The 115,343-nt window shown below is 32.1% G+C and carries 95 protein-coding genes, 1 tRNA gene and 1 rRNA gene (1 of these 97 running past the window's edge); 56 read left to right on the plus strand and 41 right to left on the minus strand.

Features of this window, described 5'->3' with window-relative positions:
- The 6 genes from rrf to VBY68_RS14735 all read left to right on the plus strand — a co-directional run.
- Positions 1 to 99, plus strand: a 5S ribosomal RNA gene (gene rrf / locus VBY68_RS14710); the annotation flags it as partial.
- A gap of 307 nt (positions 100 to 406) precedes the next feature.
- A complete protein-coding gene (gene ruvB, locus VBY68_RS14715; protein ID WP_099215680.1) occupies positions 407 to 1,429 on the plus strand; it encodes a Holliday junction branch migration DNA helicase RuvB in 1,023 nt (340 codons plus the stop codon).
- 15 nt (positions 1,430 to 1,444) lie between these two features.
- Positions 1,445 to 2,743, plus strand: a complete 1,299-nt coding sequence (locus VBY68_RS14720; RefSeq protein WP_273695296.1) for a hypothetical protein — start codon at positions 1,445 to 1,447, stop codon at positions 2,741 to 2,743.
- A 20-nt stretch (positions 2,744 to 2,763) separates the two neighbouring features.
- Positions 2,764 to 4,494, plus strand: a complete 1,731-nt coding sequence (locus VBY68_RS14725; protein ID WP_121148010.1) for a SulP family inorganic anion transporter — start codon at positions 2,764 to 2,766, stop codon at positions 4,492 to 4,494.
- 11 nt (positions 4,495 to 4,505) lie between these two features.
- Complete coding sequence (locus VBY68_RS14730; RefSeq protein ID WP_124590354.1) at positions 4,506 to 5,915, plus strand: MBL fold metallo-hydrolase; 1,410 nt, start codon at positions 4,506 to 4,508, stop codon at positions 5,913 to 5,915.
- 5 nt (positions 5,916 to 5,920) lie between these two features.
- Positions 5,921 to 6,301: a rhodanese-like domain-containing protein gene (locus VBY68_RS14735; protein WP_415270157.1), complete on the plus strand. Its 381-nt coding sequence runs from the start codon at positions 5,921 to 5,923 to the stop codon at positions 6,299 to 6,301.
- 43 nt (positions 6,302 to 6,344) lie between these two features.
- Here VBY68_RS14735 and VBY68_RS14740 read toward each other — a convergent pair whose 3' ends face one another.
- Together VBY68_RS14740 and VBY68_RS14745 are read right to left on the minus strand one after the other, a co-directional pair.
- Positions 6,345 to 6,851, minus strand: a complete 507-nt coding sequence (locus tag VBY68_RS14740; protein WP_415270158.1) for a hypothetical protein — start codon at positions 6,849 to 6,851, stop codon at positions 6,345 to 6,347.
- A gap of 105 nt (positions 6,852 to 6,956) precedes the next feature.
- Positions 6,957 to 9,326 (minus strand): TonB-dependent receptor, encoded by a 2,370-nt coding sequence (locus tag VBY68_RS14745; protein ID WP_415270159.1) that lies wholly within the window; start codon positions 9,324 to 9,326, stop codon positions 6,957 to 6,959.
- Positions 9,327 to 9,795: 469 nt separating this feature from the next.
- Between VBY68_RS14745 and VBY68_RS14750 the strand changes: the two genes are divergently transcribed.
- From VBY68_RS14750 to VBY68_RS14780, 7 genes are all read left to right on the plus strand, one after another.
- Positions 9,796 to 10,281, plus strand: coding sequence for a biotin/lipoyl-containing protein (locus tag VBY68_RS14750; protein WP_415270160.1), 486 nt, complete (start codon positions 9,796 to 9,798; stop codon positions 10,279 to 10,281).
- Position 10,282: 1 nt separating this feature from the next.
- Positions 10,283 to 11,719: an acetyl-CoA carboxylase biotin carboxylase subunit gene (accC, locus tag VBY68_RS14755; RefSeq protein ID WP_415270161.1), complete on the plus strand. Its 1,437-nt coding sequence runs from the start codon at positions 10,283 to 10,285 to the stop codon at positions 11,717 to 11,719.
- A gap of 132 nt (positions 11,720 to 11,851) precedes the next feature.
- Complete coding sequence (locus VBY68_RS14760; RefSeq protein WP_415270162.1) at positions 11,852 to 13,393, plus strand: acyl-CoA carboxylase subunit beta; 1,542 nt, start codon at positions 11,852 to 11,854, stop codon at positions 13,391 to 13,393.
- A 415-nt stretch (positions 13,394 to 13,808) separates the two neighbouring features.
- On the plus strand, positions 13,809 to 14,222 hold the full coding sequence (locus tag VBY68_RS14765; RefSeq protein ID WP_415270163.1) for an amino acid-binding ACT domain-containing protein: 414 nt from the start codon (positions 13,809 to 13,811) through the stop codon (positions 14,220 to 14,222).
- On the plus strand, positions 14,219 to 14,686 hold the full coding sequence (locus tag VBY68_RS14770; RefSeq protein ID WP_273695314.1) for an OsmC family protein: 468 nt from the start codon (positions 14,219 to 14,221) through the stop codon (positions 14,684 to 14,686). The genes VBY68_RS14765 and VBY68_RS14770 overlap by 4 nt, the downstream gene beginning before the upstream one ends.
- Before the next feature lie 148 nt (positions 14,687 to 14,834).
- The gene (locus VBY68_RS14775) at positions 14,835 to 15,341 is read left to right on the plus strand and encodes a hypothetical protein (protein WP_121147992.1); all 507 of its coding nucleotides are present in this window, start codon (positions 14,835 to 14,837) and stop codon (positions 15,339 to 15,341) included.
- Between the two features lie 508 nt (positions 15,342 to 15,849).
- Entirely contained in the window at positions 15,850 to 17,667 is a 1,818-nt protein-coding gene (locus VBY68_RS14780) for a hypothetical protein (RefSeq protein ID WP_415270164.1), read from the plus strand.
- Positions 17,668 to 17,860: 193 nt separating this feature from the next.
- Here the strand turns inward: VBY68_RS14780 and VBY68_RS14785 are convergent, their stop codons facing one another.
- Positions 17,861 to 18,832: a hypothetical protein gene (locus VBY68_RS14785; RefSeq protein WP_415270165.1), complete on the minus strand. Its 972-nt coding sequence runs from the start codon at positions 18,830 to 18,832 to the stop codon at positions 17,861 to 17,863.
- Between the two features lie 1,324 nt (positions 18,833 to 20,156).
- On the opposite strand from VBY68_RS14785, the gene VBY68_RS14790 reads away from it, so the two are divergent.
- Positions 20,157 to 20,876 carry an SLATT domain-containing protein gene (locus VBY68_RS14790; RefSeq protein WP_415270166.1) on the plus strand — a complete coding sequence of 240 codons (720 nt, stop codon included), beginning with the start codon at positions 20,157 to 20,159 and terminating at the stop codon, positions 20,874 to 20,876.
- A gap of 156 nt (positions 20,877 to 21,032) precedes the next feature.
- Complete coding sequence (locus VBY68_RS14795; protein ID WP_415270167.1) at positions 21,033 to 22,445, plus strand: HNH endonuclease; 1,413 nt, start codon at positions 21,033 to 21,035, stop codon at positions 22,443 to 22,445.
- A 200-nt stretch (positions 22,446 to 22,645) separates the two neighbouring features.
- Here the strand turns inward: VBY68_RS14795 and arfB are convergent, their stop codons facing one another.
- The 5 genes from arfB to VBY68_RS14820 all read right to left on the minus strand — a co-directional run bounded on the left by arfB (position 22,646) and on the right by VBY68_RS14820 (position 26,255).
- On the minus strand, positions 22,646 to 23,047 hold the full coding sequence (gene arfB / locus VBY68_RS14800; protein ID WP_415270168.1) for an alternative ribosome rescue aminoacyl-tRNA hydrolase ArfB: 402 nt from the start codon (positions 23,045 to 23,047) through the stop codon (positions 22,646 to 22,648).
- Between the two features lie 948 nt (positions 23,048 to 23,995).
- Positions 23,996 to 24,649 carry an AAA family ATPase gene (locus VBY68_RS14805; RefSeq protein WP_415270169.1) on the minus strand — a complete coding sequence of 218 codons (654 nt, stop codon included), beginning with the start codon at positions 24,647 to 24,649 and terminating at the stop codon, positions 23,996 to 23,998.
- On the minus strand, positions 24,610 to 25,242 hold the full coding sequence (gene pnuC, locus VBY68_RS14810) for a nicotinamide riboside transporter PnuC (protein ID WP_124590375.1): 633 nt from the start codon (positions 25,240 to 25,242) through the stop codon (positions 24,610 to 24,612). The genes VBY68_RS14805 and pnuC overlap by 40 nt, the downstream gene beginning before the upstream one ends.
- Positions 25,226 to 25,486, minus strand: a complete 261-nt coding sequence (locus VBY68_RS14815) for a YkoF family thiamine-binding protein (protein WP_415270170.1) — start codon at positions 25,484 to 25,486, stop codon at positions 25,226 to 25,228. The genes pnuC and VBY68_RS14815 overlap by 17 nt, the downstream gene beginning before the upstream one ends.
- A 142-nt stretch (positions 25,487 to 25,628) precedes the next feature.
- A complete protein-coding gene (locus tag VBY68_RS14820; protein WP_028891326.1) occupies positions 25,629 to 26,255 on the minus strand; it encodes a 4'-phosphopantetheinyl transferase family protein in 627 nt (208 codons plus the stop codon).
- A gap of 62 nt (positions 26,256 to 26,317) precedes the next feature.
- On the opposite strand from VBY68_RS14820, the gene ahcY reads away from it, so the two are divergent.
- Positions 26,318 to 27,634, plus strand: coding sequence for an adenosylhomocysteinase (gene ahcY, locus VBY68_RS14825; RefSeq protein ID WP_415270171.1), 1,317 nt, complete (start codon positions 26,318 to 26,320; stop codon positions 27,632 to 27,634).
- A 98-nt stretch (positions 27,635 to 27,732) separates the two neighbouring features.
- On the plus strand, positions 27,733 to 28,593 hold the full coding sequence (locus tag VBY68_RS14830) for a hypothetical protein (RefSeq protein ID WP_099215660.1): 861 nt from the start codon (positions 27,733 to 27,735) through the stop codon (positions 28,591 to 28,593).
- A gap of 55 nt (positions 28,594 to 28,648) precedes the next feature.
- Here VBY68_RS14830 and VBY68_RS14835 read toward each other — a convergent pair whose 3' ends face one another.
- From VBY68_RS14835 to VBY68_RS14905, 15 genes are all read right to left on the minus strand, one after another.
- Positions 28,649 to 29,155, minus strand: coding sequence for a ferritin (locus tag VBY68_RS14835; RefSeq protein WP_099215659.1), 507 nt, complete (start codon positions 29,153 to 29,155; stop codon positions 28,649 to 28,651).
- An 82-nt stretch (positions 29,156 to 29,237) separates the two neighbouring features.
- Positions 29,238 to 29,531: a hypothetical protein gene (locus tag VBY68_RS14840; RefSeq protein WP_415270172.1), complete on the minus strand. Its 294-nt coding sequence runs from the start codon at positions 29,529 to 29,531 to the stop codon at positions 29,238 to 29,240.
- Between the two features lie 100 nt (positions 29,532 to 29,631).
- Positions 29,632 to 30,639: a TlpA family protein disulfide reductase gene (locus tag VBY68_RS14845; RefSeq protein ID WP_415270173.1), complete on the minus strand. Its 1,008-nt coding sequence runs from the start codon at positions 30,637 to 30,639 to the stop codon at positions 29,632 to 29,634.
- Between the two features lie 133 nt (positions 30,640 to 30,772).
- Positions 30,773 to 32,308 carry a YifB family Mg chelatase-like AAA ATPase gene (locus VBY68_RS14850; RefSeq protein ID WP_124590381.1) on the minus strand — a complete coding sequence of 512 codons (1,536 nt, stop codon included), beginning with the start codon at positions 32,306 to 32,308 and terminating at the stop codon, positions 30,773 to 30,775.
- A 41-nt stretch (positions 32,309 to 32,349) separates the two neighbouring features.
- On the minus strand, positions 32,350 to 32,529 hold the full coding sequence (locus VBY68_RS14855; RefSeq protein ID WP_415270174.1) for a hypothetical protein: 180 nt from the start codon (positions 32,527 to 32,529) through the stop codon (positions 32,350 to 32,352).
- Positions 32,530 to 32,604: 75 nt separating this feature from the next.
- On the minus strand, positions 32,605 to 33,177 hold the full coding sequence (locus tag VBY68_RS14860; RefSeq protein WP_099215641.1) for a DUF4126 domain-containing protein: 573 nt from the start codon (positions 33,175 to 33,177) through the stop codon (positions 32,605 to 32,607).
- Between the two features lie 79 nt (positions 33,178 to 33,256).
- A complete protein-coding gene (locus VBY68_RS14865) occupies positions 33,257 to 35,218 on the minus strand; it encodes a protein-disulfide reductase DsbD family protein (protein ID WP_121147939.1) in 1,962 nt (653 codons plus the stop codon).
- Between the two features lie 24 nt (positions 35,219 to 35,242).
- Positions 35,243 to 36,556, minus strand: coding sequence for a tRNA lysidine(34) synthetase TilS (gene tilS, locus VBY68_RS14870; RefSeq protein ID WP_415270175.1), 1,314 nt, complete (start codon positions 36,554 to 36,556; stop codon positions 35,243 to 35,245).
- Positions 36,557 to 36,568: 12 nt separating this feature from the next.
- Positions 36,569 to 37,393 carry an alpha/beta hydrolase gene (locus VBY68_RS14875; protein WP_415270176.1) on the minus strand — a complete coding sequence of 275 codons (825 nt, stop codon included), beginning with the start codon at positions 37,391 to 37,393 and terminating at the stop codon, positions 36,569 to 36,571.
- Positions 37,394 to 37,906, minus strand: a complete 513-nt coding sequence (locus tag VBY68_RS14880) for a hypothetical protein (RefSeq protein ID WP_415270177.1) — start codon at positions 37,904 to 37,906, stop codon at positions 37,394 to 37,396.
- 66 nt (positions 37,907 to 37,972) lie between these two features.
- On the minus strand, positions 37,973 to 39,289 hold the full coding sequence (pabB, locus tag VBY68_RS14885; protein ID WP_415270178.1) for an aminodeoxychorismate synthase component I: 1,317 nt from the start codon (positions 39,287 to 39,289) through the stop codon (positions 37,973 to 37,975).
- Between the two features lie 67 nt (positions 39,290 to 39,356).
- Positions 39,357 to 41,795 carry a sodium-translocating pyrophosphatase gene (locus VBY68_RS14890; RefSeq protein ID WP_415270179.1) on the minus strand — a complete coding sequence of 813 codons (2,439 nt, stop codon included), beginning with the start codon at positions 41,793 to 41,795 and terminating at the stop codon, positions 39,357 to 39,359.
- A gap of 119 nt (positions 41,796 to 41,914) precedes the next feature.
- Complete coding sequence (locus tag VBY68_RS14895; protein WP_099215634.1) at positions 41,915 to 42,442, minus strand: inorganic diphosphatase; 528 nt, start codon at positions 42,440 to 42,442, stop codon at positions 41,915 to 41,917.
- 103 nt (positions 42,443 to 42,545) lie between these two features.
- On the minus strand, positions 42,546 to 45,077 hold the full coding sequence (locus VBY68_RS14900) for a DUF5686 and carboxypeptidase-like regulatory domain-containing protein (protein ID WP_415270180.1): 2,532 nt from the start codon (positions 45,075 to 45,077) through the stop codon (positions 42,546 to 42,548).
- Positions 45,078 to 45,151: 74 nt separating this feature from the next.
- Complete coding sequence (locus VBY68_RS14905; RefSeq protein ID WP_099215632.1) at positions 45,152 to 46,132, minus strand: pyruvate dehydrogenase complex E1 component subunit beta; 981 nt, start codon at positions 46,130 to 46,132, stop codon at positions 45,152 to 45,154.
- 215 nt (positions 46,133 to 46,347) lie between these two features.
- Between VBY68_RS14905 and VBY68_RS14910 the strand changes: the two genes are divergently transcribed.
- From VBY68_RS14910 to VBY68_RS15045, 28 genes are all read left to right on the plus strand, one after another.
- Positions 46,348 to 47,088 (plus strand): electron transfer flavoprotein subunit beta/FixA family protein, encoded by a 741-nt coding sequence (locus VBY68_RS14910; RefSeq protein WP_415270181.1) that lies wholly within the window; start codon positions 46,348 to 46,350, stop codon positions 47,086 to 47,088.
- A 104-nt stretch (positions 47,089 to 47,192) separates the two neighbouring features.
- Complete coding sequence (locus VBY68_RS14915) at positions 47,193 to 48,146, plus strand: electron transfer flavoprotein subunit alpha/FixB family protein (RefSeq protein WP_124590400.1); 954 nt, start codon at positions 47,193 to 47,195, stop codon at positions 48,144 to 48,146.
- Positions 48,147 to 48,294: 148 nt separating this feature from the next.
- A complete protein-coding gene (locus VBY68_RS14920; protein WP_099215629.1) occupies positions 48,295 to 48,909 on the plus strand; it encodes a bifunctional nuclease family protein in 615 nt (204 codons plus the stop codon).
- A gap of 16 nt (positions 48,910 to 48,925) precedes the next feature.
- Complete coding sequence (locus tag VBY68_RS14925) at positions 48,926 to 50,671, plus strand: NupC/NupG family nucleoside CNT transporter (RefSeq protein ID WP_099215692.1); 1,746 nt, start codon at positions 48,926 to 48,928, stop codon at positions 50,669 to 50,671.
- 117 nt (positions 50,672 to 50,788) lie between these two features.
- Positions 50,789 to 50,971, plus strand: coding sequence for a hypothetical protein (locus tag VBY68_RS14930; protein ID WP_099215628.1), 183 nt, complete (start codon positions 50,789 to 50,791; stop codon positions 50,969 to 50,971).
- Between the two features lie 114 nt (positions 50,972 to 51,085).
- Positions 51,086 to 51,910 (plus strand): thymidylate synthase, encoded by an 825-nt coding sequence (locus VBY68_RS14935; RefSeq protein ID WP_099215627.1) that lies wholly within the window; start codon positions 51,086 to 51,088, stop codon positions 51,908 to 51,910.
- Between the two features lie 62 nt (positions 51,911 to 51,972).
- Positions 51,973 to 52,158, plus strand: a complete 186-nt coding sequence (locus VBY68_RS14940; RefSeq protein WP_099215626.1) for a hypothetical protein — start codon at positions 51,973 to 51,975, stop codon at positions 52,156 to 52,158.
- Positions 52,159 to 52,176: 18 nt separating this feature from the next.
- A complete protein-coding gene (locus VBY68_RS14945) occupies positions 52,177 to 52,662 on the plus strand; it encodes a dihydrofolate reductase (RefSeq protein WP_415270182.1) in 486 nt (161 codons plus the stop codon).
- On the plus strand, positions 52,662 to 53,123 hold the full coding sequence (locus tag VBY68_RS14950) for a GNAT family N-acetyltransferase (protein WP_415270183.1): 462 nt from the start codon (positions 52,662 to 52,664) through the stop codon (positions 53,121 to 53,123). The genes VBY68_RS14945 and VBY68_RS14950 overlap by 1 nt, the downstream gene beginning before the upstream one ends.
- A gap of 7 nt (positions 53,124 to 53,130) precedes the next feature.
- Positions 53,131 to 54,024, plus strand: a complete 894-nt coding sequence (gldA, locus tag VBY68_RS14955) for a gliding motility-associated ABC transporter ATP-binding subunit GldA (protein ID WP_121147920.1) — start codon at positions 53,131 to 53,133, stop codon at positions 54,022 to 54,024.
- A gap of 277 nt (positions 54,025 to 54,301) precedes the next feature.
- The gene (locus VBY68_RS14960; protein WP_099215623.1) at positions 54,302 to 54,877 is read left to right on the plus strand and encodes a Pvc16 family protein; all 576 of its coding nucleotides are present in this window, start codon (positions 54,302 to 54,304) and stop codon (positions 54,875 to 54,877) included.
- A 6-nt stretch (positions 54,878 to 54,883) separates the two neighbouring features.
- Positions 54,884 to 55,954: a hypothetical protein gene (locus tag VBY68_RS14965; protein WP_415270184.1), complete on the plus strand. Its 1,071-nt coding sequence runs from the start codon at positions 54,884 to 54,886 to the stop codon at positions 55,952 to 55,954.
- Between the two features lie 29 nt (positions 55,955 to 55,983).
- A complete protein-coding gene (locus VBY68_RS14970; RefSeq protein ID WP_244174756.1) occupies positions 55,984 to 57,915 on the plus strand; it encodes a phage tail sheath family protein in 1,932 nt (643 codons plus the stop codon).
- A 44-nt stretch (positions 57,916 to 57,959) separates the two neighbouring features.
- Entirely contained in the window at positions 57,960 to 58,406 is a 447-nt protein-coding gene (locus VBY68_RS14975; protein WP_047790305.1) for a phage tail protein, read from the plus strand.
- Entirely contained in the window at positions 58,406 to 58,843 is a 438-nt protein-coding gene (locus VBY68_RS14980; protein WP_099215620.1) for a phage tail protein, read from the plus strand. Before VBY68_RS14975 ends, VBY68_RS14980 begins: the two co-directional genes overlap by 1 nt.
- A 1-nt stretch (position 58,844) precedes the next feature.
- Positions 58,845 to 59,006, plus strand: coding sequence for a DUF5908 family protein (locus tag VBY68_RS14985; protein WP_164505160.1), 162 nt, complete (start codon positions 58,845 to 58,847; stop codon positions 59,004 to 59,006).
- Entirely contained in the window at positions 59,006 to 59,692 is a 687-nt protein-coding gene (locus VBY68_RS14990; RefSeq protein WP_099215619.1) for a CIS tube protein, read from the plus strand. Before VBY68_RS14985 ends, VBY68_RS14990 begins: the two co-directional genes overlap by 1 nt.
- Entirely contained in the window at positions 59,693 to 61,438 is a 1,746-nt protein-coding gene (gene vgrG, locus VBY68_RS14995) for a type VI secretion system tip protein VgrG (RefSeq protein WP_415270185.1), read from the plus strand. It abuts the gene before it with no gap.
- A gap of 4 nt (positions 61,439 to 61,442) precedes the next feature.
- Positions 61,443 to 61,733 (plus strand): PAAR domain-containing protein, encoded by a 291-nt coding sequence (locus tag VBY68_RS15000; protein WP_099215617.1) that lies wholly within the window; start codon positions 61,443 to 61,445, stop codon positions 61,731 to 61,733.
- 2 nt (positions 61,734 to 61,735) lie between these two features.
- A complete protein-coding gene (locus VBY68_RS15005) occupies positions 61,736 to 62,149 on the plus strand; it encodes a GPW/gp25 family protein (RefSeq protein ID WP_124590416.1) in 414 nt (137 codons plus the stop codon).
- Between the two features lie 8 nt (positions 62,150 to 62,157).
- Complete coding sequence (locus tag VBY68_RS15010; protein WP_415270186.1) at positions 62,158 to 65,334, plus strand: baseplate J/gp47 family protein; 3,177 nt, start codon at positions 62,158 to 62,160, stop codon at positions 65,332 to 65,334.
- Positions 65,322 to 68,054: a YegP family protein gene (locus tag VBY68_RS15015; protein ID WP_415270187.1), complete on the plus strand. Its 2,733-nt coding sequence runs from the start codon at positions 65,322 to 65,324 to the stop codon at positions 68,052 to 68,054. The genes VBY68_RS15010 and VBY68_RS15015 overlap by 13 nt, the downstream gene beginning before the upstream one ends.
- Positions 68,055 to 68,099: 45 nt before the next feature.
- Complete coding sequence (locus VBY68_RS15020; RefSeq protein WP_415270188.1) at positions 68,100 to 73,220, plus strand: hypothetical protein; 5,121 nt, start codon at positions 68,100 to 68,102, stop codon at positions 73,218 to 73,220.
- Positions 73,220 to 74,998, plus strand: coding sequence for a contractile injection system tape measure protein (locus tag VBY68_RS15025; protein ID WP_415270189.1), 1,779 nt, complete (start codon positions 73,220 to 73,222; stop codon positions 74,996 to 74,998). Before VBY68_RS15020 ends, VBY68_RS15025 begins: the two co-directional genes overlap by 1 nt.
- Before the next feature lie 25 nt (positions 74,999 to 75,023).
- Positions 75,024 to 76,115 (plus strand): eCIS core domain-containing protein, encoded by a 1,092-nt coding sequence (locus VBY68_RS15030; protein WP_415270190.1) that lies wholly within the window; start codon positions 75,024 to 75,026, stop codon positions 76,113 to 76,115.
- A gap of 12 nt (positions 76,116 to 76,127) precedes the next feature.
- Positions 76,128 to 80,414, plus strand: a complete 4,287-nt coding sequence (locus VBY68_RS15035) for a hypothetical protein (RefSeq protein ID WP_415270191.1) — start codon at positions 76,128 to 76,130, stop codon at positions 80,412 to 80,414.
- A gap of 12 nt (positions 80,415 to 80,426) precedes the next feature.
- A complete protein-coding gene (locus tag VBY68_RS15040) occupies positions 80,427 to 81,767 on the plus strand; it encodes an ATP-binding protein (protein WP_099215609.1) in 1,341 nt (446 codons plus the stop codon).
- A gap of 11 nt (positions 81,768 to 81,778) precedes the next feature.
- Positions 81,779 to 82,600, plus strand: a complete 822-nt coding sequence (locus VBY68_RS15045) for a hypothetical protein (RefSeq protein WP_415270192.1) — start codon at positions 81,779 to 81,781, stop codon at positions 82,598 to 82,600.
- Positions 82,601 to 82,609: 9 nt separating this feature from the next.
- On the opposite strand, the gene VBY68_RS15050 is transcribed toward VBY68_RS15045, so the two are convergent.
- Together VBY68_RS15050 and dnaE are read right to left on the minus strand one after the other, a co-directional pair.
- Complete coding sequence (locus VBY68_RS15050) at positions 82,610 to 82,963, minus strand: hypothetical protein (RefSeq protein WP_415270193.1); 354 nt, start codon at positions 82,961 to 82,963, stop codon at positions 82,610 to 82,612.
- A gap of 1 nt (position 82,964) precedes the next feature.
- Positions 82,965 to 87,338 (minus strand): DNA polymerase III subunit alpha, encoded by a 4,374-nt coding sequence (dnaE, locus tag VBY68_RS15055; protein WP_415270194.1) that lies wholly within the window; start codon positions 87,336 to 87,338, stop codon positions 82,965 to 82,967.
- A 239-nt stretch (positions 87,339 to 87,577) separates the two neighbouring features.
- On the opposite strand from dnaE, the gene VBY68_RS15060 reads away from it, so the two are divergent.
- From VBY68_RS15060 to rimM, 3 genes are all read left to right on the plus strand, one after another.
- The gene (locus VBY68_RS15060; protein WP_028891302.1) at positions 87,578 to 87,769 is read left to right on the plus strand and encodes a cold-shock protein; all 192 of its coding nucleotides are present in this window, start codon (positions 87,578 to 87,580) and stop codon (positions 87,767 to 87,769) included.
- A 171-nt stretch (positions 87,770 to 87,940) separates the two neighbouring features.
- Positions 87,941 to 88,444, plus strand: a complete 504-nt coding sequence (locus VBY68_RS15065) for a 30S ribosomal protein S16 (RefSeq protein WP_121147876.1) — start codon at positions 87,941 to 87,943, stop codon at positions 88,442 to 88,444.
- Between the two features lie 16 nt (positions 88,445 to 88,460).
- On the plus strand, positions 88,461 to 88,988 hold the full coding sequence (rimM, locus tag VBY68_RS15070) for a ribosome maturation factor RimM (protein WP_099215691.1): 528 nt from the start codon (positions 88,461 to 88,463) through the stop codon (positions 88,986 to 88,988).
- Here rimM and VBY68_RS15075 read toward each other — a convergent pair.
- Positions 88,985 to 89,488 carry a GNAT family N-acetyltransferase gene (locus tag VBY68_RS15075; protein WP_121147874.1) on the minus strand — a complete coding sequence of 168 codons (504 nt, stop codon included), beginning with the start codon at positions 89,486 to 89,488 and terminating at the stop codon, positions 88,985 to 88,987. The genes rimM and VBY68_RS15075 overlap by 4 nt on opposite strands.
- A gap of 51 nt (positions 89,489 to 89,539) precedes the next feature.
- On the opposite strand from VBY68_RS15075, the gene VBY68_RS15080 reads away from it, so the two are divergent.
- Entirely contained in the window at positions 89,540 to 90,130 is a 591-nt protein-coding gene (locus VBY68_RS15080) for a PhnA domain-containing protein (RefSeq protein WP_099215603.1), read from the plus strand.
- Between the two features lie 2 nt (positions 90,131 to 90,132).
- Positions 90,133 to 90,714, plus strand: a complete 582-nt coding sequence (locus VBY68_RS15085; RefSeq protein WP_099215602.1) for an outer membrane protein — start codon at positions 90,133 to 90,135, stop codon at positions 90,712 to 90,714.
- 28 nt (positions 90,715 to 90,742) lie between these two features.
- On the opposite strand, the gene VBY68_RS15090 is transcribed toward VBY68_RS15085, so the two are convergent.
- Positions 90,743 to 91,798, minus strand: coding sequence for a nucleoid-associated protein (locus tag VBY68_RS15090; protein WP_415270195.1), 1,056 nt, complete (start codon positions 91,796 to 91,798; stop codon positions 90,743 to 90,745).
- A 33-nt stretch (positions 91,799 to 91,831) separates the two neighbouring features.
- Positions 91,832 to 92,431 (minus strand): ribonuclease HII, encoded by a 600-nt coding sequence (locus VBY68_RS15095; RefSeq protein WP_415270196.1) that lies wholly within the window; start codon positions 92,429 to 92,431, stop codon positions 91,832 to 91,834.
- Positions 92,432 to 92,501: 70 nt separating this feature from the next.
- Here VBY68_RS15095 and VBY68_RS15100 point away from each other — a divergent pair, with 70 nt between their 5' ends.
- Together VBY68_RS15100 and VBY68_RS15105 are read left to right on the plus strand one after the other, a co-directional pair.
- Positions 92,502 to 94,460 carry a putative porin gene (locus VBY68_RS15100; RefSeq protein WP_415270197.1) on the plus strand — a complete coding sequence of 653 codons (1,959 nt, stop codon included), beginning with the start codon at positions 92,502 to 92,504 and terminating at the stop codon, positions 94,458 to 94,460.
- Position 94,461: 1 nt separating this feature from the next.
- Positions 94,462 to 94,698, plus strand: coding sequence for a hypothetical protein (locus VBY68_RS15105; protein WP_124590450.1), 237 nt, complete (start codon positions 94,462 to 94,464; stop codon positions 94,696 to 94,698).
- Here VBY68_RS15105 and VBY68_RS15110 read toward each other — a convergent pair.
- The 3 genes from VBY68_RS15110 to VBY68_RS15120 form a co-directional block, all read right to left on the minus strand.
- The gene (locus tag VBY68_RS15110; RefSeq protein ID WP_415270198.1) at positions 94,675 to 95,133 is read right to left on the minus strand and encodes a GNAT family N-acetyltransferase; all 459 of its coding nucleotides are present in this window, start codon (positions 95,131 to 95,133) and stop codon (positions 94,675 to 94,677) included. The two genes, VBY68_RS15105 and VBY68_RS15110, sit on opposite strands and share 24 nt — an antisense overlap.
- Positions 95,134 to 95,169: 36 nt before the next feature.
- A complete protein-coding gene (gene nhaC, locus VBY68_RS15115) occupies positions 95,170 to 96,636 on the minus strand; it encodes a Na+/H+ antiporter NhaC (RefSeq protein ID WP_121147861.1) in 1,467 nt (488 codons plus the stop codon).
- Positions 96,637 to 96,831: 195 nt separating this feature from the next.
- Positions 96,832 to 98,031 carry an aminotransferase class I/II-fold pyridoxal phosphate-dependent enzyme gene (locus VBY68_RS15120; protein ID WP_415270199.1) on the minus strand — a complete coding sequence of 400 codons (1,200 nt, stop codon included), beginning with the start codon at positions 98,029 to 98,031 and terminating at the stop codon, positions 96,832 to 96,834.
- Between the two features lie 165 nt (positions 98,032 to 98,196).
- On the opposite strand from VBY68_RS15120, the gene VBY68_RS15125 reads away from it, so the two are divergent.
- Entirely contained in the window at positions 98,197 to 98,655 is a 459-nt protein-coding gene (locus VBY68_RS15125; RefSeq protein ID WP_124590458.1) for an Lrp/AsnC family transcriptional regulator, read from the plus strand.
- On the opposite strand, the gene VBY68_RS15130 is transcribed toward VBY68_RS15125, so the two are convergent.
- From VBY68_RS15130 to VBY68_RS15145, 4 genes are all read right to left on the minus strand, one after another.
- Positions 98,650 to 99,750 (minus strand): DUF4407 domain-containing protein, encoded by a 1,101-nt coding sequence (locus tag VBY68_RS15130; RefSeq protein WP_415270200.1) that lies wholly within the window; start codon positions 99,748 to 99,750, stop codon positions 98,650 to 98,652. The genes VBY68_RS15125 and VBY68_RS15130 overlap by 6 nt on opposite strands.
- A gap of 80 nt (positions 99,751 to 99,830) precedes the next feature.
- Positions 99,831 to 102,050 (minus strand): M56 family metallopeptidase, encoded by a 2,220-nt coding sequence (locus tag VBY68_RS15135; protein WP_415270201.1) that lies wholly within the window; start codon positions 102,048 to 102,050, stop codon positions 99,831 to 99,833.
- Positions 102,050 to 102,418: a BlaI/MecI/CopY family transcriptional regulator gene (locus VBY68_RS15140; RefSeq protein ID WP_415270202.1), complete on the minus strand. Its 369-nt coding sequence runs from the start codon at positions 102,416 to 102,418 to the stop codon at positions 102,050 to 102,052. The genes VBY68_RS15135 and VBY68_RS15140 overlap by 1 nt, the downstream gene beginning before the upstream one ends.
- Before the next feature lie 134 nt (positions 102,419 to 102,552).
- Positions 102,553 to 103,941 carry a dipeptidase gene (locus VBY68_RS15145; protein ID WP_415270203.1) on the minus strand — a complete coding sequence of 463 codons (1,389 nt, stop codon included), beginning with the start codon at positions 103,939 to 103,941 and terminating at the stop codon, positions 102,553 to 102,555.
- A gap of 101 nt (positions 103,942 to 104,042) precedes the next feature.
- Here VBY68_RS15145 and VBY68_RS15150 point away from each other — a divergent pair.
- A tRNA-Leu gene (locus VBY68_RS15150) sits at positions 104,043 to 104,124 on the plus strand.
- Between the two features lie 163 nt (positions 104,125 to 104,287).
- Here VBY68_RS15150 and VBY68_RS15155 read toward each other — a convergent pair.
- Complete coding sequence (locus VBY68_RS15155; protein ID WP_415270204.1) at positions 104,288 to 104,590, minus strand: hypothetical protein; 303 nt, start codon at positions 104,588 to 104,590, stop codon at positions 104,288 to 104,290.
- A 70-nt stretch (positions 104,591 to 104,660) separates the two neighbouring features.
- Entirely contained in the window at positions 104,661 to 107,192 is a 2,532-nt protein-coding gene (locus VBY68_RS15160) for an AAA family ATPase (RefSeq protein WP_415270205.1), read from the minus strand.
- A 73-nt stretch (positions 107,193 to 107,265) separates the two neighbouring features.
- Here VBY68_RS15160 and VBY68_RS15165 point away from each other — a divergent pair, with 73 nt between their 5' ends.
- Positions 107,266 to 107,442, plus strand: coding sequence for a hypothetical protein (locus VBY68_RS15165; RefSeq protein WP_415270206.1), 177 nt, complete (start codon positions 107,266 to 107,268; stop codon positions 107,440 to 107,442).
- Positions 107,443 to 107,618: 176 nt separating this feature from the next.
- Here the strand turns inward: VBY68_RS15165 and VBY68_RS15170 are convergent, their stop codons facing one another.
- A complete protein-coding gene (locus tag VBY68_RS15170; protein ID WP_415270207.1) occupies positions 107,619 to 108,980 on the minus strand; it encodes a TlpA family protein disulfide reductase in 1,362 nt (453 codons plus the stop codon).
- A 132-nt stretch (positions 108,981 to 109,112) separates the two neighbouring features.
- Here VBY68_RS15170 and cls point away from each other — a divergent pair, with 132 nt between their 5' ends.
- A complete protein-coding gene (gene cls, locus VBY68_RS15175) occupies positions 109,113 to 110,555 on the plus strand; it encodes a cardiolipin synthase (RefSeq protein WP_415270208.1) in 1,443 nt (480 codons plus the stop codon).
- Between the two features lie 89 nt (positions 110,556 to 110,644).
- Here the strand turns inward: cls and VBY68_RS15180 are convergent, their stop codons facing one another.
- The 3 genes in view from VBY68_RS15180 to VBY68_RS15190 are tightly spaced (at most 15 nt apart) and all read right to left on the minus strand, a layout consistent with a single transcriptional unit that may run on beyond the window.
- On the minus strand, positions 110,645 to 112,594 hold the full coding sequence (locus tag VBY68_RS15180; RefSeq protein ID WP_415270209.1) for an OmpA family protein: 1,950 nt from the start codon (positions 112,592 to 112,594) through the stop codon (positions 110,645 to 110,647).
- An 11-nt stretch (positions 112,595 to 112,605) separates the two neighbouring features.
- Positions 112,606 to 113,541 carry a PorP/SprF family type IX secretion system membrane protein gene (locus VBY68_RS15185; RefSeq protein ID WP_415270210.1) on the minus strand — a complete coding sequence of 312 codons (936 nt, stop codon included), beginning with the start codon at positions 113,539 to 113,541 and terminating at the stop codon, positions 112,606 to 112,608.
- A gap of 15 nt (positions 113,542 to 113,556) precedes the next feature.
- Positions 113,557 to 115,343, minus strand: partial view of a DUF7507 domain-containing protein gene (locus VBY68_RS15190; RefSeq protein ID WP_415270211.1) — the final stretch only. The gene runs 5,164 nt beyond the window's last position; only the last 1,787 of its 6,951 coding nucleotides appear in the window; its start codon lies off the right edge, out of view; its stop codon occupies positions 113,557 to 113,559.

Here is a 115,343-nt window from a genome sequence, read left to right on the forward strand (position 1 = left end):
ATCGCAATGGGGCTCACCTCTTACCATTCCGAACAGAGAAGTTAAGCCCATTAGCGCCGATGGTACTGCCACTGGTGGGAGAGTAGGTCGTTGCCTTTCTTTTAAACCTCAATCTTTTACTAGATTGAGGTTTTTTTTTGCTCTTATTTTAAATTCAATACTTTATTACTACTAAACTAAAACATCAAGATAACTCCAAAATTGGAATTAACATAAGACGCTCTTTTTGAAATAGTAATATTGTATAGATCTCTTATTATTAAGGTATAGAGATTATATATGGAGTTCATTTATTATTCACAATAACTACCACAACATTTTATAATATGTATCTTAGCATAAAAATATTTGCTAAGTAACTTATATTACAAAGCAAGCGTCATATTTCAAGTATATTTGCAACAATATGAATGAAAACCTAAACCCTGAAAGTACAAACTACTCAAATGAAGAATTAGATGTAGAAAAAAAGTTACGTCCGCTCTCATTTGATGATTTCTCTGGTCAAGATCAGGCAATAGACAACTTAAAAGTTTTTGTTGAGGCAGCGAATCAACGAGATGAAGCATTAGATCATGCATTATTTCACGGGCCTCCAGGATTAGGTAAAACGACGTTGGCTCATATTTTAGCTAATGAGTTAGGAGTTGGTATAAAAGTAACCTCAGGACCTGTGTTAGATAAACCAGGAGACTTAGCAGGCTTATTAACCAACTTAGATGAACGAGATGTTCTGTTTATTGATGAAATCCATCGATTAAGTCCTATAGTTGAAGAATATTTGTATTCAGCTATGGAAGATTATAAAATCGATATTATGATTGAATCTGGTCCAAATGCACGTACAGTTCAAATTAACCTTGAACCATTTACTTTGGTAGGAGCTACTACTCGTTCAGGATTGCTTACAGCACCTATGCGAGCTCGTTTTGGTATTAGTAGTCGATTACATTATTACTCAACAGAATTACTAACAACGATTATTCAACGAAGTGCTTATATCTTAAAAGTGCCAATTTCTATGGAGGCAGCGATTGAAATTGCTGGCAGAAGTAGAGGAACACCTCGTATTGCCAACGCATTATTGCGTAGAGTACGTGATTTTGCTCAAATTAAAGGAGATGGTACTATTACCATAGAAATAGCAAGATATGCCTTAAAAGCATTAAATGTGGATGCACATGGTTTAGATGAAATGGATAATAAAATTTTATCTACGATTATTGATAAGTTTAAAGGAGGTCCAGTTGGAATAACCACTTTAGCTACAGCTGTAGCTGAAAACGCTGAAACTATAGAAGAGGTTTATGAGCCTTTTTTAATCCAACAAGGATTTATTATGCGAACGCCAAGAGGAAGAGAAGTAACCGATTTAGCCTATAAACATTTAGGAAGAATTAAAGGAACTAGCCAAGGAGAACTCTTTTAAAGTTTAGAATAAGCTATGGATAATAAGTCTAATACAGAAACGAAAGGATGGTTACAACGATTAAAAGATGAAAGTTGGGAAGCGGAATTATTGGTTTCTGCAATTGCAATTTTTGGTTCTTTTAAGCTTTTTGATATCATTGGTTGGATTGCAAATTTCTTTATAGATTTTCTAAATCCTAACCAATATTATATAGGGTATTTCATTACTTTTTTTGGGCTAATAGCAGTAAGTATATTGGCTTCAATGTTTGTAATACATTTCTTCTTAAGAGCTTATTGGGTGGGCTTGGTAGGGCTTAATTCAGTTTTTCCTGACTATAGTATAGAAGATAGTGCTTATTCAAAAATTTACACAGAAAAAATACTTTCAATATTACCAAAACTAAAAGACTCAATACAAAAAGTAGACGAGTTATGTAGTGTAATTTTTTCTGTAGCGTTTACCTTTTTATTAATGTATGGTTACATGGCATTTTTTTCAAGTATTTACCTGTTATTATTCAACCTACTTTCAGCGTATGTAAATACCTATATTCTTTTAATACCAGCTTTTTTAATTGCAATCAGCCTGATGTTGCAATCAATAATTACTATGTTCTCTAATTTAAAGAAGAATAAAGAAAAAGAAAAACTACAAGTCTTAAATTTCAAAGTGGTAAAATTTGTGTCAATGATATCTTTTGGACCACTATATAAAAGTATTTTGCAAGTATCAATGATATTTGGTTCAAATTTTAAGAAGAAAAAATCAATAGTTTATTTAATGTTGTTTTTCTTTTTTTCGGGAGTGGTTCTAGCAAGCATACAAATCCCGAAAACAAACATATTTTATCTAGTTATTTCAAACAAGCAGAACTTTTTCAATAAATACAAAACGTATTCAGATTACTATAAAGACAGTAATAAATCCAATACATTTTTGCTAGCTCCTGAAATAGAGTCAAGTAAAATAGAGTCAAAAGTTGTAGAAGTATTTATACCCATATTTAAATACGAAAGAACGATAAGAGAAGAGATTTGCGGTGAATTTGAAGAAAAGCCTAATGTATCAAAAATAATAGAAGATCAAAATCAAGCTAAATTTTTACTAGCCTGCTATAAAGAATATAATAAAGTGTCAATAGATGGAGAAATTATACCTATTGATTTTATAAGATATGACAATCATCCTAGAACGAAACAGTTTGGATTACAGGGATATATAAATATTGAAAATTTATCAGAAGGAGTGCATACTCTTAAAATAGAGAAAAAAAGTATGAAAAAAAACTTTTTAGAATGGACAATTCCCTTTTATAAGATAAATAATTAAAGAACGTTTTTATAGAGTAAATGAATTTACTAAAAAAACTCATACCAATATTAGAATGGTTGCCTAACTATAAAAAATCGCAGTTAAGAGGTGATGTAGTTGCAGGTATAACAGTTGCTATTGTCTTAATTCCACAAGGTATTGCTTACGCATTAATTGCTGGATTACCACCAATTTATGGATTGTATGCAGCTTTAATGCCTCAGTTAATGTATGCTATTTTTGGAACATCTCGTCAAGTAGCAATTGGTCCTGTAGCAATGGATTCATTAATAGTAGCAACAGGAGTTTCTACCTTAGCACTTACAGGTTCAGAAAGTTACATCGCCATTGCAATATTACTCGCACTGGTAGTAGGAACAATTCAATTTTTAATGGGAATTTTCCGTTTAGGATTTATCGTAAACTTTTTATCAAGACCTGTAATAACAGGATTTACTTCTGCCGTAGCTTTAATTATCGGACTGAACCAATTTAGAAATCTATTAGGAGTTGAGTTTGTACAGAGCGATCAAATTCATGTACTATTAGAAGATATTCTTTTCAGACTTAAATATTTTAAAACAAATACAACAATTATAGGCTTAATAGCATGTGCTATTATTATAATATTTAGAAGAGTCAATAAAAAAATACCAAATGCCTTAATCGTAGTTATACTCGGTATACTAAGCATACGTTTTTTTGGAACACAGCTCTCTGATGTTGCCATTGTAAAAGATATTCCTTCAGGTTTACCAAAATTTTCAATGCCAGTAATTGATGTAGCTCTAATACGTGAATTGATGCCTATAGCAGCAACCTTAGTTATGGTAGGATATTTAGAAACCATTTCTATCGGAAAAACGTTGGAAGCCAAACAAGACGAGTATAGAGTAAGACCAAATCAGGAGTTAGTAGCTTTAGGTTTGAGTAACATGGTAGGATCATTATTTCAATCGTATCCATCAGCATCAAGTTTTTCTCGTTCGGCAATTAATGCAGAATCAGGTGGAACTACAGGAGTTTCAGCAATAGTTTCTGCAATTTTAGTAGTGTTTACATTACTTTTTCTAACACCTGTTTTTTATCACTTACCAAAAACTATTTTATCAGCAATTATTATAGTTGCAGTTTTTAACTTAATAAATGTAAAAGAAGCAAGAAGGCTATGGAAAGCTAATAACCTAGATTTTTGGTTACTCTTAGCTACTTTTTTGGCTACTATTTTCTTCGGAATTGAATACGGAATTTTAATCGGAGTAGTTTTATCATTAATTGTTTTAATTTTTAGAACCTCAAGACCCTATGTAGCTGAGTTAGGAAAAGTACCAAATTCAGATTTCTATCGTAATAAAAATAGGTTTAAAGAAGTTATTTTAGATGATGAAATTTTAGTTTTCCGTTTCGATGCACAATTATTTTATGCCAACTCTAACTATTTTAGAGATAAATTGGACGAAATGACAGAAGAAAAAGGGAAGGCATTAAAATTGATTGTATTAGATGCGGAGAGTATCAACAGAGTTGACAGTACAGGAATAGAGATGTTAAAAGAACGCATCGTTTATTTTAATAAACACAATATTCAGTTTTATTTTGCAGGAGTAAAAGGCCCTGTAAGAGATGCCTTTTTTAGAGGAGGTTTATTAGATGTTGTAAGTTTAGATCACTTTTTTATGCGTGCCAATGGAGCCGTAAATTTTTATAAAACAGGAGATAATCAAAATCAGAAAAAATACGCGCAGTATATACACCAAGCGTATAAATAATATATAATATCATGAAAATAGAGCAAATTTATACAGGTTGTTTAGCACAAGGAGCCTATTATATTGAAAGTAATGGAGAAGTAGCAATTATAGATCCGTTACGTGAAGTTGACCCTTATATAAACAGAGCTGAAAAAGATGGCGCTAAGATCAAATATATTTTTGAAACTCACTTCCATGCAGATTTTGTAAGTGGTCATGTTACGCTTGCTGAGAAAACAGGAGCAACAATTGTATACGGACCAACAGCAAAAACAAATTATGAGGCTCATATAGCTACAGATGGGGAAGTGTTCACATTAGGAGATATTACTCTTACCGTATTGCATACTCCAGGACACACAATGGAGAGTACTTCTTATTTATTAAAAGATAAGAATGGAAAAAACCATGCAGTTTTTAGTGGAGATACCTTATTTTTAGGTGATGTAGGGCGCCCAGATTTAGCACAAAAAGCAGCAAACTTAACACAAGAGGAATTAGCAGGATTGCTATATGATAGTTTACGTACAAAAATTATGACCCTTGAAGATGATGTAATTGTATATCCAGCACACGGAGCAGGCTCAGCTTGTGGTAAGAACTTAAGCAAAGAAACAGTTGGTACTATTGGAGATCAAAAGAAAACCAATTATGCATTACGTGCAGATATGACTAAAGAAGAGTTTGTAAAAGAAGTAACCGATGGATTATTACCTCCACCAGAATATTTTCCTTTAAATGTAAAAATGAATAAGGAAGGATATCAATCTATTGATGAAGTTATTAAGAGTGGAGCAAGAGCATTATCGGTAGCAGATTTTGAAAAAATAGCAAACGAAACAGATGCGTTGATTTTAGATGTACGTCATCAATCAGAGTTTATTAAAGGATTTATACCACAATCAATTTTTATTGGTTTAGGAGGAACATTTGCTCCATGGGTAGGTGCATTGATTAAAGATGTTACACAGCCAATTTTATTAGTTACTCCTGAAGGAGAAGAAGAAACAACTATAACACGCTTATCTCGAGTTGGTTTTGATAATGTATTAGGGTATTTAGATGGAAGCTTTAATTCATGGAAAGAAGCAGGAAAAGAAATAGATACGTTACGTTCTGTTTCTGCAGATGTTTTAGCAGAAGCAATTACGAAAAAAGCACCTGTTTTTGATGTTAGAAAGCCAGGAGAATATGCAAATGAACATATTGTAGATGTACCAAGTACACCGTTAGATTTCTTAAACGAACATGTTGAAGAATTTCCAACAAAAGAAGATTTTTATGTACACTGTGCTGGTGGATACCGTTCAGTAATTGCAGCATCTATTTTAAAAGCAAGAGGATTCCATAATATAATTGATGTTACTGGAGGATATAAAGCTATTAAAGAAACTGATATTCCAAGAACAGCAACGGTATGCCCATCAACTTTAAAATAAGGATAATGAAGAGAGGTATATTTTTAGTAGGTTTATTTTTAACGATGGTAGTATCGTGTAAACCTCAAACCAAAGAGGCAAAAGATATCACGGTAGAAAATCTACAAGTAGTTTTAGAAAACGAAGATAACGTACAGTTATTAGATGTTAGAACACCGCAAGAATGGGCAGAAGGAGTTATTAAAACTCCAATTAAAATAGATATTACTGGAGATGATTTTGAAGGAAAGGTTTTAGAAAAGTTAGATAAAACTCGACCTGTATATATTTACTGTCGATCTGGAGGTAGAAGTAAAAAGGCTGCCGAACTTTTAGCTGAAAAAGGTTATGAAGCCTACAATGTTTTAGGAGGCTATTTAGAATGGACAGAGAAAAATAAAGAATAAAAGAAAATCCCGAGTGAAAGCTCGGGATTTTTTATTCATCTAATTACTCTTCAAACATTGTTTTGATTGATAATTCAGTTTCGTTGTTATTGTTAATTATTATGACTTTTTCAAATTTACCATCAAAATTACTATCAATAAATTTTAATTCTTTTTTTGAATCGTAAATTAAAACGAATTCTTCTGGTACTCCATCCTCATCATTATCGAGAGAATAACCAACTTTATCCCCAACTGAATTATAACAATCAGTTTTTTCATAAACGCCATTTTCATTCCTGTCAAAACAAGTTTGATATACTTTTCCATAAGTAGTATAAACTCTAGCAATTTCATAATTGGAATCAAAGTTTACATCAAAAAACTGATTAGATATTTTATTGTTCTCTTTCCAGTAGCTAGTTAAGATTTCGTAATTATTTATCCATTTAAAAGTAAAGTTTTTAGCATCCATTAAGAGAGAAACTTCTTTGTTTAATTTAAAAGAATAAATTCCAAGCCCGATACTTGTTAGAGAAAGTAATATTATTAAGGTTTCTTTCAGTTTCATAGTAATTTGATTGTTTTTTAATTGAGTAGTCAAAGGTAAAAAGAAGCTTCATAAAAAAACCGAGACAAATTGTCTCGGTTTTTTGTTTTTCTAGCATTTTCCCTCTTAAAATTTTAACGTTGCACCTACTAAAAAGTTTCTAGTAGCTTGCGGATAGTAACCTGCACCATCAACAGTAGTAGTTGTTCCTGGAGTAGTCCACGTATCGTCGTATGTATAATAATATCCTCTATCAACATATTCTTTGTTAAAAATGTTGTTTACTAACCCAGTAAGTACAATCGATTTAAAAATTTTGTTGGTTTTAATCTCGTACACAATATTTAAATCACTCGTAAAGAATCCTTTTAAAACATCTAAATCAGATACTCTACTATCTAGGTTACTCATAAATTGTTTTCCAACATATTTAGATAAGAATGCGATTTGTATATTGTTAGCTGGTCGATAAATCAATGCATTTCCAAAAACGATGTCAGGGGAAAAAGTAATAGGAGTATCTTCTAAATTTTGTAATTCCCCATTAATTTCAGCATTGTAATCTCTATTAATATTTTTACTAAAAGCAATGTTAGGACGCATAGATACTTGTTCAGATAAGGTAATATCTGCATCAATTTCCAGTCCTAAACGATAACTACTACCACTAGAAGCACGTAAAGGTTCTCCAGTATTTGGGTCAATAGCACCGGTAAGAATTAACTGATTCTGATAATCCATATAGTATACGTTTGTATTTAATCGAACTGTTTTATTAGCCAAACGCCAACCTAACTCATAATCATCTAAGCTTTCGTGTTGAGAATTACCACCTTCAAAATCATTTCTATTAGGTTCTCTGTTCGCTTTAGCGTACGAAGCATATAAACTATGTTCGTCATTTATGGTATAGGTAAGCCCAAACTTAGGATTAAAGAAGTTATAATCTTTATCAACATCAATAGGAGCTCTATCAGATGTCAATCCTTTCGTTTGATAATTTACAAACCTTCCTTGTACATCAACAAACGCTTTAAATTGTTCTGAAAGACTAAACGTAGCTTTAGAGAAAACACTCAAATCTGTTTTTTCAGAAGTACTATCGTAGTAATGGTCATTAATATTGGTATTTGGAGCTAAATCGCTTCCCCATATTACTTCTCCATAATGGTCGTTATTAAAGGTACTATAAGAAGCTCCAGAAATAATTTCTAGTTTATCATTTTTGTAAGTAGCATTCGCATTAGCAACATAAAAATGATTGTCTAACCATCTTCTAACAATCACATCACTACCATCTACAATTAAACCATCGTAGTCTGCAGCATCACTTCCTCCTTTAAACTGCTCGTAATATCCTTTACCACGCGTATAGTTTAAACCTATGTTGGTGGACCAACTCTCAGATAATTTTTCATTCCAGTGTAATTGGTAGTGATCTTGCCAATAATTATCGGTTTCATTATCATAGGTATACGGGTTTTGACGACGATCTTCTTTTAGTTCTTCAGGAGTTAAGCCATACCAAGCTTGGTAGGTTCTTTCCTTTCCACCAAAAACTAAAGCTTTAATCAAGGTGTTATCATCAGTATAGCTACCTTGTAAGAAATACGATTTTAAATCAGTGAAAGCACGATCAACATATCCGTCAGAATAAATGTTAGACAAACGTCCTGCGAACTCAAACCCATTATTTAATTTTCCAGTAGTAAATTTTACGGTATGCTTTCTTGTTCCGTACGAACCAAAAGCATTTGAAATTTCTCCACCAGCTTCTTCCGAAACGGCATCGGTTAAGATGTTTAAACTAGCTCCAAAAGCTCCAGAACCGTTTGTAGAAGTACCCACACCACGTTGTAATTGTAAACTTTGGGTAGAAGAAGCAAAATCTCCCATATTAACCCAAAAAGTCCCCTGACTCTCGGCATCGTTATACGGAATTCCGTTAATCGTAACATTTACACGAGTAGCATCCGAACCACGTACACGAATATAAGTGTATCCAATACCAGCACCCGCATCAGATGATGAAGTTACTGACGGTAAATAGTTTAATAATACAGGAATATCCTGTCCTAAATTACGTTTTTCAATTTCTTGTTTGCTAAGGTTAGAGTGTGTTACAGGTGCATCTGCTTTTACACGAACAGCAGAAACCAACACTTCGTCTAAAATAGCTTCATCAGAAATTAACTGAAATGTAAACTGTTGATTTTTGGTAATAACAACCTCTTGCAAAAGAGGTTTGAAACCAACATGAGAAACCTTAAATACATAAGTTCCTTTTGAAAGATTTAATGTAAAGTCACCCTTGAAATCGGTAGCAATTCCTTTGTTAAGAGAGGCAACAGTAACAGTAGCACCCACCAAAGGATTTTGGTTACCATCAACTACTTTTCCAGAGAAAGTAACCGTTTGTGCGTTTGCTGTTAAGGTTGCAAATAATACGAGTAAAAAAGCTATTAGTTTTACTTGTGGTTGTTGTTTGAAAGACATCGGTCTCATTTTATAAAAAAACAAAATCGAATAAAAAGAGGTAATTATTCTTTAGTTAAACATTGAATAATTGTGAGCGTAAAGCATAACTTTACTTTTGCATTCGCTAAAAAGGTCTACCAGACCTTTTATTTACGCTCGCTTCCCTAAACAGCATTACCTGTTCCAGGTTCGTTGGGTATGATCTCAGCCCTACTTTTAATTATAAGTTATAAATGTTGAATTTTAAGTTAACTAACAACTATTCATTAAACACTAATAACTCAAAAAGGCACCCCTTTATGAGAACGGTGCAAAGGTAAATATGAAATATGAATTAAGCGCGATAAATAGCGGGTTTTTCTAGGCTTGTTTATAAAAGAATAAGGAGTTATTAAGTAAGTAAAAAAACATTCTAATCAATTTATAGATTTAACTCATGCATTCCATTGTAAATTTAATATTTTAGTGGTGAAAATATCAGATATTTATGAGTAAATCTTTTAAAACGAGCGTTAATAAAACGCATGATTTTGACTTTACTGAAGCGCAGATAGAGACGCTAGATATAGTAGAAAAATCAAAAAATAACTACCATGTACTTGAGGGTAACCAATCGTATCAAGCTACCATACTTCAAACAAATTTCAACAAAAAAACATATACCATTCAAATCAACGGAAATACTTACGAGGTAAATATTGCTGATGAATTAGATATGTTAATTGATGAGTTAGGATTAGAAGTAGCTGAAGAGAAAAAAGAAAACGATATCAAGGCACCAATGCCGGGGCTAATTGTTTCTGTAGATGTTGAAATTGGTCAAGAAGTAAAAGAAGGAGATGGGATCTTAGTGTTAGAAGCCATGAAAATGGAAAATACCTTACAAGCACCAAGAGATGGAGTTGTAAAATCGGTAGCGATACAAGCAGGTGATAAAGTAGAAAAGAATACGGTTTTAATAGAAATGGAGTAATATGAAAAAGATATTAGTAGCAAACAGAGGAGAAATTGCATTGCGTGTTATGCGTACGGCAAAAAAGATGGGTATTAAAACGGTAGCTGTTTATTCGGAAGCAGATAGAAATTCACCACACGTAACTTTTGCAGACGAAGCAGTATGCATTGGTCCTGCACCATCGAATCAATCGTATTTATTAGGAGATGAAATTATTGAAGTAGCGAAAGAGTTAGATGTAGACGGAATTCACCCGGGATACGGATTTTTAAGCGAAAATGCAGCCTTTGGAGAAGCCGTAGCAAAAGCAGGAATTGTATTTATAGGTCCTAAAACACATGCTATTGAGGTGATGGGGAGCAAACTTGCGGCAAAAGATGCGGTAAAAGCCTATGATATTCCGATGGTTCCGGGGATTGATGAAGCGGTAACCGATGTGGAGTATGCATCGAAAGTAGCGAATGAAATTGGCTATCCAATTTTAATCAAAGCCTCAGCAGGTGGTGGAGGAAAAGGAATGCGTGTTGTTGAAAAAGAAGCTGATATAAAAGAACAAATGCAGCGTGCAATTTCAGAGGCAGAATCAGCTTTTGGTGATGGTTCGGTGTTTATAGAAAAATATGTAGGGTCGCCACGCCATATTGAAATCCAAGTATTGGCAGATGCTCACGGAAACGTAGTACACTTATTTGAACGTGAATGTTCGGTACAACGTCGTCATCAAAAAGTAGTTGAAGAAGCACCATCAAGTGTATTAACTCCAGAAATTAGAGAAGCCATGGGAGCCGCAGCAGTAAGAGTTGCGAAAGCCTGTGATTATTTAGGAGCAGGAACCGTAGAGTTTTTATTAGATGAAAACAAAAACTTCTATTTCCTAGAAATGAATACACGTTTACAAGTAGAGCATCCAGTTACCGAACTTATTACAGGAGTAGACTTAGTAGAACAGCAAATAAAAATAGCAAGAGGAGAGGAGCTATCATTCACCCAAGACGATTTACAAATTAACGGACACGCGCTAGAATTAAGAGTGTACGCTGAAGATCCGTTAGATAATTTTGCACCGAGTATTGGAGTGTTGGAAGTGTATCAACATCCGAAAGGAGAAAATATTCGTGTAGATGATGGTTTTGAAGAAGGCATGGAAATTCCTATTTATTACGATCCGATGATTTCTAAATTGATTACCTACGGAAATACGCGTGAAGAAGCTATCGAGCTAATGAAGCAAGCCATTAGTAATTATAAAGTAAAAGGAATAGAAACTACGTTGCCGTTTGGAAAGTTCGTATGCGAACATGAAGCTTTTACTTCAGGGAATTTCGATACTCATTTTGTAAAGAAATATTATACGCCTGAGTTGTTAGAAGCAGGATATAAAAAGGAAGCAAAGATTGCTGCACAAGTAGCCTTACAGCAGTATTTAAAAGAGCAACGTATTTTAAAAACTTGTTAATACATCATGTGCGTTAGGGGGTGCAGCGGCATCCTTTTGTTGTCAGTTCGAGTTTGCGAAGCAAGTATCGAGAACCAACAAAAGATATAGCGGAAAGCCCGACCCTTGGGGAACGCCCAAAAAAGAATATAGATGAAATCTAAAATAGAAGAATTACAACATAAAGTAACCGAAGCAAAATTAGGAGGTGGACAACAACGTATCGACCGTCATCATCAAAAAGGAAAATTAACCGCTCGTGAGCGTATCAATTATTTCTTAGATGAAGGTTTTTTTGAAGAAGTAGGCATTTTAGTAACCCATAGAACGACCGATTTCGGAATGGAAAATCAGAAGTTTTATGGTGACGGAGTGGTAACAGGATACGGAACTGTAAACGGACGTCTTGTGTACGTATTTGCACAAGATTTCACGGTATTTGGAGGTTCGTTATCAGAAACACATGCCGAAAAAATCTGTAAGATTATGGATTTAGCCGTAAAAGTAGGTGCGCCATTAATCGGATTGAACGATTCTGGTGGAGCGCGTATTCAAGAAGGAGTACGCTCGTTAGGTGGTTATGCCGATATTTTTTACAGAAATGTACAAGCATCAGGAGTCATTCCACAAATCTCAGCAATTATGGGACCTTGTGCAGGTGGAGCAGTGTATTCACCAGCCATGACCGATTTTACCGTTATGGTAGAAAATTCAAGTTATATGTTTGTTACGGGACCTAACGTAGTAAAAACAGTAACCAATGAAGAAGTTACTTCGGAAGAATTAGGAGGAGCAAGTACGCATGCAACCAAATCGGGAGTTACGCATTTAACGGCAGCGAACGATGTACAATGTTTAGAAGACATTAAAACATTGTTGAGCTATATGCCGCAGAACAATCAAGAAACTACAGCAAAGCTACCGTTTGAATTAGGCGATGAGATTAGAGAAGAATTAGCCAACATCGTTCCAGATAATGCCAACAAGCCGTATGATATGCGTGCTGTAATTGATGGTATTGCTGATGCAGATTCGTTCTTTGAAATTCATAAAGATTATGCGGATAATATCGTAGTTGGATTTGCTCGTTTAGGAGGAAGAAGTGTTGGGATTGTAGCCAATCAACCGATGAGTTTAGCAGGATGTTTGGATGTAAACAGTTCTAAAAAAGCAGCACGTTTTACCCGTTTTTGCGATTGCTTTAATATTCCGTTATTGGTGTTGGTAGATGTACCAGGGTTTTTACCAGGAACCGACCAAGAATGGAATGCCATTATTACTAACGGAGCAAAATTATTGTATGCGTTGAGTGAAGCTACCGTGCCAAGAGTAAGTGTAATTACCCGTAAAGCCTATGGTGGGGCGTATGACGTAATGAACTCAAAACATATTGGTGCCGATATGAATTTTGCATGGCCTAGTGCAGAAATTGCGGTAATGGGAGCAAAAGGAGCAAGTGAAATTATCTTTAAAAAGGAAATTGCTGAAGCAGACGACCACGAAGCGAAGCTTGCCGAGAAGGAAGCAGAGTATGCTGATAAATTTGCGAATCCGTACCGTGCAGCAGAACGCGGATTTGTAGATGAGGTTATTTTACCACAAGATACCCGTAGGAAACTAATCAAAGCTTTTGCGATGTTAGAAGGGAAAAAGGTAGAAAGACCTAATAGAAAACACGGGAATATTCCGTTGTAACAAAATACATATCAATATTTTTAAGAGGCGCTTCATTTTAGAAGCGTCTTTTTTTTGGAGGTATGTAAGGAGAAAGAAAATCAATCTAACTAAATAGAGATAGCAATAATCCTAATAATTAAGAGTCAAACACTACTGTCAAAATCGTTTAAAATTTATAACTTATTCTTCTCCACTTCTAAGAACCTTCGCAGATTTTCTATTTGGGTTAGCATCTACTAAAATTTGATATTTAATTAAGTAACAGTTGGTAGTTATTACAAAACAACACTTAACAAATCAAACAGTGATTGTTTACCTTTTGAAAATTTAACTTTTTTTGACCCATTATTTTCTTTTCCTTCATTGTTCATTTTCAAATGAAATGTTAGCGTAATAAATCCATTTAATTTGCTAAGTATTAAAATTTATAAAAATGAAAGACATAGAAATTTTATTTGAAAACAAGCTAGGACAATTAGCTCTTATGGGAAAAAAACTCGGTGAAAGTGGTATAAGTTTAGAAGGAGGAGGAGTTTTCCAAACCGGAACTTCTTCTATAGCTCATTTTTTAGTAGAGGAAGCAGATAGAGCAAAAGTTGAATTAGCAAAAGCTGGAATAAAAGTAACGAAAATAAGTAATGTAATAATTCAGAAACTTAGACAAGATATACCTGGTCAATTAGGTGCGTTTTGTAAAGAATTAGCAGATGCTAATGTGAATATTTTAACGCAATATAGTGACCATTCAAATCAATTAATTGTAGTTGTTGATAATTATGAGAAGGGAAAACAAGTTTCGGAGAAATGGATGAAAAAATGGTGGAATAATGAAGATTATATAATATGAAAGATCAACATAATTATACAGCAAAGATAGAATGGACTGGAAATAAAGGTAAAGGAACATCTAATTACAAGGACTTTGAAAGAAGTCATATTATAAGTATTGATAATAAACCAAATATTTTATGTTCTTCCGACCCAGAATTTCGAGGCGATAAAACTAAATATAATCCCGAAGAACTTTTACTGGCCTCATTATGCTCATGCCATATGCTTTGGTACCTACATTTATGTTCTGAATCTAACATAATTGTAACTAAATATATAGATAGAGCAACTGGTATTATGATAACTAAACCAAATGGTAGTGGGTATTTCTCTGAGGTTAGTTTAAGCCCAACCGTTATAGTTTCAGAAAGTTCAATGATAGAAAAAGCAATTGAACTACATAAAAAAGCTAATGAACGTTGTTTTATAGCAAACTCTGTAAATTTTAAAGTGTTGCATAATCCCATTTGTTCAACTTAGTAAAATTAAAGAAAAGAAAAACACGGTATTCTCACTACTAAAATCACCGCAGATTTTCTATTCGGTTTGTATTTGCTATATTGAACTTACTTAAAAAGTAAGTGGCAATTGATTAATTTTAAGCTGATTAAACTACCAAAAAACAATTATGAGAACTCTTTATATTATTACAATAATTCTCGGATTAATAAGTATTTCATGCACAAGTTATAAAAAGACAGTAGCTAAGGATACTTCAAGTCAAACATCTGATGTATCAACTATTAAAACAGAGACTGACCAAACATCTATTTGGACAAATCAACCGAATTCAAATTCAACAAAAATTAAAGTACTAAATGCTGCAATTGCATTTGGGTCTTTGCCTAATGGACTTAGTGAAATGGATTATATGGTTGTTGAAAATACAGGTACTTATTTAGTAACTAATGCAATTAGAGTTTTGTCTGACGATGTTAGAGTAAAAGCTTGGGTAGAGGGACAAGATATTATACTTACTTCAGAAGTTCAGCAATATAAAGAAACCGAATTTGGACTTCCAGAACCTTCTGGTTTTGTAAAATGTGTAAGAGGAAATTCTACATCACTTCCTGACTGCTGGCAGACAATTTTAGTAATAGCAAACCATCTTGGAGGAGATAAACAATACCAATAATTTTAATAAAAATCACAAAAAAAACGTCATTACGAGTGATAACGCAGTAACCTTTAAGTTTATAGTTTGAAATAAACAGATTACTTCAGTCGTACTTTCTTCGTAATGATGTTAGCTAATAAAAATTAAATTTTAAAAAGGAGTTTTTCTAAGCTCTTTTACGCAGAATAGTCTGAAAAAGCGATGAGATTCAGAGGCTTTGCCTCGCATCGTTTTTCAGATGTTTTTAAACAAGGTTTAAAAATTCCTCGTAAAAGTGTCCTTTCTTTTGGTTCGTTTTCTTTGGACAAGCAAAGAAAATGAAGGCACTAGTTTATTGATCAATACTTATTAAGTATAAAGCTACTCTATACTCAGTTTAATACTACATTAATGATGAATAAAACAACTTCTATAACTTAAATATCTGGTTTTGAGGGTTTCCGTAGTTTTTTGTAAGGATGTTTTTTTAGGTTTATGAAGAATTAAGCTTTTTATTATCTAAAAAGAACATCAAAAACTAACCATTATGAAAACTAGAATTACTACATTGTTTTTATTCATAATTACAGGAATAGTGTCATATTCACAAAGTCCAACATTAAATTTAACAGGAACTAATCCCTCTATTTCAAAAGGGAATATTGACACAGAAGTGTTAACTGCGATTATTCAACAAAAACAAGAAGAAATAAAAGAAAGAGTATTTAGAAATACTATTGTTAAACAGTTTAAAGATACTGATAACCATTATTCGAAGAGACTAAATAATTTCGCCACGTTTAATTATCTGTATAATTTAATGGATATTTTGACAAGCGGAAAAAATAAGACTGTTATGACTAAAACGGCTATTGAAAATACGGCAGAATTTGCGTTTGTTTTTGGTTTAGCATATTATCATGACAAGACAATAAATAATTCTACAGTTTTTCAAAATGCAAAAGTTAATAACCTTATTATACACAAAACAGACAAAAAATTAGAAGTTGAACAAAAAAAAGATAGTGTTCTTCGGTTTAACCTATTAGTAGATTTATGCTTTAAAATCGTTGCTGAAAATGAAGATAAATTTCAAAAGCAATTCAAGTTTAAAAACTCATTAGAAAATGTCAGTTTCAAAAGGTGGTATGACTCTGATAATGTTTTTGAACTTGAAATGTATAAAGCTTTGGGCTGCCCTTATATAGATGAAGATAGGATTCAAAAATTTCATTGTAAAAAGAATCCTACTAGAGTAAATGAACTAAATGATTTAAAACAAAAAGTAACTAAAAGCATAGAAGATATCCTAATTGTGTCAAATCAAGCAGAAGAATTAATTGATTTAGGAAAAAAAATAAACGACACAGGTCTCAGAAAAGAAATTGACACTTTAGTAACGAAAATTACTGAATCTAAAGGCTCTGAAATTTCTTTAGAAGTAGATGCTCTAAAATCAAAATATTCAAATCTATTAAGTAACGAACAAGAAAGTTATTTAGCTAAACTATCGAGTCTAGTCAACTCTAATTTTGATGAATACAAAAACCTATATGATTTTTATAAAGGTTTAAAGAAAAGCCAATTTAAAGATTTCACAATGACTCAAAATCAATACTATTCTATGAAGTATTTAATTATTGAGTTCATTAGTGTTGCTAAAAATCAATACCCAAACGATGCTATTTCTACAGTTTTAGACTTCTTATTAGAAAATACTCTAGTCGAATTCAATGATTCATCAGGCAACCTAGTTAATGAAGACCAGAACAACTCTAAGAATATAGGTTATTTATATGTAGATATAGAATCTATTATTTCTACGATAGACCAACGTTTTAATTCCATAAAAAAGAGAAAAATCACAAAGTATATTACACCTTTTTTTAGTATGGGAGTTAATTATGCTTCATTCAGCAATAATAATAACCTCATTGATAATGAAGCAAGTGGTACAAGCTCAATAGGTAGCCTTTATTATGCTAGTGAGAAAATTGGAATTAAGTGGAAATTATGGAATTGGAAATATACTCATGCTTTTGAGGCGGGAGAAAGTTTTAAATATTACAATAAACAAACTTATTGGTTGAGACCACAAGAAGAACCACTAGTGAGTGATGTATATATCTTTGGATATGCGTCAGGTCTACTCTATAACTTAGTTGATTTAAAGTCTGAAGAAAATTTTGATTATGCTCTTGTTGGAGCTGGAGTAGGTATGACTTTTTTTAATGGACTTTCCGCAAATATTAGTGTCTCTAGTCCAGTTGTTGATAATTCAATATCATCTAAAAACAGTTTTGTTAACTTTGGTTTAGATATACCAATTATCGAATATATATCAGCATTAACTAAAAAGAAATAACTACTGTAAGTAATTGCTTATTATAGTCAATAAGTATTTCTCTACTAGAGATTCCTATTGAAGCAGGAGTGAGAAAAAAACGTCATTACGAGTGATAATGCAGTAATCTTTATGTTTGTAGTTCAAAATAAACAGATTACTTCAGTCGTACCTCCTTCGTAATGACGTTCGTTGTTTTTATATAAAAATATCCCTACACATCTGTACTAATCCAATAACTTCCCGTTGAGGTAGTAGACGGATTATAAGCCAAAATATTCACTTTGGTACCGTTGGCAACATCCGCTAGTAACCATTCCATTGGCTGGTTGTTGATAGCGCCACTTTCCAACTCAACCATATTGCCGTTTAACGTCACCTCGTCGGTACTAATGTCGAACTGTAGCGTGGTTTCTCCTCTGTTTTCAAAACCAATAAAACTCTCCCTGTCATACGATACCTGAGTAATCACCTTGGTTTCATTAGGTGCTACCTGTCCCACAAAATCAGTAATAGAGCTGCTTCCTGTAGTTGGACGATAGCTATACTGAGCCCTTTTTGCAGGCTCATTGGTAAATACTAACTGAGCCGTATTTATAATTTGAACAAGCGTTGTATAACAATCGTTCAATGCCGAAATACGATCTTGGGTAATTACCAAACGCTGTTTTTTATATACCTCTTGCTGAGTGTTCGCGTTTTTTAATTCGTCTTTAATTGTTGCCAACTCTTCCACAATAGATGCAGGCATTCCGCCTTTATTTGCATCGGTCAAATCATCTAAATAGTTCGTTACCACTTTTTCTAAAGTTTCTAAAAATACCAACATTTTAGGCTGATTTTTACTCGCATCCCTATAACCAGTAGTAAACTCCTTTAATACCGCAGGATTATCAGGAAAAGCCCACATAGCATGACTTTTTATACGATTATACACACGACTTGCATTTTGCATTTCTATCAACACCTTTTGCGTTTCCACTCCTTGTTTAGCCAAGGTACTTACATCGGTTACTACTGTATCTGCCGCATCAATCTGATTTAAAAAAGCAGTTTCATACTCACTCGTAAATCGGGCATTGAAAGCGGTAAAACGCTCCAAATCTTGCGTAAATAGGTTGTAAATTGTACGTGCGCTTTCAGCTAAAAAAGCATCTGATCCTTTGAATTTTCTTCTTGTTTCCATATTAAAATTTAATTTAAGTTACACGTGTGTTTTTAGGGATGCGTAATACACGCTACCCTTAGGTAATTCTTAGAAACAACAAGATTATAATAGCAGGAGAGCCCCTTGCCACTAGTTAAAATTCCATAAAAAATTAGATGGTTTTAGCGATACAATCATAGCATTTTGTTAGTTTCTTTTTCTTAACCACTTCTAAATTATAGTGTTGGGGTATAAAAAACAAATGCGATGGTCAATTTTTGCTTTTTTTTTAACAGGCAGACTATCAGAAGTATATCTTTTATACTAGTTGCGAATACTTTTTTTGTACTGTCAGTTCGAAACAGCATACTTTGATTAAAGAGACTACTAAAAAAGCACCCCGTCATAAGCAGGCAAACCAAAAATAACACCGCAAGAACCGTTAAAATTAAAATCTGTTTGAGCGATAGCGAGTTATTTTAATTTAGGTTTGTGGATGATTATTTTTGAGTGCAGGATGGTTAAGGCTAGATTTTTTGTTTAGCTCATTAATTTTTATTGGTTTTCAAAGGAATTCATGAACCTCCAAAGTCGGTTTCTTTTTCATCAATGGAAAAAGAATAATAGCTTAGAAAAAGATTTTTCTATGTAAAATCTAACTCGTTAATACGTAGACCGAGAGCGTTGGGTTGAATCCATACAGATTTGAGAGTGGGAGGATAACAGTAATATCAGCGACCCATGCCGTGGTGTTAACGGAGCGTGCCGTGATATCAGCGACCTGTGCCGTGGTGTTAACGGAGCATGCCGTAATATCAGCGACCTGTGCCGTGGTGTTAACGGAGCATGCCGTAATATCAGCGACCCGTGCCGTGGTGTCAACGGAGCGTGCCGTGATATCAGCGACCCATGCCGTGATGTTAACGGAGCATGCCGTGATATCAGCGCCCCATGCCGTGGTGTCAACGGAGCATGCCGTAATATCAGCGACCCATGCCGTGGTGTTAACGGAGCGTGCCGTAGTATCAGCGGCCCGTGCCGTGATATAAAGAACCGTTACTACTCTAAAAAACAATTTTTATAACCTAAATAATTGAGCTTATGGGATTCCGTAAGAATGTGTGGTGTTGTTTTTTTAGGTTCGCAAGAATTGTGAGAGCAACTCACTTTTATAATTAATTAACAAATAACAATAACTCGTTAACAACTTTATTTTTAATAAAGTGTTGGTTTTGATATGCTTGATAGTGTATAAAAATTACTAAATCTTATGATATCCCATGCTTTTATAGGGATAAAAGAACTAAAGTTTGGTATATAACGAGTTACCCACAATATCAGCTCAAAATACTAACCAATTAAAATGAATAAAAAAATTGAAAAATATTGGAATCAATATAAATCTTATCGTAGAAAAGTAAAACGAGCTAAAAGAATAAAAAAATATAGAGATAAAATTGCACCATATTTAAAAAAAGATTTTGGAGTTGAGTTAAACTACAAATTATGGATAACAAAAGGAGCAAGATTTAAAGCAAGTGAAAGAAATAACATAGGTGACAATCTATCATCGCAAACAATCGGATATTTATCAGCATATTTAATTATTTTTAATTTAGTAAATATTTACGATATTTCCTTCATTGTAAAATTCACAAATGACCAATTAGGTTTCATATCTACTGCATTATCAATTTTAATTCTTCTTTATAGTCAATTTGAGAATGCTAAAAAACACTCAATTAAATCAGAAAAATTTCATCAATGTAGTTTAGAAATTGCCGAACTCTATAATGAATTGAGAATGGTAAAAACATTTGAAAATATTTATAATCGAGAAGACAAAATAAAAAGAATATCAGAACGCTATGATGAAATTTTAAAGAAATACGAAAATCATCTACCAATTGATTTAGCCGATTTCAGACGCACAAAACCAAAATATTTTGAGCTTAATTGGTTTGAGATAAACTGGATTAGGGTAAAGAAATATTTCTTGGTTAGATTTAAATATCATTTAATGATTTATGGACCAATTTTGACATATATTGGATATCAAATATGGATAAAATACTGTGGGTAACACCGTATAAAATTAATTGCTGATTTTTGCTCACTTGGGAAATTCCTACGGAATTTCGCCGTTCGTAATTAATCTAGTAAATTAGTTGCTTAAAACACGCAACTAATCTTATACCAGAACGTTAGGTGTAATAAAAAACAACTCTGCTGTATTTAAATGAACAGAACTGATAAAAATTGTTTGATTTGTAATGAAGAAATGATAGAAAGGAATTTCTATGAACAAAATAAAAAACTATTCACTGATAAACCTAAATTAAATCACGAAGAGCACATAATTCAAAATGCTATTGGAGGAAGACTAAAAAGTTCTGAAATATTATGTGAAGATTGTGGAAGTACTTTAAATAACGAAATAGATATTTCATTTATTAAATTATTTGATTATTTCACTCAAGAATTGAAAACCAAATTACCCAAAGAAAGAAATAGCAATGTAATAAAAAAAATTACAGGCATACATCTGACAAAAGATATAGAAATATATAAGAAAAATGATAAAGTCTTTCCTAAAAAACCATTTTATGAAAAAGATGAAAACAAAAAGGAGATAAGAATCTTTGCAGAAGAAAACATTATAAATAACTTCATTAAAAAAGTTCAAAAAGAGGTTTCACATTTTGAAGAATACAAAATTTTTAAGATTACAGAATTTGAACAAGATGACAAATTTGGGTTCTATTTTAGTAAAAAAGTAGAAGACTTTAACGATAAATTTGTTTACGGCTTAATAAAAATAGTAACTGAATTTGCTTATCTAAAAGGTATTAAAAGAGAAGATTTAAAAAGGTGTTTAGACACACAGAAAAATCAACTTATTTTCACAAAAAATGTTATACCTTTTTATCCGATAGGTGTAGTTGACCACTATTTTGAACAATATAGAGTCGTTTTAGAAAAAAACTACCCTTCACACACATTAATCCTTTACACTGAAGAAAACATTGATGGTACAAAAAGGCTAACCTGTTATATTGACCTATTTAGTACGTTTCAATATTATGTAGTAATTAATGACTCTTATATTGGAGAAGAAGTATTTGAAACATATTACCAACATTTAAACAAAGGAAAAATTAAGTCTCCAGATTTAAGTAATTATGAATATAAAGAACTTTTAGCAATAGCACAAGATTATGATATTGACTTATCAAAAATTAAAATTGAAAGACCTAAACTTGATGATTATAAAAAATTTATTTCTAGTAAAATTAGTACGATAACAACTAATTATAATACTGATTTTAATGATTTATTGGAATTTTATAATTACTTAACAAAAGAACTTGCTTTATTAGATAGCGGAAGAGGAATTCTTTTTGAGGATTTCAACTTGTTAGATGGAATTAGTAAATATGATAAAACAAATATGTTATTTGAATTAACTATGATTTCTAATACACCTAATAATTTCAAGCAAAAAATTTACAAGAGGTATTTTAAAAAAAATGATAGCACATATATTACTTTTGACGAAATTTATAAAGAGATGGAACATAATCAAAATGAGGCTAAAAGATATGGGAAATATAAATTTGAATGTTTGAATATTTTTGTTCAAAATTCGTAAAACAATCCATTAAGAACAATTACTACACATAACACCGTATATAATTTATTGCTAGTTCTAGCCTACTTACGAAAATCCTAGGGGATTTTCTATTCGGTTTTTATTTGCTAAATTACGTGCTTAACCACGCAACAAACCATATACAAACACGTTGGAAAACATTAAATTTACTTTATTTTAAAGTAAAGTATTTTATGAAATCAAAACCGAAACTTTTTTCGGTTTTCTTTTTTTTCAGCCTGTTGTTTTTTAGCGTCCAAACGTTTGGCAATCGCTGCTTTTTTAGGTTTGGTAGCTTTGCGTACTTTGGGTACTACCAAGGCTTGTGCTAAAAGGTTAAAAAAGTGTTCGGTAACCAATTCTTTGTTGCGGTGTTGTGAGCGGCTTTCTTGAGAGCTTAGTATAAGCGTGTTTTCTTTAGAGAGTCTGTTGGCTAAGTTTTTAAGGAGTAGCGTTTTTTCTTTGTCCGAGAGTCCTAACGAGTCTTCAATCGTAAAACTCAACTCTACTTTAGAAGATACTTTGTTTACGTGCTGTCCGCCCGCACCAGAGCTTCGTACGGCTTTAAAATTGAGTTCTTTTAAAAGTTGTTCTTTATTCATAGTGTTTGTGAATGTCTCAAATATAGAAAATCTATTGCTGTTTGTAAAGGGGGCTTACTAATAGAAGTGACTCTTATTGGTGAGAGTTGGGAACTTTAAAGGGTATTCGTAACTAGAATTAAGCAGATTTCTCGCTATCGCTCGAAATGACAAAACATACGTCATTTCGAAGGAGGTTACGACTGAGAAATCTCAAGGTTCAGCAGCCCTATCGAGAACTATTCCAGCGTTAAAGTCCTAAATTCTCGATACAAATTATGCTCTTTTCAATCGCAAAATTCACTCGAATTGACAGCTTTAAAATTTTAGTCAACCTACTTTAATAGGTGTTACTGTGTTCCTGTAAAAACAGGAGTTTCAAATATAAATAATCTATTGTTGTTTGTAAAGGGGGCTTAATAATAGAAGTTACTCCTATTGGTGAGAGTTGGGAACTTTAAAGGGTATTCGTAACTAGAATTAAGCAGATTTCTCGCTATCGCTCGAAATGACAAAACGTAGGTCATTTCGAACTGTAGTGGAACGGAAGTGAGAAACCGTAAGGTTCAGCGGAGCTAAATCTTTTAGTTGAGTACTGGAACTTTAAAGGGTAGTTGTTACTTCTATTAGTGAGATTCCTCCTCCTTCGTCGTTCGGAATGACGTTCAGGTTGTTTATATCATATTATAATAATTAAAAGCTGTCATTTCGAAGGAGTGTGCGACTGAGAAACCTCAAAGTTGAGTGTTGGGAGCTTTAAAGGGTATTCGTAACTAGAATTAAGCAGATTTCTCGCTATCGCTCGAAATGACAAAACGTAGGTCATTTCGAACTGTAGTGGAACGGAAGTGAGAAATCTTTTAATTGAGTGTTAGGAGTTTTCAAGAGTGTTTGAAACTAGAATTAAGCAGATTTCTCCCGCTGGTCGAAATGACGTTTATCTATTGTAGTAATGACATTTAGCGATACTTACATATCGTAATTAGGCGTGTCGGGTGATTGGTGCATAAAGTGCATATCTAAATCGGTAAGCGTATCAGAAAAAGAGTATAAGTTTTCTTTTTTAGCGAGTAATTCATCAATAATTGCTACTGCTTTTTTTAAACGGGTTTCTTTGTCTCCTTTTAACAATACATACGGACGGTTGTATTTTTTTAACGCATTTTCAAACGCTTTAAACATTTCCAAGCGTTGCTCGGGTCTGTCGCGTAAATCGTCGGCTTCCCAAGGCGTATCGATATAGGTTAAAAAATAAATATCGTAAGTGTTTTCAATGGCAGCCTCGTCTAATTTCGGATCTACGAATCCGCCATAATACTCTTCAGAATATACTTTGGTTTCCAATAAATCGGTATCACAGATGAGTACTTTATCCGCTTTTTTAGCCAATTCATTTTCCAAGCCCATTTGTCCTTCAGCAATCGGAATCAAGTCTTGCTGCTCACAAGTTTTACGTTCGTTGTTCCACTTGTCTTGCAAGTATTCACGGGCAAATTCGGGAGCCCAAACAGTATTGTAATGACGCGCTAACTGACCAGAAAGTGTTGTTTTTCCTGTGCTTTCAGGTCCAAATAATACCACCTTTACAAGGTTGATGGGTTGTTGTGTAAGTGCTTTTTCCATGCTAAATATCCTGCAATTGCAATAAAGGTAAATAATAAATATTGAAAACTGGTAAAGGTAAATCCTTTGTAAAAGTACAGTGGAACGGAGATAATATCGCCAATAATCCAATAAATCCAGTTTTCTATTTTTCGTTTTGCCATCAGCCACATTCCTACAAAGAAAATAGCAGTAGTAACGGTGTCTACATAAGCTGTCCAGCTCGTCCATTTATCAAAAACGGTATAAACAGCATAGACGAAAACTAAGGTGGCTACAAATATGGCTACGCTTTGTTTTTTTTCTTTAGATGTTGTTCTAGAGATAGGAGTTACATGGGTGGCGTCTACTTTTCGTGTCCAGATATACCAACCGTATACACTCATAATAAAGTAGTACCCGTTGATCATCATATCGCCTAATAATTCCCATTTTAATAGGAGGTATACAAAAATAGCGGTGCTTATCATCCCCGTAGGGAATACCCAAATTTTATTCTGTTTTGAATACCAAACGGATAAAAAACCAAAGATTACCGCAATAATTTCTAGCCAAACATGGATAGGATTGTAATCAGCATACTGCCCAAAAAGGAAATCAAAAAGTTGGCTCATAATCGCTACGATCGGTTTTTACGATTTTCATAAACAGCAATCCGTTGTCAATTAATTCAAAAGCATTTTTTAATTCAGAAGTAACTAAACTCATCACGGTATCATAATCACCATACACTTGCGTACTTAATGGATTTTCTAACACGGTTAAACCTGAGGCTCTTAATTTTTTGATGAAATTGATAATTGGTTCTTCAAATTCGTTCTGAAGCGGACTTAAAGTCAATTCTATGGATATTTTCATTGTTGTTCCAAATTAGAAAGATGCAAAGTTACTAAAGTTAAGTTGTTGTTGCATGGTAAAGGTTTTGGGAGTTTTTCAAAGTTTCAAAGATGCAGAGTTTTTGGGTTGCAGAGTTTTGGAGTAGGAGGGTATGGTGCCTTTTTTAACAAGCACATACGCAGGTGAATCCTTCCATTTCTAGGAAGTGAATGTCGTACTCAGAGGTTTGTCCTTCGTATAAAATTTTTCCAGTAGTTACATTTGTTTCAAAAGAGAAATCTTCAATATAAATGTTTTCTAAGAAGCGGAGTTTTTTCTTTCCGTAGATTTTATACAAACTTTCTTTGGCTCCCCAAACAATGGTTAATTTGCTTACCAAAGCATCGTGGTTGGCAATAGATTTGTATTCTTCTATAGGAGTAAACTTGTGTGCAATTTTCAGAATTTTGTCGCGTTGCATTTCAATATCTATCCCCACAGGTTGTGTATCGGAAATAATTATTGCCGAAAAGGTAAATGAATGGGTTATTGAAATGAATTTGCCGTCTTTTAAGTGTGGTTTTCCGTAGCCATCGTACAGTAAATCGTCATCGGTATAGCCAACTTCTTTTAGTAAGTGACGTACGCTCATAAAGCCTCTTTGGTGTAAATCGGACTTCATGCCGTTTACTCTTTGTTGATTTCCTTTTGTTAAAGAAACGCCGTTAGAAAGTTGTTCAAAAGATTCTTCAATCTTCCAAATCAATGCTTTAGCATGGTTGTTTACCGTTAATGTTTTGTAAAGAGGCATATTTTAGAAAGTTATTTCGTAATTTTGCGACTCAAATTTAAGATACATAAATATACAAAAATATGAGCACAAAAACCGCGACATATGTTCCTTACAAAGTTAAAGATATTTCTTTAGCTGATTGGGGAAGAAAAGAGATTGAATTGGCAGAAGCTGAAATGCCAGGGTTAATGAGTTTACGAGAAGAGTATAAAGATGAGCAACCTTTAAAGGGTGCAAGAATTGCAGGATGTTTACACATGACGATTCAAACTGCGGTTTTAATTGAAACATTACAAGCTTTAGGTGCTGAGGTTACTTGGAGTTCTTGTAATATTTTCTCTACTCAAGATCAAGCTGCTGCTGCTATTGCTGCTGCTGGAACTCCTGTTTATGCTTGGAAAGGTATGAACGAGGAAGAGTTTGATTGGTGTATTGAACAAACATTATTCTTTGGTGAAGATAAGAAGCCATTAAACATGATTTTAGATGATGGTGGAGATTTAACGAATATGGTATTAGATAAATATCCTGAGTTAGCTTCTGGAATTAAAGGTTTATCTGAAGAAACAACTACTGGTGTACACCGTTTATACGAGCGTATGAAAAACGGAACGTTACCAATGCCTGCGATTAACGTAAATGACTCGGTTACTAAATCGAAGTTTGACAATAAGTACGGATGTAAAGAATCTGCAGTTGATGCAATTCGTCGTGCTACTGATGTAATGTTAGCTGGTAAAAGAGTAGTGGTTTGTGGTTATGGTGATGTTGGTAAAGGTACTGCGGCATCTTTCCGTGGAGCTGGTTCTATCGTTACTGTTACTGAAATTGACCCTATTTGTGCGTTACAAGCTGCAATGGACGGTTTTGAAGTGAAGAAATTAGAAACTGTTGTAGGAAATGCTGATATCGTAATTACTACTACTGGTAACAAAGATATTGTTCGTTCTGAGCACTTCGAAGCGATGAAAGATAAGACTATCGTTTGTAACATCGGTCACTTTGATAATGAAATCCAAATGGCTTGGTTGAACGAGACATACGGAGATACTAAGGTTGAAATTAAGCCTCAGGTTGATAAGTATACTGTTAAAGGAAACGATATTATCGTATTAGCTGAAGGACGTTTAGTAAACTTAGGTTGTGCTACAGGTCACCCAAGTTTTGTAATGTCTAACTCTTTTACAAACCAAACCTTAGCGCAAATCGAGTTATGGAAAAATTCTGATGCGTATAAGAACGAGGTGTATATGTTACCAAAACACTTAGATGAAAAAGTAGCAAAATTACACTTAGCTAAGATTGGTGTTGAGTTAACTGAGTTACGTGAAGACCAAGCTAAATATATTGGTGTAACTGTTGAAGGTCCATACAAACCAGAACACTATAGATACTAGATTATAGATTTAAGATTTTTAGAATCAAGAGTCAAGACACAAAAAATCCCGCAACATTGTTGCGGGATTTTTATATTTACAACTCTAATTTAATTGCTATGCTAAATACAATAATCAATACTGTAATCATTCTAACTTTACTTTACACAAGTTACTCTTTATGGAAGATTGGTAAAAGAAGAAAAGAAAACGGTTTGTTGTTTAAAATGATTTCACTGTTCATTTTAATTCATATTGTCATCTTTCCAATTATTTATGTACTTATTATCAACAATGACCCAAGTAGTATTGAAATTGATAATAAAATTCTTTCTTTTGAGAAAGAAGCTAAATTGAAAGATTTAGAACTGAGTTATAATAAAAAAGATATTGAAAGTCAGGAATTAATTATTGAAGATATTTTAAGTTCAGATATTGAGTTATTAAGAGAAGAAGATATTTTTTGGTTAGATGATTACTATACTTTTGATGAGGATGAACCTGATAACTTCATAACTACTAAAAAAAGGACGTTGTATTTTTATGAGAGGAGTAAACAAACTCCAGCTATTCCTTTTGGGAAGTTTATAAGAATTAATTCGAAAAATAAAAATTTTAAAGAATTTGAACTAAAAGGGGATTTTAATATGACAGCAATTGAAATATTGAAGAAAAGACTGGACGAATTAAAACAATTAAAGCATAAAAGATTTAACCAATTAAATATAATCAAGTTAAATAAGTTTTGGAGTTATAAAGAAGTTCTTCCCTATACAATTAATATCTTATTCACAGACAGTTTTAAACCCAAAAGAAAGGGGGCACAAATAATTCATTTTCTTCATAATGTTGTAGTTGCCGCTTTCTTATTAAGTTTTATAGTAAGTTTATTTCAAAATTATATAACAAAAGAAGATAAAAATCAAAGCATTGAAAAAAGGTTAGATAGAATAGAAGAATTGCTTAAGGAAAAAGAGTAGATAAAAAAATCCCGCAACTTAGTTGCGGGATTTTTTTATACTGTTTATAAAAGTTTTATTCGGTAGGAATACGCTCATCAATCATTTTTAATGGCATACCTTCCATTAAATCGATTAAGTCTAAAATATCTCTTACTTTCTCTTCTTCTTCGGCTTGTTCCGTTACAAACCATTGTAAAAAGATTTCAGAAGTAAAATCATTTACTTTTCTTGCGGTTTTAAATGCGTTATGAATAGATTTGGTTACTTCTATTTCTGCATCTAAAGAAGCTTCAAAAATAGCTCGTAAGCTTTCAAATTCGTGAGCAACTTCTGTAGCTATAGGTGACATTGCACTACCGCCATTATCGTTAATGAATTTGAAAATCTTCATCATGTGCTCTCTTTCTTCTTCAGCTTGCTTATAAAAGTATGCTGCGCTATTTCTAAGCTCTCTTTGGTCGCACCATGATGCCATGGCTAAATATTTAGAAGAAGCTTGTTGCTCCATCGTTATTTGGTGGTTTAGCAAATCAACTACTTCCACATCTAAAATCATGTCTCTTCTTATTGCTGTTTCCATAATATTTTGTTTAGTTTTAATACTATAAAGATACAGATTATAAGACTCTAAAAAGAATAGAGGGGCTAATTTAAAGCTAGTCTTAGTAAAGACTTTCCTGCTTAAATACTGATAAAAGAAGCTCTTTTAACTCTATAAGTTGAGGTACATCTAAGAATAATAGGTGCTTGTTGTCTGCTGCAAAAAGGAGTACGAAGTTATCGCCGTCGATAATCGTTTCTAACGCTTCGTAAGAAGCGTGTTGTAGTACTTTTTTTCTGAAGGTTAATAGTTGGCAAAAAGTAAAGTCGATTACTTTATAACCTAAATCTAGTTGGTAACAGTTTCTGCCACCACAAGATATTTTAAATGATAATTCTTCTACAAAAAAATTCATTCGGCAAATATAGTTATTTTTAATGAATCTAAAGAAGGATAATTTTAGGAATAAAAAAGCCCACTAATTAGTGGGCTTTTATTATAAACGTCTTTTAAGACTAAATATTCAATGATTCGAATAATTTAACTAATTTAGGATTAGAAGGTCTTGGAGCATTAGAGTCTACAATCTTTCCTTCTGGATCTAATAAAATAAATCTTGGAATTCCTGATACTTTATACGCATCCATAAAAGCTTTATCTTCTTTTGCATATAATTGAATTCCTGATAATTCTTTATCAACAATCATTTTTTTCCAAGTCTCATAGTCTTTTTGTCTGTCAACAGAAATACTTACAAACTCAATATTTTTATTGTGGTATTTTTCTTCAACTTTCTTTAAGAAAGGAATTTCGTTTTTACATGGTTGACACCAAGTAGCCCATAAATCAATATAAACATATTTACCTTTTAAATCATCTAAAGAAGTAGTACCACCAGCATTGTTTTCATAATCAACAAACTTAGGAGACTCAGCACCTTTAACTAAGTTTTTAGCAATGTATTGCTTGTCGTTGTACATTTTAGTTAAGTACTTTTCTAAGCCGGCAATACTTTGTTTTTGATTTGCTACGAAAGTAGAATCTAATGAAGCTCCTTCAAATCTTTTGTTAAAATCATCAACAAAATTAGAAACTTTAGATCTAAAATCTAACTCTGGTAAGTCCATTAACTCTTTATCTCCAAATAATTTTTCTTGATTTAAAGAAGATTGAGCTAAGAAAGCACTTTCTTCAAAACCAGCACCCGTATAAGTTATAGTTTCATCAAATTCTTTAGCATCAACTGTTACGTTAATATCCGCTCCATTTTTTAAGTATAAAGTTGTAACTTCTTTACCATCAAAAAGTCTGTAGAAACCATCTTTTACATTCATGGTATCTTTAAAAGTTCCATCCTCACCAACTTTAATTACTTTGTTGAATTTAAATTGAGGGTTAGAAATAGTAACAGTTTCAGAGTTTTTGTTAGTAATTTTTCCAGAAAAAGTCACATAATCTTTTTGTTCCTCTTTACATGAAATTAAGGCAATAGAAAATGCCAATAAGTAAACTAGTTTTTTCATTAGGGTGTGTTTAATTTTGCTATCCAGCGTTATAATAAGCGTCTAAATTAGTGATTTTAAATGAAAGCGCAATTTTTTAACATTTCCCTAACTGTTTTAAAGTTGTATACTTGCTTGAATTCTAGCTTTATAATTATCCTAACCAACCTTCCCGATCCAAGCTTCTATATTGAATAGCTTCGGTAATATGTTCGGATTGTATGTTTTCGGAAGAAGCTAAATCAGCAATGGTGCGAGATACCTTTAAAATTCTATCATAAGCTCTAGCTGATAGGTTTAACTTTTCCATGGCTATTTTTAATAAGTTTTTACTTTCTTCTGATAGCTTACAAAATTCACGAATTTGCTTTACATTCATTTGGGCATTATAATGAATGTTTTCGAAGTCTTTAAATCTAGTTGTTTGTATTTCACGAGCAAGAGTAACTCGTTTTCTAATGTCTACGCTACTTTCTCCTTTTCGTTCATCTGATAGCTTATCAAACGGCACTGGAGTTACTTCAATGTGAATATCAATTCTATCTAATAAAGGACCAGAAATTTTACTTAAATAACGTTGCATTTCTGCAGGTGAGGAGGTAACAGGTGAGTCGGGATTATTGAAATATCCAGAAGGACTTGGGTTCATACTTGCTACTAACATAAAACTACTGGGGTAGTTTACTGTAAAACGAGCACGGGATATGGTAACTTCTCTGTCTTCTAGTGGTTGGCGCATCACTTCTAAAACTGTACGTTTAAATTCGGGAAGTTCATCTAAAAAAAGGACTCCGTTATGCGCTAAAGAGATTTCTCCAGGTTGAGGATATTGTCCACCTCCTACAAGTGCAACATCAGATATTGTGTGGTGGGGAGAACGAAAGGGACGTTGATACATTAAACCAGTATTCTTTACTTTTCCTACTACAGAATGTATTTTGGTGGTTTCTAAAGCTTCGTGCAAAGTCATAGGAGGGAGAATAGAAGGCAAGCGTTTTGCCAACATTGTTTTACCTGCTCCTGGAGGTCCAATAAGAATAATATTATGTCCACCAGCTGCAGCAATTTCCATACAGCGTTTTATAGATTCTTGTCCTTTTACATCGGCGAAATCAAACTCAGGAAAATCGATATGTTTGTAAAATTCAGCGCGAGTATCAACGTTTGTAGGTTCTATTAATTTATTACCATCAAAATGATTAATAACTTCCATAATATTGTCTGCTCCCAGAACATTTAAGTCGTTAACAATTGCAGCTTCTTTAGCGTTTTCCTTGGGAAGGATGAAATGTTTAAAACCTTCTTCTCGTGCTTTGATAGCAATAGGTAAGGCTCCTTTTATGGGCTGTAAACTTCCATCAAGAGAAAGTTCTCCCATAATAATATATTCGTTAATATGTTCTGATTTTATTTGATTTGAGGCAGCTAAAATTCCTACAGCTAAAGTTAAATCATATGCAGCACCTTCCTTGCGAATGTCTGCAGGTGCCATGTTAATAATGATTTTTTTTCCAGGGAGTTTGTAACTGTTATTGGCTAAGGCGGCAGAAATTCGATATGAACTTTCACTTACAGCTTTATCGGGTAATCCAACTAAATGATATCCTATACCTTTATCAATATTAACTTCAACGGTAATTGTGGTTGCTTCAATACCAAAAACGGCACTTCCATAGACTTTTACTAGCATATTTTTTCTCTTTTCGTTAAAGATAGAGAAAAAAATAAAATTTATTGTAATCGCATCTGTTTTGGACTCCAAAGAGTTGGGGCATTCTTTTTAAGAAAACCTTTTAAAAGGTTGTTGTGTTGATAGTCTGTATAATCATCATAGATTAACGATGTTGGCTTTTTACTTAGTTTATTGAATGGAATAGAAAAAGAATTGTTATCAATGTCTTGTTGACTCACAATAAAGAATGATAATCCTGTTAAATCTAGATTTTTATTTATTGTTGATGAATCATAAAAAGTAGTAACAAGTATTTATACCTTTTTTGATTTAGGAAAAATGTACTTATACATTTTACGTATACCAATAAATATTAAAATAACTAAAATAATAGCTACTATAGGTAAAAAAATAGAAAATGCAGACATAACTACTGAGGTACCTGTTTCTACTGTTGAAATAACTGGATTGGCAACTCCACCAGTTGTTGCTGTAGAAGTAAGTCGAGTAGAAGCGGCAGTACCTTTTATAGCTGATGCTGTTCCTCCACCAGCTATAATTGCTAAAGCCCAAGTAATAACGGGCGATAAATCTGCTATGGTTGAAACCATAACTGCAGTACCTGCAATTGCAGCAAGTGGAACTGCTATGGTATCAAGTAAATTATCAAACCAAGGAATGTAATATGCAAATACCTCTAATATAGTAGCTACTCCTAGGGTTATAATAGCTGGAGTACTTGCCACCCAAATCCAGTTTTCGTTTAGTGGAATGATATTGTAATGTCCAGCTAAACTCAATGCAAAAAGAGGTAAAAAGACTCTAAACCCAACTGAAGCAGCTAAGCCAATTCCTAAAAATATGCTGATAATAGTTTCTGGTGTCATATATTTTTTACTGAAAGATATAAAAAAAGCCTCTTTTTTAAAAAAGAGGCTTTTAAATATTATAATGCTAAAACTAAAATTAGTTAGAATTGAATCTGTCTAAACCAGTTTTTAACCAATTGTAGTAAGTTGCATGATCTGTATATTGTTGAGGTGAGTTTAATACCTCTAATTCAGGACTCATTAATACATAGAATGGTTGAGAAGCTGTTTTAAAGTTAGCAGCTTGTAAAGTAGCCCATTTATCACCATAAGTTCTAATTCTTTTTACTTTTCCGTTAGATTTGATAAAGTCGAATTGCTCTTCTTCTGGTAACGTTCTTTGGTGGTCATCTACATATAATGAAATTAATACATAATCATCATTAATTAAAGAGTAGATGTTTGGTTGACTCCAAATATTCTCTTCCATTTTACGACAGTTTACACATGCCCATCCTGTAAAGTCTAATAATACAGGTTTGTTAACCGATTTTGCGTAAGCTATACCTTCATCAAAATCTTTAAAACAGTTTAGGTTAAGAGGACAGTGGTTGTCTTTTTGATAGATACTATGGAATTTAGGAGGAGCAAATCCACTTAATAATTCATTTTGACTCCATGCTGGTTTCTCCATAACTCCTGGAGCTAAGTATACAGCTAAGCCTAAAGAACCTAATCCTAATAACACTCTAAAAAGAGTTATTTTACCGTATCTTTTACCTATAAATCCAAATAAGTAAAGTGCTAATAAAAATGCAATTAATGCCCATATTCCAATAAAGATTTCTCTTTTTAATAATCCCCAGTGACCTACTAAGTCAGCGTTTGATAAGAATTTGAAAGCAAAAGCTAATTCAATAAAACCTAAAACAACTTTAACAGTGTTTAACCATCCACCAGACTTTGGTAATGTGTTTAACCAGTTAGGGAACATTGCAAATAAAGCAAAAGGTAATGCTAAAGCTAATCCAAATCCTACCATACCTACTGATAATTGCATAGCACCACCGCTTAACGATCCTGCTAATAATGATCCTAAAATAGGTCCTGTACAAGAGAATGATACGATAGCTAAAGTTAAAGCCATGAAGAAAATTCCGATAACTCCTCCAATGTTAGAAGCGCTATCTGCTTTATTACTCCAAGAGCTAGGTAATGTTAATTCGTAAAAACCGAAGAATGAACCTGCAAAGAATATTAGAATAACAAAGAAGAATAAGTTTAACCAAATGTTGGTTGAAATACTATTTAATATTTCAGGATCTAATGTATCTAGAAAGTGGAAAGGTAAACTTATTAATCCATAGATTAATACGATAAAGAAACCGTATAAAACAGCACTACCAACACCCTTTCCTTTTTTCTCTGTACGTTTTGTGAAAAAAGATACAGTTAAAGGTACCATTGGGAATACACATGGAGTTAAAAAAGCTAATAATCCACCAACAAAACCTAATAAGAAAATGTTTAATAAGCTATTGTCTTCTTCTTCTCCTGTATTTGCATCAGTTGAGCTTTTTAATAAAACAGTGTTTTTTAAGTCTAAGTTTAAAGTTTGAGATAACTCTTTACTTTTATCGTCAACTTCTGCAACAGTTTGTGCTACTTCTTCACCTGTTAATGAGAATGTAAAATCTTCATCAAAAGGTAAACAGTATTCTTTACATACTTGTGCGTCAAGGTTTAATGTAACTTTTGTTAATGTAGAGTCAGAAACAGTAATTCGTTGTACTATTTTACCTTCTTCAACAAAAAAGATTTCATCTTTTCCCCAGATTTCACTAAACTGAGTTTCTGTTTCGCTTTCTTTGGCTTTACCATTTAAGGTATATCCAGATTGTCCTTCTGCAGGAGCAATTGTCATAGGTAGTGACGCATCCTCTGGATTATACTGAGAGTATAAATGCCAGTCTTCAGCAATTAACACGTCAAAAATTAAGTCGTACTCGGTATCAGAGATCTTCTCTACTTTAGGAGTAACAACTACGGGATTATCATCAGATTGAGAATAAACCGCTAAACCTATGAATAATAAAAATAGAGTAAAGAATTTTTTCATTCTATTGTAGTTTGATGGGGTTAATTAAATACTAATTTTCAATAGTTTGGTTGTTTTTTCTGTTGGTAAAAAGCGTCTATCTTGTCGTTTTCCTACTATCCAAATAATCTCATTTTTACTGGAACAGAGTAACCAAACTTTATTTTTGTTTACAATTGATATCTTTTCGTCTTTAAAATACTTACTTACTTTTTTACGACCTAACATTCCTTTAGGATAAAAAAAGTCACCGGATTTCCACCGTCTAAGTTTTAGAGGGAAACTAAGTAGTTCGTCATCAACGTAAATACTGTTATTATCAGTATTAGTTTTTTCTTGAACCCTTTTTAGTAGCAGCTTGATAGGTGCTGTAATTTCTTTGTTTTCCTCCCTTATAATGAAATATTCCTCTTCAAAAGAAGGCTTTTCATTAGTGCGTAAAAGTAATAAAAAATCTCTGTCTTTCAACAAAGTATAAAATTTTGTTAAAATACGTTTACCTGATTGAGCATAAATTAAGTTGTAAACATCGTCCCATTCCGTGAATTTATAAGGCTTTAGCAGTTGGTATAGGTATGCTTTCGGGTTAGATAACTTTAACAGTTTTCCAATACTTATTTTTAATAAATCTCCCTCTTTTGAGACGATTTCATGGGTGATTTCTTCTATTTTGTCATTAACAATTTGTTGAGATTCTTTTAAATGATCAATTGTTTTATTGAAATTGTTTAAAAGATTGGGATTCAGTTCTTTTAGTGTTGGTGTTATTTGATGACGAATTTTATTTCTCAAATATTTTGTTTCAGCATTACTTTTATCTTCACGCCACTCAATATTATTGTTTTTGGCAAAGGTTACAATTTCTTCACGGGGAAAAACAAGTAAAGGTCGCACGATATTTTCATTAATTGGAGGAATTCCAGTTAAGCCTTCTAACCCTGTGCCACGAGATAGGTTGATTATAAAAGTTTCCAAATTATCGTCAGCATGATGTGCTGTTAGTATATAATCAAAAATATTTTCTTGGCTAAGGATGTTAAACCAATTATAACGTAATTCTCTCGCTGCTAGCTGTGTTGATAATTTATTCTTAACAGCATATTCATTCGTGTTAAAGTGTGTTGTAAATGTTTGGATTTTTAAGCTTTCTCCTAACTCTTTAACAAATACTTCGTCTAAATCACTTTCTGTACCTCTTAAATTAAAATTACAGTGAGCTAATGAAATATTAAAATGCAGTTGATGTAAAAGATGTGTTAGAACAACACTATCAACTCCTCCAGAAATAGCTACGAGTAATTTTTTCTCTTTTAAAAAGGGAAATTGTTCGTCAATATGTTTTGCTAATTTTTGGAGCATGTAGATGAATAATTATTGTAATTGAGTGTTTAACCAGTTTACAACATCTTGTAACATTTCTTCTTTACATAAGTCATTTTGTAACTCATGATATCCGCCTTCATATAATTTTATAATGGCTTTAGGTGCATTATTGGCAAAAGCTTCTGTGCCTTTATAATCAATTATTTTATCTCCTGTTCCATGCAATAGTAGCATTGGTGTTTTTAAAGAGGAAGCATTTTTAATCGCCCATTCACCAGCATCAATAAAAGATAAAGAAAAGTTAGGACTCACTTTATCGTGAACCAATGGGTCATTACTGTATTTTTCAACTTCAACAGGGTCGCGAGATATATCATTTGCATCTAATTCATTACCTAAAGTAATTGAAGGAGCTATTTTTTGCATTATTTTCCCTAAAGAAAGTTTCCACGCAGCTGGTTGAAATGCTAAACGTAAAAAAGGACTTGTAGCTATAATTCCTTTTAGATGATGTTCTTTTCTAAGAGTATAATTAATTACAGTATTACCTCCCATAGAATGTCCATATAAAAAGGTAGGTTTGTCGCCAAAAACCTCTTTGGATTTATCAATTAATTTAGTTACACTTTCTAATACATAGTTGTAACCTGGGTTATGACCTCTTTTTCCTATTGTTTTACCATGTCCGAAGTGATCAAAAGCAATTACTCCAAAATTATTATCTGTTAGCTTTTTCGCTACATGTTCATATCTACCAGAGTGCTCTCCCATTCCGTGGATAATCACTACCACAGCTTTTACGTTTTCAGGTTTCCAGTATTGACCAAAAAACTCAGTTTTTTGAAAATTGAATGTAAATATATGATGTGTCATTTAGTCTCTAGTAATGTTTCCGTCTTCTAAAATATTAAAAATAATAGTAGATGGAGAATCAGAAATATACTCTACTAATTCAATGCTATTTTTATTAAGAGTAGAAGTGGTTTTTAACATTCCTTCCGCTATTTCATCATAAGCCAATACTTGACTGTTAATTATATTGAATTGCTTATCGTAAGTTACTAACATAGAGATTAACTCAGTATTATTTGGATAGAAATAATATACTACAGATTGAAAGTTTTCTGATATTTTAGGAAGGTAAGAAACACCAATTTTAGCATTTTTCTCATTTAATTGTTCTTCAAAAATTGAAGGAAGTTTTAAAAGTTCTTGTTGTGATTTGGTTAATAGTTTACCTTCTACATGATTGCTAAAGTTTGTGCTGTCAACCAAAGGAACATTTTTAGCAGGATAATCGTTTAAAAATGAATACTTGTTTGCTTTACAAGATGTCATTGATGCAATAACAGCAACGAAAAGTATAATTTTAAATATGTTTTTCATCTCTTTATTTTTTGTAATAGTTTTTTGATTAGAAATATTTATTCTGAGTATTTGTTATAAATATAGTTAACTTTTGTTAGTATGCGTTAAAACATATTTCATAGCCTTGGCTTTGAGTAAGCATTCTTCATACTCTTTTTCTGGAGTAGATTTAGCTGTAATAGCACCACCAACTGAGTATGAAACGTATTTATTTTCTGCATTGTATAAAATACTTCGGATAACTACGTTAAAATCGAAATCACCATTTGGAGTAAAATAGCCAACGGTTCCAGAGTATAAACCGCGTTTGGTTTCTTCTAATTCTTCAATGATTTTCATGGCTGAAATTTTGGGAGCTCCGGTCATGCTGCCCATGGGGAAGGTGTCTTTGATTACATCAACTGGATGTGTAGTATTTTCAATTTCTGAAACTACAGTAGAAATCATTTGGTGAACTTGTTTAAAAGAGTATACTTTACATAGTTCTTCCACTTGGACACTTCCTTTTTTAGCTGTTCTTGATAAGTCATTACGAACTAAATCTACAATCATAATATTTTCTGATCGTTCTTTCTCATCACGAGCTAAATCAAAAGCAATTTTCTCGTCTTCAATAGGATTGATAAGTCGTTTTGCAGTTCCTTTTATAGGTTGAGAAATAATTTTAAAAGCTTCTTTTCTGATATATCGTTCTGGAGTAGCAGAAAGCAAGTAATGATTGTCATTTCTAAAAAAAGTAGCAAATGGAGGCTCTGATATTTTGTTTAACTGCGTGTATACTTTATACGGATTTATGATTGTGTCTTCTGCATAGAATTCTTGACAGAAGTTAGCTTCATAAATATCTCCTCTATGGATATGCTCCAGTACTTTTTCTACTTTTTGATGGTATTCATCTTTATGTATTCGGAGTTTTATTTTTACTTCATCTGTTTCTTCTTGTTCATGATTTTGAATAATAGGATTGGTTTCAATAATGTCTTCAAAATCTTCTTCTAGCTCATCATCAATCATTTGTAAATAGTGAAATTCAACTGTGTTTCCTTTGATGAAAATTAATTTTTGAGGTTGAAAAAAGTACAAGTCAGGAAAATGAAGCCCGTCAAAATTATTAGAGATTAGTCTTTCAGTATCATTTTTAACATCATAACTAATGTAGCCAAAGATGTAGTCTTTGGTGAAAGATTGATATTCTTTTAGTTTATCAAAAGCGTTATAGTAATCTGTTTTAATAGAAGTAAACTCTTCTACAGCTAAAGCACAATCAAAAGAGCTGTATTGTTGTTCATAGTTATTAGAATCTAACCAAATAGCTGTTTCAAACTGTTTAGCCCAAACAAACAGCTTTTGTTTGAAGAGCTCAGGGGTGTCTATAGAAAAAATACGGACGGTTCTTGACATCGCCACAAAAATAAGAAACCCGATAGAAATACTACTATCGGGTTTGAGTTTTATACGAATTTGAGGATTATTCTTTTTTTGAGTTTTCGTACTCTTTAATTTTCTTTTCTACTTCTTCTAAAGTACCTTCAAAAGTTTTTTCTTCAGTTACTTCTTCACCATTTTTAATAGTAGAGGTTGTAATGGTTGCTTTAGCAGTACCATCGTCATTCTTTTCAATATTTACTTTAACGATGTTTTCTAATTTGTTTTCTGTAGTAAATTCAGCATCAGTAGAAAGTTTTACTTCATGTTTTTTACCATTCTTGTCAATCCAAACTTTAATATTTTCTGTCTCTTCATGTGTTTCAGAAGAAGTATGCCCGCCTAATATTGGAGCAATAACTAAACCAACTAAACATGTAAGTTTAATTAAAATATTCATTGAGGGTCCAGAGGTATCCTTAAAAGGATCTCCAACAGTGTCACCAGTAACTGCTGCTTTATGAGCATCAGAACCTTTGTAGGTCATTTCTCCGTTGATTTCAACACCTGCTTCAAAAGATTTCTTAGCGTTGTCCCATGCACCACCAGCATTATTTTGGAAAATAGCCCACATAACACCTGATACACAAACACCAGCCATATAACCACCTAAAGGTTCAGGGCCAAATAATAATCCGATAATAATTGGGGTGATGATAGTTATTAGCCCTGGTAAAATCATTTCTTTTAAGGCAGCTTTGGTTGAGATATCTACACATTTTGCGTATTCAGGGGTACCTGTTCCTTCCATAATTCCTGGAATTTCTTTAAACTGACGACGTACTTCGTGTACCATTTCCATAGCTGCTTTTCCCACTGATTGCATTGCTAATGCTGAAAATATTACAGGAATCATTCCTCCAACAAATAGCATAGCTAATACATCTGCTTTAAAAATATTTATTCCGTCAATTCCTGTAAAAGTTACATAAGCTGCAAATAAAGCTAAAGCAGTTAAGGCAGCAGAAGCAATGGCAAAACCTTTACCAACCGCAGCAGTTGTGTTTCCAACAGAGTCTAATATATCAGTACGCTCACGAACATGATCTTCTAATTCGCTCATTTCAGCAACTCCACCAGCATTGTCAGCAATAGGTCCGAAAGCATCAATAGCCAATTGCATAGCAGTAGTTGCCATCATTGCTGAAGCTGCTAAAGCAACTCCGTAAAATCCTGCAAAATAATATGAACCGTAAATTGCAGCTGCAAATAATAAAACAGACAAGAAAGTAGACTTCATACCTACAGCTAAACCAGCAATAATATTAGTACCAGCTCCTGTAGCACTATTTTGTACAATAGTTAATACAGGTTTTTTTCCTAGGCTTGTGTAGTAAGAAGTAACCATAGAAATTAAAGCACCTACGGCTAAACCAATACAGGCTGACCAAAATACATTAATAGAAGGCACTTCTTTAAAACCTGCCCCAAAGAATTTCATTTGCATTGTTTCAGGAAGCATCCATTTAATTAAGAAGAAACTTGCTGCTAAGGTTAAAATAATAGCAACCCAGTTTCCTGTATCTAATGCTTTTTGTACTTCTGCTTCTTTTGCTGTATTGTCTTTAATTCCTACCAAGAAAGTTCCAATAATGGAAGCTACAATACCAACTCCAGCAATTACTAATGGAAGTAATATTGGTCCCATTCCGTTAAATGCATCGGAAAAAGTAGAGTCTATTGACATATCTCTAATAACATAGTTTCCAAGAACCATGGCTGCTAATACTGTTGCTACGTATGAACCAAATAAATCAGCTCCCATACCAGCAACATCACCAACGTTATCACCAACGTTATCTGCAATGGTAGCAGGATTACGAGGGTCGTCTTCTGGGATTCCTGCTTCTACTTTACCTACTAAATCGGCACCTACATCGGCAGCCTTGGTATAAATACCTCCACCAACACGAGCAAATAAAGCAATAGATTCAGCTCCTAGAGAAAAACCAGCTAAAGCTTCTAGTACGACAGTCATTTCATTATAGAAATTTCCATCATCTGTAATAAATTGACCGACGAATATTAGAAAAAATAAACTTAGACCTAAAACAGCTAAACCAGCGACACCAAGTCCCATTACGGTTCCACCACCAAAAGATACTTTTAAAGCTTGTGGCAGACTAGTTTTTGCAGCTTCAGCTGTTCTTGCGTTAGCATCGGTTGCAATACGCATTCCTATGTTTCCTGCTAGTGCAGAAAAAATTGCTCCTATTATAAATGCAGGAACAATCATAATGCTGGTTGTTTCTACTAATTGAGAGATTCCGAATAAAGCTAATGAAGCGATAATAACAAAGATTAGTAATAATCGATATTCGGCAGCTAAAAAAGCAAGAGCTCCTTCTTTAATACTTTTTGAAATGGATTGCATTTTTTCATTTCCTGCATCTTGTTTTTTAACCCAGGTCATTTTTATATACATAAAAATGAGTCCTAAAAGTGCCAAAAGTATTGGCACATATATCATGTTTTGTTTCATGTTATTGTTATTTGATTAGTTATAAGTGTTCGTAAATATAACAAAATCAATAACTAAACAAAAAACCTCTCAGTTGTAACTGAGAGGTTTTTTGTTTTATATAGGATAATTTTTACAGATTAAATCTTGAAATTTCCATTAGCTTTATGTTCGCTATTCTCATAACGCTCTAAACATTTATCTAAAATTTCGTAAGCTTCATCTGCATTACCCCAGTCTCCGATATCAACTTTTTTCTTTTCTAAGTCTTTATATACTTGGAAAAAGTGTGTAATTTCTTTTTGACGGTGAGGGTTTAAATCTGTGATATCATTATATCTGTTCCAAATAGGATCAGATACTGGTACACAAACAATCTTTTCGTCTGGACCTTTTTCGTCTGCCATATGGAAAACACCAATTGGTTTTACCTCCATAACACACATCGGGAAAGTTGGTTCAGCACCTAAAACTAAAACATCTAATGGATCGCCATCTAATGCTAAAGTTTGAGGAATAAACCCATAGTCTCCAGGGTACATCATTGAAGAGAATAACATTCTGTCAAAACGAATTTTCCCTAAATCAAAATCGTATTCGTACTTGTTTCTACTACCTTTTGGTATTTCAATTAAAACATCAACTGTTTTTCTTTCTTTTGCGGTCATATATTCTAAACTTTTCTTCGTTTTCTAAAATCGGTTTGCAAAAGTAGTGATTTATTAGTTTTTTTAAAGAAAAAATAAAGGTAATTTATGGTTAAATGTATGATTATAAGCCGGGTTTAATACCTATACGGATTGCAAACTTTGGTGTTGGAGTAACAATTGATCCTGTTGGAGGTGTATAATTACTTCTCCAAATAGCATCAATTCTCAGAAAACGTAAGTTACCATAACCAATATTTTCTAGCCCAACACTATATTCATAATATAGTTTATTTGGAGCGTTGTAGTTAATGTTATAAGCTCCACTGCTATTAGATAAGCCATCGTTTATAGCTCTATTCTCTTGAGATATATTTCCATAAGCAGCTCTAAAAGAAACTAAACTTCTTAATTTTAATTTTTTCAATAGCGGAATTCTATTCAGAATATAACCATTAAAATGGTGTTCAAAATGTCCTGCTAAATATTCGTCAGCAACAAAATCGTAGTAATTAAGTAAGGCAAAAGTATCTTTTACTAATGAAAACGTTTGGTTGGCAGGTATTGGGCTTAATAAAGCAACAGGAACTGTACCAAATGTTTTTCCTGCTTCAATGCTAGCATCTAAAGTTCCAAACTTACTAAGTAGAATAGGTTGGCTGTATTTGAATTGGATTTTATCGTAACTGTGAGTTCCATTAAAAGGTCCCTTGTAGCCTTTTCGGTAGTTTAATACGAAAGTAGGAAATATGTTTCGTCCAAAACGTCTTTCTACACCTAACCCATATACAAATCTTCCAGGGGTGAAAGAAACATAAATGTCGGAAGCTACATCAGTAACTCTTGATTGAATATTTCCGTTTTCATCAATGTAATTCATAGAGAAATCTTTCTCGGAAGCTGATCTTATTTTTGAGTGAGAAAAATTAAATCCTACATGTAAGTTCTGTTGAACTTGGTAATCAAAATTTGTAGCTATTTTTTCAATATTAGATAAAAAGAAATTATCTCCTCTAGAAAATAATGCAGCCGTACCAAAACTTCTTCCTAAAAGTTGTGTTGTGTTTAATAGGGTGCTACCCAATTGTTCAATATCTTTTTGATATGCAACACCAACAGCAATTCTTGGTTTATAAGATAGAAGATAGCGAGCTTCTGCACCATACTTTGACTTTTTGTCTTTAAAACCGTAAGCAATGTGACCTCCTAGGCGAAAACGATCATCTTTAGTAACAAAGGTTCTGAATCCCATTTTGGTTCTGAATCCTTCTACCTGATTGTTAGCAAAAGCAGTCCATAAAGGACCTATTTGCACACCTAAGCTTGTGTTTATATATCCACTAGCTACAGTGTTTATTAATCCAGTTAGGTTTTTTATTTGTTTTTTTTCTTTGACACTTTCAATTAATTTGTAGGTGTTTTTACTTTCATTGGATTGAACATCTGCCCAATAAGACTCTTCTTTTTCGTATTGATCAGGCCTTATTTTTTCAATAGTTTGTTCATAGAAGTTTTTAGGAAGTGCCTTGTTTAAAACATAATTCTTAAAAGTAATATTCTTTTTAATAGTTAATCCTTTGTTGCTTTCATTTTTGTCAATAAAAGTAAAGTCACCTTCATAGGCATTTTTAGTGGGAATGTATATACTATCGTTTCGTACTTCAAATTCTTTTTCAAAAGTAAGCCCTCTTACAAAGTTTAAGTTAATGCTTTTGTGGACTTTCATTTTTAGTTTTTTGATAGAGAAGTTTTTGTCAGCTACCCAAAAGTTCCCTTGAAAAGCTAAATCACCATCCCTTCTTGGGAAAAAGTAAATGTTGTAGAGTTTTTTATTATTGTTTACAATACTATCATATAAAACATAATCGTAAGTAGAAAAGCCATCCGTAGATAAAGGACTAACAAAGGGCTTTTGAAGTAAATTGATATTGTTTTTAAAAACATCAACATTTTGAAAAGTATTAGCCATTCTATCAAAAATAAAACCTTGGGCACTTAAACCTTCAGATTTTTCAGCCTCAATATCTTCTCTAATATTGTTGTTTTTATTGTCTCCATAAACATTAGCAACTTGTTCATTTAAGAAAATAGGAATGTAGTAGTTTATTCCATCGCTATCATAATTTATTTCTTGAAGAGCTTGTTTATATTCTTTTTTAAATATCTTTTTCAAGAACAATGTATCTAAGTTGTTTAGCCCTATTTCTATAGATGTGTTTTTTTTGTATTGATAATGATCAACTAAGTCAAGACCATTTTTTCGTTTACGTTTCCAAATTTCTTTTAAAATTCTATAAGCAGGGTTTTCCTTTTTCTTTAAACGTTTTTTGGGTTTGGTAACAATAACAACTTCTTCTAACTCATTACTTTCCTCTTTTAAAACAATACTTAAAAACTTTGTCTTTTGACTAACTTTTATTGTTTGCGTTTGGAATCCTACAAAAGATATTTCGAGTACACCTCTGTATTTATTTGTTTTTAGATAAAATCTACCGTTATCGTCAGTAGTGGTTCCGTGCGTGGTGTTTTTTAGGATGACATTAACGAAAGGCATTGGAGTGTCAAACTCGTCAACTACTTTACCTTGTATGGTTAATTGTGCACATAAAACATTGGTAGCTAGTAGTAATAGTAAGGTAAGAAGATGTTTCATCATTTTTTTTACTACAAAATCCTTTTGACCAGAGTCAAAAGGATTTTAATTTATTTTTCAATTTCTTTTTTCTTCAATTATTTGCGGTACATTACCTCTTTTACGGCTGATACAACATCATTTGCATTTGGTAACCATTCCTCCAATAACACAGGAGAATAAGGAGCAGGAGCATCAGCAGTTGTAATCCTTTTAATAGGAGCATCTAAATAATCAAATGCTTCATCTTGTACCCTAAAAGTAATTTCTGATGAAACACTTCCAAATGGCCATGCTTCTTCTAAAATTACCAATCTGTTAGTTTTCTTAACAGATTCTAAAATAGTTTTATGATCCATTGGACGAACTGTACGTAAATCGATAATTTCAACTGAAATTCCTTCTTTAGCTAATTCGTCAGCAGCTTTGTAAGCTTCTTTTATAATTTTACCAAAAGATACTACAGTTACATCTGAACCTTCTCTTTTAATATCAGCAACTCCAATAGGAATAATGTATTCTCCTTCAGGAATTTCCATTTTATCACCATACATTTGCTCAGATTCCATAAAAATTACTGGATCATCATCACGAATAGCAGCTTTTAATAAACCTTTTGCGTCGTATGGATTAGAAGGAACAATTACTTTTAATCCAGGGCAGTTAGCATACCAGCTTTCAAAAGCTTGTGAGTGTGTTGCTGCTAATTGACCAGCAGAAGCTGTAGGTCCACGAAAAACAATAGGACAGTTAAACTGTCCACCACTCATTTGACGGATTTTCGCAGCATTGTTAATAATTTGGTCAATTCCCACTAACGAGAAATTGAAAGTCATATACTCAACAATAGGGCGGTTACCGTTCATTGCTGATCCTACAGCAATACCACCAAAGCCTAATTCGGCAATAGGAGCATCAATAACGCGTTTAGCACCAAACTCGTCTAACATTCCTTTGCTGGCTTTATATGCACCATTATACTCTGCAACTTCTTCTCCAATCAAGTAAATGCTTTCGTCTCTACGCATTTCCTCGCTCATTGCTTCGCAAACGGCTTCTCTAAATTGTACTGTTTTCATACGTTTTATAAGTAGTTGTTTATCAAGAGTGCAAAAATAATAAAAATAGGGGTAATATTGTAGCTTTAAAATCAACAAATCATTATGTAATAATAATACCTTAATTTTGAGGTTGATTAATGTTGAGGAAAAAATTTATTATGCACGCATAGTAAATTAAAAAAAATCCTTAACTTCGTCGCACAAAATTAAGTTTCTTTAAAACAACGATATATATGAAAATATTAGTTTGTATCAGTCATGTACCTGATACTACTTCAAAAATCAACTTTACTGATAACGATACAAAGTTTGATACTAACGGGGTTCAATATGTTATAAATCCATACGATGAGTTTAGTTTAACTCGTGCAATGTGGTTTAAAGAAAAGCAAGGAGCAAGTGTAACTGTAGTGAATGTTGGAGGAGCTTCTACTGAGCCTACTTTACGTAAAGCTTTAGCGATTGGTGCAGATGATGCAATTCGTGTAAACGCTGAACCAACTGACGGATTTATGGTTGCTAAAGAGTTAGCTGAAGTTGTTAAAAATGGAGGGTATGATTTAGTATTAGCAGGAAAAGAATCTGCTGATTATAATGGACAAATGGTTCCAGGGATGTTAGCTTCTTTATTAGATTTTAACTTTGTTAATGGTTGTGTTGGTGTAGAGGTAGATGGAACAAATGCTACTTTAGATAGAGAGATTGACGGAGGAGAAGAAAAAGTATCTTCAACATTACCAATGGTAATTGCAGGTCAAAAAGGAATTGTAGAAGAAAAAGATTTACGTATTCCTAATATGAGAGGTATTATGATGGCGCGTAAAAAGCCATTAAGTGTAGTTGAACCAACTGGTGCAGTAGCAGCGACAGCAACTCAAAACTTTGAAAAACCAGCACCAAAAGGAGCGGTTAAGTTAGTTGATAATGTTGATGATTTAATTGATTTATTACATAACGAAGCGAAAGTAATTTAAATCAGTTAACCTGTTTTAATAGAGTTCAAAAGAAAAAATAAAAATATTTGTTAGTGTTTAATGGTAAAAAACTAACCACTAACGACTAAAAAAATAAAAAAAATATGTCTGTATTAGTTTTTGCCGATTCATCGGAAGGAAAATTCAAAAAAACAGCTTTTGAGGTTGTTTCATACGGAAAAAAAGTAGCAGAACAATTAGGAAGCGACTTAGTAGTGTTAACTATTAATGGAGGAGATGCTTCTGAATTATATACTTACGGAGCAGAGAATGTAGTAGAAGTAAAGAATGACTTATCTTCATTCAATGCTAAAGCATATGCTTCAATTATTAAACAAGTAGCAGAAGCAAAAGGAGCTAACACGGTAATTATCGACTCTAGTGTTGATGGATTAACTGTAGCACCATTAGTAGCTGTAGCTTTAGAGGCAGGATATGCTTCAAATGCTGTAGCTTTACCAAGTAGCACAAGTCCTTTTGTTGTTAAAAGAAAGGCTTTCTCAAACAAAGGGTTTAATAACACTGAAATTTCAACTGAGAAAAAAGTAATAGGTGTTGCTAAAAATTCTTACGGAGCACATGAAAATGCAGTAAGTGGTTCTGCTGAAAGTTTTGATGCTACATTACCTGAATTAGGAGTGAAATCTGAAAATATTAATAGAGCAACAGGAAAAGTTACTATTGCTGATGCTGATATCGTAGTTTCTGCAGGAAGAGGTTTGAAAGGGCCTGAAAACTGGGGAATGGTTGAGGAGTTAGCTGATGTTTTAGGTGCAGCAACTGCATGTTCTAAGCCTGTATCTGATTTAGGATGGCGTCCACACAGTGAACACGTGGGGCAAACAGGTAAGCCAGTAGCCTCTAACTTATATATTGCTATTGGTATTTCTGGAGCAATTCAGCATTTAGCAGGAATTAATGCTTCTAAAGTAAAAGTAGTTATCAACACAGATCCTGAAGCACCTTTCTTTAAGGCTGCTGATTATGGTATTGTAGGTGATGCTTTTGAAGTTGTACCTCAGTTAGTAGACAAATTAAAAGCTTTTAAACAAGCATAAAATAGTGGTAATTTTTTCTTTTTCTATAAATTAGAGTTCAACTCATAATTTTTAGTAAATTGTGCCCACTTTAGAAGGCTGTCTAAAATTTTAAGCAAAAGGCCTAAATTTAGACAGTTTTTTTGTATTTTATGATGATTGATTGTACATGAGTTTAATTAAACTAACTATAAAAGGGATTTCATATAGCCAAACACAAAGTGGGGCATATGCTTTAGTGCTGAGTGAAATGGAAGGAACCAGAACACTTCCTATAATCATAGGAGCATTTGAGGCACAATCAATAGCAATAGCATTGGAAAAAGAAATCCGTCCTCCAAGACCACTTACTCACGATTTATTTAAAACATTTTCTGATAGATTTTCTATCACAGTAAAGCAGGTAATTATACACAAATTAGTTGATGGTGTGTTTTATTCAAGCTTAATCTGCGAAAGAGAAGGAGTAGAAGAGGTTATTGATACAAGGACTTCAGATGCAATAGCTTTGGCAGTTCGATTTGAAGCACCAATTTTTACCTACGAAAATATCTTAGATAAAGCAGGTATTTATCTAAAAATGGATGAAGAATTAACAATTGAAGAAGATTTGGAGTCTGATGAAGACGAAATAGAATTTTCAATTGAAGAGGAAGAAGAAGGAGAAGGCAGCTACTCACACTTATCACTTAAAGAATTACACGAACAACTTAACGATGCTGTAGCCAATGAAAACTATGAGTTGGCAGCTAAAATTCGTGATGAAATCAGCAAACGTTCTTAATTTTAAAATATTAAAAATGAAGAAACTATTTACTTTCATAATGCTTTGCGTTACGATGATAACTTTTAGCCAAAGCATTGAAAAAAAGTGGAATTTCTCATCAATTACAACGACAGAAGGAGATTCAATTGTTTCTATAGATCCTACAGATGTTTTTACTTTATCAGAAGGGAACTTTACATACTCTTTAGTGGCAAAAGATAGTTTACAAGCTTCAGGAAACTATATTCATCAAAACAACTTATTAATTTTTAACTACAAACAGCCTAACGATACGGTTCGTTATTACAATGTAGTTGAGTTAACAGATGAAGTATTAACACTTTCAGAAAAAAACATACTTTATAATTTTACAACAGAATCAAAAGTAGTTTTAGAAAAAGACTCTGAAGAGGTAGTAGACAATACAAGTAAAATAATTCCAAGCCAAGGTTTCTCAATGCAAAGTTTATGGAGAGGAGCTTTAGGAATGGTAACATTATTAATTATAGCTTTTTTATTTAGTGCAAACAGAAGAGGTATAGATTGGAAAACAGTAGGGTTAGGACTAGCTTTTCAATTATTAATAGCAATTGGAGTTTTAAAAGTTCCTTTTGTACAAAAGACGTTTGAGTTAGTAGGAGGTTTGTTTGTTAGTGTATTAGATTTTACAAGAGCAGGAAGTGAGTTTTTATTCAGCGGTTTAGTTGCTGATATGGATTCTTTTGGATTTATTTTTGCTTTTCAAGTATTGCCTACAATTATATTTTTCTCGGCACTAACGTCAGTATTATTCTATTTAGGACTGATTCAAAAAATAGTAAAAGGATTAGCTTGGTTGTTATCTAAATTTTTAAAGATTTCTGGAGCAGAAAGTTTATCGGTAGCAGGAAATATTTTCTTAGGACAAACAGAAGCACCTTTGTTAATTAAAGCATATTTAGAGAAAATGAACCGTTCTGAAATCTTATTAGTAATGATAGGAGGAATGGCAACAGTAGCAGGAGCTGTTTTAGCTGCTTATATTGGGTTTTTAGGAGGAGATGATGAAGCATTACGTTTATTATATGCAAAACATTTATTAGCAGCATCTGTAATGGCAGCACCAGGAGCAATTATTATTTCTAAAATATTATATCCACAAACTGAAGAAGTAAATACAGATGTACAAGTTTCATCAGAAAAAATTGGTTCAAATATTTTAGATGCTATTGCTAATGGAACAACAGAAGGTTTACAACTAGCAATGAATGTTGCAGCAATGTTATTAGTATTTATTGCATTTATAGCCATGATAAATGGTATCTTAGGTGGAATTGGAGGTTTTGATGGAATTGAATATTTCAGCTGGAAATTTACTTCTTTGAATGAACTGATTGAAGGAGCTACACCTTATGAAGCATTATCGTTAGAATTTATTTTAGGATATGCCTTTGCACCTTTAATGTGGTTAATTGGAGTAGCTAAAGAAGATATGGCGTTAATGGGGCAATTATTGGGTATTAAATTAGCTGCAAGTGAGTTTGTGGGATATATCCAATTAGCAGACTTAAAAAATGCTGCAAGCGCAACACATTTAACGTATAGCAAGTCAGTAATTATGGCAACTTACATGTTATGTGGTTTTGCAAACTTTGCTTCTATTGGAATTCAAATTGGAGGAATTGGTTCATTAGCACCAGGTCAACGTAAAAACTTATCTGAATTTGGGATGAAAGCTTTAATTGGAGGTACAATTGCTTCGTTAATGTCAGCAACCATAGCAGGTATGATTATTGGTTAAAATATTTTTTAAAATTACAGTTTAACTGTAAAGTGTTGTTTTTTAGGTTGATAGTTTTGTTTGTTTACTTTTTTTGATATATTTATACCAATATTAACCCCCAAAATTAAATCTATCATGAAAAAACTGAAAAGTTTAAAAGGAATTAAAACGTTATCAAGAAGTGAACAAAACCAAATTAACGGAGGAGGCTATACCTATTGTAAAGGACCTCGTTTATGTTGTACTAGGTTTGCAAATGGTCAAGAGTTTTGTGACTATGGTTACTGCCAAAGTAATGGAACCTGTGTTTGGGCATAGTTATAGTTGATAACTTATTAATATAATTTTAAAAGCATTTACATTTTTTGTAGATGCTTTTTTATTTTTACGTTGTTAAACAGATCAACAATTTTAACGATTAAACGCAGAAGGATGAAGCAGTATCACGATATAGTAAAACACGTTTTAGAAAACGGAAACGAAAAGGGAGATAGAACAGGAACAGGAACCAAGAGTGTTTTTGGATATCAAATGCGATTTGATTTGAGTGAAGGGTTTCCAATGGTAACAACTAAGAAACTACACCTAAAATCGATTATTTATGAATTATTATGGTTTATAAAGGGTGATACCAATATTAAGTATTTACAAGAAAATGGTGTACGTATTTGGAATGAATGGGCTGATGAAAATGGTGATTTAGGACCAGTTTATGGGCATCAATGGCGTAACTGGAATAGTGATGAAATAGACCAATTAAAAGAAGTAATTGAAACATTAAAAAGCAACCCTAATAGCCGTAGAATGTTAGTGTCTGCATGGAATCCTTCAGTTTTACCAGATACTTCAAAGTCGTTTGCAGAAAATGTAGCGAATGGTAAAGCGGCATTACCTCCATGTCATGCATTTTTTCAATTTTATGTAGCAGACGGGAAACTTTCATGTCAATTGTATCAACGTAGTGCAGATATATTTTTAGGAGTTCCTTTTAATATTGCGTCTTATGCTTTATTTACAATGATGGTTGCACAAGTTTGTGGTTATGAAGCTGGAGAGTTTATTCATACATTTGGTGATGCTCATATATATAATAATCATATGGAGCAATTAGAGTTGCAATTATCACGTGAACCAAGATCTCTACCTAAAATGAAGATTAATTCAGCAATAAAAAATATTGAAGATTTTACTTTTGAAGATTTCGAATTGGTAGGTTATGATCCTCACCCACACATAAAAGGAGTTGTAGCAGTATAATTTAACTTTATTTTATATATATTGTTTAGTAGCTTTGTAAGAAACCACCTAAAAGTTATAAAATGAATACAGATGTTGATGTTTTAAAAGAAGATCTCTATGATAAAATAGCTGAAATTAACGATGAAAATGTGCTAAAGGCAATTCATACGTTGGTTGATAATATGAAAAATGAAACTTTTGAAGAAGCTACAACAGAAAAAAGAGATCTTACAGGATATATTAAAGAATGGGTGAAAAATATGTAAGCCACACAAACTAAATTTATGATTACACTCATAGCTGCAATTGCAAAAAACAATGCTTTAGGAAAAGATAATGACTTAATTTGGCATTTGCCTGCCGATTTAAAACGTTTTAAAAAAGTTACTACAGGCCATCCTATTTTAATGGGGCGTAATACTTTTGAGAGTATTGGTAAACCTTTACCTAACCGTACATCAATAATTATTACCCGAAATAATAACTACTTTATAGATGGATGCTTAATAGCAAATAGTATTGAGCAAGCTATAGAGTTAGTAGAAGGAAATGATGCGTTTATAATAGGTGGGGCGCAAATTTATAAGGAAGCTTTAGAGCAAAATTTAGTTGATAGATTAGATATAACTGTATTGCATCATGAGTTTGAAGCAGATGCTTTTTTCCCTAAAATAGATATGAATATATGGAAAGAAGTAGCACGGGAAGATTTTAAAGCTGACGAAAAAAATAAATATGACTACAGCTTCGTTTCTTATGAAAGAAAATAATGGAGTTTAAAGAAATAAGTAAATTATCCCCTTTTTATAAAGAACAAGTTAGGTTACTATGGAATCGTGAATATCCATATGTAATTAAGCAGAAAAGTATTGAAGATTTTAATCAGTATTTAGGATTGCTAAAGGACAAAAATCATTTTTTAGTTATAGAAAATAGTCGAGTACTGGGTTGGTGTTGTGATTTTATTCGTGAAGGAGAATGTTGGTTTGCAATGATTTTAGATACAGAAATTCAAGGAAAAGGAATAGGTAGAAACCTAATTGAAAAGTTAAAAAAAAGACACAATAAATTAAATGGTTGGGTTGTTATTGGTGAAAATTATTTAAAAGAAAATAACCAAACATATAAATCACCAATAGGTTTTTATAAGAAATTAGGATTCACTGTTTTTGAAAAAGAGAAGCTCAATTCATCAATATTAAATGCTGTAAAGATTCAGCTGAAATTATAAGAACTAAATGTCGATAGAACTTACCTCAATAGTAAAAACATACGGAACACAAAAGGCTGTTAATAATATTTCCTTTTCAGCAAAGAAAGGAGAAATAGTTGGTTTTTTAGGTCCAAATGGAGCTGGGAAATCTACAACAATGAAAATCTTAACGGGGTTTATTAAACCTTCAAAAGGAACTGTGTTGGTAAGTGGAATTGATGTAATTTCAAATCCTATTGAAGCACAAAAAAAAATAGGTTATTTACCAGAGCATAATCCGTTGTACTTGGATATGTATGTGAAAGAATATTTACAGTTTCAAGCATCTTTACATAATATAGAAAAGTCTAGAATTAATGAGATTATTGATAGAGTAGGCTTAAAGATAGAAGCACATAAGAAGATTAATCAATTATCTAAAGGATATCGCCAGCGTGTAGGATTAGCGGCCGCTATTTTACACAATCCAGAAGTATTAATTTTAGATGAACCTACTACGGGGTTAGATCCAAACCAATTAGTTGAAATACGTCAATTAATAAAAGAGTTAGGAAAAGATAAAACAGTATTATTATCTACACACATTATGCAAGAAGTAGAAGCAATGTGTGACCGAGTTATAATTATAAATAAAGGAGAAATAGTAATTAATAAACCTATTTCAGAACTTAAAACAGATAATGAACAAGTAATTAAAGTAACGTTTGACTATAAATTAGAGGAACAATTTATTAAACGATTACCAAATATTACAGGATATAAAAATACGCTAGAAAATAATTGGGTGTTAACATTTAATACTTCTGAAGATATGCGCCCAGTAATTTTTGACTTTGCACAAGAAAATGGATTAAAAATTCTAGGATTAAATACCGAAAACAAAAACTTAGAAAGTTTATTTAGGGAGTTGACCAAATAAAAAATAACAAACAAGAATATATATAAACTCTTTATGCATACTGTGTATAAAGAGTTTTTTATTGGATTCACGTAAAGCTTAAAATTTCTTGATTAAAAAAGTAAGGGTGATTTTCCCCTTTTTACTACCTGTAATTCTATTAGAAAATATTTAGGAGAAACTACTTTTTTAAAAGAGTTTTTCATTGCGGTTACTCTTCGTAAGAGAGGTTAATTTTACAATGTCTGATTGCTAACCCTTCAATCTACAAGCAAAACTAACCAAACTTACTATTAAAATGATTTTTGAAATATTACAAATCATTACCGAAGAATTAAATGACTATTTCGATGAAAAGGCTGTAGACTTATCAAATATAGCTATGGCTGAAGGAGATGGAAATTCTCCAGCAAATAACCCAGATATTTCATTAACATTAATTAATACACAAGAAGAATTTGCATTAAAAAATACTTCTAACAATCGTGTAGAAGGAACTACAGTTAGTTACAGAAATCCAAAAGTATACTTAAACCTCTACGTTTTGTTCAGTGTAGATAAATCCAGTTACGCTGAATCTTTAAAGAGTTTAACAAAAATATTAGCCTTTTTTCAAGGGAAAAAAGTATTCACGCATCAAAACACCAACTTTGAAGGTATAGATGGATTGGGAGACCTAAAGACTTTTAAATTTATTACTCAACTATATACGCCTTCTTTTGAGGAGTTAAATTATATATGGGGAACCTTAGGAGGTAAACAGTACCCATCTGTACTTTATAAAATAACATTACTAGAAATAGAAAGGGATATTGTAACCAAAGAAGGAACAGTGGTCTCTGGTATTGAACAACAATCAATAATTAAAAATTAAAAGATTATGTACAAAACACTGTTCAATATCAATATATACCACTCTTATTTCCTAGATGAAGGAGAACGAACTTTTTTCGAATTAAATGGAGGAAATAATGGAGTAACACCTCTTACAGATGAAGAAAAAAAACGTTTAGAAGAACAATATGATATTAGCAAGTTTCTATCAATTCAACCTACTCAAGAAACCAAAAAGAGTTTAAAAAATCATAGACTATTACTTAGAAGTCATAAAAAAGGAGTCCGAGTACTATCAGAAACTATAAAAGTAACTACCAAAGAAGGAAATCAAGAAGTAAGTAGATATAGTCCAATAATTACATTATCCGATTCACTAACGCTAACTTTTTATTTAAAAGTACACCATGCTTATTTTGAAAATTTTTCTAACATAATTGAAAAGAAAGAGGAGCAACTATATTACTTATCAAACAAAAGTTCCTCAGTAATCAATTTATTTGAAACAATTTCTGAGGTGAAAAAATGGAGCTCATTTTTGATTTCAGATAGTGAAACAAGAAAACTATTACACCAACTAGAAGCTGAAAAAGAGTTTGATACAACTACACCGAATTTAGTAACTGTTGCAAATACCAATGCTTCTGAATTAAATGTTATAGAATCTAAAATAATGAATGCTATCCCTTTAAATGAAGAAGAGCAAAAGGTGATAGATACTATTAATTTTTTTGTAAGAAGAATTAAAAATAGTGGGGTAATAGGGGTTGTTCAAATCCAGATATCAGGAGACAATAACAACAATTTAACAGAAGAAGTATTAACTAAGAATGAAGAAACAGAAGTCTTTGATGTCTCAAAACAATGTTTGTTAGAGGAGTCCCCAGAGTTTGCTGTTTGTATTGAAAATAGAAACACATTTTGGCGTTACACGAAAAGAAGTGAAAACCTTGTAATGACTACGTCAGAAGAAAAACCACTAACACTTAATGGGCGTGTAGAGATAGATAAACAAGACGTTATACCAGAACCACAAGAAGATTATTATTTCCCAAATCCTACTCCAGAAAGTATTAAGAAAGAATCGCAAGATTATTATTCGGAAGTATTTATATAAACAAAAATTAAAATTTAAAACAAGTAATTATGTCAGCGTACAAAACACCAGGAGTCTACGTAGAGGAAATTGTAAAGTTTCCCCCATCGGTAGCTCAAGTAGAAACAGCAATTCCAGCTTTTATTGGTTATACCGAGAGAGCTAAAAAGAAAGAGAATAATGACCTACTGTTAGAACCAACAAGAATAACGTCAATGTTAGATTACGAAACGTATTTTGGCTATGCAAGACAGGAAACAAGTATTGGAGTTAATGTAACAAATGCAAATCAAGCGAATGAGGAAGTAATTGTAACTGCACCAAGTACCCCGTCTCCTTTTAAGATGTATTATCACATGCAAATGTATTTTGCCAATGGAGGAGGTCCTTGTTACATCGTATCTGTGAACACCTATGAAGATGAGAGTAACAATGAAAATAGTATTTCTTTCGATGAATTGAAAGAAGGATTAGATAAAGTAGCCTATGTAGATGAAGTAACCTTACTTACATTCCCAGACGGAACATCGTTGGCGTCAGATACTGATTTTTATAGTTTATATGCATCAGCACTTACTCAATGTAATAAATTACAAGATCGCTTTACCATTATTGATACTTATTCAGATAATGAATATGATGATGGAGGAGGGGATGTAGATCCAGTAGAAGCACTAAGAGATAAAATTTCTTTAGGAAAAGACTACTTGAAATATGGGGCAGCATATTACCCTTTTTTAAATACGATTCTTGACTACTCTTATGATGAAGATAGTATTGAAATAGAAGGATTGGATGAAAGTTTATCTGTACAAGCGGAAGAAGTAATAGATGGAATTGATCTAACTGAGCTTGAAAGCCTGTTAACAGTATTGGTTGATACAAAAAATAATATAGATGGGGCAGGTAATGCGGTAGCATTGTCATTTAAAAATGATGCCATTTCCAATATTAAAAATATTATTGGCTATTTAGAGAATATAACTTCATCAATCAACGATTTGATTTCTGCGGCTGAAGATTCAGAAGAAGCTTCTTTAGCAACACCAAGTGCGGATATGACAACTTGGATGGATGCTAATTTAGAAGCCACTTTGGCTGATTTACATGCTAAGCTATTTAAGCTACAACAAGACGACACAGAAGGGAAGTTAATGGGTAGTTTAACTTCTAATGCTACAAACGTATATGATCTATTAGGTATTATCGATGAAGCTGATATGACTAATAATGGAATCTATACCACTTTGGAAGATCAAAAAAATACCGATGAATTATTTGCCTTAAAAGGAGCTATTGATGCATTAGGAGGTGTAACAACACTCCCTTCGTTAGCAGATTTAAAAGTAGATAATAATGCTCTATACAATAAAATAAAGTTAGAAATAGGGTTGTTACCAGTAAAATTGGCACCTAGTGCAACCATGGCAGGAATTTATGCTAAAGTTGATGCCGATAGAGGAGTATGGAAAGCACCAGCAAATGTAGGGTTAAATTATGTATATGGCCCATCTGTTAATATATCACATGATGAGCAAAAAGATTTAAATGTAGACACCAAAGCAGGAAAATCTGTTAATGCTATCAGATCATTTGTAGGAAAAGGAAATCTAGTATGGGGAGCAAGAACTCTTGCAGGAAACGATAATGAATGGAGATATGTATCTGTAAGACGTTTCTTCAACATGGCAGAAGAGTCAATTAAAAAAGCATCAGAACAATTTGTTTTCGAACCTAATGATAAAAATACTTGGGTGCGTGTAAAAGCAATGATTGACAATTTCTTAACACAACAATGGAGAGCAGGAGCACTTGCAGGTCCTACACCAGAAAAAGCATTTTATGTAAGTGTTGGTTTAGGAGAAACCATGACAGCTCAAGATGTTTTAGAAGGAAATATGATCATAGAAATAGGTATGGCAGTAGTACGTCCAGCTGAATTTATCATACTTAAATTCTCTCACAAAATGCAAGAAGCATAAGTAAACTAACTAACCAAAAAAATATAAATAAAAAATAAAGAATCATGGCAGAATCATATCCAATGCCAAAGTTTTCCTTCGAGGTAACCTTTGGTGATACGAAATTTAATTGTACAGAAGTATCAGGGTTAAGTTTTGATAATAAAGTAATAGAATATCGTGGAGGAGCAGATAAAGAATACCACAAATCAAAACAACCAGGATTATTCGAATATAGTAACATTACTATGAAGAGAGGAACCTTTGTAGATGAAAGTAAACAGTTTTACAAGCAATGGGCTAAAACAGTTTATTTCCAAGAAGGAGGAGAGCAGTTTAGAGGAGATTTAACCATCAAATTATTAGATGAGACTGGACAACCAGCTGTAGTATGGGAAGCTCAGAATGCTTATATCACTAAAGTACAGCCTACAGACTTAAAAGCTGATGGTAATGAAATAGCCATTGAAACTGCTGAGTGGGCAATTGAGAAGCTTAAAATGTCATCGTAATGAGCTATCATCCACCAGTAGGATTTAGTTTTAAAGTAGAGTTTGAAGATATTCCAACTTCAAGCGGCGACAATTCATTTCAATCAGTTTCAGGTCTTTCGGTAGACCTTGAAACTGAAGAAATAGCCGAAGGAGGAGAAAATAGATTCAAGCATAAAATACCGGTACGTTCCAAATATCCAAATTTAGTATTGAAAAGAGGGATGCTTGTTGATTCGGAAGTAATTAAGTGGTGTAAAAAAGCCTTAGTCAATTTCGAGATACAACCTATAAATATCAATGTAATGTTATTAGGTGAAGACGAGCAAGCCATACAAACTTGGAATGTAAAACATGCATACCCTGTAAAATGGAATGTAGGAGACTTTAATGCTGAAGAAAGTAAACTGGTTATTGAGACACTTGAATTAACCTATAATTATTTTAAAATAGTATAAGATGCCTATTACTATCAAAGAATTACATATCAAGATTAACGTGGATGAAAAATCAGAATCACAAGGAAAAACAAGTGGATCAAAAAACGGAAATACAGCAGCTATAGTTTCGGCATGTGTGGAGGAAGTAATGGATATTCTTGAAAGACAAAAACAACGATAATGAGTCAAGGAGAGTTAAAAAAATTAGTAATAAAGGCGTATTCTGACGATAAGTTTAAGAATGAAGTAGCCAATGGGGAGTTTACAACACTTATAAACCCAGAAAAGTATATGGTTGCTTATAAACCAGAATATACTGAAGAACAAGGGCAAGGTACAAGTGGCTCTCAACCTAAGTTTACAAGAATACCTCCTCAAGAATTAGATTTAGACCTATTGTTTGATAGCAGTGGAGCCATTGACGGAAAAAGTGATCTAAAAGATGGAATCATAGATAAAATAGAAGCGTTTAAAAAAATTGTATTCGAATACAAAGGAGAAGAGCACAAACCTAACTATTTAATGATTAAATGGGGTGCTCTCCTTTTTAAGGGCTCTTTAGTAGATCTTTCTATTGAATATAAATTGTTTGCACCAGATGGAACACCATTACGTGCCAGTGCAAAGCTTAAGGTAAAAGGTACTATTGATGATGATTTACGAGTGGCAAGAGAAAACAATCAGTCGCCAGATTTAACTCACTATCGTAAAGTGAGATCAGGAGACACTTTACCACTTATGTGTAATCGTATTTATGGAGACTCAAAGTATTATTTAGAAGTAGCTCGTGTTAATAAAATAATGCAGTTCAGAAAACTAAAACCAGGACAAGAAATCTTTTTCCCACCCTTACAAAAATTTGCTTAGATGAATAATACAGGAACCATACAAACTTCAAAAAGTGCCGATTTAGTAACTTTTAAAATCTTGATTGAAGGAGAAGAACTCTCAAAACAATATGAGGTAAAAAATATTACTATTTCCAAAGAAGTAAACAAAATACCAACCGCTCAAATTGTTTTAATTGATGGAGATGCTTCAGAGAGAGATTTTAAATTAAGTAACGAAGAGTTATTAATTCCTGGTAAAGAAATTGAAATTACCGCAGGATATCATTCTGATGAAGAAACTATTTTTAAGGGAATCGTTATCAAACATAATCTAAGAATTAGAGCTAGTTCAGCACAATTAATAGTTGAGTGTAAAGATGAAGCGGTAAAAATGACCGTAGGCAGAAAAAGTAAATATTTCTATGAAAGTACCGATAGCGACATTTTTGAAGAAATTATAGGGAAGTATAGTTTGTCAAAAGATGTAGAAACTACAAATTACAACCACGCTGAATTGGTGCAATATAATGCATCAGATTGGGACTTTGTCGTTTCAAGAGCGCAAGCCAATGGAAAACTATGTTTTGTAGATGACGGAACTATAACGATAGCTAAACCCAACGTAAGTCAGTCAGAAATTGAAACTGTAACTTTTGGAGGATCCTTATTAGACTTTGATGCAGAAATAGATGCACGTCACCAAGTAAAAAAGGTAGCAGCCTATAGCTGGAATCATGCTGATCAAGAAGTAATAGAAATTGAAGGAAAAGATCCAAATGTAAGTTTAAACGGAAACTTATCGGTTTCAGACTTAAACAAAACCATAGGTTTAGAAAGTATGGAGTTACGACACGGAGGTGTTGTTACGGATACTGAATTACAAGACTGGGCAGATGCCAAATGGTTATTTCAACAATTGGCAAAAGTAAGAGGGCGTGTAAAATTTCAAGGAATCCCGTCAGTGAAACCAAACACCATTTTAAAACTAGAAGGTGTTGGAGACCGATTTAACGGAAATGTATATGTAACAGGAGTTCAGCATGTAATTTCAGAAGGAAATTGGGTAGCCAATGCACAGTTTGGTTTATCAACAGAATGGTTTTCTGAAACTTTTGAAATCTCAGCAAAACCAGCTTCAGGATTATTGCCTGCCATTCAAGGGTTACAAGTGGGAATTGTTTCTCAATTAGAAGAAGACCCTGATGGAGAAGATAGAATTCTAGTACAAATTCCAATTGTAAATAACGAAGAAGAAGGTATTTGGTGTAGAGTAGCTTCACCCGATGCAGGAGAAAACAGAGGTATTTTCTTCCGTCCAGAAATAGGAGATGAGGTGATTGTAGGATTTATCAATGAAGATCCTAATGATGCCATTGTTTTAGGAATGTTGCACAGTAGTGCAAAACCTTCTCCAATTACAGCTACTGATGATAATCACGAAAAAGGAATTGTTACCAGAAGTGAAATGAAAGTGTTGTTTGATGATGATAAAAAAATAATCACTATTGAAACACCCGCAGGAAAAATTATTTCGCTGGATGAAGATGAAGGAGCCATAACGATTGAAGATGATAATTCTAATGTAATTACGATAAACAGCGATGGAATATCAATGGAAAGTGCCGGAGATATTTCATTGAAAGCATCAGGAGATGTAAATATTGAAGGAACAAATGTGAGCATAGCAGCCAATGCAGAATTTAAAGCAGAAGGTAGTGCTGGGGCAGAAGTTTCAACAAGTGCTATAGCTGTTTTAAAAGGTTCATTAGTTCAAATAAATTAAAAAAATGGGAAACCCAGCAGCAAGAATAACAGACATGCATGTGTGTCCAATGGTTACAGGAACAGTACCTCATGTAGGAGGACCAATTTTACCAGCGGGAGAACCTACCGTATTAATTGGAGGATTACCTGCGGCGAGAGTAGGTGATATGGCAACTTGTACTGGGCCACCAGATAGCATAGTCGCTGGATCAGGAACCGTATTAATCGGAGGGATGCCAGCAGCAAGAATGGGAGATAGTACTTCACATGGAGGAACTATTGTACTAGGAGAAGCAACAGTTTTAATAGGATGACAATGGAAAATAAAAAAGCATTTTTAGGAATAGGTTGGGATTTTCCACCAGAGTTTTCAAAAGATCTAAGCGAAGTTATCATGATTTCAGAAGAAGAAGATATTAAAAGTAGCTTGGAAATATTGTTAACTACCAGATTAGGAGAACGTGTAATGCTACCTAATTACGGTTGCAACTTACAAGAGCTTCTTTTTGAAAAGTTAGATAGAACGCTAATAACCTATGCTAAAGATTTAATTGAAACAGCAATTTTATATCACGAACCAAGAATTGATGTGATTCATATTGATGTTTCAGAAACAGACCCTTTAGAAGGAATGTTAATAATAAAAATTGAATACAGAGTTAGAGCTACCAATAGTAGAACGAATGTTGTTTTCCCTTTCTATAAAGGAGAAGGAACCGATATAAATTAAGACACACCATGAGTAAAATCATTTCTAGCATATTACAGCGAAACGGAACAGGACAAGAGCTGCGTTATATTGACGCATTAGATCCTGATAATTTCGAACTTCACGATTTTACTATAGAAGATTGGATTTTGTTTGCTTATAATTTTGCTGAAAAATTAAATTACTTTCCTACAGGAAATCATAAAGTAGCATCTGGAGATTGGCAAGATTTTTTTAAAAAATTAACTACAGCAGATATTCCTTTTAGAGGCACTAGAGAATATCAAAAATTAAAAGAAAACATTAGCTCAACTCTTAATGGATATACGGAGGAAGGAAAGTTGAGTCCGCATTTAACCTTGTTTGTTTGCTTCTTAGAGTTATTAGAATTTTCAAAAGAACGATTTAATAATTTAACCAAACGTCATTTAGATTTTTATTACAAAGAAATATTACAAGTTCAAAAGCGAGAACCTGTTTCAGATCAAGCGCATATAATTTTTGAATTAGCAAAAAAGATTACTGACGAACGAATTGAAGAAAGAACCTTACTTGATGCGAAAAAAGACAGCCTAGGAAATCCGTTGGTTTACGAAACAACAGAAGAATTAATAGTAAACAAAGCCTCAGTAGGAGCCATAAAAACCATTTACAATAACAATTCAGAAAGTTTAAAAAAGATAAAAGCAAGTGCAGTAGCTAACACAAAAGATGGTTTTGAAGAACCACTTCCTGAAGATGCTCCGTATTGGTATCCCTTTGGATATCCTGCAAGTGGAAAAAATGCTGCTGAATTGCCAGATGCAGTAGTAGGCTTTTCAATCGCCTCACCAATGTTATTGTTGCAAGAAGGAGATAGAACAGTAACGATAACCATTAATTTTAAAAACAACTTTGAAGAAAACTCTTTTGATGTAAGTGAACTACTTCAAACCGTTCAAATTTTTGGAAGCGGAAAAGAAAAGTGGATTGAACCAACACTGGTTGCTATTAACAATGTAAATGATGGAGCGTTAGTTGCTACGAATCAAATAAGTTTCACATTTACATTAGGACTTGATTCAGGTGCATTATTAGGATATAACGAAGAGTTTTTACTAACAAAATATAAAACTTCACATCCGTTAGTGCGTTTTGAATTTGATGTTTCAACAGCCATAGGATATGATTTTTATAGGTTTTTAGCAGGAAACATAGTTGAAAAAGTAGTGATAAAAACAGATGTCAAAGGAGTAAAGTCGGCAACTGTAGAAAATGATAATGGAACGGTAAGAACTAAAAAACCATTTCACCCTTTTACTACACGTCCTATTGAAGGATCTAATTTTAGTGTAAATTATAATGAAGCGTTCTCGAAAAAATGGAAAAGTTTCACGGTAAACCTTCGTTGGAAAAATACGCCAGATGATTTTAAAGAGTGGTATGAAGCATATGTAACATCACCAAACTATTCATCAATCAATAAATATATTGAGGTACTTAAAAAAGATATAGATGAAAGAGCCTTATTGGTGAATAATGAAACGCATTTTAAAGTAGAAAAACGATTATTACACGCCGCAGGAGAAGCCAATGAAACTGTAGGGGAAATAAAAAATCTCTTTATAAAAGAGATAGATGAAGAGACTGATGAGGTAAGCTATATGTCAGAGTTTGAAGTAGAAAATACTGCAAATGCTTATGAAATAGGAAAAGCAGAAGCCTTACAACTTAGTTTAGAACAATCTTTTTTACACGAATTATATCCTAAATTGTATGCATTAGCAGTAAGTGCAGATGATAAAGATATTATTTTTCCTAATGAGCCTTACACTCCATTAGTAGAATCAATTTCTGTAGATTATACAGCAGAAGAAACCATGCTTCTGGAAGAAATGGATTTGGAAGGAAATCGCATTCAGCTTTTTCATGAACATCCTTTTGGTCAGCATGAAGAAAATTACGCAGAGAAGAAATACTTACAAGAAGAAAAAGGAATTGTAGATGTTTTTGATAAAGATATTATTCAAATCACACTAGTACCAAAATATTGTATAGGAGGTCATTTATTTTTAGGAATAGAAAACTTAGAACCTCAACAAAACCTTTCACTGTTAATCCAAGTATTAGAAGGAAGTGAAAATCCACTAGTAGAAAGCTTCGGAGAAAATGAAAAGATAAACTGGTCGATATTATGTAATAATAAGTGGAAAACGTTAGAAAACAATATCATTTCTAATAACACAGATAACTTCTTAAAATCAGGAATTGTTAAGTTTTCAATACCTAAAGAAGCAACTTCAAATAATACATTATTACCATCAGGATATACTTGGATAAAAGCACAAATGAGTAAATCATTTGAAGCAGTATGTAAGGCCATTGGTATTCATGCTCAAGCAGTAGAAACATCGTTTGTAAACAACAATAATGAGGTAAGTCATTTAAAAAACGGACTACCTAGCGGAACCATTAAAAAAATGGTTACACGGATACCACAAATTAAATCAGTATCACAACCTTACAGTTCTTTTGGAGGAAGTCCAGAAGAATCAGACGATAATTTTTACAGAAGAATAAGCGAGCGTTTGCGTCACAAAAACAGAGCAATAACCTTGTGGGATTACGAGCATTTAATTCTTCAAGAATTCCCAGAAATTTATAAGGTAAAATGCTTAAACCATACCTCACAAACAAGTTTTACAGCAGCAGGTCATGTTACTTTAGTAGTTGTACCAGATACTGTAAATAAAAATGTATTTGATATTTATCAACCACGAGTAAGTAAAGCCGCTTTAAATAGTGTTACAAACTATATCAATTCATTAAACACCTTGCATGTAAATGCTGAAGTAATCAATCCTAATTACGAAGAAGTAAGCATAGGTTTAGAAGTTAGCTTTTATGATGGATATGATGAAAATTTCTATACCGAACAATTAAAAACAGACATTACAAAGTTTCTATCTCCTTGGGCGTTTGATGAGACCAAAGAAGTAACCTTCGGAATTATGCTACATAAAAGTGTCTTAATTGATTACCTAGAAAAACTACCCTATGTAGATTATTTGCAAAATGTAACGATGAATGAAGATGCTAATGTGTATAAAATAGAACCAAGCGATCCAAAATCAATACTAGTATCAGCAAAGAAGCATAACGTAAGTACTGTGTTAACGACTTGTAAAGGAACCAAAAAAATCATAGAACAAACATGTCAGCTATAAACGAACATATCAATATTCCGAAGAATATATCTACCAAAGACGATTTAGATTTTTCTTTTTTAAGGAAAGAAGGAATTTCTTATTTAGAAACATTTGGAGGTAAGTTATGGACTGACTTCAACTCGCACGATCCTGGAGTAACTATTTTAGAAATGTTGTGTTATGCTATTACCGATTTAGGAATGCGTATCAATACACCACTAGAAGATTTATTAGCATCCAAAGATCCGAACTTATCGCTACAAGCACAGTTTTATAAAGCTTCAGAAATTTTTCCAACAAAACCAGTCAATGAGTTAGATTATAGAAAGCTGTTTATTGATTTAGAAGGAGTAAAAAACTGTTGGTTACGAATTTATGATAAACAAGTGTTTGTTGACTGTAAGAATAACAAATTAAGCTACAAAAATTTTGAAGGTATTTTACCAGAGTTCCAAAAAGACTTTAAGTTAAAGGGACTGTATTCATTATTGGTTGATTTAGAAGAAGGTTATACAAAAGAGCAGGTTTTTCCGAATATCAAAACAGCGTATCATAAGAATAGGAATTTATGTGAAGATTTAATAACCATAAATGAAGTAGCTACACAACCTATTGCCATTTGTGCCAATGTTGATGTTGTGCCAGAAGCTGATGAAGAGTGGGTGTATGCTAATATTTTATTTCAGATAGAGAATTACTTATCACCGTCATTACAGTTTTATTCAGTGCAACAAATGCTTGATAAAGGATATACTACCGATGAGGTGTTTGATGGTCCGGTATTAACAAACGGGTTTATAGATACGGAAGAACTCAAAGAAGCAGAATTAAGAAAAGAAGTGCGCCTTTCTGATGTGATGAAAATCATCATGAATATTGATGGAGTAAAGTTAATTAAAGATATTTCTGTAGGATTTTGCGATGAAAACATTGTTCAAGAAAATAAATGGATAGTTTGTATCGATCCAGATAAAAAACCAGTATTGTGTGAAAAGAGTACGTTTAATTTTAGTAAAGGATTCCTTCCTCTCAACTTAAACTATGATAGAGTAGATGAGTACTTAAAACAATTAAAAGAAGATGAAATTGCTTCACAACAAATAACAGCTGATGAGAAGGTTTTATTACAGCCAAAAGGGAGCTCAATAGGAGCTGGTGAGTATACCACTATTCAAAACGATTTTCCTGATACTTACGGAATTGGTCAAGAAGGCTTAGCAATACATGTAACCAATGAAAGAAAAGCAAAAGCCAAACAGCTAAAGGCGTATTTAACATTTTTCGATCAAATCTTAGCAACCTATTTCAAACACTTATCAGAAGTAAAAACATTATTGTCTGTTAGCGGACAAGAAACTCGAACATTTTTTACACAAGCAGTAAAAGATATTAAAGATTTTGATGAGCTCGTAAGTGAATATCCACAGTCAGATGATGATGAATTAACAAAGCTATTATTCAATCAGTTTGATAATAATGTAGAACGCAGAAATTCTATTTTAGATCATTTGTTAGCACGTTTTGCAGAACGATTTGGAGAATACACATTTATTATGAAAGCGTTGTATGGAACAGCTACTGATGAAATTGTGCTATCAAATAAAGAAGCTTTTTTAAAAGATTATAAAGTAATAAGTAGCGAAAGAGGTGTAGCTTTTAACTATTACAAACAACTTCAAGAAAATTTATGGGACACAAATAATGTATCCGGATTTCAAAAACGTATAGCACGTTTAATGGGGATTGCTAATGAGAAAAGAAGACACTTAACGGAAACCAATGTAGATATTTATGAAGTAACAGAAGGTAGCAATACATATAGATGGAGGTTAAAAGATAATAATGGAAACATACTATTGTCAGCAACTGAAAACTACGCTAAAAAAGTTTTTGCTATTGAAGAATTATACTTTGCAGTATTACAAATTGTACAAACCAAAGAAAAAGATATAGAGGAAGCTTTTGAAGAGGGTATTACAAATAATATGCAAATTGGATTTATAAGAATACATGAATCTACACCATCAAAACCTTCTATTCCAGTAAAGTATTCTTTTGATGTTATTAATCCAGAAAAACCAAAGAGTAGTTCTGATTATATTATAGCAAAACAATACAAATACTATACAGATAGTAATGATTTAAAAGAAGTATTGTTAGAGATAATTTCTTTTTTGAAAAAAGATTTTACTGAAGAAGGAATGTTTTTAGTAGAGCACATGTTATTGCGTCCAGATGTTACCACTAACAATTCAAAAAATTTCTTACCTATTTGCGCAAAAGATTGTGAAGACTGTGGAACGATTGATCCTTATTCTTATAGAGTAAGTATCGTTTTATCAGGATATACTTATCGTTTTTCAAACCCAGATTTTAGACGCTATATGGAAAATGTTATTCGACAAGAACTTCCAGCACATGTTTTACCAAGAATTTGTTGGGTAGGAGAACGAAAAGGAATTGTACCTGATAATGAAAATGATTTGTTGCAGTTCGAAAACGCATATAAAAAGTACCTGTTTGCAAAAACAAACTTAGAACAAGAACAACCTACAGAGAATAATGAGTTGCCAAACTTAATACATGCTATACAGCAATTAAACACGATTTATCCTGTAGGAAGATTAACCGATTGTAACGCCGAAGACGAAGCATTAGATGGAAGAATTATACTAAACCAATCTAGTATAGGAAACTTACAATCAGAAAAAGAAAACACAAACGAAGAAAACTCATAAAAATAGTACGTGTTTATTTATTAACACAGCCAAAACATAATACGTATGGAAACGACTAACCTGAAACTAAGAGAAATTACAACTGAATATAGCAAGTTTAATGCTAATCAAGTATTAACCGAAACACAACTTAATACATTTATCGATTACTTTGATGATCAAAACCGTTTGTCAAGACTAGGTTTAAGTGGTGTTGGAGTAGCCTGTGGGTTTAAAGTAATTCCAAAGTTTACTATAGATAAAACAGCAGTGTCGAGTATTGAAATTACTCAAGGAACAGCCGTAACTACCGATGGAGATTTAGTTCAGTTTTTTGATCTAATAGAAGAAAACTTACAGTCAAAAGTATTTTCGTTCTACAAAAAGTTTGAAGATACCGACGGTAAATATGAGAGGTTTAAAAATGCTCAGGGTAATCAATATAATTTATGGGAGTTACACAGTGAAGAAGATGAGTCGTATACCCCTTTGCTTGAGTTTCCGGAGATACAAAAAATGGCTGTTTTGTTGTATCTAGAACAATATCCAAATGAAGACGTATTGTGTAATAAACTAACATGCGATAATCAAGGTATTGAGCAAATCAATAATTTACGCGTGTTACTTGTAAGTATTGAAGATTTAGAAGCTATTGCAGCTAAAGATACTATCTTTTTAAAACACAATTGGTATAAACTTAACAACGAACTACCTGTTGTAGAAGCAAAAAGAGTGGTGCTAAACGAAAAAAATACCAAAACATTTTCAGAGTTAAAAGCACAGTTTGATAGTGTAGTTAAAGATACAAGTATTAGTATAGATTTAATTGAAGGCTTTGATACAATATTCTCAAAATTTCAAAAACCATCAATAGCCACTAAAATAAAATCATTATTTAGTTTCAGTTCTTTGGCTGTTCCACTAGATTTTCAATATAGGTACGATGTTATCAAAGATTTGGTAGATACGTATAATGAAATTAAAGAACTACTATTACACATCAATGTAAACTGTTGTCCAAATATTGGAGCCTTTCCAAAGCATATAATGTTAGGAAAGTTGAAAAAAGAAACAGAATATCCAGAATTACGTCACCGATTTTATAAATCAACTATTGTAGGTCATGAAAATGAAAACCTTCAAAAAATACAGTTGTTAATTGATAGAGCAATTGCCATTTCGAGTAATTATATAGGAAAAACAAAATCAAAAGATGTGGTAATAACCCCATCGCAAGCACATACCACATTAAGTGAAAAAGCTGTTCCTTTTTATTATAATGTTTCTTCACAGTTTTTAAAGAGATGGGACTTTAACAAAACAAAAAACTATAGAGCAAATCAAAACTTAAGCTATCATAAAGAAAACCTTAAAAATTCAGCAGCAATTCAAAAACCACTATTATATAACATTGATAAAAATGATTTTTATAGAATAGAAGGACATCAAGGTAAAATGTACAGAGATGCCTTAGCAAAAATCTTAAAACTTAAAAAAGATAACGGATTGAGTTTTGATGTGAAAACACTTTCCATTAACGCTACAGAACAAACTATTAATATAAACAATTACGAGTGCGAGTTTGAAGACTTAAAAATGTTGTTGAATGCATGGAGAGCAGAACAGAATTGTATTTTATCAGAAGTAAGTAAAACATTTTCAGCCTTTAAATTAACTGATCCAAAAACTAACACAGTAGTAGATAACGTGGTCAACTATAAAGACAAAATAAGTATTTTAGAAAAAGAACCCATAAAAGAAGAAATTCCATTAGTAAAAGAGTATATCAGTAGAATGGATTTACTTTCTAAAGAGGCAAGTGTTAAGGAAGATTTTGCGTATAAGTATGATATCGGAACCAAAGAATATAATAAGTTTTTAGAGGAAGAAAACATTGTAAAAGATAGTTTAACAAAAGAGGAAGACTCAATAGGGTTTTTGATAGACCGAGTAATCGATGAAAACAAATACGGATCAGCCAGCGACATTATCGTTGAATTAAATAAAGAAACTGAAGCTTTAAAAGAAAAAGAAGTTTGGAAAGAAGAACCAACGCTTAGCGATTTTATTTTAACAGATCTTACAGAAACCTTAGTTCATACCTATATTTTAGATACAAAAATCCCATTAAATATAAGAGATATAGATAGTCTTGTGTTAACAAGTTATAAACTAACGATAGCAGAGTTGTGTAAAAGAGTAAAAAAACTACAAGCAAAGTATAATAGTACTTCATTAGAACTATCAACCAAACAAATTTTAGGTCTATTAATTAATCAGTTGTCAATTGTTTGTTGTTCAGGGAAAAAGTTAGAAACACTACTTGCAGAAATAGATAAAAGAAAGAAAAAGATTTTAGAAAGAATACAACTTTCAGAATTTGTAAAACAACATCCAGGACTTGAACACAAAGCAGGAGTTATTCCAGGAGGGACTTTTGTAATGGTATATGTAAATGAAAATGCAGCAGATAAAAATACATTTGATGATGTAGTGTTAGATGTTGTATTTAAAAATCAACCTATTATATCAAATACAGACACAGACTTTATAAAAGATGATTTTTTACTATCGAATGATACTTTCCTTGAAAAAGAAATACTCTATAAAAATGGAGGTGTAATTAACTTATGGGATAAAAGCTCTAGTATTGAGTTTTCATTTGTAGATGGAAGCTATTTCACCCTAAAAAACAGACTGTTTTTTAATCAAGACGTTGTTTTAGTAGGAAAAACATTAGCCGAAACAGTAAGCAATTTTACAGCGTTCTTAAACAGAACTTGGTTCAGAGCAGGTGTATCTAAAATTCTTAGTGCAGAAGAAACTACAATGTATAAAGATGGTTCCGTAGGAATGCGTATTACTATCAAGGATCATTTAGTACCTAAAGACGAGTATTTTTTACAGATATATAATCCTGTTGTTTTAGAAACCAAGAAACGATTGTATTTTGACGAAAATGAAGTGATTCGTGAAAATGAAACATTGAAAAACACGGTAGTAGCAGACTTTTCGTTGCCATATATGTGTTGTTCAGACTGTGCTCCAGTGAACTTTATTATACCAAAAGAACCACCATTTTTAAGTTTACCAGTAAGTACTATATGTTTGAAAAAAGAGACTGTAATTGAACCTTTAATTTTTACAGTAAGACCTATAGACGGAGAGGTAAAAGCAATTGCTCCAGAAGGAGTAGTATCAGGAGTGTTTAAAGATCCAGAAGATGAAAAATGGAAAATTGATGTTACTAAAACTGATAAAAGTTTATTAGGTAAACCAATGAAGTTTACAGTAAACGATGAACCTACCGATTGTGAACTTATCGTATATCCAGCATTAGAGTTGTTGGTTGAAGTAGAACAACCTATTGAATACAATGAAGATAAATCTAAAGCTAGGGTAACTTATGTATTACATTGGAAAGATGCTGATTTTATCGGAGCTGATTTCTTTAATAACATCAAGTATTCTTGGGACTTTATGGGAGATGGTAATAGAGTAGAACATACACCAATAAACAACAAAGTTTTCCATAACTATACATTACCAATTGATGATATAAATAATGAAATAAACCCAGCATTAAAAATTTCATTAGGACCATGCTCAAAAGAAATTCCTATAAACCCAATAAAGTTTGACACCTTAACGCCATCAGAGTTGGCTATTGAATCGTCATACTGTATCGATTTTACTAAAGAAAAAACAGTAAGAATACCATTTACAAATGTTAATGGAACAATAACTATTGAAGGTGGAGCTATAAAAGGTGTTACAATTGAGAATAATGAATTAGTTATTGATGTAGCCACTTTTGAAAATTATGATCAAATTATTGAGTTTTTAGAAGACGGGCAAACAACAAATGCAAGAATAACAATTCATGAAGTTAAACAAATAAGTATTTCAGAACGAAGCGAATCGAGATTTATATGGAAAGACGGACAATTATTTTACGAAGCAGCTTTTGAAGCAATACTTCCAGAAGGAGTAAAACCGGAAGGATTAAAGTTTAATTGGAGTGTAAATAGCATTGAGTCGGAGACAGAGTTGTTTAATCCTCAGTTATTAGTAAAAGAAGGTGTAGGAAACTCTTACACAATAAAATTAATGATTACTGATGGTAACGGATGTTTTTCTAAAGCAGATTTTATAAAGAATATAGCCTTCCCAGAGTTTACAATAAGCTTACCAAACACCACTTTTTGTTTAAGTGATAAAGAGTCTTATCCTGTTGTAGTAAGACCACAATTTGAAGGTGTACAACTTACAGGAGGAAATGTAAAGTTTAATGAAGAAACAAAATTATGGGAGTTTGTGCCAGCCAATTCAGGATTAACAGATTCAGGTACTGTAAGTATAAGTCTTGTAGGAACTTTTGTTACACAGACTATTAATTTAACAGCGACACCACAAGCAAGCTTTACTTATAGTTTTGATTCAGAAATTAGAATATTATCATTAACAAATACTTCAGAAAAAGGAGACAAGTATGTTTGGGTGATTAATGGAGTTGAAAGAGAACCTCAAGTAAATAGAACAACAATAACAGAAGACCTGAGCAATTTTGATGGAGACTTAGTAAAAGTCTCTTTAACGGTAGCAAGTAAGTGTGGAGAGAATACATCAACAGAAGTTATAGAAATAGGAAAAATACAAGATAAAACCTGTGAGGAAATAACAAAAACAGAAGTTGAAAACTATTATAAGTTAAATAAGTTTAGTATAAATGATGGAGGTAGTGGAACTAATGTTAACATGGTTGTAGTAGTTCCTACAAATGACGCTTATAAAGCAATTATAACAGATGAAAGTAACTCTTATTTAACAGGAGAAAACAACAATCAATTAAGAGGAATGTTTTCTAAGTTACTTATTAATACATCAAAATTACTTATTGAAGATGTTGAAAATAGAACATTACTTACAAGGTATTTTAGAGCAGAAGTAAGGTTGCTTTTAAATATTCTTCATTGTCAAGAACAAACGGTTTTAGAGTTAGATGAAAACCGAGGAATTATCTTAGAACTATTAGAGGTAATAGATAGTGCTTTTATCTCTTTCAAAGAAAATCAAATAAAAGTAGCTAATGAAGCTTTTCTGCAGTTTTTAGAGGAATTTACAACAGAGATTCAAGCTGAATATATTTCTAAGTTTATTAATGAAAACTTAAAGCAAAACGTGTAATGGTTGCTAAAGAACATACCATTCAAAAAGTATTTGTTGAGGTAAATACGAAAAGTAAAAAAGTAGCAGAAGAGTATAAAAATACTATCGAAGACTTTTTGCAAGAAGAAGTATTTCCAGAAATAGAAAAATACTTCAACTCTCAAGAAGTTGAGTATGAAGCATACATTCAGCAAATAGAAAACTTAAATATTGAAGTAGATATATCAACTAACAATAAGTCTATAAATGATAACACTACAAAGAGAGCAATAAAAGAACAACTTATAACAAAGTTAAAAGCAATTTTCAAAGACCCAGAACTACATAAGGTAGCTATAAAAAAGGTTACTACATCAGAATCTAAATTAGATGCTTTTTTTCACTTTTTGCAACATGGTACAACAGCTTGGTGGAATCAAAAAGAAGAGAAAAGTTTTACAAAAAAGATGTTGTTTGAAATAACAGAAAGTCAATTTTTTGAAGAACGTTTTTTAAAATCATTAAGAGATCCAGTTCAACAAAATCGATTGATTCAACAGTTTAAGACTGAAGAGTTGCAAATATTATTCCTAGGAGTTTTCAATAAACCAGTGGGGTATGAGACTTTTCTATCAACTATCAAAAAAATTGATTTTAAGAGCTACATCATAAGGAATAAAGTGTGGAAGTTTTTCATCAAAGCAACAATTAATAATAATTTTTCAAGAATAGTAAATGAAGTTCAAGAAGAAATAGAGGTATGTAAAAGAACAAAGGCTTTTAATTCTTCAAAAAATCTAACTCAATTTTTACAAGAGTTAACTTCTCAAGAAAGAATATTTAGAAGTCAGTTTAATAGTAAAGAACAGAAGGAGTTTAAAAAGAAGAAAGAAGGGAGTAGCATTGAGGTTGTCAATACAGAGTTTATAAGTAAAAAAGAAGAAAAAAAATCAGATGTAAGTATTGATAAACTAGATAAAGTAGGAGTCAAAAAAAATCAAAATAAAGCAGAAGAATTAACTCTTCCAAAGAATGAATCAAGTAAATCTAATTCACAAAAAACTCCAGAAAAAGTAGATATTCAAAACAAAAAAGAAGTCTTAAAGAAGAAGAAAACGTCATCAAAAGAAAAAAGTAAAGAAGTAAAAGAAGAATTAAGAATAAAAATGCAAGCGAAAAGTAAGAATCTTTATGAAGATAAAGGAGTAAACTTGAAAACGGAGAAAATTACTGACGACCAAAAGAGAGCTGAATATAAAAGGAGACATCAAGAAGCGTTAAAAAATACTTTTTCAAGTAAAAATGAAGTTGTAAGTGAGCCTAAATCACATCTTATAAGAAACGCTGGATTAATTTTATTACACCCCTTTTTAAAACAGTTTTTCAATTCATGTGGTTTTTTAGATAAAGAGAATAAAATTATCAAACCTAATGAAGCAATTCACTTACTGCACTATGTAGCAACTAAAAAAGAACAACAGTTTGAAAACAATTTAATTTTTGAAAAGTTTTTGTGCAATCTACCAATACAAAGTTCTATTGAAAGAAATATAGTATTGAGTGATGAGCTTAAAGAAAAGTCAGAAGAATTGTTAAGAGCAGTACTTCAAAATTGGTCAATTTTAAAAAATTCTTCAAATGACCTATTGCGTAATGAGTATTTACAAAGAGAAGGAAAACTAGATTTAACTAAAGACAACCCTACCCTAACAGTTGAAAGAAAAACACAAGATATCTTATTAGACACCAAATTACCATGGAATTTAAGTTTATGCAAACTTCCTTGGATGAAGGAATTAATCTTTACGAATTGGTAAAATATAACTAAAACTATAGAAAGTCATGTTTAAAAGAGATAAAAAACCAGAAGCTAATAACGTTCAAGCAAAGGATAAAAAAAAGGATTTATTTATTCAACCAAAGCTAGCGTTTGGAAAAAAAGGAGATCAATATGAAGTTGAAGCAGATAAAATGGCTGATAAAGTTGTAGGAAATAATAAGAAAGTTAATTCAATACAAAAAAAAGAAAGTGAAGAAAAAATACAGCAAAAACCGCTGGCTTCTGAAGTAACACCTTTAGTACAAAAAATGGAAACTACTGAAGACGAGCAATCCGTTCAAAAGATGGAGGAAGAAGAAGCGGTGCAAAGTAAAGAAGAGGAAGAAACAGTACAATCGAAGTGCAATGATTGTGAAAAAGAAGAGAAAGTACAAAGGCAAGAAGAAGAGGAAGCTGTGCAGTCAAAAACAGAAAAATCTGCTTCAAAAAAAAATAAACCTTCTTTTGAAAGTAAGTTAAAAAGAGGAACTGGAGGTCAAAAAATGGATGCACAAACACGAAGTGAAATGGAGTCAGGTTTTGGAGCAGAATTTAGTCATGTAAACATTCACAACGATTCAGAAGCAGCACAATTGAGTCGAGAAATAGGAGCACAAGCATTTACGCATGGAAACGATATCTATTTTAATAAAGGTAAATACAATCCAAACTCCAAAGATGGAAAGCACCTGTTAGCGCATGAGTTAACACATACAATTCAACAAAAAGGAATGGTGCAAAAAAAGATTCAAAAACTTTCTGATCCTGAATGTTCACCAACCTATTCATTACCCCATAGAGGAAATTGTAGAAGAGGTTTTGTTCATACATGTTATTCAGAAACGTTTAAGCCGTCTAGTAGCTCAGCTCTTAATGGGGAGGTTTCAGTTAGCTATAATAGGTCAGGAAGTATAGGACCAGAAGATTTTAGTGTGCAAGTATATAAATGTGGTATAATACGAGATACTCGTATAGGAAGTAAAAGATTAGGACCTAATATACCTGGGACTTTAAATTTTTCTATAGCTAGTGTTACACCTGGAGATAGTTATTACATAAAAATCTATTCAAGATCTCACTTAAAGCTTGATGCAAACTACCGTATTTGGCAGTAAAGACAATAAGTAATGTTTAGAGCAAAACAAAATATAGCAAAACCTTCTAATCCTTCTTTAAAAAGTAAGGAAGCAACACCTTTTATCAAGCCAGAAATGAAGGTGGTTAAACCTGAAAAAAAACAAGAGGAAATTGCGTTAAAAGAAAATAAAAAAATAAAAAATGAAGATAGTCTTTCAATCAAAAAAGAACAGTCAGTAATTCCAAAAACACCAGTTTTAGAAGCTTCTGAAAAAGAAAAAGGTGAAAAAAATGAAGGAGGAGATAAAGTTGGGGTTCTTAAAAAAGTAGCAGAAAAGCAATCTTTTAATGGTTTGAAAAATAGTGCAAAAGGAGCAAGTGCTTCTGTGACAGAACCAAAAAGTAATAACACTACTCAAGTAAAAACAGAAGCTAAAGAAGGAAAAAAAGAAAAGGAAGAAACCACAGAAAAAGAAAAAAAAGAAGAAGGAGCAGTTAAAGAGAAAAAAATACCTAAAGCACCGACAAAGCCAGAAGATGATCACGCTTTTCAACAACAAATTAAAAAAACGGAAAAGGTAAAAGAAGAAAAATCACAACATCCAGATCCAGAAGCTAAGGTAAACGAACAGCAACAAGCAGGCCACCCATCAGCAGCTGTACAATCAACTAAAAATGATCAGCAAGCCCATGCAGAGTCATTATCAGCTACTTCTGAAGAAGAAAAAAAGAGAGAACCATTTACTCCAGAATCGTTTAAAAAACTTCTAGAAAAGAATTTAGATGATTTAGAAAAACAACTTCCTAAAAATTCTGAAGAAGCACAAGAATTTAGAGATGATAAACCTATACAGGGAATAAAAGAAAATATATCAGGTCAAGTTACTGCTGAAAGTGATAAGCTAGCGGGGCCAATGAAATCTGAGGCAGATAAACCAGCTCCTGCTTCAGGAAAACCAACAGTAGAAGCGGTTCCTTTACCTCCCACAAATTCAGGTAATTCTCCTAAACCGTTAAATGCCAAAGCAGCAATCCCTAAACCTAAGACATCTCAGGAGATTTCGATGGAAAAAGAAAGTCAGTCATTAGATGATTATATGGCTGAAAATAAGGTGACGGATGAGCAATTAGCAAAATCAAACGAGCCTAAATTTACAGGAGCTTTAGAAGAAAAAAACAATGCTCAAACTGAAGCAAAGTTAGCACCAGTAAAGTATAGAAAGAAAGAACAAGTTCAATTAGGGGTAGCTCAAAAAACAGCAGCAGTAAACAGTAAAGAGGGGTTAGATCAAATGCAAGCAGCTAAAGTATTATCAGAGAATAATGTTTTAGCTAATCAAACGGAGAATAAAACGAGTGATAAAACTGAGCAAGAAAGAATTTATGCTGAGTTTGAAGCAATTTATGAAGAAACAAAAAAGACGGTTACTGAAAGTTTAGAAAAGCTTTCAGAAGATGTTGATAAAAAGTTCAGTGAAGAAGCAGAAAGTGCACAAAAAACTTTTGAAGAAAATGTTGAAGACGGTTTAGGTGAAATTTATGGATGGACAGTTATAGACGATTGGATTTTTGGAGAGGATACAGAGGCTATAGATAAGTTGTTTAGAGTTGAAAAAGGAAAGTTTATTAGTAAAATGAACTCGGTTTTAGATGATATTTCAATAATTATAGCCGATGGATTGAACGGAGCTTTAGATGCTATTGAAGAAGGAAAACGAAAATCAAAGGAAAAATTCGACAGTTTAGACGAGTCACAAAAAAAAATAGCAGAAGATGCTTATAGTGACTTTAATGATCAATATGCAGATTTAGAAGATACGGTTTATGAAAAACAGGAAGAATTAGCGGCTGATTTAGCACAATCATACAAAGAGAATGTTGATAGTTTACAAGAAAAGTTTAATGAAATAAAAGAAAGCGTAAGTGCTGGTTGGATTGGTGCAGCGTTAAATGCATTAGCTGGTGTTATAAAAACTATTTTAAAAATAAAAGATATGCTGCTTAATCTACTAGCAGCAGCTGTAAGTGCAATAGGAGCTATAATTTCTGACCCGATAGGGTTTTTAAGTAACTTAATACAAGGGGTTAAACAAGGTTTTGTTGATTTTGGGAACAATATCAAAAAACACATGATTAAGGGAGTAATAGAATGGCTTACAGGTTCTTTAGGTAACGTAGGTATTACTTTACCAGATAATTTATTTAGTCTTTCAGGAATATTCAGCTTAGTAACTCAAATGTTAGGATTAACGTGGGATTATTTTAGGAGTAAAGCGGTTAAACTACTTGGAGAGCCCGTAGTTGCAGGTATGGAAAAAGCTGTTGAAATTTTTCAGATAGTTAGAAAAGACGGTGTAATGGGGCTTTGGGAATATATAAAAGAACAGTTTGGTAATCTCAAAGAAATGGTTATGGATGCCATTCGAGATATGATTATAACCAAAGTTATAGAAGCTGGAATAAAGTGGGTTATGGGCTTGTTAAGTCCAGCAGGAGCTTTTGTAAAAGCAGCAATGATGATTATAGATATTGTAAAGTTCTTTGTTGAAAGAGCAGCACAAATATTTGAATTAGTTACGGCGTTTATAAATAGTATTAAAGCTCTAGCAGAAGGAAATGTCAAAGCAGTAGCAAAAGGTATTGAAACTGCTTTAGCTAAAGCAATTCCAGTATTAATAGGCTTTTTAGCTGCTTTGGTTGGAGTAACTGGACTCACTGGGAAAATCCAAAAAATAATTAAAAAAGTTAGAAAGAAAATAGACAAAGCCATTAATAAAGTTATTAAAAAAGCTAAAAAAATATTTAATAAGATTTTAGGAAAAAAGAAGCCTAAAAAAGGACAAGCAAAAAAAATAAAAGATGACAATAAAAAGCAAAAACCAGCAAAATTAACAGCAAAAGATAAAGCGAAACATAAAAAGATTGTAGGTAAGATAGAAAAGAAATTAGGAGAAAAAGCAAAAAAAGGAGAACCGTTTGATAAGTTTTATGCAAGAAAAAAGAAAGAAGCTAAAACCCTAGAAAATAAATACCAACCACAATTAAAAAAAGGAATAAATTTAGATATAAAGTTTAATGCATTGGCAAAAGATAAAGAAGATAACGATGTAGATATTAAAATTAAAATAGCACCTAATGATACTACTGGTAAGGTACAGGCAAAAGGAGATGGAAAGGATAATTTACCGTTGCTAGATCAATACTTAAATAAAAAGGTGGTAGATAAAGAAGGTATTCCATTAGAGTCTTTTACAAAAGCATTAAAAACAGATATTAATAAAATAGACAAGAAACAAGTTTATATTCTTGATAAGAGAAATTCTAGCTATAAGTTTAGAACAGGAAAAGGATTTGGTTCATATCCTAATATATACATTGAAAGTGATGGAGCTGAAGAAGGAGTCTTAAAAAAAGGAAAATCTAAGTCTTACAAACCAGCACATGGAAACTTTATTCCAGATGAAATGGAATTAACAGAAAAGAATGGAGTATATACAGCAAAATATAAGACAAAAAGAGCTGGAGACGCAAAGGAAGCAAAAGCAGGAGAAGATAGTCCAACATTTGAGATAAATATCACTTTTGATGAGGCTATAAAAGGTATTTCAGACAAAGTGCAAACTAGAAAAGTAAAAGGATTTAATTTGTCAAGTAAGCCAGATGGAATAGGAAGAGGAAAATGGGATGGAGGATCAGCAGGAAAAGATGGTACTCCAGGATTTGATAATGCTCATATTATTGGAGATCAATTTGGAGGTTCAGGAGTTAATTCGGCAATGAATATTTATCCATCATCACCAATGTATAATCAAAAAGAAATGGCACATGTTGAGAATAAATTGGCCTCTTTCTTCAAGTCTAGAGGAACAAACTTTAATATGGAAGTTACTGCAAAAATAAAGGATGATGCAAATGTTAACAATCAACTAAAAGGAGTTTTAGATACGGAATTTGGTAAAGACAATAAAGGGAAGAAAAAGGTAGACGAGAAAATTAAAACAAAAGCGAAAAGTACTTTGACAAAGGCTTTACAACAAGCTATGACTATGGATATTGATAACTTACCAGGTCAGTTTTTAAATACTACATACAAATCAAAGGGAATTGCTTCTAAAGACGATACAGAGGTAGAAGGAGATAATTTACAAACAACTGGTGTAGAAATGAAAAAAGACAAACGATACGATAAAGATAAATACAAAAAACTAGGAAATGATTTCTCTAAAAATGCAGCAGGTACAGAGCTATCTATTGGGACCGATCAGGGTTATGATGCATCTATAGAAAATTATAAAGCAAAATTTGCTAATGACGGAACGAAAAAAAAGAAATTATAAAATAAGGTAATTATGTACATAGAGGTAGATCAAATAAATAAAATAGGAGTATTTAAAGTACTGCAAGATTTTATTACCAATAGAATTGATAGCGAATTTAATGGGTATAAGCAACCAAATTTTGAGTTAAACTACAATGGAGTGCCTTCTCCTGTGATTGCTTTTATGAATGATAAAAATTTAGTAACTGAAGATGTTATTCTATTACTACTGGCTTTTGTACCTCATATGTTTCCAAATTTTTTAAACAATATCATTAGCGAGTTTTTGCCACAAGGAGGTGAATTTCCAGAGTTTGGAGGAGTAAAAGGGAAAAATCATAGAGGAATTATACCTACAGGTGAAACAGCCCTTTATATTTTAGGAGGTAATGATTTTGCTTCAAGAGAAAGAGGTTTACAATTTATTTTAAGTGAAAGTAAATTGTTTAGAGATAAGGTATTGAGAATTGAAAAGCAACTTGAAGATGAGCCTTTAATGAGTGGTAAGTTAATTTTGGCAGAGGAATATGTACACTTGTTTTTAACAGGGAAAGAATTAAAACCACAAATGAGTCAAGATTTTCCTGCAAGTTTAATTACTACAGATTTAGAATGGGAAGATTTAGTATTGCAAGAAAAAACATTGAACGATGTTAAAGAAATAGAAAACTGGTTAGCATATAAAGAGATACTGTTAAATGATTGGGGAATGGGAACAAAAATCAAGCCCGGATATCGAGTTTTATTCTGTGGAATTCCAGGAACAGGAAAAACGTTGACAGCTAGTTTACTTGGAAAATATACAGGTAAAGATGTGTATCGAGTAGATTTGTCAATGGTTGTTTCAAAGTTTATTGGAGAAACAGAAAAAAACTTGTCCAAATTATTCGATAAATCCATTAACCAAGATTGGATTTTGTTTTTTGATGAAGCTGATTCTATTTTTGGAAAGAGAACAAGTGTAAGGGATGCTCATGATAAATACGCAAACCAAGAAGTTTCTTATTTACTTCAGCGAATAGAGTCACATCCTGGATTAATCATTTTGGCTTCAAACTTTAAAAATAATATTGATGCAGCTTTTACAAGACGTTTTAATAATATTATTGAGTTTGAAGCACCCGGTTATACAGAAAGACTAACTCTATGGGAAAATAACTTACCTGAGAATGTTGAATTAGAAGCTACTATAAGTGTAGAAGAGTTAGCTAAAAAGTTTAGTTTAACAGGTTCTAATATAGTGAACATTATTCAATACGCATGTTTACAAACCATAGCTAATAAGAAAGAAACAATACAAAAGCAATACTTGTTAGAAGGGGTAAAAAGAGAATACACAAAAGAAGGAAAAACAATTAACATTAAACTTTAAAAAGAGCAGTAATGAAAACAATCAATCAAATAAATGGTATCCCCTTACATTATGCTAGATTAACAAATCATCCATACGGAACTAGGGGAGAACAGCGCAATTTTTCAGTTGATGAAGGTTTCTTAAGTATTTTAGAAAATGCACTTCAAGAAGTTTTTGAACATTGTCCTTTAGGAGTTCCTGAAGTAATTACAACAGCAGGAATTTTTGTAGACAAACCAGGACAGCATGGTCATGGAAAAGCATTTGATTTGGATGCTGTTTTTTGGAGTGATGAAACTCTAGTTACAACCAATTTTATTCATCAAAAAGAGTTGTATTTAGGCATGGAATCTTTTTTAAGAAAACACTTTGGTATTGTATTAAATTATTATTATCCAAACCATAAAGATCATTGGCATGTTGATACAAGTGTTCCTGTTGATTATAATGAAACATCTAAATCGGAAACATTGTATTTGCAATTAGTTTTAAAACATATTTATAAAGAAGAAATTTTGGTTGATGGTATATGGGGAAGGCAAACTTTAGGAGTAGTAAAAGAAGTTTTTGAAAGATTAGGAATAAATACACCAATAACTACGAAAGCAAATTATATAAAGTTTTTAGATATAACAGGTAAAATAGCATTTAAACTATATGAAGAAAATACTTCTCCAAAACATTTATTAAGTAATTTAACAGAAGTAATTGAAGCTTTACCACAACAAAATAGAACCGCTGTGCGAGAAGCATTAAATAGCTTTTTAGATCATGAAGAAACAGCAATCTGGTTGGGAGATTTTGAAGAGAACCATAATTTAAATACTATTATTGAAGAAGTAATAGCTTAAAGTTTTTTATTAGGAAAACTGATTTTTAAACCATACCTTTTTCCAGATTCTTTTTAGAATTAAGAACGTAATATTTTCGATATACCTATCAATATCGTTAGATTCAGTAATTTGTGAATCCTTTTCAGAAATATCAATACGATATAAAAGGTTGGTGTACGAGCTAAAATCATGTAATACAAGTTCTTTAATTGATTTCTGGAGTTCTTCTTTTAATTCTAAAGGAGTATTATTTTCAGAAAAGATCAAATCAATTCCAGTTAGGTTAAAATCTTTATTAAGTTGAACTATGAGCTGTTTATATAACTTTTGATTGGCTATATTTATTAATAAATCGATACTGTTTTGATAGCTAGGTAGCATTTTAATTTAACTTGTAATTAATAAACTGTTCGTCTAAAGCCTTTAAAAATTCACTAGATACTTTAATCTTAGTGGTTCTACTCGGTAAGCTTAATTCTATTTTTTCTTCAGCGTCCCAAATGGTAAAATATAAACTTTGTGAGCCTTTGTTAGTGGCAAATAAGTGTTGTAACTCCTTTATGGTATTGTCTTTTACTTCTTTTAACGGAATTTTTATAGTAAGTTTTTTACACATTTTATCCATAATATCGTGCAATAGTAAAAATTCATTAAAACCAACCCTAGGATCACCTTTTACACCTTCTTTATTTGTCCAACCAGGTTTGATAGTAGTTTTGATAAATAAGAATGAATTTGGAACTAAAAAGTGTTTAAACCTTAAGTAATCTTCACCAAAAATTCGAAACTCAAAACTGTCATTATAGTCTTCCATTATAAAAGAAGCCCATCCTTTACCTGCTTTTGATACTCTATGTTGTACATCAGTAACAATTCCAGCAAAAGAAAGTCCTAAACCTTCATATTGAGCTATATTTTTAAAATGTGCAAGTGAAGCGTTGCAGAACTTTAGTTCGTTTTTAAAATCATCAAGTGGATGTGCAGAAATATACATTCCTACGACTTCCTTTTCACGAGCTAACAATTCCATAGTTCCCCAAGTTTCACATTCAGGAATCAAAGGTTCTGGTAAATCAACTTCCGAAGCTTCTCCAAATAAAGAAACCTGAGATGAATTCTGATTTTCTTGAAATTTGTTACCAAATCGGATAGCTTTTTCTAAAAAAGTTTGCCCTTTCTCATCCTTTACATAATACTGAGCTCTGTGAGTATCGCTGAAGGAATCAAATCCACCAGCTAATACTAAACCTTCAAAAGCTTTTTTGTTAGCAACACGTAAATCAACACGTTTCGCCACATCAAAAATTGAAGAAAAATGTCCATTTTCTTTACGTTCATCAATAATTGCTTTTACAGCAGAGCCACCTACACCTTTAATTGCCGCCATACCAAAACGAACAGCGCCATCTTTATTTACAGAGAATTTAGCATACGATTCATTTACATCTGGTCCTAATACTTCTAATCCCATTCGTTTACATTCCTCCATAAAAAACGAGACTGTTTTAATATCGTTCATGTTGTTGGAAAGTACTGCTGCCATGTATTCGGCAGGATAGTGGGCTTTTAAATAAGCCGTTTGATAGGCAATCCAAGCATAACAAGTGGAGTGAGATTTGTTAAAGGCATAGGATGCGAAAGCTTCCCAGTCTTTCCAAATTTTTTCTAATGCTTTTTCATCATGTCCATTAGCTTTTGCCTGATTTACAAACTTAGGTTTCATTTTTGCAAGTACTGCCGCTTGCTTTTTACCCATTGCTTTACGAAGTACATCGGCTTCACCTTTGGTAAAATCAGCTAACTTTTGCGAAAGTAACATTACTTGCTCCTGATATACTGTAATTCCATAGGTTTCAGCTAAGTATTCCTCCATGGCAGGAAGGTCATATTGAATTTCTTCATCACCATGTTTTCTTCTAATAAAAGAAGGAATATATTCTAAAGGACCTGGACGATATAAGGCGTTCATTGCAATTAAGTCAGCAAAAACCGTAGGTTTTAACTCACGCATGTATTTTTGCATTCCGGGAGATTCGTATTGGAATATCCCTACGGTTTCACCACGTTGGAACAGTGCATAAGTTTCTTCATCATCAATGGGGAAATTTTCAGGATCGAGTTCTACACCATGACGTGCTTTAACAATTTTTACCGTATCCTTGATTAGGGTTAATGTTTTTAACCCAAGGAAATCCATTTTTAATAATCCAGCACTTTCTACTACCGAGTTGTCAAACTGGGTGACGTACATGTCAGAATCTTTCGCAACTGATACGGGTACAAATTTGGTAATATCATCAGGAGTAATAATTACTCCACAGGCATGAATCCCAGTGTTACGAACAGAACCTTCTAAAATTCGAGCTTTGTTAATGGTTTCAGCTTCTAACCCATTACCATCAGCAATAGCTTTTAGTTCATTAACCATTTCAATTTCTTCAGAACGAAGTTTTTCTTTTAATCCTTTCTCATCTAAAGAAAAGATTTTTTTAAGCTTCATTCCTGGAATTAACTTAGCAATTCTATCGGCTTCAAATAGAGGTAAGTCAAGTACACGAGCGGTATCACGGACAGATGATTTAGCTGCCATAGTACCATAGGTAATAATTTGTGCTACTTGATTAGCACCATATTTTTCAATTACGTAATCCATTACACGACTTCGACCTTCATCATCAAAATCAATATCAATATCGGGCATCGATACACGTTCAGGGTTTAAGAAACGCTCAAAAAGTAAATCATACTGAATAGGATCAATATTGGTAATCCATAAACAATAAGCAACTACCGAACCAGCTGCAGAACCACGCCCTGGACCTACGGATACATCCATATTACGGGCTTCTCGAATAAAGTCTTCTACAATTAAGAAGTATCCAGGGTATCCTGTTTTAGCAATTACATCGAGCTCAAAATCTAAACGTTCTCGGATTTTGTCGGTAATTTCTCCATAACGTTTTTTTGCACCTTCATAAGTTAAGTGACGTAAGAAGTTGTTTTCACCTCTTTTTCCACCATCTTCTAAATCTTTTTCATCCCTAAACTCTTCTGGAATATCAAAGGCAGGTAATAATACATCACGAGCTAAACCAAAAGGTTCTATTTTATCTACAATTTCTTGAATGTTAATAATGGCTTCTGGTAAATCTGCAAAGAGTTTTTTCATCTCTTCGGTAGATTTAAAATAATATTCGTCGTTAGGTAATCCATAACGATAGCCTCTACCTCTTCCCTTAGGAGTTGCTTGTTTTTCACCATCTTTTACACATAATAAAATATCATGTGCATTGGCATCTTCTTTATTTAAATAAAAAGTATTGTTAGTAGCTATAATTTTAACGTCATGCTTTTTTGAGAATGAAAGAAGGGTTTCATTTACAACTCTTTCATCTTCTTGTCCGTGACGCATTAATTCGATATATAAATCTTCTCCAAATTGCTCTTTCCACCAAAGTAGTGCTTCTTCAGCTTGAGTTTCACCAACATTTAATATTTTACTAGGAACTTCACCATATAAATTTCCTGTTAATACAATTACATCTTCTTTGTATTGCTCGATAATTTTTTTATCAATTCTTGGAACGTAATAAAAACCATCAACAAACGCAATAGAAGACATTTTTGCTAAGTTGTGATATCCTTTTTTGTTTTTAGCAAGTAACACAACTTGATACCCATTGTCTTTTTGACTTTTATTGGTGTGGTCTTCACAAATATTGAATTCACAACCTACGATAGGTTTTAAAATACTTTGTGTAGGTTCTTCTCCTTTTTCTAAAGCTTCTTTATTTGCGGCTTCTACTGCTTTGTTATGTCCTATAACTGCTTGTACGAAATGGAAAGCAGCCATCATGTTACCCGTATCAGTCATTGCGACTGCAGACATATTGTCTTTGGCAGCAGCATTTACAATGTTACCAATTTGAATGGTAGATTGTAAAACGGAATATTGAGTATGGTTGTGTAGGTGAGCAAACTTAACGCCTTCAAGTTCTGCTAATCCTTCTGCGGTAGAAATTGTATTCGCTTCATCGGTTTCAGAAGATTTTCTCTTGCGAATTTTTTCACTTTCCTTTTTTAGGTTTAAGTGTTTAAGTCCGATTACTTGTATCGGATTTGGGTTAGCTTCTGTATAACGTTTAAAATAATCAGAAGAAGCATCTAACTGTTCTTCGGTGTATTGGCGTAAACGAATTAATTCTAAGAAACATCGAGTGGTAGCTTCAACATCGGCGGTAGCATTATGTGCTTCTCCAAAACCAGTTCCAAATAAATGGTTATGTAGTTCGGTAAGAGTTGGAAGTTTGAATTTACCTCCACGACCACCAGGAATTTGACATAGTTGTGCTGTATGTTCGGTACAAGTATCTAAAACAGGTAATTCTGTTAAATTATTTTCAACACCTAAACGATGAAATTCACATCCCATAATGTTGACATCAAAACCAACATTTTGACCGACAATAAACTTCGTTTTTTGTAAAGCTTTATTGAAAAGCTCTAAACCTTCACTTAACTGAATACCTTGTTCGATAGCCAAATCAGTAGAAATTCCGTGAATACGTTCTGCATCATACGGAATGTTAAACCCGTCAGGTTGAATTAAGAAGTCATTGTGTTCAATTAAATTCCCTAATTCATCATGTAATTGCCATGCAATTTGTATGGCTCTAGGCCAGTTATCGGTATCGGTTATAGGAGCGTTCCAGCTTTTAGGTAATCCAGTAGTTTCGGTATCGAAAATTAAATACATGGGCAAAAATTACTTATTGAAGTGTCTTGGGTAAAACAAAGTGTAAAAATACGAAGAATTTGTATTGCTATTAATAGAAGTTATTAACGAGTGTTTTTGGTTAAGGTAAAGGCTTGAATAGCTGATTGTAATAAAAAAAGGGTGTTAAGTATAGGTTAATTTTAAAAGAAATATGAAAAAAAGTAGTTGATAATCAATTAATAAGATTACATTTGCACTTTAATATAATATTTTTTACAATGAAAGAAGGAACAGTAAAGTTCTTCAATGAATCTAAAGGTTTTGGATTTATTACAGAGTCAGGATCAAACACAGAACATTTTGTACACGTATCAGGTTTAATCGATGAGATTAGAGAAGGTGATACTGTTGAGTTTGAACTTAAAGAAGGAAAAAAAGGATTAAACGCAGTTAGCGTTAGAGTATTATAATATATCTCACAATTTATTTTTCTTAAGAGCCTGTTAAACAGGCTCTTTTTTATTTTAATAAAGTTATTTTTTTGCTTTTAAATAAAAAAGATTTTATAAATTTGCGCCCACTTATCACGAGATGGTAAGAATTATTAATAACCAAGGTCGCGTACCTTAAAAATTAAAATTATGCCTGTAAAAATTAGATTACAAAGACACGGTAAAAAAGGAAAACCATTTTATTGGGTAGTAGCTGCTGATTCAAGAGCTAAAAGAGACGGTCGTTTCTTAGAGAAAATCGGTACTTACAACCCTAACACTAACCCTGCAACTATCGAGTTAGATGTTGACGGAGCTGTAAAGTGGTTACAAAACGGTGCTCAACCAACTGATACTGCTAAAGCTATCTTATCTTATAAAGGAGCTTTATTAAAGAATCACTTAGCTGGAGGAGTAAAGAAAGGTGCTTTAACTGAAGAGCAAGCTGAAGCTAAATTCAATGCTTGGTTAGAGGAAAAATCAGCTAAAGTTGCTGGTAAAACAGAAGGTTTAGCAAAAGCTGAAGCAGAAGCTAAAGCAAAAGCTTTAGAAGCTGAGAAAGCTGTAAACGAAGCGCGTATAGCTGCTGCAACTCCTGCTGTAGAAGATAGCGAGGATGCTGCTGCTGAATCAGGTGCTGATAGCGAAGAATAAAAACTGTACTACGATGATGCAAAAAGAAGATTGCTTTTATCTTGGCAAAATCGTTAAAAAACATAGTTTTAAGGGTGAGGTAGTTATTAAGTTAGATACTGATGAACCCGATCTTTACGAAAATTTGGAATCAGTTTTTGTCGATTTAGGCAATAATCTGGTTCCTTTTTTTATTGAAAAATCTACCCTAAGTAAGGGAACTATGTTTAGAGTAAAATTTGAGGATGTAGATACAGAAGCAGATGCTGAAGCTATTTTACGTTCTGAAGTTTATTTACCATTAGACTTACTTCCTAAATTATCAGGAGATAAATTCTATTATCATGAAGTGATAGGGTTTAAGGTTGTTGATGCTTCTTTTGGAGAAGTAGGGAACATAGTAAGTATTAATGACTCTTCTGCACAACCTTTATTTGAAATTGATAGAGAGGGAAATGAAGTTTTTATTCCTATGATTGATGACTTTATTAAAAAAGTAGATAGAGATAATAAAACTATAGAAGTTGAAACACCTGAAGGGTTAATTGATTTGTATTTGAGTTAAAATACATACTCAAATACACAATCTTCTCCATTTTCAAAAACTTGTTGCATTCCAATAAACTCAAAACCTAGATTTTTTAATAGTTTTTGAGATTTTTCATTTTTAGGCATAGTCAAAGCCAATACTTTTTTTTGTTTGAATTTAGTACGGACGTATTCAATAATTAGTTTTGTGGCTTCTGTCGCATATCCTTTACCTCTTCCTTCAGGTAAAAAAGCGTAACCAATATCAATAAAATCTAATTTATCTCTTTGTAGTGCAGTTGATGCTCCAATAGATTTATTGGTTTCTTTTAAAATTACAGTAAAAAATCCCAAACCACCTAACTTTGAGTTTTTGAATAAAATATCTTTTAAGTAAACGCGAGTTTCTTCAATAGATTTTAAGTTTTTATCACCTATAAATTGAATCCAGTCTGGATCATTAAATAATTGAAAGTAAAAAGGAGCATCGCTCACTAGAGCTTCCTTAATAATTAATCGTTCGCTTTCTAATAACATGGCTTAAATATAAATTAAAAATGTACTTTTGCGAAGCAAAAAAAGAATAAAATGAGTTTATTACAAGAATTACAAGATAGAAGCGGAAATCAATGTGAATTATGTGCATCAAAAAGCGATTTGTCAATTTATGAAGTACCACCAATTTCAACAGGAGGAGTTGATGGTAGTTTACTGGCTTGTGCTACTTGTATTGAGCAGATTGAAGATGCTGATAAAACAGATGCTAATCACTGGCGTTGTTTAAATGATAGTATGTGGAGTGAATTTAGAGCAGTAAAAGTTGTGGCTTGGAGAATGTTACACCGTGTTAAAAAAGATGGATGGTCACAAGATTTGTTAGATATGATGTATTTAGAAGATGAAGAATTACGTTTTGCTGAGGCTACAGGTGAGCATTTAGATGAAAGTGAAAAAATAATTCATAGAGATGTAAACGGAGCTATTTTGCAGGCAGGTGATAATGTAGTATTGATTAAAGATTTAAAGGTAAAGGGTTCTAGTATGGTAGCAAAGCAAGGGACTGCTGTGCGTAGAATTTCGTTAGATCCTGAAAATGCTAAATATATTGAAGGTAAAGTAGGGGCACAAACTATTGTGATTATTACCGATTATGTAAAGAAAATGGCTGAAAAGGAGTAGTTATGAAGTATAAGCTTATATTAATTTTATTGTTGTGTGGAATGGGTTCATTCTCTCAGAATAAAAAAATTAGCTTAGAAGTAAGTTATCCTTTAACAATAGATAATAATTTTATTGGGGGTAGGTCTGAAGGAGTTGTTGATTTTGGAGTTAAATATAGGATAAAGGATTTTAAAATAGTTAATTTTGGGATAGGTATAAACGGAGGGTTTCTAGTTGATGATAGAGATAAGGACAATTATCCACAAGATTTTGAGAGAACAATATATACTATACAGCCTAAAATTTTCTCAGAATTAAACTTGAGTCAATTAACAAAATTGCATCTTTTTGTAAATATAGGATACTCGTTTATGAAAATGAAACTAACTAATACTAATAATTCAGGCCCGGTAGATTTTTCTAAACTTTCTGATACCTTGAGAGGAATAAATGCTGGTTTAGGTGTTAGTTATGATGTTTTGCCAAGATTTTTTTTACAAGTTCAGTATGATTTTTCCAAATTAAATTCTGGAAATTCACCAGATATAAATTACAATACAAATGTAAATCTCCTAAAAATGGGAGTAGGAATAAGATTTTAATAAAAAAGCTGAGTTTAACTCAGCTTTTTTATTTCTCTGTATTATAATACACCTTGTAAAACTTCATTTTCTTATTTTCATCATACCCTTGTTCTAGGTATTCAGCAGAAGCATCGGGAGCATCAACGTCAATTTTAATTTGAATATTGGTGTCTAGTTTAATTTCGGTTTTAAACTTACTTTTTTCCTTCTTTAAAACCACATCAGATACTTCAAAATTGTTACGAATTAATACATCGTTTAACTTTTCAAAGTGTTGCTTGTAGTCTTCAAAAAGATCTTTATGCTTGTCTTCTGCAAAAACATCATCTTTAAAATTGTGATAGTCTACACTCTCATGCTCTTTAAAGTAATCAACCGTATTGGCTAAGAAGTTAGTTTGCTCTTGTTTTCCCAATTCAGGTTTTAAAACCTCCTCAGAAAACTCTTTACACATTTCAAGGTAGTTTTGCGTGTGTAAATTACGATCATCAGCATACTTTACACTTAAAAAGTTTTTAATCCAGTATTGCGCATCGTATTGGTTGTTGTCTACTGATAAAACCACAGTTCCTTCAGCGTCGGTAGAGTTTAAAATTAAACAACCTTTATCCAGTCTTTTTGTTGAAATTCCTTTTTGAACTACCACATCAAAACTATCATCATCTAAGTAGGTCTGAAAGAAATCTACTTTACTTTCAATTTTAAAAATTCCAACAGCTTCAGTTAAAACATCTTTATACTCGATGCCTTCAAAATAGGCAACAATAACATCTCCCGTTTTAATATTGGCAGAGTTTGATTGTTCGTATAGGTGATTAACAATGTTTTTAGAATGTTCAATAAAAACCTCATTACTATCATCTTCAAAAATATCAGAACAATATTTGTTGATTTCGTTTAGGCGGACATCCGCATGATGACTAAAACGGTAACTTTGCGTAACAGACCCGAAAGGTTTTAATAAAAAAGGAAGCAATAATTCGTAGCTTTCTTCATCAAAACGAACTAAACTTTCTGAAAAAGCATTTTGTCCGCTATTGTATTTGTTAGCTACTTTGTGAATAATACACTTGTTAATTTCGGTACGAGTTCTTTTAATCATCTTCTAAAAAATTGGAAGACAAAAATAGAAAAATTAAAGTTTCAATTTTAATTGTTCAGGTAACAATTTAAATGATTTTCGGTGGTAAGGAGTTGCGCCAAATTGACGTATAGCTTCGCGGTGTTCTTTAGTAGGATATCCTTTGTTTTTTTGCCAATTATATTGAGGGAACTCTTGATGAATTTTTACCATATACTCATCACGATAAGTTTTTGCAAGTACAGAAGCAGCTGCTATACTCATAAATTTAGCGTCTCCTTTTACAATGGTTTGATGTGGGATTTCTTCAAATGGTTTGAATTTGTTTCCATCAACAATAATAAATTCTGGCTGTATAGATAATTGTTCTATTGAACGATGCATTCCAGTAATAGATGCTTGTAATACGTTTAATTCATCAACTTCTTCTTGATGTATAAAAGAGACTCCATATGAAAGAGCATGTTCTTCAATATAAGGTCGAAGTTTTTGTCGTTTTTTTTCTGAAATTTGTTTAGAGTCGTTTAATAGCTCATGTTGAAAATTGTCGGGTAAAATAACGGCAGCAGCCACAACAGGTCCTGATAAACAGCCTCTACCAGCTTCATCTGTTCCTGCTTCAAATTTACAACCGCTATAATTTAATTGCAACATGCTACAAATTAACAGATTTCAAAGAAATTAATCGTGATTTTTGTCGTTAAATTATTTTACTTTTGTTGCTATGAAGAAAAATTTCTTAGTATTTTTTTGTTTGATAAGTGTTCAGGTAATTTTTGCCCAAATAAGAACAATTGATGGAGGCTTTGGAAGAGGTAGAGGAGGACTTAATCAAAATATGGATTCATTACCTGATAGTGAAATTAATGTAAAGCTTAGTGGAAAAACTAAGTATACCGATTATAAAATTATTTCGCATAAAAATGATACTACAATAGTAGATACCACATTAACAATTAAAAAAGAATATAAGTTTAACTTCTTAAGAAAGGATAATTTTGAATTACTAGCTTTTCATAATCAAGGACAAACGTTTAATAACTTAGGATACGATTTTACTAATATTTCACAATTTCCAGATATAGGTTTTAGAGCAAAAATGTTCAATTATTTTGATATTGAAGATGTGAGTTATTATCATGTACCCACACCTACAACAGAAATCATGTACCGTACTGGTTTGGAGCAAGGACAGGTTCTAGATGCGCTTTTTACGACAAATTTTTCCAAACGATTTAACCTTGCAATAGCATATAAGGGGCTTCGTTCATTAGGGACTTATAGACGCTCTTTGTCAAGTACGGGTAATTTTAGAGTAAGTTTTAGTTATGAAACACCAAAAGGGCAATATGCAATTAGAGGACATGCTGTAAATCAAGATTTTTTTAATCAAGAAAATGGAGGATTGACAGAAACTTCTTTAGAGGCATTTTTAGCAGATGATCCTAACTTTAGCGGAAATAGAGGTAGGATGGATGTGAATTTGAATAGTGCCGAAAGTACTTTAGATGCTAAAAGATTGTATTTTGAACATACTTTTAAACTATTATCTTCAAAAGATAGTGTAAGTCAAAAAGATTTTTCTAATTTAAAATTGGGGCATTCATTTACTAGAGATTCTAAGTTTTATCGATTTAATGAAGGTACAGCTTCAGATATGTTTGGTAATGCAAATATTTCAAGTAACATAAATAACAAGACTATTTATTTGTTATACAACAATCAGTTCTTTATAGATTTTAACTCAAAATATGTATTAGGTAAATTTCGTGTAAAAACAGAATTATCAAATTATACATATGGGTATGAAAACTTACAGAATAATACGGTTGGAATTACAAAGAATAAGCTAAAGGGAGATGCAATTTCTTTTGGAGCTGATTGGAATGGAAGAATTGGAAACTTCCATGTAAATGCTTCTGGAAGTCTTACACCTGGAAGCGGACGTTTATCTGGAAATAGCCTTTCTGGAGAAGCTTTTTATAAGAAAGATAGTGTACTTACTGTAAAAGGTAGGGTAGGAATAAGTAACAAATCACCCAATTTTAATTTTTTATTGCATCAAAGTAGTTATGATGATTATAATTGGGAGAATAATTTTTCTCAGATAGGAACACGTTCTTTAGGAGGAGTTATAGATTCTAAATGGGGAAATGCATCTGTAGATATCACCAATATTAGTAATTATACATATTTTGATGAAAATGGTCAACCGAAACAATTTTCAGGAGATGTTAATTATTTAAAAGCAAAAGCCTCTAAAGAGTTTACTTTCGGAAAGTTTGCTTTAGATAACACTTTAATGTATCAAAAAGTAGCAAGTGGAAACAGTGTTTTTAGGGTTCCAGAATTTGTTACTCGTAACACACTTTATTATACTGATGAATGGTTTAAAGGAAAACCTTTGTTAGTGCAAATGGGAGCTACATTTAAGTATTTTTCAGAATATAAAGCGAATGCGTATAACCCTTTGTTAGCTGAGTTTACTTTACAAAACGATACGGAAATAGGATATCCAACGGTAGATTTGTTTTTTAATGCAAGGGTTCGTAGAACTCGAATTTACTTTAAAGCAGATAACATTAGCTCTTTTGTACTTAAAAAGAATTATTTTTCAGCACCGAACTATCCGTATAGAGATTTTGTAATTCGTTTTGGGGTAGTGTGGAACTGGTTTATATAATATGAAAGAGAAATTACGACAAAACTGGAAGTTATTTTTAATAACAAGCTTAACCTTAGGATTAGCACCTTTTAGACCACCACATATTGTAGGTAAACTAAAATGGATAGCAGGAGGAAATGCTTTTTCAGGAGAACACGCTATGCAATTTATGGATTGGTTTGATGTGTTTTTACATGGAACTCCTTGGATACTTTTAATTGTATCAATTTTTTTACATATTTTCAGGAAAATATAGCTCCATTTCAGATAAAAAACGCCCTTTAATACTGCTCTCTCGTTTACCAATTATTTCAAAACCATGTTTTAAATAAAAAGCATCTGAATTTGGATCTGATAAAACATTTAAAACAGCGCAAGAACCACTTATACAAGATTTTTTTGCATGTTCGAGTAGTTTAGAACCTATACCTTGGTTTATAAACTTAGGAGTAACAAATAAAAAATCTAAAAAACTTGTTCTAATATTAGCTCGATATAAAACGTAAAAACCAGCTGTAATATCGTTAACTTGAAATTTATAAATATTACAATCGGCAAAAGTTTTAGGGGTGACTGTTAGGTCATCTTTCCAAAGTTCCATTTGTTCTTTGGAGTACCCCCAGTATGCTTTCGAGCTTATAGCGATTTCCGTTAGTAATTTAGCGTCTTTTATTTGAGCTTTTATAATCATAAAAAATAAGTCTCACTTTATTTAAAGACTTGAATATTATTTTTTAGCTAATTGTCTAATTTTAATTCTAAATGCTGCAAAAAGTAAAGTCATAATTGGACTTAAGTAATTAAAAACAGCATAGATAAAATATTCTCCAACACCAACACCTAAAACTCCTGATTGGTAAGCTCCACAAGTATTCCAAGGAATTAAAACCGAAGTAACAGTACCAGAATCTTCTAAGGTTCTACTTAAGTTTTCAGGGGCTAACCCTTTGTCTTCATATGCTTTTTTAAACATTTTACCTGGAATAACAATTGCTAAATATTGATCAGAAGCAATCGTATTTAAACCTAAACAACTAATAACAGTGCTAGCGAATAACCCAAAAACTGAAGTTGCTACCGATAATAAGGCTTTGGTAAGCTTAGCTAAGGCACCTATAGCATCCATAGTACCACCAAAAACCATAGCACAGATAATTAAAAAGATAGTCCATAACATACCATTCATTCCGCCAGAACTGAATAGTTCTGTTAACTTTTCATTGTCAGTTTGTATTTGAGTGTCAGTTAAAATTGCATTTATAATTGATTGAAACTTCGATTCAGCTAAACCTACTAGTACATCAGCTTGAAAGATAAAAGCAAAAACACCTGCTAATATTACACCAGTACCTAAAGCCACCAAAGGCTTAGTTTTTAATAAAATCATAACAATTACTACGGCAGGAACTATAAATAACCAAGGTGAAATATGAAAAGTGTTTTTAATTGAAGCTAATAAATTGCTAACATCTGCATTACCAGTCGTATCAATAGTACTACTTAAAATGGTAAATACTAAAAGAGTAATTATAAAGGTAGGAACAGTGGTATATCCCATATATTTAATATGAGTAAATAAGTCTGTGCCAGCCATTGCAGGAGCTAAATTAGTAGTATCTGATAGTGGTGACATTTTATCACCGAAATAAGCACCAGAGATAACGGCTCCTGCAATCATACCCGATGGAATACCTAACGCACTTCCAATTCCAACCAACGCAATACCTACTGTCGCAGAAGTTGTCCAAGAACTACCGGTAGCAATTGATATAATTGCAGCAATAATTACTGAGGCAGGTAAAAATATTTCAGGACTTAGTACTTGTAAGCCATAATAAACCATTGCAGGGATAATTCCGCTTACTAACCAGGTTCCAGCTAAGGCTCCAACCAAAAATAAAATCATAATAGGGACAAAAACACTTTTCCAGTTTTCCCATATTTCTGCAGCCATTCTTTGTAAAGAAACTTTATTTAAAAAGCCTACTACTGCTGCAATTACTCCTCCCATCAATAAAATATATTGATTTGAATAATCTCCTAACCATGCGCCATCTGCATAAAAAATATTATAAGCTAATAACCCCATTAAAATAATTACAGGAATTAAAGCTTCCCAAATATTCAACTCTTTGTTATCAATTATTTTTTGTTCTTCTATTTGAATTTCAGATAAATTTTTTTCGTCTCGCATCTATGGTTTTTTTTCGGCTTGTAATGTTACGATTTTGTATAGAATTACACAAATAGAATAAGTTGATGGGTTTCTTTAAGAAAAATTGAAAAGAAATGATAAATAAACAAAAATGTCACTTTAAACAATGTAAAAGAAATCAATAGTTTTTACACTGTTTAAAATGACAAGTTTAGAAATATAAATTAAAGGTGTTTACAACACGCCAATTTCCTTCATACACTCTTTCATCATCTGATAGGTGCGTTCAATGTCATTGTCCAAACCAATTGAAAAACGAATTAACCCATCGGTTAATCCCATTTCTGTTTGTTCATCTAAAGGAATTTCTGAAGATGTTGAAGTGCCAGGAGCAGAGAATAAGGTTTTGTAAAAACCTAAACTTACAGCTAAATACCCTAAGTTTCTTTCTTGCATTAGTTCCATTAAAGCGTTAGCTTTCTCTAAAGAACCAGTATCTATAGTTAACATTCCTCCAAAACCGTATTCTTCATTCATCATCGATTTGAAAACTTCGTGAGAAGGATGTGATTTTAATCCGGGGTACACAGTTTTTAACCCGTCAGCTTCAAATTTTTCAGCTAAATAACTAGCATTTTTACTGTGCTGTTTTATACGAATATGTAAAGTTCTAAGGTTTTTTAAGATAGAAGCAGCTCGCATTGAATCCATAGAAGCTCCTAATAACATACTTGCGCCATCAATTACACTTTTTTGAGAATTGATAAAATCTGTAGTCCCACAAATAACCCCTCCCATAGTATCTGAAGAACCATTGATAAATTTTGTTAGGCTGTGAATAACAATATCAGCTCCCAACTGAGCAGGTGAAATTGATAGTGGAGAAAATGTGTTATCAACAACTAATTGTAAATTGTGTTTTTTAGCTAAGGTTGATAGCGCTTTAATATCAGCAACTTCTAATAATGGGTTACTTACTGTTTCACAGTATATCATTTTGGTTTTTGGTGTAATAGCAGCTTCTACCACACTTATTTTTGTAATATCAACAAAAGAAGTCTCTATGTCCATTCGAGGAGTGAAGTTCTTTAAAAAAGCATAAGTTCCTCCATAAATAGTTCTGCTCGAAACGATATGATCTCCAGCTTCGCATATTTGTAAGATGGTGGGAGTAATGGCTCCCATGCCTGTTGCAGAAACATTGGCTGTCTCAGTTCCTTCCATAGCTGCTAAAGCTTCGGATAGGTATAAGTTTGAAGGAGATGAGTGACGAGAGTATAAATAACAACCATCTGTATTTCCTTCAAAAGTATCAAACATGGTTTTTGCTGATAAAAAAGTATAGGTTGAAGAGTCTGATATAGATGGGTTAACACCACCAAATTCTCCAAAATATTGAAGGTCTTGTATGTTGTTTGCAGGTTTAAATTTCATAATTGATTAAGGTTAATTATTAGTAGACTACTAAATTCAGTTTTAATTGTTTAAAAATCAATAAGAAGTGTGTTTTATAGATTATTATGCTAATTTTGTATCTATAATTGGTTTTTTATTTGGTGATAGTAGTAAAAGGTGTAATAAATGTAGATTTTTTTTCAGATGAAATTAGATAAGATAGATAAGAAGTTACTAGGGTTACTTCAAACAGATAGTAAGCAAACGACAAAACAACTGTCTTTACAGTTAGGGTTATCTGTAACTGCGGTTTATGAGCGTATAAAGAAGTTAGAAAAAGAAAAGGTTATTAAGCAATATGTTGCTTTGGTGAATAAAAACAAAATTGAAAAGTCATTTTTAGTTTTTTGTCATGTTCAGTTAGAGAAACATAATAAAGATCATATAACAGTTTTTGAAAAGGAAGTTAATAGATTAGAAGAGGTAACAGAATGCTTCCACGTAAGTGGAGATTATGATTATATTTTAAAAGTTTATGTGAAGGATATGGATGCTTATCGAGATTTTATAGTAAATAAGCTTACTGCGTTAAAACATGTTGGTAACACTCGAAGTGTTTTTACAATTGGTGAAGTTAAAAATTCTATAGCGATAGCTTTATAGTATATCCTGTTGATTCTTATAAAATGAATCGGTTTGTAATTTCATTAAGTTACGAGCCATTTTTTGTTTGTAATTGTATAGTTCTTTTTCAGTTTTTAAATCGGAATAAACTTTATCGTTAAGATCCTTATCGGTTTGTAAAATAGCTTCTCTTTGATGTACTTGTTGTTGAATCCAAGTTTTAACTAAAGATTCTTGGTTTTCTAATTTGAAATCGTACTCGCTTTTTGAACTGATAAGTTTGGTAAAAATTGGAGCAGTTTCAATAGCTAAAAATAATAGGAAGATAAAGAAAGAAGGTAGCCAAGGTAATTTGTTTAAAGCATTAACACGAGCCATTAATCCATCAAAGTTAGAGATAATAGGCTGTGTTTCACTTTCAGTTTCTTTTTGTAGCTGAGTTAAATTACTAATAGCCTCTTCTTTGGCTTTTATCTTCTCAGAATTATTAGCTTTTAATTGAGTTAATTCCTGTAAAGCTTTATCATGCTTGTCTCTCTTTTCTTTATAAACAGGACCTTTACCAAGGAGTTTTGTCCCTTTTCTGCCTTCAGCTTCCGCAATATAAGTTTCATAAAGTGCATTGACTTCCTGTTCTTTGGAGATAATCTCGTTTTTTAATGAAGCGATTTCAGTATTTATTTTATCTATTTCAGGAGTAAATTGTTGCGCAATTTGAGTTTTGTTGTCTAATGTCATCTGGTTTTTTTCAGTCAATAACACTTGGTTGATTTCTTTTTCAAAAATTTTTAATTCTAACGGTTTAGAGATTACGATAGCAATAATCATTGCTAATAATAATCTAGGAAGTACTTGTATAAGTTCTTTTCGTTTAGATTCACTTTTTTTAATGGTAGAAACGATAAATCTATCTAAATTAAAAATTAACAACCCCCAAACAATTCCGAAGAAAACGGAAGTATACATATTGTCAAAAACAGTATACAAAGCGTAAGCAGAGGCAATAGTTGCCATAAGTGCAGTGAAGAAAACTGTAGCACCAATACCCGCATATTTATTTTGCTCTCCATTAGCACATTTTTGTAGCAAATCTAAATCAGCTCCAGAACAAAGAAGGAAAAATCGTTTTAACATAAAATAAGCTTATAGTTTAATAACGAGTTATTTAGGGTTCTGTTACAAAAAAAGCCTCATTTAAGAGGCTTTTAACAAAATTAGTTTTTTGTGGTTATGTATATGTTAATTTCTTCATCGCTTATCTTTTTCATCCTTGTAGTTTCCAAATTCAAGTAGTCTATTTTTTTAAGGTGTTGCTCTGGAACTTCTTTGTTGTTTAAAAAATATCTTTTGATAGTATAATTATTTAAAATTTTATCATGACTAATTATATCAAATACATTAAGTTTTTCATTTGATTTATTAAGTATGTTAATCTCGTGTGCTTTATTACCTACTATCCACCCTAATTTTTTCTCGGAATTAACGTTCTTTTTATTTTTTGAAGGAGGAGGTGGTAACTGTTTTTTGATTTTTTGTATGTATTCTTTTGTGTTTAACTGATATTGATACTCTTGAGGAAAACGCTTACTTCTTGCATTTTTGTGAACAAAACTTCCAGTGTAGTTATAAAAGTCGGTGTTTTTATAACTATTTAAAACATTGTTGTTGACTGCTTTTCCGTCAATCCAAATGGCATACTTTTTAGTGTTTTTAAAATCTTGGAATAGTTTATTAGATAAAGTCTTCTGTTTTAATTTAACTGGAGGTGGAGGTGGTGGTAGTATTTTCTTTTCTTCTTCAGTTAATTCAGATATCTTTTTAGTAATTTCTCTACCATCTTTTGTTGTATAAGTAAAAGTCTCATTTTTACGGTTAACAATTCTTTTTAATGCTGGAATTGAATCATATTCAATTTTTGAAGTTTTAATAGAAATTCCATCCTCATATAAATATGAAAGACTATTAGTTAACACAATCTCATCCAAATATTTTTTACTCAGTTTCTCACGAATAGTTTTTATAAGAGACATTAAAACTTTTCCTGTAGTAAAAATTTTTAAATTTGATTTTTCACCTTTTGTTTCTTTAAGAAATTCACTTCTGATATTATCAATATTTATTAATCTGTTATTTAGGTAATAGTTGTTAGTTTTTTGATCAATAAATAGGGTTGGAGCTTCTAATTTGACATATTGCTTAATTACTTCTTCTAAATTATCTTTTTTGTATTCTAGAGAACCTTGTTGATTAAAGAAATATTTTTTGTTGTTTAAAGGAGGTATTATGCTATTCCAAGAAATATTTTTTATTCCTTTTAAAATAACTTCTTTTTCTGTTGCTTTAATGGTAAAAGCGTATTTTGCAATTTCTACGTGTTTATCTGTTGAAAATCCCCAATCTGTAATAGTATATTCTTTATTTAAAGGGATTTCTAGTCCTGACCATCTTTCACAATTGTAGCATTTTAAATGAACATGGTTGTCGTCCCTTTCAATTGAAGCAATAAAAAGGTTTTCTTTTGTTTTTTTCTCAATAACAGCATCTAAAAACTCGATATTATTTGCGCTTTCATAGGCTTCTACTCTTTCGGCAAAAAGTAATGTAAATCCAGCTAGTACCGGTATTACTGCCAGTTTTTTTAGTAAGATTTTGGTACGAGAACTTTGTTTTGTCATCATTAGTAATCTTTTTTTAGTTAATAAATAATTCAAATTACTGGCCAAGTAATAATCGTTGTTCCAAGCAGCTCTATTTAATAGTAAATATTGGTACTCGGTAGTATTTTTATGAATTGTAATTACCTTGTTATCAGCTAAAAATTCATGGTTTAATTTAATAGCTTTTTTAAGGAATATAAACGTAGGGTTTATCCAAAAAATCACCTGTAAAAACTCAATAAGTAATACATCAAACGTGTGTTTTTGTAAGGCATGTGTTAATTCGTGTGTGTAAAGTTCAGTTTCAATCTTATTTGAATTGTACTCTTCTTTGTTAATGAAAATGTAGTTCCAAAATGTATGTGGACTAATAGCGTCATCAACCAAGATGATGGTAGCTTTTTCTTTTTTAATTTTTTGATGATGTTTAATTTTGAGATAAATGCTCACCAGATTTTTTATAAAGCGAACCAAAAGAATCAAAGCAATTATTGTATAAGCAAAGGCTAGATATAGCATATAATCTATTTCTTGTGTTTGAGAAGTAACAATCTCTGTTGCCGTGTTGCTGTCAACAATCATTGGAACAAATAGTTCGGAAGCTTGTGGGGTAACTTCAATATATATTTTATACAATGGAGCTAAAAAGGAAAACAACACGCTACCCAACAGATAAAATCGGTTGAATTGATGCATTTTTTCTCGCTCTAATATCAAGTGATAAAAGGCAAGCAACAGCGCTAAACAAATCCCTGATTTGATAAAATATGTTATCATTATTGTTGCTTTTTTATTTGTTGATCAATAATCTTTTTTAAATCTTCTAGTTCAGAAACTGATAAATCTGTTTTTTCAGTAAAGAAAGAAGCAAATTGACTCGCAGAATTGTTAAAAAAGTTTTTAATCAATCCGTTTACATGCTTCGAAAAGTAATCTGATTTTTTAACTTTAGGAAAATACTCTCTTGATTTTCCGTATAGTTTATAATCTACAAAACCTTTGTCCTTCATCCTTTTTAATAAGGTTGCAACGGTGGTTGTTGCAGGTTTCGGTTCGGGAAATTCAGCTAAAATATCTTTCATAAAAGCTTTTTTCAATTTCCATAAATACTGCATTACTTGTTCTTCGGTTTTTGATAATTGCATCTCTACAAAATTAGAATTAACTCTACAAATGTAGAGATAAATTTTAATTCTACAAATGTAGAGTTGAAAAATAACGCAAAAAAATAACCTTGAAACTCTTTCAAGGCTATTTTATTAATGTTATTGAGATTGAATTATTTTGATAACTCAGTAAAATATTGATAGAAATACGGAATGGTTTCTATTCCTTTTAAGTAATTCCATACACCAAAATGTTCATTTGGAGAGTGAATTGCATCAGAATTTAATCCTAATCCCATTAAAATAGTTTTACTTTTTAATTCTTGTTCAAATAAAGCAACAATAGGAATACTTCCACCACTACGCTGTGGAATTGGAGTAACTCCAAAAGTTTCTTGGTAGGCTTTACTTGCTGCTTGATATCCAATATTATCAATCGGAGTTACATATCCTTGCCCTCCATGATGTGGTTTTACTTCTACCTTAACTGATTTTGGAGCAATGCTTTCAAAATGTTTTTTGAACAATTCAGTAATTTCTTCCCATTCTTGCCCAGGTACTAAACGCATTGAAATTTTTGCGTATGCTTTAGAAGCAATTACAGTTTTAGCGCCTTCACCAGTGTATCCACCCCAAATTCCGTTAACATCTAAAGTAGGGCGGATAGAGTTACGTTCGTTAGTAGTATAACCAGCTTCTCCGTGAACATCGTTAATATCTAAAGCAGCTTTATAGTCTTCTAATGAGAAAGGTGCTTTTGCCATTTCATCACGCTCTTCACGAGATAACTCTTCTACTTTATCATAAAATCCAGGGATGGTAATATGATTGTTTTCATCGTGTAAAGAAGCAATCATTTGTGTTAAAATATTGATAGGGTTTGCTACTGCACCTCCATATAAACCAGAGTGTAAATCTCTATTAGGTCCCGTTACTTCAACCTCAACATAACTTAATCCACGTAAACCAGTGGTGATAGAAGGTATGTCGTTAGCAATCATTCCCGTATCAGAAATTAAAATTACATCGTTGGCTAGTTTTTCTTTGTTTCTAGGAACAAACCACGCTAAGCTTTCAGAACCAACTTCTTCTTCACCTTCAATCATAAACTTCACATTACAAGGTAAGTTTCCTGTATGTGTCATGTACTCTAATGCTTTTACATGCATATACATTTGACCTTTGTCATCACAAGCACCACGAGCAAAAATAGCTCCTTCAGGGTGTATATCTGTTTTTTTAATAACTGGTTCGAAAGGAGGAGATGTCCACAAATCGATAGGGTCTGCAGGTTGTACATCATAATGACCATAAACTAATACAGTAGGTAAGTTTGGATCTATTATTTTTTCTCCATATACGATAGGGTATCCAGGAGTTTCACAAATTTCTACTTTATCACACCCAGCTTTTTCTAAACTTTCTTTAACAGTATCAGCAGTATTTAATACATCTTGATTATATGCTGGATCAGCACTTACTGACGGAATTTTTAATAAATCGATAAGCTCATTAATAAAACGATCTTTATGTTGAGCTATGTAATCTTTTACGTTTTGCATGTGTTGTATATTAATTAGCATCAAAAATAAGAAAAATAGTATACTTCTTCTTTGTAGTTTACAAGTATTGTTTATATTTGCATCCACAATTTCAAAAGTACGCGGGCGTGGTGGAATTGGTAGACACGCTAGACTTAGGATCTAGTGCCGTGAGGTGTGAGAGTTCGAGTCTCTCCGCCCGTACTGAATTAAAAATGAGCGTTTTAGATTTTTCTAAAACGTTTTTTTTATGTCAAATTTTAAAAGAGTACACGGAAAAGTACACAAAAGTACACGAAAAAGTACACAGAAATGTATAAAATTGAGAGCTCAAGATTATAATTTTACTGCTATATCTGCTTGATTTTCAAGTTTTTGTGTTTTTATGGAAGCTAGATTTATAATCTAGCGTGTGTTTTAGTGTAAGTACTTGTTTGTTAGGGGGTGTTTTCTTTTGGTCTTGTTTTAACCTATTTAGTTTTTTAGCAACTTTATCGTTGTGTGTTTTAACAAGTTTATTGTATAGAGCTTTTTCGGTAAATTCTGGTGGCAATAAACTTTCAGAAGAGCTTTCTTGTTCAGAACCTATAACTTTGAAGAATAATTTTCTTTCGTTTTCATTAAGAGAAATGAATTGCTCTATAGCATATAAAAGCTTGTTTTCTTTCATTATTTAGGGTTAAGGTTTGGTTATGTACAGTATTCCGTGGGTATTGCGTATAGGTTTTGTTACCATTTTTTTAATTTTTCCTTTTATTAAATTCGTTTAGCCAGTCCAATAATGTTTTAATATCGTTTTCTAATTCTTCAGGTTCTGGAATTTCGACAGGTGATTCTTCTGGTTGACTGTGTTCAAATGAAGAATATTTTGTCATGTACTCATCTATCATGTCGCAATCTTCTTGTTTAATTTTTACTAAGTTTCCTACCTTACCTTTTGTATTAACTGATCTTCTATATCTTTGTATAACATCAGCTAAAAAGTCAATTTCTACAATGCGTTCCACAAGAATTCTGATGTCACTGCATAATGCTTTTCCAAGGGGGTAATACTCTTCACTTCCATGTTCTTTAAATACTTTTTTTGCTCTAGCGAGCCTTTCATCTTTTAGTTTATTTAGTGCAGGAATTGTTTTTTTTGCAAAAAGAGGTGTTGAACCAATTTCACCTGCTCCCCAACTTTCTTTTCGAATACCAATTACTTTAATTGATTTGGAATCACATTTTTCATTCAATTGACCTAAAAGACTTAATCTATGTGTGAAAATTATTACTTGTCGAGTTTTTGATAGTTCAAGTAATCTTTCAACTGTTTTTTCTTCAAATCGCTGATCCAGTGATGAAATTGGGTCATCAAACACAAATGGATTATTGTTATTGCCACCAGTAACATCAGCAAGGAATGCTGCTAATGCAATTATCCTATGTTCTCCTTCACTTAAAACTTCAGAAGGTTTATATCCATTAATTCCTTTGAGTTTTAAAGAATGAGTAATAGTGCCCTTTGTAGCTTTTTCTTTTACTAATTCTATTTTTATTTTTTTAGCGTTCAAAGCGGTTAATTCTGCATTAAATCTTTTTACATATTCTTCTGTTATTGCAGTTTCAGAAATTTGGCTGGACTTAGTAGTAATAGCTCGAGTATTACATTGCGAAATCCAATTATCAAGTTCAGACGTCTTTTTTAAACGGCTTACTTCTTTATGAATTTCATCAATTTGATTAAAACACCATTTTTGAGCATTTAGCTCCAAGAGTTCTTTAGATGCCTTTTGTCGGTCAAATTCTTTTGCATCTTTTTCAAATTGCTCTGCGGATTCCTCATATTGTTTGGCTATTGATTTTAATATTTCAATGTTATCTAGAATGTACTTACTATCAATAGTTGTTTCAGAATTGTTCTTTATTGAATTAGTTTGAGTTTTTATTTGTTCCCAAATAGTATCTAAACAAGTTAGCCATTCTTCATTTAGATTTGCTGCTGCACATTTTGTTGATAATACTTCCTTTTCTAACCTTTCAGGGAGACTATTTATTCTTTCTGAATATTTTTTTTCTGCTGCAACAGCCTCTTTTTCTAGTGAACTTTTTACATAAGATTCAAACGATGTTAGCCTTTCTTGAGCAAGTTTATCTAGAGATTGATGACAAAGAACACATATTGAATTATCAGCTACTTTAGGGAAGTCCTCTTTTTTATAAGCTTCCTGTGTAGAAAAATTTCTAGCTGCTTCCCAAAGAGCTATCCAAACGGAGCTTCCAACTCCATCTAGTTTAGAATTATTTGCTATAGCTAAAGCACTTTGCTGTGAAATTTTACGTTTATTAATAGAATCATCTTTTAATGCTTTAATCTTATTAAATGCATCATTATTCACAACTTCAAAAGCTTTAGATATTTCTTTAATGACTTTGTCAATTTCATTTTTTTGTTTTCTTAGGGCTGTAGCTGTTTTGGAAGGATCTTTTTCTTTTAGTCTTTGCTCTAATTCTAATCTAATCTTTTCTTTTTCTTTATCCCAAGTAAAGTTTTTTTCAATAAACTCTTTAGAGTGTGATTTATTTAATGAATTGTATAGCTTGGTTTTTTCAGTTGAAGCAAGTTCGTTAGGTACTTTAGGTAATGTTTTTACCAATCCTAATTTTTCGGACTCTAATTTGCGTTGTATAACTGAATAGTAATGAGATAATGCTTTGAATAACTTTGTGAAATTCGGAGTGTAAGTTGTTGCGTTTGCTTCTTCAATATAGTTGTTACCTGTTGATGTGTCAAAAACATCGATAGTTCCTAAATCTGAAATTTGTGCATCAGCAATTGCCCATTGTACTTCATGGTCATTATTATCAATAGAATATTTAACTACACACTTTCCATTTGATTGGGGATTAAATACATTGGGTTTTAGTGATTTTGCATGAGATTTGCCACTTATTTTTTTAATGATTTTTGTGTACCCTGTTTTTCCAGATCCATTTGAACCATAAATCACAGTAAGGTTTTTATCTTTGTCAAAGTTTAAAGGATTGCGAGGTGCAAGATTTTCAATATTTTCTATCGATTCTAAGGCTAAAAGTCTAATTTGAGTATTATTTTCTGTATTTAAAAAATTCGGAAACTCTTTATTCGGGAACTCTGAATTTGACTTTAACATTTGTACTAAATTAGATAAGTCTTCTTCAGTTATTTTTTTTGTGAGAATTTGATAAGCTAACTCGGTTTGCCAACCTCTTAAAGTTTTTAACCAATCAACAATTTCTTTTTGTAATTCCATTTATTAGTAATGAGGTTTAATTAGTATTTGTTGTAATTATGTCTTATCCATTAACTTCCTAAAAATAATGTTTATGTCTTTAATATACTTATGGAAAACCGTAATAGAAGTAAGGTTTTTAGCTAAGTTGTTAGACGAAAAGACTGGTAATTATATTAATAGCAATGAGTTAAGTTATAATTTGATATATTTGTTTGGTACACTTAAAAGTACACTAAATAATATTATTAATCAATCTAGCTGTTTTTAAAATGTTGTATATCAGTTGATTGAGTTTGTTTAAAGCGCTAGTCTAAACTTAGGATCTAGTGCCGTGAGGTGTGAGAGTTCGAGTCTCTCCGCCCGTACTGAAAAAACAAAACCTTAATTCGTAAAGAGTTAAGGTTTTTTTGGTATTGAAATTTTGTTTTTTTAGTTGATCGGTAATTAGATTTTTAGCTCATCAAATAACTCGATTAATTTTTTATCAGAAGGTCTAGGAGCGTAAGAACTTACAATTTTACCAGAAGGATCGATTAGAATAAAATGAGGAATTCCTTGTACTCCATATTCAGTGATAAATTTTGAGTTCCAGTTATTGTCTGCCATTAATTGAACTCCCGTTAATTGTTTGTCTCTAATCATTTGTTTCCATGCATCATGATCTTTTTCTGCATCAATAGAAATACTCACAAATTCAATATTCTTATCATGATATTTCTTTTCTACTTCTTTTAAAAAAGGAATTTCTGCTTTACATGGTTGGCACCAAGTGGCCCATATGTCAATATATACATATTTTCCTTTTAAGTCAGTTAAGGAGGTTGCTCCACCTGTATTGTTTTCATAGTCTACAAATATTGGAGATATTTTTCCTTTTGTTAATTTTTGAATTTTATTAAACTGTTTTGTTAATTGTTCTTTTAAAGTTTCATCTGTAGAAAGTTCTATGATTCCATTGTACAGTTCTTCTGCATTTGGATTGCTCACAGATACTTGACGAGATAAATTAGCAAGTAAATTATTGCTAATAACTTTACTTTTTGATTCTTTAATTAGTTGTAAAGCTGCGGTTTCAAATGAAATGTTTTCTTTTTCAGATTTTTCTCTAGCTGAAGTGGAAAAGTTATAGCCTACTATACCTTTGTAGGTATTGAATAATTTATAATGCTCTTCATTATTGAGGTCTAAACCTTTTAGAACATCAGGAAAAGATTTAGAAACTTTATAATCTTTATTTTTTGTAAAATAACCATGAGCAGGTTGGTACTTTATTACATGGTCAATATATTCGTACTTTATATTTGCTTTTTCTTGTTCTACAAAATCAGGAGGTAAGTTTGCTAAAGATTTTTCTAAGGTGTTTTTTTGTTCGTCCATTTTAGCTAAGTAAGCCTCTTCATTTAAAGAATAAAGTTCTGGAGTTGTTCCTGTTTTTTCTTTAATTAAAAATTTTTGAGCTATAAAATTATTGACATCACTACCTTTACCAGTATATATAATACTTTCGTCAAACTCTTTTGCGTTCATCTTTAAACGAAGTTCATAACCATCTTTTAAAAACATAGAAGAAGATTCTTTTCCGTCACTAAATTTATAATATCCATTGGTGTTAAAAATAGTGTCGGAGAAAGTTCCATTCTCAGAAACTTTAATTTCTCGAACAATTTCATTGGAACTGTTTTTAATTGTTAAACTTTTACTATTAGCGTTTTTAATAGTCCCTGTAAACAATGTGTAGTTAACAGGTTTAGATTTGTTACAAGATATAATTATGGTAGTTAGAATACCAAAAAATAGTTTTTTCATAGTGTTATTTTTAAGTTTAGTGTATTTTTTATTAATGTTTTTATGAGTTAAAATTATAGATAAGATATTGACTTTCAAAATTAACTTGTATTAATATTTTAAATATATTTAGCATAAAAAGATACTTTTATTTTGATAACTACACTACTTATAATTTTATATATAGCTATTATTGCTACAATTGCTGTTATTATTATTAATACTTCAACACCACCTAAAGCAATAGCTTATTTGTTTTTGCTGATTCTGTTTCCTGTAGGAGGTATCATTATCTATTTAACAGTAGGAATAAATCATAGAACTTATAAACTTTACAATAAAAAGCTTGAAGTAGATAAGAGTATTTTCTTTGAGCTTAAAGAAAAACTCAAAAACTATACTGAAACAACGTTATCAACTTCCAAAAGTCATTTAGGGCATTTTTATAACTTAACTAAGTTTATACACAAAGAAAATGTTTTAACAAATAATAATAAAGTTAGTTTACTTTTAAATGGAGAACGTAAATTCCCAGAAGTTATTGAGGCTTTAAAAGCAGCTAAAAACCATATTCATATTGAGTATTATATTTATCAAAATGATACTATAGGAAATGAAATAGGAGAGGTTTTAAAAGAGAAGGCTAAACAAGGAGTTAAAGTGCGTTTTATTTACGACGATTTTGGAAGTAAGGATATTCGAAAATCGTTTGTGAAATCTTTAATTGATAGTGGGGTAGAGGCATATCCTTTTTACAAAATTAAATGGTTATTGTTAGCTAATAGAATTAATTACCGAAATCATAGAAAAATTATTGTTATAGATGGTAAGGTTGGTTTTGTAGGTGGTGTTAATGTTTCTGAAAGATATATTAATCCTAATAAATTTAATTGTTACTGGAGAGATACACATATAAAAATTGAAGGGCTAGCTGTTTTAAACTTACAACGTGTTTTTTTAGCAGACTGGAATTTTTGTGCTGATCAAAATGTTGTTGTTGAAGAAGAGCTTTTCCCTGTAAGTAACGAAGAAAAGGTAAGTGAGTATAAGCAATTAGTACAGGTAATTTCAAGCGGACCTGATTCTGATCATCCAGATATTATGTATGCACTTATTCAAGCAATACTGTTATCAAAAAAAGAAATATTAATTACTACTCCATACTTTGTGCCTAGAGCTTCTTTTTTAGATGCTCTTAAAATAGCTAGTTTGAGTGGGGTTTCTATAAAGTTATTGGTGCCAAGTGTTTCAGATTCGAAATTAGTAAACGGAGTATCGAATTCTTTTTATAAAGAAGTTTTAGAGATAGGAGTAGAGGTTTATAGATATAAAAAAGGATTTGTACACGCAAAAACTATGGTATTTGATGAGTTAGTTTGTTCTGTAGGGACAGCAAATTTAGATGAACGTAGTTTTGATTTAAATTTTGAAATTAATGCGTTGGTTTATGACAAAGATTTTGCAGGTCAGTTAAAAAAAGCTTTCTTGGAAGATTTAAAGGATAGCGAAAAAATAGAGTTAAACCAATGGAATAGCAGACCTGTTTTAATACGTTTTACAGAAAGAGTAGCTCGTTTATTAGCTCCTATTTTATAGTAGAATTAAATAAAAGTAGCAGTAAAACTTCTCAAGGATAAGAAGTTTTACCGCCGTATATTTAACAAAAAGAGCTTTCTTAAATTGTTTTATTCTTTAATTATAAACATGGATCTACGATTGAGCTGATGTTCGTCTTCACTACACGTAGTTTGGTTATTACATTTGTTAATAAGTTCCGATTCTCCATATCCTTTTGCAGTTAACCTTGTTATATCGATTCCTTTTTTAAGAAACCAGTTTAATGTAGCCTGTGCTCTATTTTCAGATAATTTTGAATTGTATAAATCATTACCTCTAGAATCAGTATGTGATTCAATATGAATTTTTAAAGTAGGATATTCTTTTAATGCGGCCAGAATTTTAGCTAGTTCAATTTCAGCATCAGGACGAATATTAGATTTGTCATAATCAAAATAGATAGGTTGTAACGTTAATCTACATCCTAAATCATTTGGAGGACAAGGGTCAGAGAGCTCTAAAGCTAAAGGCATGTTTAGCTTAATTGGCATTTTTATAGTTTTAGGATTGTTAGGAGTTTCTATAACTTTTTCTTTTGGGTGATACTTCTCTTTCTTTGCTCTCAAAGTATACTGTTCTTGACAGTCTAATAGAAAAGTAAAAGTAGCATCATTGCCCACAGTAACTGTTTTGACTTCTTTATTGTTGCTATCTATTAAAGTAACTTCTGCATTTGGAATTAATTCGCCAGTATTTTTATCCATTACTGGTCCTTGAATTGTAATTTCACAACGTTCCCAAATTTGATAAATATCGTCGCTCTTGCTTCCTTCTTTACCATCACGATTAGATGTAAAGTATCCTATTCTATCTTCTTTTATAATGAAGCCGAAATCGTCTTTTGGACTGTTTATAGGTTCTCCAAAAGTAGAAACTTCTCCATGAGAATTTTCTTCAAGTTTTGTTACAAAAATGTCTAAACCTCCCATACCTGAATGCCCATCACTTGAGAAGTATAGATTGTTTTCATCACTTACAAAAGGGAATGTTTCTCTTTCAGTCGTGTTAATTTTGTTACCAAGATTTACAGGACTTGTATAAATATCTTCACCTAAGATTTTTACATACCAAATATCAGACATCCCTAAACTACCGGGCATGTCAGAAGAAAAGTAGAGTCTATCTTCGTCAGGACTAAGAGTTGGATGCCCAACGGAGTAGTTATCACTATTAAAAGGAAGTTCTTGTATGTTTTCCCAAGAATTTCCATTTCTAGTAGCTTTGTATATTTTGAGTCTAACTACATGATCTCTATCTCTTTTCTTTTTACCATTTAAGTAGTTGTTTCTAGTAAAATACATTGTGTTTCCATCTTTTGTAAAAACAGCAGTAGATTCATGATAAGGAGAGTTAACGTTTTTGTTAAAAGCTTTTACTTTTCCAAAATTCATGTCTTTATCTAATGATACCTGATATAAGTTTAAAAAAGGTTGTTCATCCCATCCTGCAAGCTCATCGGTCTGTTCTTTTGATAAAGATGGATTTTTTCTACTTGAAGCAAAGACAATATTGTCACCATAAAAAGCTGGTCCAAAATCTGAATACTCTGTATTAACAGGAATTTTTTCTATTTCAAAAAGTTTGTCATGTACACCTTTTTTAAATAAAGTATCAGCGACATTTTTATAAGAATCTAAAGAAGTAATTTTTCCTCCCTTAAATCTATATATTTCCATGAGTTTCTCAGCTTCTTCAGGTTGGTTGATACTTTTTAAACATTGTGCCGCTCTAAAATAATCAACTGTAAGGGCTTCGTTTGGAAATCGATCAATTAAATTATAATACCATTTCGCAGCTTTTGAATAATTACTGTTAAAATAGTATGTGTTTCCCAGCTTTCTATAAATTTCAGCTGATCCATAGTTCTTTTCAACGACTTTTAAATAAATTTTTCGGGCATCTATAAAGTCGTAGGTATTATACTTTGTGTTTGCCTTTTCAACCAATGCAATTTGAGCAAAAGCAGAGGTGCTTAACAAAGCAAATAAAAAGTAGAAAATTAAATAATGCTTTTTCATGATATTAAAGTTTAGAAGAATCTTGGTGTTAGTATGCGTTCAGGATTATTGAAGATGTCAAACCTTAAAAAGAATTCGTAAGAACCATTACTGTGGTCTTCGATATCAGTAGTTTGAAAATCATATCCCATTCCTAAGAATAACTGATTAGTTATTTGAAATCCTGCCATGGCGCTAATTGCAGCGTCCCATCGATAAGAGACTCCAAGGGTAAATTTATTGTTGAATAAAAAATTTGCAGATAAATCAGCTTGTAAAGGAGACCCATTAACCCATTTAAACATTGTTGCAGGTTTAAATTTTAGGTTTTCACTAATATCGAAAACATAACCTGCTATTAAGAAATAATGCAAACGCTCTATAGCTATAGCATCTTCATTACTGTTATTGGTACTGTTTGAATTATAATGTTTAGAATTAAAAAAATTAGGTACTGATAACCCAAGGTAGAGTCTGTCATTATTATAGTAAATACCTGCACCTATTTGGGGTTGTACTTTTTTATCAATGTTTTCTGCAAATTGCCAATCGCTATCATCGTATATATTCAGCTTAGAATAATCTACATCTAGTATACTCAGTCCTCCTTTAATACCAAAGGATATTCTTGAACGTCCTGATAAAATTAAGGAGTATGCATAATCTATTGTAATACCTGTTTCGTTAGAAGGACCTATTTCATCATTAATAATAGAAAGCCCTATTGCGTTTCGTTTTAAGGTACCCAAAGGCATATTAAAAGTAAAAGTTCCAGTATTTGGAGCTCCTTCAAATCCTGCCCATTGTGTTCTGTATAGTAAACCTAAACCAAGAGCATTTTTTGAACCGATATAACCTGGGTTTACAACTTGAGTATTATACATGTATTGAGTGTATTGTGGATCTTGTTGAGAAAAACACACATTTACACTAATAATTATTAATAGTAATATAGAATAATGTTTCATTAGGTTTAGCGCTTTTTAGTTTCTTTTTAGATATAAATATCCTTTGTTAGTCATAGCTTCTTGGTTGGAGTTCCATCGTGTGAGTATATAGAAATACGTACCAGTGGGCAGTTTTTGATCTTTGCTAACTGTTGCACGTCCTTCAGATATTCCTCTAAATAAATTTCCATTAATTCCATAAGCATCAGTTTGATAAACTAAAACACCCCATCTGTTGAAAACCTTTAAATTATTATTAGGGTAATTTTCAATACCGTTAATACGGAAGAAGTCATTTGCTCCATCTTGGTCAGGAGAAACAGCATTAAAAATTTCAAAAGCAATTTCTTCAACAGGTAAATCTGTTATTGTAGGGTCATCTGGATCACCATCATTATCAATATCAATATCATCTAGATTTTCTGGGTCGTCTGAAGTATCAGTAATTGAATCTCCAGAAGAATCCTCTGCAGTAACTAAGGCTTGATTAGTGACGGATTCATTTGCTAAGTCTTGCTCAGTTATAACATAAATAGCAGTAAAGGTTGTGCTATCTACTTCACCGGGTAATAGTTGGGGAATGGTGTTACCGTTGATGGTAATACCAGGCAAATTATCTTGTAAAGTAATGTTATATAATGTTGTAGCACCAGTGTTGTATACAATAAAACTATATGTTATTGTTTCTCCAGCATTTGCATATCCATCTCCATTAGTATCATTAAAGGTGCTTACTTTTTCAAGAGAAATACTATTGGGTTGACACAATGTAGTTTGAGTTTGGTCGTCTTCAAGAATATTGTCATTGTCTGATAAATCGCTTACATCATTTCCATTAGTACTCGTACCTGTAACGGTTGCCTGATTACTTATAGAGCCATTATTAATATCAGCTTGTGTAATAGCGTAATTGGAAGTGTAGTTCCAGGTTTCATTAGAATCAAGTTGATTATCGCTATCGGTATCACCTGAAGCAAGAGTAATTGTGCCACCAAGCATAGGGTCGGTTAGAATAACATTTGTAATGCTTGTATTTCCTGTGTTGGTTAGTGTAAAGTTATAGGTTATTGTTTCACCAATATCACTACAACCATCAGTATCCTCATCATTGAAAGTAGCTGTTTTAATAAGCGCGATACCATCGGATTGACATAATGTAGTTTGTGTTTGGTCATCTTCAAGAATACTATCATTATCAGATAAGTCACTTACATTATTACCGCTAATACTTGTACCTGTAACAGTCGCTTGGTTGTTTACAAAACCATTATCAATATTAGTTTGGGTAATAGTGTAACTAGCAGAATAACTCCAAGTTTCATTAATATCAAGTTGATTGTCACTGTCAGTGTCACCAGACGCAAGAGTAATTGTACTACCAAGCATAGGGTCGGTTAGAACAACATTTGTAATGCTTGTATTTCCTGTGTTGGTTAGTGTAAAGTTATAAGTTATTGTTTCACCAATATCACTACAACCATCAGTATCCTCATCATTGAAAGTAGCTGTTTTAATAAGCGCAATACCATCGGATTGACACAATGTAGTTTGTGTTTGATCGTCTTCAAGAATACTATCATTATCAGATAAGTCACTTACATTATTACCACTGATACTTGTACCTGTAACAGTTGCTTGGTTGTTTACAGAACCGTTATCAATATCAGATTGAGTAATGGTGTAATTAGCAGAATAATTCCAAGTTTCATTAATATCAAGTTGATTGTCACTGTCAGTGTCACCAGACGCAAGAGTAATTGTACCACCAAGCATTGGATCAGTAAGAATTACATTTGTAATAGTAGTATTTCCTGTGTTTGTAA

This window comes from Tenacibaculum ascidiaceicola (genome assembly GCF_047470925.1).
In the GTDB taxonomy this organism is placed as follows: Bacteria; Bacteroidota; Bacteroidia; order Flavobacteriales; family Flavobacteriaceae; genus Polaribacter; species Polaribacter discolor.

Bases quoted from the DNA above. Each gene is read 5' to 3' on its own strand.
- VBY68_RS14745 (WP_415270159.1), bottom strand. From the start codon at position 9,326: ATGTCTTTCAAACAACAACCACAAGTAAAACTAATAGCTTTTTTACTC.
- VBY68_RS14915 (WP_124590400.1), top strand. From the start codon at position 47,193: ATGTCTGTATTAGTTTTTGCCGATTCATCGGAAGGAAAATTCAAAAAA.
- VBY68_RS15125 (WP_124590458.1), top strand. From the start codon at position 98,197: ATGAAATTAGATAAGATAGATAAGAAGTTACTAGGGTTACTTCAAACA.
- VBY68_RS14830 (WP_099215660.1), top strand. From the start codon at position 27,733: ATGCTAAATACAATAATCAATACTGTAATCATTCTAACTTTACTTTAC.
- pnuC (WP_124590375.1), bottom strand. From the start codon at position 25,242: ATGAGCCAACTTTTTGATTTCCTTTTTGGGCAGTATGCTGATTACAAT.
- VBY68_RS15100 (WP_415270197.1), top strand. From the start codon at position 92,502: ATGAAGAAAAATTTCTTAGTATTTTTTTGTTTGATAAGTGTTCAGGTA.
- VBY68_RS15085 (WP_099215602.1), top strand. From the start codon at position 90,133: ATGAAGTATAAGCTTATATTAATTTTATTGTTGTGTGGAATGGGTTCA.
- VBY68_RS14875 (WP_415270176.1), bottom strand. From the start codon at position 37,393: ATGACACATCATATATTTACATTCAATTTTCAAAAAACTGAGTTTTTT.
- VBY68_RS15105 (WP_124590450.1), top strand. From the start codon at position 94,462: ATGAAAGAGAAATTACGACAAAACTGGAAGTTATTTTTAATAACAAGC.
- VBY68_RS15120 (WP_415270199.1), bottom strand. From the start codon at position 98,031: ATGAAATTTAAACCTGCAAACAACATACAAGACCTTCAATATTTTGGA.
- VBY68_RS15000 (WP_099215617.1), top strand. From the start codon at position 61,443: ATGGGAAACCCAGCAGCAAGAATAACAGACATGCATGTGTGTCCAATG.
- VBY68_RS14815 (WP_415270170.1), bottom strand. From the start codon at position 25,486: ATGAAAATATCCATAGAATTGACTTTAAGTCCGCTTCAGAACGAATTT.
- accC (WP_415270161.1), top strand. From the start codon at position 10,283: ATGAAAAAGATATTAGTAGCAAACAGAGGAGAAATTGCATTGCGTGTT.
- VBY68_RS15010 (WP_415270186.1), top strand. From the start codon at position 62,158: ATGAGTAAAATCATTTCTAGCATATTACAGCGAAACGGAACAGGACAA.
- VBY68_RS15020 (WP_415270188.1), top strand. From the start codon at position 68,100: ATGGAAACGACTAACCTGAAACTAAGAGAAATTACAACTGAATATAGC.
- VBY68_RS14765 (WP_415270163.1), top strand. From the start codon at position 13,809: ATGAAAGACATAGAAATTTTATTTGAAAACAAGCTAGGACAATTAGCT.
- VBY68_RS15185 (WP_415270210.1), bottom strand. From the start codon at position 113,541: ATGAAACATTATTCTATATTACTATTAATAATTATTAGTGTAAATGTG.
- VBY68_RS14720 (WP_273695296.1), top strand. From the start codon at position 1,445: ATGGATAATAAGTCTAATACAGAAACGAAAGGATGGTTACAACGATTA.
- VBY68_RS15130 (WP_415270200.1), bottom strand. From the start codon at position 99,750: ATGTTAAAACGATTTTTCCTTCTTTGTTCTGGAGCTGATTTAGATTTG.
- VBY68_RS14820 (WP_028891326.1), bottom strand. From the start codon at position 26,255: ATGCCTCTTTACAAAACATTAACGGTAAACAACCATGCTAAAGCATTG.
- VBY68_RS14970 (WP_244174756.1), top strand. From the start codon at position 55,984: ATGTCAGCGTACAAAACACCAGGAGTCTACGTAGAGGAAATTGTAAAG.
- VBY68_RS14890 (WP_415270179.1), bottom strand. From the start codon at position 41,795: ATGAAACAAAACATGATATATGTGCCAATACTTTTGGCACTTTTAGGA.
- VBY68_RS15025 (WP_415270189.1), top strand. From the start codon at position 73,220: ATGGTTGCTAAAGAACATACCATTCAAAAAGTATTTGTTGAGGTAAAT.
- VBY68_RS14860 (WP_099215641.1), bottom strand. From the start codon at position 33,177: ATGACACCAGAAACTATTATCAGCATATTTTTAGGAATTGGCTTAGCT.
- VBY68_RS14925 (WP_099215692.1), top strand. From the start codon at position 48,926: ATGAAGAAACTATTTACTTTCATAATGCTTTGCGTTACGATGATAACT.
- VBY68_RS15060 (WP_028891302.1), top strand. From the start codon at position 87,578: ATGAAAGAAGGAACAGTAAAGTTCTTCAATGAATCTAAAGGTTTTGGA.
- vgrG (WP_415270185.1), top strand. From the start codon at position 59,693: ATGAATAATACAGGAACCATACAAACTTCAAAAAGTGCCGATTTAGTA.
- VBY68_RS15065 (WP_121147876.1), top strand. From the start codon at position 87,941: ATGCCTGTAAAAATTAGATTACAAAGACACGGTAAAAAAGGAAAACCA.
- VBY68_RS15165 (WP_415270206.1), top strand. From the start codon at position 107,266: ATGTCTTTAATATACTTATGGAAAACCGTAATAGAAGTAAGGTTTTTA.
- VBY68_RS14910 (WP_415270181.1), top strand. From the start codon at position 46,348: ATGAAAATATTAGTTTGTATCAGTCATGTACCTGATACTACTTCAAAA.
- VBY68_RS15180 (WP_415270209.1), bottom strand. From the start codon at position 112,594: ATGAAAAAGCATTATTTAATTTTCTACTTTTTATTTGCTTTGTTAAGC.
- VBY68_RS14905 (WP_099215632.1), bottom strand. From the start codon at position 46,132: ATGAAAACAGTACAATTTAGAGAAGCCGTTTGCGAAGCAATGAGCGAG.
- VBY68_RS15155 (WP_415270204.1), bottom strand. From the start codon at position 104,590: ATGAAAGAAAACAAGCTTTTATATGCTATAGAGCAATTCATTTCTCTT.
- VBY68_RS14975 (WP_047790305.1), top strand. From the start codon at position 57,960: ATGGCAGAATCATATCCAATGCCAAAGTTTTCCTTCGAGGTAACCTTT.
- VBY68_RS14780 (WP_415270164.1), top strand. From the start codon at position 15,850: ATGAAAACTAGAATTACTACATTGTTTTTATTCATAATTACAGGAATA.
- ahcY (WP_415270171.1), top strand. From the start codon at position 26,318: ATGAGCACAAAAACCGCGACATATGTTCCTTACAAAGTTAAAGATATT.
- VBY68_RS15005 (WP_124590416.1), top strand. From the start codon at position 61,736: ATGGAAAATAAAAAAGCATTTTTAGGAATAGGTTGGGATTTTCCACCA.
- rimM (WP_099215691.1), top strand. From the start codon at position 88,461: ATGCAAAAAGAAGATTGCTTTTATCTTGGCAAAATCGTTAAAAAACAT.
- nhaC (WP_121147861.1), bottom strand. From the start codon at position 96,636: ATGCGAGACGAAAAAAATTTATCTGAAATTCAAATAGAAGAACAAAAA.
- VBY68_RS15140 (WP_415270202.1), bottom strand. From the start codon at position 102,418: ATGCAATTATCAAAAACCGAAGAACAAGTAATGCAGTATTTATGGAAA.
- VBY68_RS14900 (WP_415270180.1), bottom strand. From the start codon at position 45,077: ATGATGAAACATCTTCTTACCTTACTATTACTACTAGCTACCAATGTT.
- ruvB (WP_099215680.1), top strand. From the start codon at position 407: ATGAATGAAAACCTAAACCCTGAAAGTACAAACTACTCAAATGAAGAA.
- VBY68_RS15160 (WP_415270205.1), bottom strand. From the start codon at position 107,192: ATGGAATTACAAAAAGAAATTGTTGATTGGTTAAAAACTTTAAGAGGT.
- VBY68_RS14950 (WP_415270183.1), top strand. From the start codon at position 52,662: ATGGAGTTTAAAGAAATAAGTAAATTATCCCCTTTTTATAAAGAACAA.
- gldA (WP_121147920.1), top strand. From the start codon at position 53,131: ATGTCGATAGAACTTACCTCAATAGTAAAAACATACGGAACACAAAAG.
- VBY68_RS15015 (WP_415270187.1), top strand. From the start codon at position 65,322: ATGTCAGCTATAAACGAACATATCAATATTCCGAAGAATATATCTACC.
- VBY68_RS14940 (WP_099215626.1), top strand. From the start codon at position 51,973: ATGAATACAGATGTTGATGTTTTAAAAGAAGATCTCTATGATAAAATA.
- VBY68_RS14865 (WP_121147939.1), bottom strand. From the start codon at position 35,218: ATGAAAAAATTCTTTACTCTATTTTTATTATTCATAGGTTTAGCGGTT.
- VBY68_RS14805 (WP_415270169.1), bottom strand. From the start codon at position 24,649: ATGGAAAAAGCACTTACACAACAACCCATCAACCTTGTAAAGGTGGTA.
- pabB (WP_415270178.1), bottom strand. From the start codon at position 39,289: ATGTCAAGAACCGTCCGTATTTTTTCTATAGACACCCCTGAGCTCTTC.
- VBY68_RS15145 (WP_415270203.1), bottom strand. From the start codon at position 103,941: ATGCAAAACGTAAAAGATTACATAGCTCAACATAAAGATCGTTTTATT.
- VBY68_RS15035 (WP_415270191.1), top strand. From the start codon at position 76,128: ATGTTTAGAGCAAAACAAAATATAGCAAAACCTTCTAATCCTTCTTTA.
- VBY68_RS14735 (WP_415270157.1), top strand. From the start codon at position 5,921: ATGAAGAGAGGTATATTTTTAGTAGGTTTATTTTTAACGATGGTAGTA.
- VBY68_RS14845 (WP_415270173.1), bottom strand. From the start codon at position 30,639: ATGAAAAAACTAGTTTACTTATTGGCATTTTCTATTGCCTTAATTTCA.
- VBY68_RS15170 (WP_415270207.1), bottom strand. From the start codon at position 108,980: ATGAAAAAACTATTTTTTGGTATTCTAACTACCATAATTATATCTTGT.
- VBY68_RS14935 (WP_099215627.1), top strand. From the start codon at position 51,086: ATGAAGCAGTATCACGATATAGTAAAACACGTTTTAGAAAACGGAAAC.
- VBY68_RS14850 (WP_124590381.1), bottom strand. From the start codon at position 32,308: ATGCTAGTAAAAGTCTATGGAAGTGCCGTTTTTGGTATTGAAGCAACC.
- VBY68_RS14835 (WP_099215659.1), bottom strand. From the start codon at position 29,155: ATGGAAACAGCAATAAGAAGAGACATGATTTTAGATGTGGAAGTAGTT.
- VBY68_RS14725 (WP_121148010.1), top strand. From the start codon at position 2,764: ATGAATTTACTAAAAAAACTCATACCAATATTAGAATGGTTGCCTAAC.
- VBY68_RS14750 (WP_415270160.1), top strand. From the start codon at position 9,796: ATGAGTAAATCTTTTAAAACGAGCGTTAATAAAACGCATGATTTTGAC.
- VBY68_RS15045 (WP_415270192.1), top strand. From the start codon at position 81,779: ATGAAAACAATCAATCAAATAAATGGTATCCCCTTACATTATGCTAGA.
- dnaE (WP_415270194.1), bottom strand. From the start codon at position 87,338: ATGTATTTAATTTTCGATACCGAAACTACTGGATTACCTAAAAGCTGG.
- VBY68_RS15135 (WP_415270201.1), bottom strand. From the start codon at position 102,050: ATGATAACATATTTTATCAAATCAGGGATTTGTTTAGCGCTGTTGCTT.
- VBY68_RS15075 (WP_121147874.1), bottom strand. From the start codon at position 89,488: ATGTTATTAGAAAGCGAACGATTAATTATTAAGGAAGCTCTAGTGAGC.
- VBY68_RS14920 (WP_099215629.1), top strand. From the start codon at position 48,295: ATGAGTTTAATTAAACTAACTATAAAAGGGATTTCATATAGCCAAACA.
- VBY68_RS15090 (WP_415270195.1), bottom strand. From the start codon at position 91,798: ATGATTAAAAGAACTCGTACCGAAATTAACAAGTGTATTATTCACAAA.
- VBY68_RS14770 (WP_273695314.1), top strand. From the start codon at position 14,219: ATGAAAGATCAACATAATTATACAGCAAAGATAGAATGGACTGGAAAT.
- VBY68_RS14785 (WP_415270165.1), bottom strand. From the start codon at position 18,832: ATGGAAACAAGAAGAAAATTCAAAGGATCAGATGCTTTTTTAGCTGAA.
- VBY68_RS14895 (WP_099215634.1), bottom strand. From the start codon at position 42,442: ATGACCGCAAAAGAAAGAAAAACAGTTGATGTTTTAATTGAAATACCA.
- VBY68_RS14790 (WP_415270166.1), top strand. From the start codon at position 20,157: ATGAATAAAAAAATTGAAAAATATTGGAATCAATATAAATCTTATCGT.
- VBY68_RS14930 (WP_099215628.1), top strand. From the start codon at position 50,789: ATGAAAAAACTGAAAAGTTTAAAAGGAATTAAAACGTTATCAAGAAGT.
- VBY68_RS15080 (WP_099215603.1), top strand. From the start codon at position 89,540: ATGAGTTTATTACAAGAATTACAAGATAGAAGCGGAAATCAATGTGAA.
- VBY68_RS14775 (WP_121147992.1), top strand. From the start codon at position 14,835: ATGAGAACTCTTTATATTATTACAATAATTCTCGGATTAATAAGTATT.
- VBY68_RS14985 (WP_164505160.1), top strand. From the start codon at position 58,845: ATGCCTATTACTATCAAAGAATTACATATCAAGATTAACGTGGATGAA.
- tilS (WP_415270175.1), bottom strand. From the start codon at position 36,556: ATGCTCCAAAAATTAGCAAAACATATTGACGAACAATTTCCCTTTTTA.
- VBY68_RS14960 (WP_099215623.1), top strand. From the start codon at position 54,302: ATGATTTTTGAAATATTACAAATCATTACCGAAGAATTAAATGACTAT.
- VBY68_RS14730 (WP_124590354.1), top strand. From the start codon at position 4,506: ATGAAAATAGAGCAAATTTATACAGGTTGTTTAGCACAAGGAGCCTAT.
- VBY68_RS15030 (WP_415270190.1), top strand. From the start codon at position 75,024: ATGTTTAAAAGAGATAAAAAACCAGAAGCTAATAACGTTCAAGCAAAG.
- VBY68_RS14990 (WP_099215619.1), top strand. From the start codon at position 59,006: ATGAGTCAAGGAGAGTTAAAAAAATTAGTAATAAAGGCGTATTCTGAC.
- VBY68_RS14760 (WP_415270162.1), top strand. From the start codon at position 11,852: ATGAAATCTAAAATAGAAGAATTACAACATAAAGTAACCGAAGCAAAA.
- VBY68_RS14965 (WP_415270184.1), top strand. From the start codon at position 54,884: ATGTACAAAACACTGTTCAATATCAATATATACCACTCTTATTTCCTA.
- VBY68_RS14880 (WP_415270177.1), bottom strand. From the start codon at position 37,906: ATGAAAAACATATTTAAAATTATACTTTTCGTTGCTGTTATTGCATCA.
- VBY68_RS14740 (WP_415270158.1), bottom strand. From the start codon at position 6,851: ATGAAACTGAAAGAAACCTTAATAATATTACTTTCTCTAACAAGTATC.
- VBY68_RS15050 (WP_415270193.1), bottom strand. From the start codon at position 82,963: ATGCTACCTAGCTATCAAAACAGTATCGATTTATTAATAAATATAGCC.
- VBY68_RS14945 (WP_415270182.1), top strand. From the start codon at position 52,177: ATGATTACACTCATAGCTGCAATTGCAAAAAACAATGCTTTAGGAAAA.
- arfB (WP_415270168.1), bottom strand. From the start codon at position 23,047: ATGAATAAAGAACAACTTTTAAAAGAACTCAATTTTAAAGCCGTACGA.
- VBY68_RS15040 (WP_099215609.1), top strand. From the start codon at position 80,427: ATGTACATAGAGGTAGATCAAATAAATAAAATAGGAGTATTTAAAGTA.
- VBY68_RS15110 (WP_415270198.1), bottom strand. From the start codon at position 95,133: ATGATTATAAAAGCTCAAATAAAAGACGCTAAATTACTAACGGAAATC.
- VBY68_RS15095 (WP_415270196.1), bottom strand. From the start codon at position 92,431: ATGTTGCAATTAAATTATAGCGGTTGTAAATTTGAAGCAGGAACAGAT.
- VBY68_RS14840 (WP_415270172.1), bottom strand. From the start codon at position 29,531: ATGAATTTTTTTGTAGAAGAATTATCATTTAAAATATCTTGTGGTGGC.
- VBY68_RS14795 (WP_415270167.1), top strand. From the start codon at position 21,033: ATGAACAGAACTGATAAAAATTGTTTGATTTGTAATGAAGAAATGATA.
- VBY68_RS14980 (WP_099215620.1), top strand. From the start codon at position 58,406: ATGAGCTATCATCCACCAGTAGGATTTAGTTTTAAAGTAGAGTTTGAA.